The organism is uncultured Eubacterium sp. (assembly GCF_937958975.1).
In the GTDB taxonomy this organism is placed as follows: Bacteria; Bacillota; Clostridia; order Lachnospirales; family Lachnospiraceae; genus Eubacterium_G.
In genome coordinates this window covers 57672-173014 of the sequence record NZ_CALGRE010000015.1, presented here as the reverse complement: position 1 = coordinate 173014, position 115343 = coordinate 57672, and the positions used below count along the sequence as shown (strand labels likewise).

101 protein-coding genes and 1 CRISPR repeat array (1 of these 102 only partly in view) are annotated in these 115343 nt (G+C 35.6%); of the genes, 15 read left to right on the top strand and 86 right to left on the bottom strand.

All coding sequences use genetic code 11. The features are described from left to right. Positions 1-138: 138 nt before the first annotated feature. The 12 genes from topA to mtaB form a co-directional block, all read right to left on the bottom strand. Positions 139-2202 (bottom strand): type I DNA topoisomerase, encoded by a 2064-nt coding sequence (topA, locus tag Q5O86_RS02940; RefSeq protein WP_302625647.1) that lies wholly within the window; start codon positions 2200-2202, stop codon positions 139-141. Between the two features lie 40 nt (positions 2203-2242). Next, positions 2243-3322 carry a DNA-processing protein DprA gene (dprA, locus tag Q5O86_RS02935; protein WP_302625646.1) on the bottom strand — a complete coding sequence of 360 codons (1080 nt, stop codon included), beginning with the start codon at positions 3320-3322 and terminating at the stop codon, positions 2243-2245. 1 nt (position 3323) lies between these two features. Next, positions 3324-4838: a YifB family Mg chelatase-like AAA ATPase gene (locus Q5O86_RS02930; protein WP_302625645.1), complete on the bottom strand. Its 1515-nt coding sequence runs from the start codon at positions 4836-4838 to the stop codon at positions 3324-3326. Between the two features lie 79 nt (positions 4839-4917). Beyond that, on the bottom strand, positions 4918-5553 hold the full coding sequence (sigK, locus tag Q5O86_RS02925) for an RNA polymerase sporulation sigma factor SigK (RefSeq protein ID WP_302625644.1): 636 nt from the start codon (positions 5551-5553) through the stop codon (positions 4918-4920). 136 nt (positions 5554-5689) lie between these two features. Continuing rightward, positions 5690-6913, bottom strand: coding sequence for a U32 family peptidase (locus Q5O86_RS02920; protein ID WP_302625658.1), 1224 nt, complete (start codon positions 6911-6913; stop codon positions 5690-5692). A 21-nt stretch (positions 6914-6934) separates the two neighbouring features. Continuing rightward, positions 6935-7582, bottom strand: a complete 648-nt coding sequence (locus tag Q5O86_RS02915; protein ID WP_302625643.1) for an O-methyltransferase — start codon at positions 7580-7582, stop codon at positions 6935-6937. A gap of 24 nt (positions 7583-7606) precedes the next feature. Next, positions 7607-7993, bottom strand: a complete 387-nt coding sequence (locus tag Q5O86_RS02910) for an endolytic transglycosylase MltG (RefSeq protein ID WP_302625642.1) — start codon at positions 7991-7993, stop codon at positions 7607-7609. 61 nt (positions 7994-8054) lie between these two features. Next, entirely contained in the window at positions 8055-9716 is a 1662-nt protein-coding gene (locus Q5O86_RS02905) for a ribonuclease J (RefSeq protein ID WP_302625641.1), read from the bottom strand. 78 nt (positions 9717-9794) lie between these two features. After that, positions 9795-10067: a DUF1292 domain-containing protein gene (locus tag Q5O86_RS02900; protein WP_302625640.1), complete on the bottom strand. Its 273-nt coding sequence runs from the start codon at positions 10065-10067 to the stop codon at positions 9795-9797. A 9-nt stretch (positions 10068-10076) separates the two neighbouring features. Further along, positions 10077-10526, bottom strand: coding sequence for a Holliday junction resolvase RuvX (gene ruvX / locus Q5O86_RS02895; RefSeq protein WP_302625639.1), 450 nt, complete (start codon positions 10524-10526; stop codon positions 10077-10079). A gap of 81 nt (positions 10527-10607) precedes the next feature. After that, on the bottom strand, positions 10608-10868 hold the full coding sequence (locus Q5O86_RS02890; RefSeq protein ID WP_302625638.1) for an IreB family regulatory phosphoprotein: 261 nt from the start codon (positions 10866-10868) through the stop codon (positions 10608-10610). A gap of 58 nt (positions 10869-10926) precedes the next feature. After that, entirely contained in the window at positions 10927-12222 is a 1296-nt protein-coding gene (gene mtaB, locus Q5O86_RS02885) for a tRNA (N(6)-L-threonylcarbamoyladenosine(37)-C(2))-methylthiotransferase MtaB (protein WP_302625637.1), read from the bottom strand. A 186-nt stretch (positions 12223-12408) separates the two neighbouring features. On the opposite strand from mtaB, the gene Q5O86_RS02880 reads away from it, so the two are divergent. Further along, positions 12409-12636, top strand: a complete 228-nt coding sequence (locus tag Q5O86_RS02880) for an HPr family phosphocarrier protein (RefSeq protein ID WP_302625636.1) — start codon at positions 12409-12411, stop codon at positions 12634-12636. 76 nt (positions 12637-12712) lie between these two features. Here Q5O86_RS02880 and thiI read toward each other — a convergent pair whose 3' ends face one another. The 17 genes from thiI to glmM all read right to left on the bottom strand — a co-directional run bounded on the left by thiI (position 12713) and on the right by glmM (position 32612). Then, positions 12713-13888 carry a tRNA uracil 4-sulfurtransferase ThiI gene (gene thiI / locus Q5O86_RS02875; protein WP_302625635.1) on the bottom strand — a complete coding sequence of 392 codons (1176 nt, stop codon included), beginning with the start codon at positions 13886-13888 and terminating at the stop codon, positions 12713-12715. A 12-nt stretch (positions 13889-13900) separates the two neighbouring features. Continuing rightward, entirely contained in the window at positions 13901-15055 is a 1155-nt protein-coding gene (locus Q5O86_RS02870) for a cysteine desulfurase family protein (protein WP_302625634.1), read from the bottom strand. Positions 15056-15066: 11 nt separating this feature from the next. Then, the gene (locus Q5O86_RS02865) at positions 15067-15804 is read right to left on the bottom strand and encodes a 16S rRNA (uracil(1498)-N(3))-methyltransferase (protein ID WP_302625633.1); all 738 of its coding nucleotides are present in this window, start codon (positions 15802-15804) and stop codon (positions 15067-15069) included. Between the two features lie 3 nt (positions 15805-15807). Then, entirely contained in the window at positions 15808-16773 is a 966-nt protein-coding gene (gene prmA, locus Q5O86_RS02860) for a 50S ribosomal protein L11 methyltransferase (RefSeq protein ID WP_302625632.1), read from the bottom strand. An 86-nt stretch (positions 16774-16859) separates the two neighbouring features. Further along, positions 16860-20315, bottom strand: coding sequence for a cellulase family glycosylhydrolase (locus Q5O86_RS02855; RefSeq protein ID WP_302625631.1), 3456 nt, complete (start codon positions 20313-20315; stop codon positions 16860-16862). A 324-nt stretch (positions 20316-20639) separates the two neighbouring features. Then, entirely contained in the window at positions 20640-20819 is a 180-nt protein-coding gene (locus tag Q5O86_RS02850) for a DUF4250 domain-containing protein (protein WP_302625657.1), read from the bottom strand. 27 nt (positions 20820-20846) lie between these two features. Continuing rightward, positions 20847-21239: a hypothetical protein gene (locus Q5O86_RS02845; RefSeq protein WP_302625630.1), complete on the bottom strand. Its 393-nt coding sequence runs from the start codon at positions 21237-21239 to the stop codon at positions 20847-20849. 17 nt (positions 21240-21256) lie between these two features. Then, the gene (locus Q5O86_RS02840; RefSeq protein WP_302625629.1) at positions 21257-21730 is read right to left on the bottom strand and encodes a small multi-drug export protein; all 474 of its coding nucleotides are present in this window, start codon (positions 21728-21730) and stop codon (positions 21257-21259) included. 78 nt (positions 21731-21808) lie between these two features. After that, positions 21809-22528, bottom strand: a complete 720-nt coding sequence (locus Q5O86_RS02835; protein ID WP_302625628.1) for a polysaccharide deacetylase family protein — start codon at positions 22526-22528, stop codon at positions 21809-21811. A gap of 98 nt (positions 22529-22626) precedes the next feature. After that, a complete protein-coding gene (locus Q5O86_RS02830; protein WP_302625627.1) occupies positions 22627-24705 on the bottom strand; it encodes a heavy metal translocating P-type ATPase in 2079 nt (692 codons plus the stop codon). A 13-nt stretch (positions 24706-24718) separates the two neighbouring features. Beyond that, positions 24719-25075 (bottom strand): helix-turn-helix transcriptional regulator, encoded by a 357-nt coding sequence (locus tag Q5O86_RS02825; RefSeq protein WP_302625626.1) that lies wholly within the window; start codon positions 25073-25075, stop codon positions 24719-24721. A 93-nt stretch (positions 25076-25168) separates the two neighbouring features. Beyond that, on the bottom strand, positions 25169-26194 hold the full coding sequence (locus tag Q5O86_RS02820; protein ID WP_302625625.1) for a hypothetical protein: 1026 nt from the start codon (positions 26192-26194) through the stop codon (positions 25169-25171). A gap of 114 nt (positions 26195-26308) precedes the next feature. Continuing rightward, complete coding sequence (clpB, locus tag Q5O86_RS02815) at positions 26309-28897, bottom strand: ATP-dependent chaperone ClpB (RefSeq protein WP_302625624.1); 2589 nt, start codon at positions 28895-28897, stop codon at positions 26309-26311. 227 nt (positions 28898-29124) lie between these two features. Beyond that, a complete protein-coding gene (locus Q5O86_RS02810) occupies positions 29125-29697 on the bottom strand; it encodes a manganese efflux pump MntP family protein (RefSeq protein ID WP_302625623.1) in 573 nt (190 codons plus the stop codon). 1 nt (position 29698) lies between these two features. Further along, positions 29699-30748, bottom strand: coding sequence for a histidinol-phosphate transaminase (gene hisC / locus Q5O86_RS02805; RefSeq protein WP_302625622.1), 1050 nt, complete (start codon positions 30746-30748; stop codon positions 29699-29701). After that, positions 30735-31268 (bottom strand): VanZ family protein, encoded by a 534-nt coding sequence (locus Q5O86_RS02800; protein WP_302625621.1) that lies wholly within the window; start codon positions 31266-31268, stop codon positions 30735-30737. Before Q5O86_RS02800 ends, hisC begins: the two co-directional genes overlap by 14 nt. Next, the gene (gene glmM / locus Q5O86_RS02795; RefSeq protein ID WP_302625620.1) at positions 31269-32612 is read right to left on the bottom strand and encodes a phosphoglucosamine mutase; all 1344 of its coding nucleotides are present in this window, start codon (positions 32610-32612) and stop codon (positions 31269-31271) included. Positions 32613-32839: 227 nt separating this feature from the next. Here glmM and Q5O86_RS02790 point away from each other — a divergent pair, with 227 nt between their 5' ends. Continuing rightward, the gene (locus Q5O86_RS02790) at positions 32840-33016 is read left to right on the top strand and encodes a hypothetical protein (RefSeq protein ID WP_302625619.1); all 177 of its coding nucleotides are present in this window, start codon (positions 32840-32842) and stop codon (positions 33014-33016) included. 59 nt (positions 33017-33075) lie between these two features. On the opposite strand, the gene Q5O86_RS02785 is transcribed toward Q5O86_RS02790, so the two are convergent. The 13 genes from Q5O86_RS02785 to rho all read right to left on the bottom strand — a co-directional run bounded on the left by Q5O86_RS02785 (position 33076) and on the right by rho (position 44813). Then, complete coding sequence (locus Q5O86_RS02785; RefSeq protein ID WP_302625618.1) at positions 33076-34776, bottom strand: ABC transporter ATP-binding protein; 1701 nt, start codon at positions 34774-34776, stop codon at positions 33076-33078. Next, positions 34773-35249 (bottom strand): S24/S26 family peptidase, encoded by a 477-nt coding sequence (locus tag Q5O86_RS02780; RefSeq protein WP_302625617.1) that lies wholly within the window; start codon positions 35247-35249, stop codon positions 34773-34775. The genes Q5O86_RS02785 and Q5O86_RS02780 overlap by 4 nt, the downstream gene beginning before the upstream one ends. After that, the gene (locus tag Q5O86_RS02775; protein ID WP_302625616.1) at positions 35242-35505 is read right to left on the bottom strand and encodes a PqqD family protein; all 264 of its coding nucleotides are present in this window, start codon (positions 35503-35505) and stop codon (positions 35242-35244) included. The genes Q5O86_RS02780 and Q5O86_RS02775 overlap by 8 nt, the downstream gene beginning before the upstream one ends. After that, complete coding sequence (locus tag Q5O86_RS02770) at positions 35505-36236, bottom strand: hypothetical protein (protein WP_302625615.1); 732 nt, start codon at positions 36234-36236, stop codon at positions 35505-35507. The genes Q5O86_RS02775 and Q5O86_RS02770 overlap by 1 nt, the downstream gene beginning before the upstream one ends. A 114-nt stretch (positions 36237-36350) precedes the next feature. After that, entirely contained in the window at positions 36351-37088 is a 738-nt protein-coding gene (locus Q5O86_RS02765; RefSeq protein WP_302625614.1) for a CpsD/CapB family tyrosine-protein kinase, read from the bottom strand. Positions 37089-37094: 6 nt separating this feature from the next. Continuing rightward, the gene (locus Q5O86_RS02760; protein WP_302625613.1) at positions 37095-38060 is read right to left on the bottom strand and encodes a YveK family protein; all 966 of its coding nucleotides are present in this window, start codon (positions 38058-38060) and stop codon (positions 37095-37097) included. A gap of 25 nt (positions 38061-38085) precedes the next feature. Continuing rightward, positions 38086-38814, bottom strand: coding sequence for a CpsB/CapC family capsule biosynthesis tyrosine phosphatase (locus Q5O86_RS02755; RefSeq protein ID WP_302625612.1), 729 nt, complete (start codon positions 38812-38814; stop codon positions 38086-38088). 86 nt (positions 38815-38900) lie between these two features. Further along, on the bottom strand, positions 38901-39731 hold the full coding sequence (locus Q5O86_RS02750; protein WP_302625611.1) for a sugar phosphate isomerase/epimerase: 831 nt from the start codon (positions 39729-39731) through the stop codon (positions 38901-38903). A 274-nt stretch (positions 39732-40005) separates the two neighbouring features. Next, positions 40006-41076: a peptide chain release factor 1 gene (gene prfA / locus Q5O86_RS02745; protein ID WP_302625609.1), complete on the bottom strand. Its 1071-nt coding sequence runs from the start codon at positions 41074-41076 to the stop codon at positions 40006-40008. An 11-nt stretch (positions 41077-41087) separates the two neighbouring features. Beyond that, positions 41088-41936, bottom strand: a complete 849-nt coding sequence (gene prmC / locus Q5O86_RS02740; protein WP_302625608.1) for a peptide chain release factor N(5)-glutamine methyltransferase — start codon at positions 41934-41936, stop codon at positions 41088-41090. A gap of 4 nt (positions 41937-41940) precedes the next feature. After that, complete coding sequence (locus Q5O86_RS02735; RefSeq protein ID WP_302625607.1) at positions 41941-42978, bottom strand: DUF1385 domain-containing protein; 1038 nt, start codon at positions 42976-42978, stop codon at positions 41941-41943. Between the two features lie 76 nt (positions 42979-43054). Then, complete coding sequence (gene rpmE, locus Q5O86_RS02730; protein WP_302625656.1) at positions 43055-43255, bottom strand: 50S ribosomal protein L31; 201 nt, start codon at positions 43253-43255, stop codon at positions 43055-43057. 163 nt (positions 43256-43418) lie between these two features. After that, positions 43419-44813 (bottom strand): transcription termination factor Rho, encoded by a 1395-nt coding sequence (gene rho, locus Q5O86_RS02725; RefSeq protein WP_302625606.1) that lies wholly within the window; start codon positions 44811-44813, stop codon positions 43419-43421. A 218-nt stretch (positions 44814-45031) separates the two neighbouring features. On the opposite strand from rho, the gene Q5O86_RS02720 reads away from it, so the two are divergent. The 3 genes from Q5O86_RS02720 (at position 45032) to dut (ending at position 47259) form a co-directional block, all read left to right on the top strand. Further along, the gene (locus Q5O86_RS02720; RefSeq protein WP_302625605.1) at positions 45032-46186 is read left to right on the top strand and encodes an NADP-dependent malic enzyme; all 1155 of its coding nucleotides are present in this window, start codon (positions 45032-45034) and stop codon (positions 46184-46186) included. A gap of 39 nt (positions 46187-46225) precedes the next feature. Then, positions 46226-46753 carry an anaerobic ribonucleoside-triphosphate reductase activating protein gene (nrdG, locus tag Q5O86_RS02715; RefSeq protein ID WP_302625604.1) on the top strand — a complete coding sequence of 176 codons (528 nt, stop codon included), beginning with the start codon at positions 46226-46228 and terminating at the stop codon, positions 46751-46753. A 65-nt stretch (positions 46754-46818) separates the two neighbouring features. Next, positions 46819-47259 (top strand): dUTP diphosphatase, encoded by a 441-nt coding sequence (dut, locus tag Q5O86_RS02710; RefSeq protein ID WP_302625603.1) that lies wholly within the window; start codon positions 46819-46821, stop codon positions 47257-47259. A gap of 104 nt (positions 47260-47363) precedes the next feature. Here the strand turns inward: dut and spoIIP are convergent, their stop codons facing one another. Together spoIIP and gpr are read right to left on the bottom strand one after the other, a co-directional pair. After that, the gene (gene spoIIP, locus Q5O86_RS02705) at positions 47364-48650 is read right to left on the bottom strand and encodes a stage II sporulation protein P (RefSeq protein WP_302625602.1); all 1287 of its coding nucleotides are present in this window, start codon (positions 48648-48650) and stop codon (positions 47364-47366) included. 62 nt (positions 48651-48712) lie between these two features. Beyond that, on the bottom strand, positions 48713-49624 hold the full coding sequence (gpr, locus tag Q5O86_RS02700; RefSeq protein ID WP_302625601.1) for a GPR endopeptidase: 912 nt from the start codon (positions 49622-49624) through the stop codon (positions 48713-48715). Positions 49625-49848: 224 nt separating this feature from the next. Here gpr and rpsT point away from each other — a divergent pair, with 224 nt between their 5' ends. Beyond that, on the top strand, positions 49849-50112 hold the full coding sequence (gene rpsT / locus Q5O86_RS02695) for a 30S ribosomal protein S20 (protein ID WP_302625600.1): 264 nt from the start codon (positions 49849-49851) through the stop codon (positions 50110-50112). A gap of 59 nt (positions 50113-50171) precedes the next feature. On the opposite strand, the gene holA is transcribed toward rpsT, so the two are convergent. The 14 genes from holA to argC form a co-directional block, all read right to left on the bottom strand. Next, positions 50172-51152, bottom strand: a complete 981-nt coding sequence (gene holA, locus Q5O86_RS02690; protein ID WP_302625599.1) for a DNA polymerase III subunit delta — start codon at positions 51150-51152, stop codon at positions 50172-50174. 86 nt (positions 51153-51238) lie between these two features. Next, positions 51239-53569 carry a DNA internalization-related competence protein ComEC/Rec2 gene (locus Q5O86_RS02685; RefSeq protein ID WP_368074729.1) on the bottom strand — a complete coding sequence of 777 codons (2331 nt, stop codon included), beginning with the start codon at positions 53567-53569 and terminating at the stop codon, positions 51239-51241. Positions 53570-53681: 112 nt separating this feature from the next. Continuing rightward, complete coding sequence (locus Q5O86_RS02680; protein WP_302625598.1) at positions 53682-54632, bottom strand: GerMN domain-containing protein; 951 nt, start codon at positions 54630-54632, stop codon at positions 53682-53684. A 24-nt stretch (positions 54633-54656) separates the two neighbouring features. Further along, complete coding sequence (locus Q5O86_RS02675; RefSeq protein WP_302625597.1) at positions 54657-56111, bottom strand: cell wall metabolism sensor histidine kinase WalK; 1455 nt, start codon at positions 56109-56111, stop codon at positions 54657-54659. Positions 56112-56115: 4 nt separating this feature from the next. Beyond that, positions 56116-56802, bottom strand: coding sequence for a response regulator transcription factor (locus Q5O86_RS02670; RefSeq protein WP_302625596.1), 687 nt, complete (start codon positions 56800-56802; stop codon positions 56116-56118). A gap of 12 nt (positions 56803-56814) precedes the next feature. After that, positions 56815-57441 carry a helix-hairpin-helix domain-containing protein gene (locus Q5O86_RS02665; RefSeq protein ID WP_302625595.1) on the bottom strand — a complete coding sequence of 209 codons (627 nt, stop codon included), beginning with the start codon at positions 57439-57441 and terminating at the stop codon, positions 56815-56817. Between the two features lie 98 nt (positions 57442-57539). Continuing rightward, positions 57540-57968: a DMT family transporter gene (locus tag Q5O86_RS02660; RefSeq protein ID WP_302625594.1), complete on the bottom strand. Its 429-nt coding sequence runs from the start codon at positions 57966-57968 to the stop codon at positions 57540-57542. A 67-nt stretch (positions 57969-58035) separates the two neighbouring features. Next, positions 58036-59376 carry a cell wall metabolism sensor histidine kinase WalK gene (locus tag Q5O86_RS02655; protein WP_302625593.1) on the bottom strand — a complete coding sequence of 447 codons (1341 nt, stop codon included), beginning with the start codon at positions 59374-59376 and terminating at the stop codon, positions 58036-58038. A gap of 1 nt (position 59377) precedes the next feature. Then, a complete protein-coding gene (locus Q5O86_RS02650) occupies positions 59378-60064 on the bottom strand; it encodes a response regulator transcription factor (RefSeq protein WP_302625592.1) in 687 nt (228 codons plus the stop codon). Positions 60065-60141: 77 nt separating this feature from the next. Then, the gene (locus tag Q5O86_RS02645; protein ID WP_302625591.1) at positions 60142-61770 is read right to left on the bottom strand and encodes a Na/Pi cotransporter family protein; all 1629 of its coding nucleotides are present in this window, start codon (positions 61768-61770) and stop codon (positions 60142-60144) included. 189 nt (positions 61771-61959) lie between these two features. Beyond that, positions 61960-63147 (bottom strand): aspartate aminotransferase family protein, encoded by a 1188-nt coding sequence (locus Q5O86_RS02640; protein WP_302625654.1) that lies wholly within the window; start codon positions 63145-63147, stop codon positions 61960-61962. An 18-nt stretch (positions 63148-63165) separates the two neighbouring features. Next, positions 63166-64083, bottom strand: a complete 918-nt coding sequence (gene argB / locus Q5O86_RS02635; RefSeq protein WP_302625590.1) for an acetylglutamate kinase — start codon at positions 64081-64083, stop codon at positions 63166-63168. 27 nt (positions 64084-64110) lie between these two features. Next, positions 64111-65340, bottom strand: a complete 1230-nt coding sequence (gene argJ, locus Q5O86_RS02630; protein ID WP_302625589.1) for a bifunctional glutamate N-acetyltransferase/amino-acid acetyltransferase ArgJ — start codon at positions 65338-65340, stop codon at positions 64111-64113. A 321-nt stretch (positions 65341-65661) separates the two neighbouring features. After that, the gene (gene argC, locus Q5O86_RS02625; RefSeq protein ID WP_302625588.1) at positions 65662-66702 is read right to left on the bottom strand and encodes an N-acetyl-gamma-glutamyl-phosphate reductase; all 1041 of its coding nucleotides are present in this window, start codon (positions 66700-66702) and stop codon (positions 65662-65664) included. Between the two features lie 278 nt (positions 66703-66980). On the opposite strand from argC, the gene Q5O86_RS02620 reads away from it, so the two are divergent. Next, entirely contained in the window at positions 66981-68204 is a 1224-nt protein-coding gene (locus tag Q5O86_RS02620) for an argininosuccinate synthase (RefSeq protein WP_302625587.1), read from the top strand. Between the two features lie 624 nt (positions 68205-68828). After that, a CRISPR array of direct repeats spans positions 68829-70686; the repeat unit is 30 nt; unit sequence CTTTAAATTCCACTTTGGTTCTATTAATAC. A gap of 293 nt (positions 70687-70979) precedes the next feature. On the opposite strand, the gene Q5O86_RS02615 is transcribed toward Q5O86_RS02620, so the two are convergent. Next, positions 70980-72656, bottom strand: coding sequence for an alpha-glucosidase (locus Q5O86_RS02615; RefSeq protein ID WP_302625586.1), 1677 nt, complete (start codon positions 72654-72656; stop codon positions 70980-70982). 241 nt (positions 72657-72897) lie between these two features. Between Q5O86_RS02615 and Q5O86_RS02610 the strand changes: the two genes are divergently transcribed. From Q5O86_RS02610 to Q5O86_RS02600, 3 genes are read left to right on the top strand one after another with little or no spacing between them, the layout of a single operon-like run. Continuing rightward, on the top strand, positions 72898-73836 hold the full coding sequence (locus Q5O86_RS02610; protein ID WP_302625585.1) for a glycosyltransferase family 2 protein: 939 nt from the start codon (positions 72898-72900) through the stop codon (positions 73834-73836). A gap of 26 nt (positions 73837-73862) precedes the next feature. Next, the gene (locus Q5O86_RS02605; protein WP_302625584.1) at positions 73863-74348 is read left to right on the top strand and encodes a GtrA family protein; all 486 of its coding nucleotides are present in this window, start codon (positions 73863-73865) and stop codon (positions 74346-74348) included. Then, on the top strand, positions 74338-77013 hold the full coding sequence (locus Q5O86_RS02600; protein WP_302625583.1) for a YfhO family protein: 2676 nt from the start codon (positions 74338-74340) through the stop codon (positions 77011-77013). The genes Q5O86_RS02605 and Q5O86_RS02600 overlap by 11 nt, the downstream gene beginning before the upstream one ends. A gap of 91 nt (positions 77014-77104) precedes the next feature. Here Q5O86_RS02600 and Q5O86_RS02595 read toward each other — a convergent pair whose 3' ends face one another. The 9 genes from Q5O86_RS02595 to Q5O86_RS02555 all read right to left on the bottom strand — a co-directional run bounded on the left by Q5O86_RS02595 (position 77105) and on the right by Q5O86_RS02555 (position 88593). Then, a complete protein-coding gene (locus Q5O86_RS02595) occupies positions 77105-77779 on the bottom strand; it encodes an HNH endonuclease (protein WP_302625582.1) in 675 nt (224 codons plus the stop codon). Next, positions 77776-79008 (bottom strand): AAA family ATPase, encoded by a 1233-nt coding sequence (locus Q5O86_RS02590; protein WP_302625581.1) that lies wholly within the window; start codon positions 79006-79008, stop codon positions 77776-77778. Before Q5O86_RS02590 ends, Q5O86_RS02595 begins: the two co-directional genes overlap by 4 nt. Before the next feature lie 132 nt (positions 79009-79140). Then, positions 79141-80160, bottom strand: coding sequence for a hypothetical protein (locus tag Q5O86_RS02585; RefSeq protein ID WP_302625580.1), 1020 nt, complete (start codon positions 80158-80160; stop codon positions 79141-79143). 13 nt (positions 80161-80173) lie between these two features. Further along, positions 80174-80962 (bottom strand): HAD-IIB family hydrolase, encoded by a 789-nt coding sequence (locus tag Q5O86_RS02580; RefSeq protein ID WP_302625579.1) that lies wholly within the window; start codon positions 80960-80962, stop codon positions 80174-80176. Between the two features lie 31 nt (positions 80963-80993). Then, on the bottom strand, positions 80994-83138 hold the full coding sequence (locus tag Q5O86_RS02575) for an Ig-like domain-containing protein (RefSeq protein ID WP_302625578.1): 2145 nt from the start codon (positions 83136-83138) through the stop codon (positions 80994-80996). Between the two features lie 34 nt (positions 83139-83172). Continuing rightward, positions 83173-85566 (bottom strand): DNA topoisomerase (ATP-hydrolyzing) subunit A, encoded by a 2394-nt coding sequence (locus Q5O86_RS02570; protein ID WP_302625577.1) that lies wholly within the window; start codon positions 85564-85566, stop codon positions 83173-83175. Between the two features lie 8 nt (positions 85567-85574). Then, the gene (locus tag Q5O86_RS02565) at positions 85575-87485 is read right to left on the bottom strand and encodes a type IIA DNA topoisomerase subunit B (RefSeq protein ID WP_302625576.1); all 1911 of its coding nucleotides are present in this window, start codon (positions 87483-87485) and stop codon (positions 85575-85577) included. 26 nt (positions 87486-87511) lie between these two features. Next, on the bottom strand, positions 87512-88171 hold the full coding sequence (locus Q5O86_RS02560) for a histidine phosphatase family protein (protein ID WP_302625575.1): 660 nt from the start codon (positions 88169-88171) through the stop codon (positions 87512-87514). Then, positions 88168-88593, bottom strand: a complete 426-nt coding sequence (locus Q5O86_RS02555; RefSeq protein ID WP_302625574.1) for a GNAT family N-acetyltransferase — start codon at positions 88591-88593, stop codon at positions 88168-88170. Before Q5O86_RS02555 ends, Q5O86_RS02560 begins: the two co-directional genes overlap by 4 nt. Before the next feature lie 229 nt (positions 88594-88822). Between Q5O86_RS02555 and Q5O86_RS10880 the strand changes: the two genes are divergently transcribed. Together Q5O86_RS10880 and Q5O86_RS02550 are read left to right on the top strand one after the other, a co-directional pair. After that, positions 88823-89512, top strand: coding sequence for a Pr6Pr family membrane protein (locus Q5O86_RS10880; protein WP_368074728.1), 690 nt, complete (start codon positions 88823-88825; stop codon positions 89510-89512). A gap of 54 nt (positions 89513-89566) precedes the next feature. Continuing rightward, positions 89567-91072, top strand: a complete 1506-nt coding sequence (locus Q5O86_RS02550; RefSeq protein WP_302625573.1) for a M15 family metallopeptidase — start codon at positions 89567-89569, stop codon at positions 91070-91072. Positions 91073-91288: 216 nt separating this feature from the next. Here the strand turns inward: Q5O86_RS02550 and Q5O86_RS02545 are convergent, their stop codons facing one another. The 4 genes from Q5O86_RS02545 to rsmH form a co-directional block, all read right to left on the bottom strand. Further along, positions 91289-92071: a hypothetical protein gene (locus Q5O86_RS02545; protein ID WP_302625572.1), complete on the bottom strand. Its 783-nt coding sequence runs from the start codon at positions 92069-92071 to the stop codon at positions 91289-91291. Positions 92072-92103: 32 nt separating this feature from the next. After that, positions 92104-94359, bottom strand: coding sequence for a DNRLRE domain-containing protein (locus Q5O86_RS02540; protein WP_302625571.1), 2256 nt, complete (start codon positions 94357-94359; stop codon positions 92104-92106). Positions 94360-94631: 272 nt separating this feature from the next. Beyond that, on the bottom strand, positions 94632-95639 hold the full coding sequence (trpS, locus tag Q5O86_RS02535; RefSeq protein ID WP_302625570.1) for a tryptophan--tRNA ligase: 1008 nt from the start codon (positions 95637-95639) through the stop codon (positions 94632-94634). A 67-nt stretch (positions 95640-95706) separates the two neighbouring features. Beyond that, complete coding sequence (rsmH, locus tag Q5O86_RS02530; protein WP_368074727.1) at positions 95707-96771, bottom strand: 16S rRNA (cytosine(1402)-N(4))-methyltransferase RsmH; 1065 nt, start codon at positions 96769-96771, stop codon at positions 95707-95709. A 171-nt stretch (positions 96772-96942) separates the two neighbouring features. Here rsmH and Q5O86_RS02525 point away from each other — a divergent pair, with 171 nt between their 5' ends. Continuing rightward, positions 96943-97422: an S-ribosylhomocysteine lyase gene (locus Q5O86_RS02525; RefSeq protein WP_302625569.1), complete on the top strand. Its 480-nt coding sequence runs from the start codon at positions 96943-96945 to the stop codon at positions 97420-97422. 141 nt (positions 97423-97563) lie between these two features. Here the strand turns inward: Q5O86_RS02525 and Q5O86_RS02520 are convergent, their stop codons facing one another. The 3 genes from Q5O86_RS02520 to Q5O86_RS02510 form a co-directional block, all read right to left on the bottom strand. Next, positions 97564-99507: an RICIN domain-containing protein gene (locus tag Q5O86_RS02520; RefSeq protein ID WP_302625568.1), complete on the bottom strand. Its 1944-nt coding sequence runs from the start codon at positions 99505-99507 to the stop codon at positions 97564-97566. Between the two features lie 106 nt (positions 99508-99613). Then, positions 99614-100381 (bottom strand): TraX family protein, encoded by a 768-nt coding sequence (locus Q5O86_RS02515; RefSeq protein WP_302625567.1) that lies wholly within the window; start codon positions 100379-100381, stop codon positions 99614-99616. Positions 100382-100398: 17 nt separating this feature from the next. Beyond that, complete coding sequence (locus Q5O86_RS02510) at positions 100399-102240, bottom strand: alpha-amylase family glycosyl hydrolase (RefSeq protein WP_302625566.1); 1842 nt, start codon at positions 102238-102240, stop codon at positions 100399-100401. Positions 102241-102418: 178 nt separating this feature from the next. Here Q5O86_RS02510 and Q5O86_RS02505 point away from each other — a divergent pair, with 178 nt between their 5' ends. Both Q5O86_RS02505 and Q5O86_RS02500 read left to right on the top strand, forming a co-directional pair. Then, entirely contained in the window at positions 102419-104053 is a 1635-nt protein-coding gene (locus tag Q5O86_RS02505) for an ABC-F family ATP-binding cassette domain-containing protein (protein ID WP_302625565.1), read from the top strand. Positions 104054-104091: 38 nt separating this feature from the next. Continuing rightward, positions 104092-104994: an alpha/beta fold hydrolase gene (locus Q5O86_RS02500; protein ID WP_302625564.1), complete on the top strand. Its 903-nt coding sequence runs from the start codon at positions 104092-104094 to the stop codon at positions 104992-104994. A gap of 52 nt (positions 104995-105046) precedes the next feature. On the opposite strand, the gene Q5O86_RS02495 is transcribed toward Q5O86_RS02500, so the two are convergent. The 11 genes from Q5O86_RS02495 to gltX all read right to left on the bottom strand — a co-directional run. Further along, positions 105047-105742, bottom strand: a complete 696-nt coding sequence (locus Q5O86_RS02495; RefSeq protein ID WP_302625563.1) for a DUF3800 domain-containing protein — start codon at positions 105740-105742, stop codon at positions 105047-105049. A gap of 197 nt (positions 105743-105939) precedes the next feature. Then, complete coding sequence (locus Q5O86_RS02490) at positions 105940-107136, bottom strand: sodium:proton antiporter (protein WP_302625562.1); 1197 nt, start codon at positions 107134-107136, stop codon at positions 105940-105942. A gap of 5 nt (positions 107137-107141) precedes the next feature. Beyond that, positions 107142-108269: a bifunctional chorismate mutase/prephenate dehydratase gene (locus Q5O86_RS02485; RefSeq protein ID WP_302625561.1), complete on the bottom strand. Its 1128-nt coding sequence runs from the start codon at positions 108267-108269 to the stop codon at positions 107142-107144. 14 nt (positions 108270-108283) lie between these two features. After that, positions 108284-109144, bottom strand: a complete 861-nt coding sequence (folK, locus tag Q5O86_RS02480) for a 2-amino-4-hydroxy-6-hydroxymethyldihydropteridine diphosphokinase (protein ID WP_302625560.1) — start codon at positions 109142-109144, stop codon at positions 108284-108286. Positions 109145-109163: 19 nt separating this feature from the next. Continuing rightward, positions 109164-109976, bottom strand: coding sequence for a dihydropteroate synthase (gene folP / locus Q5O86_RS02475; protein ID WP_302625559.1), 813 nt, complete (start codon positions 109974-109976; stop codon positions 109164-109166). Positions 109977-110023: 47 nt separating this feature from the next. Next, positions 110024-110578 carry a GTP cyclohydrolase I FolE gene (gene folE, locus Q5O86_RS02470; RefSeq protein WP_302625558.1) on the bottom strand — a complete coding sequence of 185 codons (555 nt, stop codon included), beginning with the start codon at positions 110576-110578 and terminating at the stop codon, positions 110024-110026. 39 nt (positions 110579-110617) lie between these two features. Next, positions 110618-111910, bottom strand: coding sequence for a folylpolyglutamate synthase/dihydrofolate synthase family protein (locus Q5O86_RS02465; RefSeq protein WP_302625557.1), 1293 nt, complete (start codon positions 111908-111910; stop codon positions 110618-110620). A gap of 44 nt (positions 111911-111954) precedes the next feature. Beyond that, positions 111955-112524, bottom strand: coding sequence for an SH3 domain-containing protein (locus Q5O86_RS02460; RefSeq protein WP_302625556.1), 570 nt, complete (start codon positions 112522-112524; stop codon positions 111955-111957). A gap of 12 nt (positions 112525-112536) precedes the next feature. Continuing rightward, complete coding sequence (locus tag Q5O86_RS02455) at positions 112537-112860, bottom strand: DUF1292 domain-containing protein (protein ID WP_302625555.1); 324 nt, start codon at positions 112858-112860, stop codon at positions 112537-112539. A 105-nt stretch (positions 112861-112965) separates the two neighbouring features. Next, positions 112966-114801, bottom strand: a complete 1836-nt coding sequence (locus Q5O86_RS02450; protein ID WP_302625554.1) for an ATP-dependent helicase — start codon at positions 114799-114801, stop codon at positions 112966-112968. 106 nt (positions 114802-114907) lie between these two features. Beyond that, on the bottom strand, positions 114908-115343 hold the 3' end of the coding sequence (gene gltX, locus Q5O86_RS02445) for a glutamate--tRNA ligase (protein ID WP_302625553.1). The gene runs 1022 nt beyond the window's last position; the window shows 436 of its 1458 coding nt (coding positions 1023-1458); its start codon lies beyond the right edge, outside the window — the gene reads right to left on this strand; its stop codon occupies positions 114908-114910.

The following is a 115343-nucleotide window of genomic DNA, read 5'->3' as shown; positions in this document are numbered from 1 at the left end:
ATCTTCCATAAACTTCTATGATGTGAACAACCTCGAGCAAAGGCACCGGTTCACCTCTCTGTTTATGTGTTTAATACAACTTCATGATTTTACCATAAAAAAAAAGGGCATGCAACCCTTTTTTTCTATATCAATATATTATGCTTTCTTTTGTTCCACATATCCACACTGTGCATCTGCACAGGCTAATTTATTACCTTTCTCCACCATATAGCCTCCACATTGAGGACACTTTTTTGTGGATGGTTTCTGCCATGACATAAAATCACACTCCGGATAGTCAGCACAGCCAAAATATCTTCTACCTTTTTTCGTTTTTCGGATTACAATATCCTTTCCACATTTTGGACAGGAAACCCCCGCCTTCTCCAGATAAGGCTTTGTATTTTTACATTCAGGAAATCCCGGACATGCCAGAAACTTTCCGTGCGGCCCATACTTAATTACCATACGTCTCCCACATTCCTCGCAAATCTCATCTGATTCCTCGTCAGCTATTTGAATTTTTTCTAACTTAACTTCTGCTTCTTTCACCATCTCATCAAGGTCCGGATAAAAGTTTCTAATAATCGTTTTCCATTCAACATTTCCCTCTTCTACCGCATCTAGAAGCGATTCCATATTTGCAGTAAAATCTGTATCAACAATTACTTTAAAAGCTGTTTTCATAACATTGTTTACAGCTTCCCCCAACTCTGTCACATATAAATTTTTCTTTTCCTTTGTAACATAACGTCTACTGATAATTGTTCCAATCGTAGGTGCATAGGTGCTAGGTCTTCCGATTCCCTGTTCCTCCATAGCTTTTACCAGAGCTGCCTCTGTAAAATGTGCCGGAGGCTGCGTAAAGTGCTGATTTTCTTCAAAATTAACAAATTCCAACTCGGAATCCTTTTCCAATTTTGCAATCGTATTATTTGTGACAACTTTTTCGTTATCACTCTCCGTATATATTTTCATAAAACCATCAAAATCCAACTTAGATGTTGCAGCATTAAAAATATATTTTCCGGCGCTAATTTTAACATTTATCGTCTCATATACTGCACTCTGCATTCGGCTTGCCACAAATCTCTTCCAGATAAGCTGATAAAGGCGAAATAAATCTCTTGGCAGTTGTTCTTTAATACTTTCAGGTAATATAGTCACATCTGTAGGTCGGATTGCCTCATGTGCATCCTGTATTTTCTTTGATGACTTCTTGGCATTCACCTCATTTGCCATATAAGACTGACCATAATTATTTTCAATAAAATCTTTTACCTGTGTTTCAGCCGTCTCAGAAATACGGGTAGAATCTGTACGAAGATATGTGATGAGACCTATACTTCCACGTCCCTTAATCTCAACACCTTCATATAACTGTTGAGCAATTCTCATAGTCTTCTGTGTAGAAAAATTTAGAGCCTTCGATGCTTCCTGCTGCAATGTACTCGTTGTAAAAGGAACCGGTGCCTTTCTTGTCCTGCTTCCCTTCTTTACATCCTTTACAGAAAACTTTTCTTCCTTTAATTCCTGAATAATATCATCTAACTGTTCTTTTCCTGTGATTTCTATCTTTCCTTTGGAATCACCGTAAAAGCTAACTTTAAATTCTTTATTTTTATATTTTAATACTGCATCCATATCCCAATATTCTTTTGGAATAAATGCATTAATTTCCTCCTCACGGTCGCACAACATTCTCAGTGCAACAGACTGTACTCTACCGGCACTCAACCCTCTCTTTATTTTCATCCATAATAGCGGACTGATACTGTAACCTACCATTCTGTCCATAACTCTTCTCGCCTGCTGAGAATCAACCAAATTCATATTAATTTCTCTTGGATTTTTTAAAGATTCCTTGACAGCCGGCTTTGTAATTTCATTAAAAGTAATCCTAGCTGTCTTCTTTGGTTCTAACTTTAAAGCATTTGCCAAATGCCACGAAATAGCTTCTCCCTCACGGTCCGGGTCAGTTGCAAGATAAACCTTGTCCGCCTTTTTTACATAACGTCTCAGTTCTGCTAATTTATCCCCTTTTCCTCTTATCGTTATATATTTCGGCTCATAGTCATTTTCAAAATCAATGCCCATTGTACTTTTAGGCATATCTCTCACATGACCATTCGAAGCTACAACTTCATAATTTGTTCCCAAAAATTTTTTTATTGTCTTTACTTTTGCAGGCGATTCTACAATAACAAGATATTTTGCCATAAATCTTCCCCTTAAATCCTTTTAACCTTATAATCTATAATTATATATACTTTCTTGAAAAATAATTCTCAACCGGCTGCTCTATGAATCCATCTAACTGAAGTTTTAACAACATACTAATAATTTCTTCATATTTTATACCTGTATTGTCCATTAGCTCGTTTATATTTTTTGGCTGGAAGCCTAACTCACTATACAACAACAAAAAATCTTTTTCAAGTATTTTTTCTGTCTCCTGTTTATTCGACATGTTGTATGTAAGCTCAGAAAGAACATCATTTGTCGATGTAACGATACCTGCTCCAGACTTTATCAATTGGTTACACCCCTGACTTAATCTCTCTCCAATACGTCCGGGAACAGCCATCACATCCTTCCCCTGCTCCAATGCCCATTCAACAGTAATTAATGAACCGCTGTTTTCTTTTGCTTCTACCACCACAATTTTATCTGCCAATCCGCAAATAAGCCTGTTTCTTTGAGGAAAGTGCCAGCTGATAGGAGCTGTACCGGGCAGATACTCTGAAATAATTCCACCTTTTTTCAAAATTTCTTCATATAATTCTATGTTTTCCGAAGGATAACAGATATCCACACCACATCCGAGAACTGCAAATGTCTCTGCCTTTCCCTCACATGCTCCTAATTGACTATATGTATCAACGCCCCTGGCCATTCCACTAATTATCTGTATCCCTTTTTCTGACAACTCCTTTGCAATTCCCCTAGCCACAGTTCTTCCATAATTTGAGCAGGCTCTCGCCCCCACCATAGCAACACACGGAGCCTCTTCATCGGGTAAATTACCTTTATAGAATAAATAATATGGTTTATGATTATATGGCAACAATCTTTTCGGATATTCTTTTTCTGACACGGACACAAATTTAATTTCCTTTTTTTCTAACTTTTCAAAAAAAATTTCAGGGCTAAAACATTCTCTATGTTTTATGACTCTTTCTGCCTCTCCTTCATCCAATCCACCCTTGTGCATAAGCATTTTCTTATCTGCCGCCATCCAGTTATCTATATCTCCAAACACTTCTATCTGTCTTTGTATTTTTTTCCAGTACATTCCCGGAATATTGGAAACGCATGCCCACATTTCTCTCTCGCTCATCTTACCCCCTAACCGAAACAGCCTTATAACTCACTGCCTCCGCAATATCTTCACAGCTTATGCTTTCATGCTCTTTTAAATCTGCAATGGTTCTTGCCGTTTTAATTATTTTTTCATAAGCCCGCACACTCAATTCCATTTTTATATATATTTTCTGTATCAGATCCATTTCTTTCTTATTTAAATGACAATATTTTTCTATTCTCTCTCCCTCTAACTGGCTATTAAAATAAACGCTTTCCTGTTTGTACCGTTCTCTTTGAATTTGAACAGCCCTGTCTACTCTTTTTTTTATTTCAGCTGAACTTTCATGATTTGACTCCCTCGTCAAATCATGAAACTCCATAGGATTCATATGTACACATAAATCTATCCTGTCCCAAATAGGTCCGCTTATCTTTTCTAAATATTTTTTCACATCACGTTCTGTACAACTGCATTTATTTCTATCAGGAAAATAACCACATCTACATGGATTCATCGAAGCCAGTAAAATAAAGTCCGCAGGAAATGAAAAAGTTCCTCCCATTCTCGATATATCAATGCACCTATCCTCTAACGGTTGTCTTAACGCCTCCATAACCTCCCTGGAAAATTCCGGAAACTCATCCATATAAAGAACACCTCTATGAGCCAGTGTAATCTCTCCCGGTCTTGGATTATGTCCTCCCCCTGTCATTGCTGAAACCGTTGTCGTATGATGTGGTTTACGAAACGGTCTCTGTTTTGCAAGACTTCCCTTTAAATCCCCTACAATACTCTGTATTTTAGAAATCTCAATGCGCTCTTCTTCTGACATATCAGGTAATATGGTTCGCATTGTTTTTGCAATAACTGTTTTCCCTGCTCCCGGCGGTCCAATCAACAATAAATTATGCATACCGGCTGCCGAAATCTCCGCTGCCCTTCTCGCCTGAATCTGTCCCTTTATCCACCTAAAATCATTCTCTTTTTTCTCCGTATAAGTATTTAACGTAATTTGCTGCCTTTTTATTTCTTTATCATAAGAACCATTTGTTAAAATCATGACCAACTCATTTAAACTTTCAATTCCAATCACTTTGATTCCTGTGACAAACTGGCACTCTCCTAAATTTTTTGCAGGCACAAAACAGTATTTCATCCCCTGCTCCAATGCATATAGAACAATGGGCAAAACACCGTTTACCTCAACTACCCTTCCGCTCAGGCTCAGCTCACCGACAAACATTTTGTTACTCAAATCACATGAAATCATTTCAAGACACCATAATATAGACACTGCCACAGGCATATCAAAGTATGTCCCTGTTTTTCTTATATTTCCAGGCGAAAAATTTATTGTAATTCTCTTAGGAGGCACACAAAAACCTGAATTTTTCAAGGCAGTTCGTACTCTCTCCCTCGACTCTTTTATGTCATACGATAAAAGGCCTACCATGTCAAAAGATGGTAGACCATTGCATATATCCGTTTCTACTATTACAGGCAATACCTCCACGCCTATAATAGTTGCACAATTAATTTTACACACCATAATCTATCCTCATAACTAAATTTTGTGTGCTCTCCGTGCTTATTTATTTTCTCGTTCATATCATATTGTATTTTTTATATCATATTGTGTATGAATTGTCAAAAGCTTTCTTTAATTTTTCCAATGCTTTTTTTTCAATTCGACTCACATAGCTTCTGGAAATTCCCATTGTAGTACCTACCTTTTTTTGTGTCATAGGTTCCCTTCCATCCAATCCATACCTGTAAATAATAATCTCTTTTTCTCTGTCCGACAACACTTTTTCAACATACTTTCTCACTCTTACTATATCCTCGGCATTCTCCATCTTTTTCAATGCATCAATATCATCATTTTCCATTACATCGATTAAACTAATCGTATTCCCCTCTTTATCCATGCCAATCGGTTCATTCAGAGAGACTTCCCTGTTTTTCTTTTTCTCACTTCTCAACATCATAAGCAATTCATTCTCAATACACTTGCACGCATATGTTACCAGCCTGTTTCCTTTCTGTGGATTATAAGTATTAACTGCCTTAATCAAACCTACAATACCGATAGAAATGAGTTCCTCATTTTCCCTGTTTTCGGAATAATATTTCTTTGCAATATGAGCTACCAGCCTTAGATTTCTTTCAATGAGTATGTCTTTCGCTTTTTTATCTCCATTTTGAAATCTGTCCACATACATTCTCTCCTCTTCCTGCGTTAATGGTTCTAAAAAAGTCTTCACACCCAGCACCTCTTGACATACTTAATCTATTGTATGCTTTAATCCGTCGCGCGGTGCCTGTACTCATACAAAAAAAGAGTTTCGCAAGCGAAACTCCAATGCTGCCTGCACATTGCACAGGCAAAACTCAAATATTTTATGCCTTTACACGAAGGATATCTCCTTTTTCCAACTCCATTCCAAGCTGAATCAACAGCCTTTGTTTTGGATGCGGACAGCTTTCCATCTCTGTTCCATCTTCGTCCTTTATCGAAACTACCGTTGTCTGTATATCCCTGCCATCCGGTTTCATCACTTCAATCCTATCACCCACACAAAACTTATTTTTTTGTTCTAAGGCGTATTCATTTTCTCCCATTTTATCTCCAACAATTCCTAAATAAACATAATCTCTTTCATAAACATTGTTGTCATAGATTTGAGTTGTCTCATCCGGCTTTCCAAAGAAAAATCCTGTGGTATACTGCCTGTAAGTACATTGGGAAATTAATGTTTTATACTTTTCTTTATTATTCTCATATTTTTCCTTGCTCTCAAAGTAATCGTCAATTGCCATGCGATACGTTCTTGCAACTGTAGCAACATAAAGTGCGGTTTTCATTCTGCCTTCTATCTTAAAACTATCGATTCCCGCATCAACCAACTCCGGAATATGCTCTATCATACATAAATCTTTTGAGTTAAAAATATATGTGCCTCTATCATTTTCTTCCACCGGCATATATTGTCCCGGTCTCGACTCCTCGACTACCGCATATTTCCACCTGCATGGATGTGTACATGCACCTTTATTGGCATCCCTTCCCGCCATAAAACTGCTGAGCAGGCATCTCCCGGAATAGGAAATGCACATTGCCCCATGTACAAAAGTCTCTATTTCCATTTCCTCCGGTATATTATTTCTAATTTCCTTAATTTCTGCCAAAGACAACTCTCTGGCAGAAACAACACGTTTAGCTCCAAGTCCATACCAGAAATTATATGTCCCGTAATTTGTATTATTTGCCTGCGTGCTAATATGAATTTCCATATCAGGCAGCATTTCTTTAGCAATTGTAAAAATAGCCGGGTCAGAAATAATTAACGCATCCGGCTCTACACTCTTTAAATCATTAAAATATACTTTAACCGGCTCAATATCCGCATTATGAGCCAGAATATTTGCTGTGACATACACTTTCACACCATGATTATGGGCATATTCCACTCCCGCTTTCATATCCTCTATGGAAAAGTTCTTTGCCTTTGCACGCAAACCAAAGACCTCTCCGCCTATATATACTGCGTCTGCACCGTATCTTACAGCAGTTTTTAAAACCTCCAGGCTGCTTGCCGGTATTAACAACTCCGGTTTTCTCATCACGTTATCGCTCCTATCTTATTATCTATTTTTTATAGAAATTGTAATCCCATCTCCCAGTGGTACAATACTTGTTTCTAATTCAGAATGATTTTTTACAATCTCCATATATTCTCTCATACGCTTATGTATTGTCCTATCTCTCCTCTGAACAACATATTTTGATTCTATTAAATCTCCCTCTTGCAAAACATTGTCAGTAATCAGAACGGCTCCTTTTTTCATAAGTCTTAAAACTTCCGGCAGAAAATAAATATATTGCGCCTTTGCCGCATCCATAAAAACAAAATCGAACTGACTTTCTTCCAATTCGGGCATTATCTTCATGGCATCTCCCTCTAAAAGTTCAATTACGCTGTTTTTCTGAGCCAGAGCAATATTTTCTCTCGCTATCGGTATTCTCTTTTCATAATTTTCTATAGTAACAATCTTTGCGTCACTAGAAATACATTCACTCATTAAAATGGCTGAGTACCCAATCGCAGTACCCAGCTCTAATATTCTTTTCGGCTTTTTTAAGTATAACATTACCCTCAGAAAACTTTCCATTTCCTTTCTGATAATCGGAACATTATCTAAATGTGCCTGATGTTCAATTTTTTCTAAAACTTCACTATTTGTTTTTTCAAGCGAATGAATATATGATATGATTCTCTCATTGACTATCATATTTTCCTCCATCTATAAACCAATCTACTTTTTATCCTGCTTATCCTCTTCCGGTCCCGCACTGAGTGTCTTAAATATTTCCTCGCCATTCCATGAAGTATTAAAAGAATATGTTCCCGGCTTTATTTTCTTTACACTATATACATATGACTGAACTACAAAAACATCTGCATCACCAATCACACCATATTCCTCTAATGTTTTGCCAAAACTTTTAATTGTGGTTCCATCTTCAATGGTAAATGTCATATCTGTTCCCGGTTCCGGTTCCATTCCTTCACTGTTGAAAATCTTAGAACCAAAATTAAATGCAGCCGTGGCACAAATAACAATCACTACAACCATAACTACATATTTTAACATTTTAATAGATACTTTAGCAAATCCCTGTGAAGTCTTTCTATTATTCATATAAACTCCTCATGTCAAATGTCTTATATCGAAGCAATAAGGTCTCTCCTTACTGCAATAACTATTCTACTTCCATGATTATTGGTAATATCATTGGACTTCTTTTCATTGTTTTCCACAAATATTCTCCAAGACTATCTTTTACAACCATCTTGATTTTTCCCCAGTCCACATTTTTTCCTTCTAAACATTCCAGTAACGCTTGCGTTACAACTTCTTTTGCATTTTCAATCAGGTTCTCCGATTCTCTCACATAAACAAAACCTCTTGTTACAATATCCGGACCTGCAAGAATCTGATTAGAATATTTTTCTAAAGTGAGGACGACAATGATAATACCATTTTCTGCAAGATTTTGCCTGTCTCTCAATACAATATTTCCTACATCACCGACACCGAGTCCATCAACAAGAACAGAACCTGCCGGAACCTTTCCTACGACTTTAGCCTTTTCCTTACTGAGACTTAACACATCACCGGATTCTAAGATAAATACATTTTCTTTCGGAATCCCCATATCCTGTGCCAATCTTCCATGCTCTCTCAAGTGCTGATACTCGCCATGAACCGGAATCGCATATTTCGGTTTAATCAAAGAATAAATCAATTTAATTTCTTCCTGACACGCATGTCCCGATACATGTGTCTCCTGGAAAATAACATTTGCTCCCTGCTGATACAATTCATTCATAACCTTCGATACAGCTTTTTCATTTCCCGGAATCGGAGTGGAACTAAACACAATTGTATCATCCGGCTTAATGTGTACCTTTCGGTGAAGAGATGCTGCCATACGGGACAAAGCCGCCATAGACTCTCCCTGACTGCCCGTCGTAATAAGCACTAACTGGTCATCTGTATAATTGTCCATTTCTTCTATATTAATTAGTGTATTATCGGGAATTTTAAGATATTCCATTTCTCTTGCTACAGAAATGATATTTACCATACTTCTTCCCTCTACAATAACTTTTCTGTTATATTTGCAAGCCGTATTGATAATCTGCTGTACTCTGTCCACATTTGACGCAAACGTAGCAATAATGATTCGACTCTTTGTATTCTCAGCAAATATATGCTCAAAAGTTTTTCCGACAGTTCTCTCTGATGGTGTAAATCCCGGCCGCAAAACATTTGTACTATCACACATCAGTGCCAAAACACCCTTTTTGCCAAGCTCACTAAATCTGGCAAGATTAATCGCATCTCCATATACAGGCGTATAATCCACCTTAAAATCTCCTGTATGAACAATAATACCTACAGGTGTATGGATAGCCAATGCCGCCGCATCAGCAATACTGTGATTTGTTCGAATAAATTCTATTCTGAAATCCCCAAGATGGATACTTTGTCCAAATTTAACAACCTTTCTTTTCACCACGCCCAACAGTTCGTGTTCTTCTAACTTACCATCAATAATACCGATAGTCAGTTTTGTTCCATATATCGGAACATTTATCTCTTTCAAAACATATGGCAGAGCACCGATATGGTCCTCATGTCCATGTGTTATCACGAAACCTTTTATCTTATCTATATTCTCTCTTAAAAATGTAATATCCGGAATAACACAGTCTATTCCAAGCATATCATCACCCGGAAATGACAAACCGCAATCCACAACAACAATACTGTCATTGTACTCAATGGCAGTCATATTCATTCCAATCTGTTCTAAACCTCCCAGTGGAATTATCTTTACTCTTGAATTTTCACTCATTATATTAATTTTTCTCCTTATAAACCTTTAAAACTTATCCTTTCCATTCACTAACTGCTGCAATAATTATGGACATCCCTAATCCTCTCTTGTGACATCAATGCCATCTAACAATTCGGAAAATATTTTTCCTATGTAATCAATCTCCGAATCATCATCCACGACCTCATAGACAGCCTCTTCATCTTCTTCGTTAGAAATATCCTTTAATATATAGGCAGTTGCCTCCTCATCCTCGCCATCATCATCCGTTACAAGAATGTAATTTACATTATTTATTCTGGTTTCTTCCACCACAAACATTTCAACTTCTTTTCCATCTTCATCTACAAAAATAATTTTCTCTTCCATAAAAACCTCTTAAACTCCATTACAATCATCATGACTCAAATTTTCCATGTGATTCATATAATCCTCTAAAATAATTTTTGCTGCAATTTGGTCGACATACTTATACCTGTCCGCTTTTTTTATTCCAGCCATATCCATGATTTCATATGCCTCCACTGTAGTAAGCCTTTCATCCTGAAAAATAATATTCATACCGGTACGTCTCTCCAACATAGCCGCAAACTCTTTTGTTCTTTCAACTCTTTCCCCCTCACTGCCATCTAACATTACAGGGTATCCTAATACAATTTTCTCAATTTTATATTCATCAATCAACTGTTCTATCCGAGCCAATGTTTTTCTCAACTTATTCGGCGAATCCCTTCGTATTATTTCTATTCCGCTTGCAGTAAGACCTAAAGGGTCACTCACTGCCACTCCTACTGTCTTCGAGCCAAAATCTAATCCCATCATCCTCATGGTTTCACCTATACTTCTATATTATTACGCACTATTAATAAAAAAGAGCATGCTTATAAAACCTAAACAGGTTTCTTTGTATTATTTTAATTTGTTATTGATGTAGTATTTTACAGCCTCTTCTATAAGTTCATCTCTCTCCACTTTCATAATCAGGCTTCTCGCATTTTTATGACTGGTAATATATGTCGGGTCACCTGACATAATATAGCCCACGATTTGATTTACCGGATTATATCCTTTCTCAGCCAATGCCTCATACACCTTTTCAAAAATTTCTTCTACACCTAACTTCTGTTCCTGCTGAACTCTAAAAAATTGTGTGTTACCTAAATCGCTCATCTTATCACGTCCTTTTTTTGCCTTTTTATGGCAGTATATTATAAGTTTAATATAAAACTCACCTAGTGGCAAGCATTATTTCTTTATTGACAAAGTCTTTTATTGTCACATTTCTCATCTTCCCAGACAAATCTTCAACTGTTTCTAGTGCCACTTCTATGTATTCTCTCGTATGTCCAACCTGGTACCTTTTCTGCCCAATCACTTTTTCTTCCTCAAACAGCACTGAAACTTCCGTGCCGATTTTTTTCTCTCTATATTCTCTCATAAGCTTTTCACCAACTTGTATCAGGTTTTCGCTTCTTTGAGATTTTATTGATTCTTCTATCTGATTTGGCATGTTTGCCGCCACCGTCCCATCTCTTCTGGAATATTTAAAAACATGAAGTTCTGCAAATCTAACTTTTTCTATAAACTCCCTGGATTTCACATAATCCTCTTGTGTCTCTCCCGGAAACCCTACGATTACATCTGTCGTAAAAGCCGGATTGTCAAACTTTTGTCTTAACATCTGACATTTATTAAAATATTCCTCCGATGTATAATGTCGGTTCATCGCTTTCAAAGTCTTATCACACCCACTCTGCATCGACAAATGAAAGTGTGGACATATCTTAGATATTTTTGATAATCTCTCTACAAAATCATCTGTGATAATTTCCGGGTCCAATGAACCAAGGCGTATTCGTTCTATTCCATCAATAGTTTCCGCCATCTCCAGTACGTCTATAAGTTTTTTTCCTTCATCATTATAACAACTAAGATTAATTCCTGTAAAAACGATTTCTTTAAATCCCCTGTCTGCTAATCGAAGCATCTCATTTCTTATATTACCCATTTTTCTGCTTCTTATTCTGCCTCTCGCATACGGTATAATACAGTAAGAGCAAAAATTATTACATCCATCCTGAATTTTCAAATGAGCTCTTGTATGTTCTGTAACAGTTTCAATCTCTAATTCCTCATATTCATTCGTTTGATTGATATCAATAATATATTCTTTTCCCCGGCATTTAAAATAATTCTCTAATATATCAACTATCTCTTTCTTTTTATTATTTCCGACAATAATATCAATAGCCATATCTTCCACTGCTTTTGCCGATGAAGTCTGAACGTAGCATCCGGTAGCCACCACAACTGCCTGGGGATTCATTTTTTTTGCCTTATGCAGCATCTGTCTTGATTTTCTATCAGCAATATTTGTAACAGAGCAGGTATTAATGATATATACATCTGCCTTTTCTGAAAAAGGTACTATACGATATCCTGCCTTATGAAGTAATTGAGACATTGCTTCCGTCTCATAGAAATTTACTTTACAGCCAAGATTATGTAACGCCACTTTTCTCATGATTGCCTCCTAAAAATTTCTATATTAAATAATTTTTTCCTCAATTTTCTCTAAAACACTTATACACATTTACAACATTTTAACGAAAATTTTACCATAATTTTGGTATTTGTTCTGATTGAACAAATATATAATCCGTGCTATTATGTACATGTAAATAGAGAGATGAAAGAGAGGTGTTTATATATGAAAACAGTTACAATTAATTTAGGTTCTATCGACAAAGTAAAATCTTTCGTAAATGACATTACTAAGTTTGACAGCGATTTCGATTTAGTATCAGGACGTTATGTCATCGATGCAAAATCAATTATGGGTATTTTCAGTCTTGATTTATCAAAGCCAATCGACTTAAACATACATAACGAAGAAGATATTGACGAAATCATGGAAATTCTAAAAAAATACGAATAGGGTTTTAATCATATTTTTATTAGCTGGCTTATTTTTAAGCCAGCTTTTTTTGAAATGACAACGAGGAAAATCGTCATCATATTTCAATAATCTCTACTGTTTCCACCGCCTCTTGAAACATCCTATCAATCTCTTCTGACAAATGACTTTCTGAGTTCTTAATTACATTAATATTTGGCTTTGTCACCGGATGTTTTGCAACAAATGTTGTACAACAATCCTCATAAGGGAGAATAGATGTCTCATAGCTTCCAATTTTCAATGATACATCGACAATTTCCTGTTTATCAAAAGCAATTACCGGTCTAAATACCGGCATTGTACAAACCTCATTTGTTGCAGCGAGACTCTGCATGGTCTGACTTGCGACCTGACCGATAGATTCTCCTGTAATCAATCCCTGAGCGCCTTCCTGTTTTGCAAAATATTCAGCGATTCTCATCATATATCTTCTCATGATAATCGTTAACTCATCATGCGGACACTTATCATAAATATACATTTGAATATCCGTAAAATTGACTACATACAACTTCATCGGACCAGAATATTTGGAAACAATCTTTGCCAAATCCACAACTTTTTGTTTCGCTCTTTCTGATGTATAAGGAGGTGCATGAAAATATACTGCATCGACCACTACACCGCGCTTTGCAGTCATCCAGCCGGCAACAGGGCTATCTATCCCACCAGACAAAAGAAGCATTGCTTTTCCTGCTGTTCCTACCGGCATTCCTCCCGGTCCCGGAATAATCTTGGAATATATATTGATATGGTTTCTAATCTCAATTGTCAAAATAACATCAGGATTATGTACATCTACTCTGGTTTCCGGAAACGTTTTCAAAATTCTCGCGCCCATCTCTGCATTAATCTCCATAGACTCCATCGGGTAATTCTTTCTCGCACGTCTTGCCATTACCTTAAATGTAAAGTTCTTATCCTCATAATTTTGTTCAATATAATCCAGAACATTTTTTACCAAATCCTCAAATCCGTTGTCCTCTATCTGTACCATCGGACAAATTCCGACAATGCCAAAAACGTGTGCTAACGCATCCACAACTTCATCAAAGTCATACGCACTCTCTGCCACAGCATAAATTCTTCCATATTCTTTTGTCACTTTAAAATTTCCATCGATTTTGTCGAGGGCACGCTGTGCATTATCAACTAATGCATCTTCAAACAAAAACCTGTTTTTTCCTTTCACGCCTATTTCAGCATACTTAATCAAAAATGATTGAAACATTCTTTTACCTCTTTATCTTCTTACATATTTTCTTAACACAGGAAGCATTTTTTTTATTTCCTCCACTGCAAAATCTATTTCCTCTATGGTATTCAATTCACAAAAACTGAAGCGGATTGTGGAACCAAGTAAATCCTTATCAATTTTCATTGCTTTTAAAGTCTCGCTTACAGCCGGTTTATTGGAAGAACAGGCGCTGCCTGCTGATACATAAATCCCTTTATCCTCAAGCGCATGGAGCAAAACCTCACTCCTCACCCCGCTAAAACTGACGCTCACAATATGGGGGGCACCCTCTGTGCCTTTTTTGCTGTTTATCACCACGTCTTCTAAACCTTGTAGTTTATCTATCAGATAATCTTTTAAATCCGTTAAAATTTTTACATTTTTTTCTAAGTTATCATAGGCATCCTTTGCCGCCTGTCCGATTCCTGCAATTCCTGAAACATTCTCTGTTCCCGAACGAAATCCATTTTGTTGTCCGCCACCGAAAATAATCGGATTCAATTTTGTATTCTTTTTAATATAAATAAATCCACTTCCCTTTGGCCCATGAATTTTATGACCACTTACAGTAAGCAAATCAATATTTTCTTTCTTTGGCCTGATTTCCATTTTTCCAAACGCCTGAATAGCATCGACATGAAAAATAACATCCGGTTGAATACTCTTAATATACTTTCCTATTTCTGCAATAGGCTCAACAGCTCCCACTTCATTGTTGACATACATAACGGAAACGAGGATTGTATCTTCTGTCATTTCTTCTTTCAAAGTTTCCATATCCACGATACCACATCTATCCACCGGAAGATATACTACTTGATACCCTTGTTTCTCTAAATACTTCATAGTATTTAAAACCGAAGGGTGTTCAATTTTTGTTGTGATAATCTTATTTCCCTTTCTCTTATTAGCGTCAGCTGCTCCAATAACCGCCATATTATTTGACTCTGTTCCGCCGGAAGTAAAATAAATCTCTCCTTCATCTACTTTCAAAATATTTGCAATAATGTGTTTCGCTTCTTTTACATACCGTTCAGCTTTCACACCAACCATGTGCATTGAGGAAGGATTTCCAAAATCTTCTGTCATGGTCTTCACTACAATATTTTTCACACTCTCTGTCACTTTTGTAGTTGCTGAATTGTCAAAATAAGCTTCCATCTTTTTCCTCTCTATTCTTCCATTAAATACATAATAACCGACATCAATGCCATCCCTGCGGTTTCCGTTCTCAAAATACGTTTACCAAGTGTAATGGCCTTTGCTCCATATTCTGCCGCTAATGTCACTTCGTCTTCTGAAAATCCACCTTCCGGACCAATAAAAATGCCAATACTCATACCTGACTTTATCTCAGAGACTGTTTTCCTTGTTATTTGCATGTTTTCAGCTTCCTCATAAGGAATCAATAACATGTCCATTGTTCTTGCCTTTTCCAACGCCTGCCGGAAACTTATCGGTTCTGTTACCTCCGGGATAATACCGCGTTTCGATTGTTTTGCTGCACTTTCAGCAATAGCATTCCAGCGTTTTGTCTTCATTGCAGCCTTTTTTTCATCTAATTTCACAACACATCTTTTCGTCGCTACCGGCACGATTTCATAAGCTCCCAGCTCCACCATTTTCTGAATTACCATCTCCATTTTATCAGACTTTGGAAGTCCCTGAAACAGTGTAACCTGAACGGACAATTCTCTTTCCGGTCCGTCAATGTCGCAGATAGACAATAACACTTTTTCAGGACATATTTCCTCTATGGCGCATGTATATTCCCTATCCTGTCCATTGCTTATCAGAACTTGTTGACCTACCTTCATCCTCAAAACATTTTTTATATGATTTACATCTTTTCCCGTAATACAAATTTCGTTCTCTAAAATCTGCTCCGGATTTACAAAAAATCTGTACATTTTCTACCTTTTTTCTGCCATTATGGCTCTCCAGTCACCCTGCTTTATAACATGCGTCAACTTCAAATTTTTATTCTTTGAAACCGCGTCCTTCACCGCTTCCTCTTTCATATAAATAATACCGGAAGAGATAAACACTCCTCCAGCGTTTAGAAAACGGTCTACAATCCCCACAATCGGAATGATTACATCCGCCAAAATATTTGCCACAACAATATCATATTTCTTTTGCTCGAACTTTTTCTGCATCTCATCATCTTCCAGCACATTTCCCAATATTATCTCCACGTCATCAGTAGGAATATTGTTCACCTGAAAATTTTCATGCACCGCTTTGATTGCTGCCTCGTCAATATCAGTCATTGACACATGTCCGGCCCCTAATTTCTTAGCAACAATAGAGAGTATACCACTGCCACATCCTAAGTCCAGTATCTCATCTCCCTTTTTTACATACTCTTTTAACTGATGAATACAGAGCTGAGTTGTCTCGTGCTTCCCTGTACCAAAAGCCGTTCCCGGGTCTATTTCAAGCATCTGCATACCACTATATTTCTCATCAAAGGGTTCCCAGGTCGGTTTAATATAAAATTCCCCTACAGTAAAAGACTTAAAATATTTCTTCCAATTGTTTACCCAATCAACATCCTCAGTCATACTTTTTTCAATGCTGCCCTCGCCAACATCTAAAAAGCTGTTTGCCTCTTTCAGTTTTTCTCTCAATTCGTCTAACAGTTTTTGGTCTTCAACATCTTCACCACTCTCTTCTGTATAAAAACTGATATATGCCACTCCGTCATCCTCCGGCAAATCCGGGAGATAATCTATAAACATCTTTTTCTTTTCTTCCTGTGTTATCTGAACATTATCCTCAATCTGTATTCCATCGATGCCAAGTTCAATCATTACCCCACTCACAAAATCTATTGCCTGTGTTGTTGTTTTTAGTGTATATTTATTCCATTTCATAAGAAAACCTCGTTATTGATAGTATGAAAACATTAACTAATTTATCATATCATAATAACGAGGTTTAATCAAATATACTCTATTTATTACTTAATTTTTGTTACTTTAAAACTTTCCCAAGCGCCTGCAACTGTTTCGCTTGTCGCATATAATTTTCCACCATCATTAAGATTTGCCTGAACATACTTGCCATTAGAAAGTGAATAAAATGCATATTCATTGTTTGCTATTTTTTCAACAATAAATTTTTCCCATGTTCCAATGTTACCACTTCTTGGAATTAACTGACTCTTTTCGTCTGCTACCGCACATACATATTTTCCATTTGCGGCAGACCTTAATGATACTGTTCCGTCATCATTATTTACTATCTGAATTGACTCCCATGCACCACCACATGAATCACGGTTTGCAACAATTGTATTATTTCCGCCATTTTCTGCACATACAACTTTATTGTTCGCTATTGATGTGATATAGGTATCTGCATTGTTAAAATTAACTCTGTCTACCTTTTCTATAATGATTGAAGAGGTCTTATCGTTAAAGTTTCCTAAATTTGAAGCATCCTGCAAAAGAACCTTAGCTCCACCACCAAATCCTGCATCATTATATAATGTAACTCTGTATCCGTCAGGAACCTTTACTGATGACAATGCATCATTTTTAATTCCCTTTCCAACCATTTCATTATAATCATATTTTCCAACGCTTAATGAAACTTTTGTTCCTCTATAATCAGAGTCCAAATAAAATATAGCTTTTTGTTGTCCTGCATCAGCATTATATGTAAGGCCTGATGATTCTCCTGTCTTTGTAATCTTAAATGCTTCCCATGCTCCTGCTACAGAATCACTTGTTGCTGAAAGCTTTCCGCCATTGTCTAAATCTGCCTTAACATATTTGTCGTTTGCACATGCTTTCAGTGCATATTCGCCGTCCTTAATCTTTTCAACCTTGAATTTTTCCCATGTGCTTGCCGAATTGCTTCTTGGAAGCAACTGACTCTGTTCATCAATTACCGCACATACATACTTGCCATTCGCTATTGATTTCAGTGATACTGTACCATCATTATTATTTTCAATTTTAAGGCTTTCCCATGCACCACCACAAGAAGAACGATTTGCAATCAGTGAATCATTTCCACCATTTTCTGCACATACAACACCTCCATTTGCAACGGATGTGAAGTAATATTCTCCATTTGAAACAACTGCTTTTGCACTGGAGGAATCACCTACTTTTACAATTCTGAATGCTTCCCATGCTCCTGCTATCGAATCACTTGTTGCCACAAGTTTTCCGCCATTATCTAAATCCGCCTTAACATATTTTCCGTTTTCTACACAGCGGATTCCATATTCATTATCTTTAATCTTATAAATTCGGAACTTCTCCCATGTACTTGGAGAATCACTTCTTGGAAGTAACTGCTTCTGTTCATCAAGCACTGCACATACATACTTGTTATTTGCTTCTGCCTTTAATGATACTGTTCCATCATTATTATTTTCTACGATTATTGTTTCCCATGCACCGCTATATTGGTCGCGATTTGCTGCTAACGAATCATTTCCGCCATTTTCTGCACATACCAACTTGTCATTTGCAACAGCCTGAATGTAATACTTGCCATTTGACAGATTTGTTGTTGAATACGACGAATTTGAATTTGAAGCCACATATGAGCTTGCACCGGAGCCATTGCGTTCTACCTTAATCGAAGTCGCCTGATCATTCCATTCATTTCCTACATAACTTGTATCACTTGTAAACTCTTTTGTTTTTCCTGTAAAATTATCATCCCAATAAAGTGTTACTTTATATCCTGCCGGAACCTTTAATGATGAAAGGTCATCATTCTTAAATCCTCTTGACTGTAATGATGAAAGGTTATAACTTCCTGCTTCAAGAGCCACTTCTCTGCCACCATAATTAGAATCCTGATAAATATAAGCCTTTCTTCCTATGTTTTCTATCTTTATGGAACTCATCTGATCGTTCCATTCATTTCCTACATAACTTGTATCACTTGTAAACTCTTTTGTTTTTCCTGTGAAATTATCATCCCAATAAAGTGTTACCTTATATCCTGAAGGAACCTTTAATGATGAAAGGTCATCATTCTTAAATCCTCTTGACTGCAATGTCGCAAGATTATAATTTCCTTCTCCCAATGAAACTGCCGTTCCGCCATAGTTAGAATCCTGATAAATAGTTACTAATCCTGATGAAGAACTTGCATTTGATGAACTTCCTGTATTTACTGAATCATTTGAGCCTAACGGAGTTACTGTTCCCGGCAGATATGCTTTCACAACATTGTATATCATATTGTTCTTCCACGCACTGCCTGTTCCAACTCCTGACCACTTACTCTTTATTGTAGAAGCCGAGTCACTGTAAATGTCAACTGTCTGCGGATTATGATTGTAAATTCCCCACGAACTGTTTCCTGTCACCTTATATGACCATGTAGTCCAATGCCAGCCCTGCTGATTAAATGTCGACATTGCATTTTTCCATGCATTCTCCTGTTCAAAGCATGTAAATTCTCCAACAAATGTAGGCACGCCATAATTGTGATTTGAAATGTCTCTAACCTTACTTTCTATGTAAGATATCTGACCTGATGTACTATTCACTGCATCCCATGGATAATAATGATATTCATATGCTACATTTGTCCATCCATACTGCGATGGTCTTGGAAGATTGTCTGCATCCCAGCAAGATTCCATTATTATAATATGCTCAGAATCTTTTGAACGTATCACCTTATATATTTCATTATAAAAATCCCACTGAAGACTATATGTTGCAGCTGCTTTGATTCCCGGCTCATTTAAAATATCGTATGCTGCTACAGCCGGATTTCCGTTAAAATGTTCAGCAATCTTTCTCCAAAGATTTAATGTCTTATCCTTATTCCCCTGGTTATAATATAATTGTGTTCCGTCATTTACTGCTCCTGAATGATCCATTCCATTTTGTGAACCAAAAGCACCATGCATGTCAATAATTACATAGATTCCTCTTGCACTGCAATTATTGACAAACCAGTCTAATCTGTCAAATGCGTTCGATTTCAGATTTCCATTATCATCACATAAATTCATATATGTGAAAGGTAAGCGGATAACACTCATTCCCATCTCTGCACAATTATCAAAATCCTGTGTCGTCCAATAATTGTTTTCATATGTTGCAACTAAGTCATCTCTTGTCGAAGAACCAAATCGGTTTGCCAATATGTCCATCATCGTTCTCTGGTCAGATGCATTGGTAGGATTCATCCAATTTTCCTGAACCAGCCATCCACCTGCATTTGTTCCTCTCAAATAAACAACATCACCATTGCCTTTTGACTTACGAATCTGTGTTCCATTTACTTTTAAAAAATCATTAGAGCCAAGCGCTGAGGCTGCCTGAACTTTTTTTGTACTTATAGCCGTTCCCCCGAACATTAACCCGGCTATCATAGCAGCGCTAATTACCATGCTCATAATTTTCTTTCCTGTCATTCTTAATCGTCTCATATAATTTCCTCCTTGCAATTTTAATCCGTTTCATTTCTTTTATTGTAATAATTTTACAATATTTTTAGTATGTTATCAATAACAAATTTAGTATAAAAACGTTTTATTTGTTAGTTTTTACTAAAATATATGCCATTTTTTCTTTTGTAACGTTTTTATCTCATGTAAGATATGTTATTGATAACATTTATTCTCTAATACATTTATCTAAAAAAATTTATTGATAGGAATTTCCTATATAATAAAAAAGAACTACAGATTTCACTATAGTTCTTTTAAAATAAGAGGACAATTTTATAAAATTGTTTTTTTTACTTGTTTCGTTTAGACAAATTGATTTTTTTCTGCGTCGTATCTATAATTTATTTTTTCCAACTTATCAATAATCTCTTTTCCATCCACATCTTTTGCCTTACAAAAATCCCCAAAACTTCCGTAAAAGTCTCTCAAATTTGTATTCACTACGCTTAAAAGCATCACCGGGTCTTTTGGTAAATTATCCATAATGCATCGAACCTTTCTTATATCCAACTATTTTGTTCCCCAAATCAGATAACCAATGATAACTCCCACAAAAATTCCTATAATCATATGTAAGATTCGCATCATGTCCATCTCTTTTGGTTCATCTGCTTTACCATACTTCTTTTTCTGTTTTCTATTAAAAATAACAATATCAATAGCTAAGACCACACTTCCAATAAAGGAGATAATAAATGTAATCGCAGTAACGATAAGCGCCTGAATCATTCCAAACACGGCTATCATAACAGAAATAAAAGCTATAATAGCAGAAGGAATCGTTACCGCCATAGCTATTTTTCCAACAGCTCCGGGCGTATATTTTTCATTCGCGCCATTGATGCCCGAATTGCTTTTTTTACCTTTATACATATAATTGTAATTCATCTGTTTTTTACTCATTCGTTTCTCCAATCACTTTAGAATGCCGCACTAAATGCTGATACTCCCAGTGCACTGAGCACTCCCATAATCACTCCTGCTAAAAGTACACCGCCCATGCATGCGACTACACTCTTTTTAAAATCCATATCCAAAAAGCTTGCGGCAAGCGTACCAGTCCATGCACCTGTCCCCGGAAGCGGTATTCCTACAAACAGTAACAAGGCAACATATAAGCCTCTGCCTGCTTTGGATTTTAATTTTTCTCCACCACGCTCCCCTTTGTCTAAGCACCATGAGAAAAACCCACCGATAAACTTTTTATCAGCTCCCCATATCAAAACTTTTCTTGCAAAAAAGAAAATAATAGGAACCGGAAGCATATTCCCAATAACACATATAATATAAGACGGAACCATTGGAAGCCCTGCTGCTGCGGCTACCGGAAGCGCTCCTCTCAATTCTACAATCGGTACCATTGAAATCAAAAAAACCATTATATATTTTGCCATCGAATTATCTCCTCATTTATCTTTTATAAAAATCACTTATAAAGTATAACATTGGCTCCTTTATTTCACAATGATTTTTTATTCATTTATAATAATTTTGCTGCTGTCTAACTTATCTATTGTCACAAAATGATATCCTTTCTCCTGCAATGCATCAATTATCTTAAATGCAGCCTCCACCGAGGTCTTAAATATGTCGTGCAATAAAATAATATCTCCCGGTTCTGTATTTTTTATCACACGGTTCGCCACAACATCCGCATTTTGGTCTTTCCAATCCTCAGGGTCAACGCTCCATAGTACAATAGACATATTGGTTTCTTTTAATAAATTCTCATCCCAATCACCATAAGGCGGCCGCAAATATTTTGGAACTTCACCCGTAACTTCCTGAATACATTTGTTTGTATTTTCAATTTCTTTCTTCGCCTCAATGTAATCCGTTTTTGCTAAATCCACATGAGAATATGTATGATTTCCTATAATATGCCCATCCTTATGCATTCTCTTTACCAGCTTTTTACTATATTGTATCCTCTCCCCCGTTAAAAAAAATGTTGCCTTGACATCTCTTTTTTTTAATCCTTTTAATAACTTTTTTGTATAAAAATTACTTGGACCATCATCAAAAGTAATTGCTACTTTGGGAACCGTATCCTTCATGTTCGTAATATTCAGATTTGCCACCTGCGCCTGTTCTTTGTCTTCCACCGGTTTTTCTTTTTTATATACCAAATTCACTACTAAAGCACATAATATTACAATCATTACAAGAATTATTATATTTACTCTTTTCACATTTAACCCACAACAACTTTTATTATCTATCATATTCAAAAAAGCTTACATTTAGAAATATTTCCAAATGTAAGCTTTCAAAATCATTCTTCGGTAAATTAACTTGTTTTCACAGTTCTCATAGCATTCAGTATTGCAAGAACACACACACCTACATCCGCAAATACTGCTGCCCACATTGTCGCTGCACCAACTGCTGCCAGGACAAGAACTGCCACCTTAACCACAAGCGCAAATACAATATTTTGCTTTGCTATACCAATCGTTTTTCTGGATAGCCTTATGGCCTTTACAATATTTAACGGATTATCATCCATAAGAACCAAATCCGCCGCCTCAATTGCCGCATCACTTCCCATTGCCCCCATTGCAATTCCCACATCTGCTCTTGCAAGAACCGGTGCATCATTGACTCCATCTCCCACAAAAGCCAGTGTTCTGCTCTCTTTCAGTAAACTTTCTACATGTTCTACTTTGTCTGCCGGAAGGAGTTCAGAGTACACTTTATCCAATCCTAACTGTGCAGCTATACTTTCCGCAATTTCTTTTCTGTCACCGGTAAGCATTACTGTATTTTTTACGCCCAACGCTTTCAGTTGTTTTATCGTTTCTTTAGATGTTTCCTTCATCTCATCTTCTATTAGAGCATATCCAAAATACTGTCCGTCCACTGCGACATAAACTACAGTAGCCTTGCCTTCTGCTTTATCATAATCAATACCAAAGCTCTCCATCAGTTTTTCATTTCCGGCCAATATTTCACTGCCATCCAAAACTGCTTTCATACCCTTTCCATGTATTTCTTCTACTTTTATATCTTTTTGTCTCGACTCAATCCCATAATACGCTTTCGCATTGAGAACTTTCAATGCATCCCTGATAGATTTTGCAATCGGATGATTCGAGAATATTTCGGCCACTACTGCCGCACTGAGAAACTCATCCTCCGACACCTTTGCGGTGATTTTACTAACCTTAAATATTCCCTTTGTCAATGTTCCTGTTTTGTCAAAAACAACTGTGTCACAACGTGCAATCAATTCCAGATAATTGCTGCCCTTTACCAGCACGCCTTTGGTGGAAGCCGAACCAATACCCGCAAAAAAACTTAACGGCACCGAAATTACAAGCGCACATGGGCATGAGATAACAAGAAATGTAAGTGCCCTATAAATCCAGTCATTCCATGTTCCATAAAAATCTCCAATATTTGCACCAAAAACAACGGAACTGATAATTGGCGGAATAATAGCAATCACAACTGCACATCCAACAACAATCGGTGTATATATCTTAGCAAATCTGGTAATAAATTTTTCTGTTTTTGCCTTTTTACCACTGGCATTTTCCACAAGTTCAAGTATTTTTGAGACAGTAGACTCTCCAAATGGTTTTGTAACTTTAATAGTCAACACTCCATTTACACTAATGGAACCACTAATAACATTTTCTCCTGCCATCACATCTCTTGGAAGACTCTCGCCCGTAAGAGATGAAGTGTCAAGACTTCCCTGTCCATCCACTACAATTCCATCCAATGGAACTTTCTCTCCCGGTTTTACAATAATAAATTGACCAACTTTAACTTTATTCGGTTCAACTTTCTCATAAGAACCATCTTTTTTTACTATATTTGCATAATCAGGTCTTATATCCATTAATTCTGTAATAGAATTTCTTGACTTATCCACCGCATAATCCTGAAATAACTCTCCCACCATATAAAAGAGCATAACTGCACATGCTTCGGGATATTCTCCCACAAAGAATGCGCCAAGACTTGCAGCCGTCATGAGAAATTGTTCATCCAATGCTTTTCCCTTAAATAAATTTTTAATTGCATTCACTGCAATATCTCTTGCCGTTGCTAAATATATCAGAAGATAAACAATCAGCTCTACCGTATCCAATGTTTCTTCGCTTATTGTATGAAACAATCCCGGAATGTGAAACACAACCATTGCCACAAGAAAAACAGCTACCCCTGCAATCGTCTTTCTTAAATCAATTTCTGCCCCATCCTCGCAACAAGTACATCCATGCTCGTGTCCATGATGTTTCTGTGTACACTCACAATGTTCACCATGCATATGTTCACCATGTTCATGATTATGTCCTGTCCCGACGTCATGACCATGTTCATTTTTTCTATTGTTGATTCTATCCATCAAATTCATAAGCTTACACCTCCTATTCCATTACATGTTCTAATCCCTGATTTAATATGGACTGTATATGTCCATCATCCAATGAATAATATATGGTCTTTCCCTCTTTGCGGTACTTTACCAACCGCATTTGTTTTAAAATTCTCAATTGGTGCGAAACTGCTGATTGCGTTAAACCAAGACTCTGCCAGATATCACACACACACAACTCTCCCCTTGACAATGCATATAATATTTTTATTCTGGTCGAATCCGCAAAAACTTTAAAAAATTCAGCTAAATCACATAAAGTTTCCTCATCCGGCATATTGAGAGTCATATTTTCCACAATTTGCTGATGATGGTGTTCTGTACTACAATTTTGTAACTTTTCTTCCATAAATATACCTTTCCAGTCTTAAACTCACAACATAAAATAACATATGAACTATTGTTCATATGTTATTTTATGTTATATATTCTTTTCTGTCAACTATTTTTTAATTAATTCTTTTGCCTCTTTTATATATCTCTTATATGGCGTTAAATCTATATGATATTTTTCCTTTTCTCTATAATCTGTCAGTGCAAATGTCTCCTTTAAATATACTCCTATTGCCTTTGTAAACTTTTCTGCTCCCAATACATTTAGATGCTGCTCATCATTGGCGTCTGTTTTCCAATCCAATTTCAATTTTTTATAATTTTCTTTTTCACTATAGTCAATAAATGTGACATTCATTTCTTTTGCACGTTTCTCAATCAGATTGTGTTTTTCCACTGTCCAAGTTGAATCAGGAGCTTTCAATAACACCACCTCAGAACCATTTTCCCGGCACAATTCAATATTTTGCTTTAAATAATCATAATCTGTCTTACTATACTTTTTAGGCAATTCATTACCGCTCATGTTTGTGCCATAAAATTCAATACCAGATTTCTTGACCAGAGCATTAAATCCCCGTGCCGGCGCCAGATTTTCCTGTATATCCTCTTTCCCAAGTTCACCCCATCGCCAATGAAATATAGATAGTGGGAAGACATAATCTAATATATCTGCCTCCTTGTTACTCTTACAATATGCGAGCGCAAATTCAAATTTATTCAGACTATTTTTCATGTAATCAAAACATCTTCTAAATTTTTCTTCTTTTTTTGGACGCTTTCGCGCTGCAATCTGTATTTCAATTATAACTACTTTAGGACTTTGCGTTTTATACAATTCTTTCAACCAGTAATATGTTCCAATCATCGGTTCCGATATAATTGCCAGATTATATGCCAAAATTCCCTGCTCCTCATACAATTGACAGGGGTCTACTCCCGCTGCACACACACTGGAACCAATCGCCGCAATCTCTAAGGAATTGGGTTCTAACTCATAAAATGAATTGGCTGTACTTTCACTATCCCATCTCCCCTGAACCAGTGCCGGCTGAAACGTCTGACTCATTGCATCCACTAAAATCATTGCAACAATAATAAATATAACTGCCTTGCTAAACCTTTGTAATTTCATATTTGCCTCCCAATGCACACTTATTGCTTTTTTTGCCTCTTATATGAAAAAAGCATACTTTTCTGCTTTTAATAAAACAAAAAAGTATGCTATAAATTTGATTTCACAATATTATCAATCTTTTCCTGATTTTACCTCCAATTTATCATTCTCTACATAAAAACAAATTGTATCACCCATACTGACCTTTCCCTCGAGAATCACTTTCGCTGCAAGCGTCTCTACGTTTTTTTGTAAATATCTCTTCAATGGTCTGGCACCATATACAGGGTCATAACCATTATCCGCCACATATTTCTTTGCCTCATCTGTAAGAGAAATTTTAAGACTTTTATCTGCCAAGCGTTGATTTAAATTATCTATAATCAAATCAACAATACCACCAATATTATCTCTCGTAAGCGGTTTAAACATTACAATTTCATCCAAACGATTTAAAAATTCAGGTCTGAAATGATTCCTTAGGTCATTCATAACCAGATTCCCATTTTCTTCTTTAATGTTTCCTGCTTCATCGATTCCCTCTAACAGATAGGAGGACCCAATATTAGATGTCATGATTAAAATCGTATTTTTAAAGTCTACAGTTCTTCCCTGAGAATCTGTTATCCTTCCATCATCTAACACTTGAAGCAAAACGTTAAATACATCCGGATGTGCCTTTTCCACCTCATCAAATAGTACAACCGAGTATGGCTTTCTTCTAACCGCCTCTGTCAGTTGTCCTCCTTCATCATATCCTACATATCCCGGAGGCGCTCCTATCAGTCTTGACACACTATACTTTTCCATGTATTCACTCATGTCAATTCTTACAATATTACTCTCGTCATCAAACAAATTTTCTGCCAATGCTTTTGCAAGTTCTGTCTTGCCGACACCCGTCGGTCCTAAAAACAGAAACGAACCAATCGGCTTCCCCGGGTCTTTTATTCCTGCCTTGGACCTGATAATTGACTCTGTTATTTTTGCCACTGCCTCATCCTGTCCAATAACCCTTTGGTGTAATGCCTCATCTAAATGTAAAGTCTTATTTTTCTCTGTCTCTGTCAGTTTCGCTACCGGGATTCCTGTCCACCGGGAAATAATTCTCGCAATTTCCTCATCAGTAACACTTTCTCTCACTAATGACAATTCTTTTTCTTTTACATTTTGTTCTTCAACCTCTAACTGCTTTTGCAAATCCGGCAGCTTTCCATATTGAAGTTCTGCTGCTCTATTCAAATCATAAGCGCTCTGTGCCTTCTCAATTTCTTTCTTAACCGCCTCTACCTGTTCTCGCAAATCCTGAAGTCTGTTTACAGAATTTTTTTCATTCTCCCACTGTGCTTTTCTGTTATTAAATTCTGACCTTTCTTCTGCCAGCTCCTTCTGTAATTCTTCTAATCGCTCTCTGCTTAAATTATCGCTCTCCTTTTTCAATGCTGCTTCTTCTATTTCCATCTGCATTACTTTTCTTCTCAACTCGTCCAGTTCTGTAGGCATAGAATCCATCTCCGTCTTAATCAGAGCACAAGCCTCATCAACAAGGTCGATTGCCTTATCCGGCAAAAATCTATCTGTTATATACCGGTCTGACAATGTGGCAGCGCTCACTAACGCGCCATCCTGTATCTTTACACCGTGAAATACCTCATATCTTTCTTTTAATCCTCTTAAGATTGATATAGTATCCTCGACACTCGGTTCACTAACCATTACAGGCTGAAATCTTCTCTCTAATGCCTTATCTTTTTCAATATACTGTCTATATTCATCTAAAGTCGTTGCACCGATGCAGTGAAGTTCTCCTCTCGCAAGCATTGGTTTCAACATATTTCCTGCATCCATTGCTCCATCCGTCTTTCCTGCCCCAACGATAGTGTGAAGCTCATCAATAAATAAAATAATCTCTCCATCACTTTTCTTTACATCCTCAAGGACAGCCTTTAGGCGTTCTTCAAATTCACCTCTATATTTGGCACCTGCAACGAGTGCTCCTAAATCCAGCGAAAATATCTTTTTCTCCTTTAATCCTTCCGGGACATCCCCCTTTACGATTCTCTGTGCTAACCCCTCCACGGCCGCCGTTTTTCCAACACCCGGTTCACCAATCAAAACAGGATTATTTTTCGTCTTTCTTGACAGGATTCTTATTACATTTCTTATCTCGCTGTCTCTTCCAATCACCGGGTCTAATTTTTGATTTCTCGCCCTCTCCACTAAATCCTGCCCATACTTTGACAGGGCATCATATGTTCCCTCCGGATTATCTGAAGTTACTCTTACATTTCCCCTGACTTCTTCTAAAACACCAAGAAAGCGTTCTCTTGTAATGCCATATTCCCTAAAAAGTTCTTTTACTTCTTTATTTGGCTTATCTAACAGAGTCAAAAACAAATGTTCCACAGAGACATATTCATCTCCCATTCTCTTTGCCTCATCTTCCGCATGAATTAACACCTGATTGAGTGACTGACTCATATACATATTTCCACCCTGTACTTTTGGGCGCTTTGCAATATAATCTTCCACTCTGTTTTTAAAATGTTCCGGCTGAATTTCCATCTTTTCAATCAATTTAATAATCAGACTATCCTCTAAATTAACAAGCGCATATAATAAGTGTTCCTGAGCAATCTCCTGATTTCCATATTCATTTGCTATCTTTTCACAATTCTGAATTGCCTCAATGGATTTCTGTGTAAATTTACTTATGTTCATATATCTCGCCTCCTAACAATTTTTATAGTAATATCATGTCAAACTATTTTCTGTAAATTCTATTTTACTCTATTTTTTTATATTTCATTAGATATTAAATTAACAAATTGTTACATTTTTATATCAAATAACTGAACTGCTGCAAATTAAAAACAAAACGAACCTGAAAGGTTAAATTTTAAAATCTAACCTTTCAGGCCGTTCATTTTCCACATTCTCTTTTATATCTATAAAAAATGTTCTAATACTACTTTAATTCCTATCAATATTAAAATAAGTCCACCTGCAATCTCTGCCCTCTTCTTATATTTGGAGCCAAATACATTTCCAATAAAAACACCGGCCATAGAGATTATAAATGTAATACATCCGATTACTAATACAGCGCTCCATATCGGAAGACGAAGTTTATCACCCATTGTACCAAAAGTTACACCAACCGCCAAAGCATCAATACTTGTAGCAATTGCCAGCAAAAACAACTCCTTTATATCTATTGAAAAACCCGGCTGCTTCTCCTCCGTTTCATCTCCGACAGATTCTCTAATCATATTTGCTCCAATAATGAATAACAGTATAAACGCCACCCAATGACTATACGCATTCATATACCCCACAAAACTTACACTCAATCCATAGCCTATCAGTGGCATTATCGCCTGAAATATGCCGAAGAAAACCGCAATCACAAAGCACTGCTTTAAATCTATTACCTTCATTTTCAATCCTTTGCAGATAGATACTGCAAAGGCATCCATAGATAATCCTACACCGATTAGAATAATATCAATGAATCCCATCTTATCTTACAATCTCCTCCAATGCTTTGTACAACTGTTTCATCTCCTCCTCCGTACCAATCGTAATTCTGAGATAATTGTTAATTCGCGGTTTATTAAAATATCTCACATATATTTTTTTCTTCTTCAATTCCTCAAAAATATATTCTGCCGACACACATTTATGCGTAGCAAATATGAAATTCGTTTTAGAATCTGTAAATGAAAAACCAAGCTGCGTCAATCTTTCTTTTGCATGCTCTCTTGTCTCGACAATTTTAGCGACCAATTCTCTAAAATAGACATCATCTCTAATCGCTGCCTGACCTGCATAGATGGATGTCTGATTCATCGTATATGAATTATAAGAGAATTTTACAGCCTTAAGTGGATTAATTAATTTCTCATTTCCTATGGCGTAACCAATTCTCATTCCTGCCATAGCTCTTGATTTAGAAAATGTTCTCACCACCAAAAGATTATCATACTTATCTATCAAAGAAAGTGCTGAAGCATCTCCAAAATCTATATACGCCTCATCGATAATGACTACGACATCTGTATTTTCCTTAATGATTTCTTCTATTTCTGAGAGAGGCATTTCTATCGCGGTAGGTGCATTCGGGTTCGGAAAAATAATTCCACCATTCTCCACAAAATAATCCTCTTTCACTATTTCAAACCTATCATTTAGTGGTTTTGTCTCATATTTTATCCGAAATAAATCTGCCCACACATCATAAAATGAATATGTAATATCCGGAAAAAGTATCGGCTTATCCGAATTGAAAAATGTTAAAAAAGCCATTCCCAATACATCATCAGAACCAACCCCAACGAATATCTGCTCCGGGTTTACATCATAATATTCTGCCAATGCCTCTGTCAGAACAGTCGCATCCGGGTCAGGATACAGTCTAAACTGTTCCGGCCAAATCCCATTGATTGCTTTCTCCACCATAGGTGATGGCGGATATGGACTTTCGTTTGTATTTAATTTAATAATATCCTTATCCTTTGGCTGCTCCCCCGGCGTATAGGGAGTTACCCTTCTAACGTTATTTTCCCACACTTTTTTTCTTCCTCCTAAAAATGAGAAGCCATAAAATCACAAAAAATACAGCTCCCACGAAACTTCCTGCTGTGTCTATACACACATCCATAACTTTTGGACTTCTGCCATCCACAAATCCCTGATGAATCTCATCTGTTGCCGCATATATCATTCCCACCAACGTAGTTATCAAAATAGGCAGCATTCCAATTCTCCTTAGATTTCTAATTGTTTCGAACGTCATAATAAACGTAACCATTAGTATACCTAAAATAGCATATTCTCCAAAATGTCCCGTTTTCCTGACAAAAAAACTTATTGTATTAAAATATTCCCGCTGCTGTGCAATACTCATGTTATCATAATCAGCATTGAGAATATTTACAACTCTTATCGTTATTTTATCACTCAAAGACTGAGATTGTTCCCCACTCTCTGCTGAAAAACCAAATATTGTACTCATCCACAAAACGATAAGAGCAATAAGAATCACTCTTACTGCCCATAGTTTTATCCGATGTTTTTTATGTTCTTTCATTTATACCGCATGTCCCTTTTTCTTTATCACGTCAATCACTTTGTCAACACACTGCTCTGCAATCTGGTCTGTTTTTGCCTCAACCATCACACGAAGAACCGGCTCGGTTCCACTTTCTCTTAAAATAATTCTACCGTCATTTCCTAACACATCTGAAACTTCCTGCACTGCCTTTTGTACATCCACGTCTGCTTTTGCCTCCGGCTTGCTTATTACCTTAATATTTTTTAAACACTGTGGGTAAATTGTAACCGGATTTATCAGCTCGGACATCTTTCTCTTAGATGAAATCATTACTTCCATTAATTTTATGGATGTAAGAATACCGTCACCTGTTGTGGCATATTTACTAAATATAATATGTCCCGACTCTTCTCCTCCAAGACGATAGTCATTGTTTCTCATACATTCATAGACATACTTATCCCCAACATCTGTCTTTTCGTATTTGATTCCAACAGCATCAAATGCTTTGTATAATCCGATATTAGACATTATTGTAGTGACAACTGTATTGTTATCTAATTCTCCATGCTGTTTCAGATAAACTCCACATACATACAGAATCAAATCTCCATTCACGATATTTCCCTGGTCATCTACACAAAAGCACCGGTCTGCATCTCCATCATACGCAAAGCCAATGTCTAAATGTTTCTCTTTTACAAACTTTTGCAGCACTTCTATATGTGTCGAACCACAATTCATGTTAATATTCGTTCCGTTGGGTTCATTATTAATTACATATGTCTCTGCACCTAATGCATCAAACACACTTTTTGCAATCGTCCATGCGCTGCCATTAGAGCAATCCAGCCCTACCTTTATATTTCTAAATGAGTCCTTCGCAAGTGTCATCAAATATCCCATATATCTGTTTCTACCTGCAAAATAGTCAATTGTTCTTCCTATCTTATCCATTGTAGCATATGGTATTGAATCAAAGTCTGCATCGATATATTTTTCGACTTCGTCAATAACCTCCTGCTCCATTTTCTCACCTTTTCCATTAATCAGCTTAATTCCATTATCATAAAAAGGATTATGGCTTGCAGAAATCATAATACCACAATCAAAATCTTCTGTTTTCACCACATAAGATACGCTTGGTGTTGTGGTAACATGGAGGAGATAAACATCTGCACCTGTCGATGTCAGCCCCGCCGAAAGTGCATCCTCAAACATATAACTGCTTCTTCTTGTATCTTTTCCTATGGCAACAGAACACTTGTGATATCTCCCATAATACCATCCAAGAAATCTTCCAACCTTAAACGCATGCATTGCCGTAAGGTTTACATTTGCCTCACCTCTAAATCCATCTGTTCCAAAATATTTTCCCATGAAACGCCTCCATAAATTATTATGTCTCAGTAACTTTTTTATTATATAATATTGTACTATTTTTTACAATGTTTTCTATTACTTCCAATTAGCTGTAACCAATAATACACTTTGTTGTTTAAAGTCAATATATGTCGATATTTTTTTCACACAAACTATACTATCAATGTTATAATTACTTATTGGGAGTATAAAAACTTTTATTTTGGGGGAAAGGGAAATATAGAATGAGTCATGAAGAAACACTATTACTTCGAGATACCGAATCTCTGCTCAATGAGATTGAAGGACTCAAAAGACAATTAAATTATGAAAAACAACAACATCAACATTGGGAAGAACTTGCTATGATATTCCACGATGCTTTGTGGAAAGAATTAAAACTTACAAAAAGTTCTCTATAAGAAAAAAGTAAAGCGTCAAAGAAGACAGATTAGAAAAAAGGGCTGCAAAGCCCTTTTTTCTATTTTTCAATACAATACAGTTTTTTATTATCAATTACAAATTCTTTGTTACACACATCCAGTGCTGCTGCTTTATGTGTAATAATGATGCAAGTTTTTCTATTAAGACGTCTCATTCTCTCAAGTACATTTTGCTCAGTTGCCGCGTCAAGAGCTGATGTTGCCTCATCTAACAGGAGAATTGGCGCCTCGCTCAGCAAAGCCCTGGCAATGGCAAGGCGCTGTGCCTGCCCCTCTGATATTCCCAGTCCTTTCTCTCCTATAATAGTATCCAAACCATTCGGAAGTGTTTTTACAAAATTATAAATATCACTAATCTCTAATGCTTCTTTAATTTGTTCTTCTGTTGCATTCGGATTAATCAAGAGAATGTTTTCTCTCAACGTTCCGCTGAATAAATAGTTTCCCTGCGGAACATACGAAAAGAGACATCTTGTATCCGGACTAGCTTCTACAGATTTTCCGTTTTCTTTATAAAGTCTTATATGACCACTCTGCGGCTTAAACACGCCAAGAAGCATTTTCATCAATGTACTCTTGCCAATACCTGAAATACCTCTTATCGCAACAAAGTCACCCTTGGAAAATGCCGCTTCTCCCGATTCCAAAACACTTTCTCTGCCATAATTAAATCGAATATCTTCAAATTTTACCTTGGTAAACTCTGAATAGAATTTTTCGACATCAATTTGTTTGTCGGATTTCTCTTCTATTTCAATATCTTCAATTTCCATAACACGTTCTGCTGAAGCTAAGATTGCATAATACTGAGGAACAACCTTTGTTATATTTACAAAAGGTGTCTGTATCTGTGAAATAAGTTGTAAAACTGCGGTCAGTGTTCCATATGTCATTGCATTCGTACACACCTTTAATGCACACCACACAAGTGCAAACAAATATCCTGCATTAAAAACAAAAGAAAATCCCGCATTAGCAAAAATGCTGATTCTTCTTCGTTTCATTTTTGCGTTATAATTTATTTTCTGCAGGTCGTCTCCCTTTTCTTTAAACTGCTTTTCCACACCAAAAGTTTTTACAACCAAAATACTCTCAATTGCTTCCTGAAAAAACGACCTTACCTTTCCGTCTGTTTCCTGAACTTCTTTATGAAGACTCTTTAATTTTGACCGAAAAAGCAGTGTAACCATGGATATCACCACACCTGCTGCAATAAAAAGCATTGTAAATTTCCAGTCAAAAAATATCAGGACAACAAATGCCCCTGCAAATTGCGTAACAAAATATAGAAAGTTCGGAACAATCGTTGTAATTCCATCTGTAATAATTTTTATATCACTGGTAATTCTATTCATTAATTCACCACTGTGATATTGATTAATACAATTAAATTTCTTTTTGAGTATATCCTCAAATAAGTTTGAACGCATATGCATCTCCAAACTCGCCTGAATTTTAATTGCAAGACTTTGTGTATAAACCCGCAAACATAGACGAAACGTAATAATCGCCAATATCAACACACCGTAAAAAACAATCTGATTTCTATAATGTGCAAATTCTGCACCACCGTCAGCCATCGCCGCTCTTTGCGCTGAATCGATAGCATATTTGCTAACCAACGCCAGTGCTGTTGCTACCGACGCCAAAATCATATTGGAAACACTTAAAATTATTATTTTAGGAATCTGTCCCTTTCCGTTTTTTATTATCCAACGTAAACTATTCGTATCTTTCATCTAAATATTCCTATTATTCTTCTTTTTATTTTTCCTGCAAGAATCCTGGTTTTGCGTAGTATTTTGCGTAACTTTACTGTTTTACTCCATAAAACACAATAAAATTTATAAGTTTTTTCATTCCCATTATACTCTTTTCCACTTCTTATAAAACTGCTTACTATGCCAATTATCTGATTTTCCCTGACACCCTTTTCAATACGAAACTGATTATCTCCACGCATACCATATGTATTACTTTTTTCCACCTTTACGACACGATGCAAAACATATTGACCATTATCTCTCAGATAAAAAGCAATCTGATATCTCTTCAGTGGAAACTCAGGTCTCCTTAATGTAACACAATCTTTATTGTTTCTCAGCGTTGGCAACATACTATTTCCTTTGGGAGTAAATTTTATGCAACCATTCTTATCTAATTGTTCCTTTATTAACGGAACAATATCTTCAATCGATACAACTTTATTCAAATAAATCCTCTCCTTCAACCTTTTGTATAAATGTATCAACGTCTTTTTGCGCCAATTGTTCGTCTATCCCATATTCAGATATCAATTCCTCTATTAACTTCTCTCTTGTTGTTCCCTCAATCATTTTCGAAAAAAGAAAAGCTCCTGTATCATTAAGGCTCATCATTCCATTAAAATCCAGAGTAGCCTGTCCAATTGGAACAACTACATTATTTCCCGCAACATTTCTCAATAAAAATCCTTCTTTTATTTTCATTACATTCTCCTGATTTTCTCATATGCTGTAACGACAGCATTATCACTTATGTCACACCCCATTTTATAAATAGGCGTATTGGTCAGAATCTGCTCCATATATTTTAAAACCAAATCCAACTTTTCAACCCGCCACATCTTTCTGATAGTCTGATTAAAAAACAGTGGAATTGCCTCCTTTACGTCAATAGGCTGTATCCAATTTTCTTCTGACCTTTCGAGAAACACAATTGCTCCTAGTTTCGCCTTCTCATTGACATTTAAATCCGTTTTACCGCTCCAGGGTGTTCCATACACATACCATTCGCCATTTATAAATCTCAATATCGGTTTATCATCATTAATGATATATGCTTTTTCTCCAAAATACTTTACCCATAAACTGGTATGTGTCGATTTTCCCGTACCACTGTCTGCCGAAAAAAGATACGCATAACCATCTACCACCACTGCTGAAGAATGCAGCATGCATCCATTATAATTTAATAAATAACGGCTAAACAGACTTCCCGTATATATATATTCAATACTTTCATAACCTGTGTACGGCAAGGTTTCATTATGCACTTTTTCATAAAAATCCTGTCCAAAATCTATTTTTATATCTGCCTCTTCTTCTTTCCACATTTTCTGTGCCCTGTAAGGTTGTGCCTGCACCATTGTTTTATTATAATATGTGGTCATTAAAAGTTTTAAATCAGCAATCTCATATCTTTCTTTTACTATATTCATTTTAATTATATCCCTGTAATAAACTACCAAAAACGGCACAAGCCGCATTCTGAGATTGTCTATAATCATCAATGATACAAATAACACCTATGCTGTCATCATAGGTGTTATCTGCTATTTGTATTCGCGATTATTTCCATATCCGTAACCGTAGCCATATCCATAGCCATATCCCTTCTTAGAATATCTGCCATAATAGCCACCGTAATAACTGCCCTTTTCTTCCGGGTCTACTTTATTAAGAACCGCACCCAAAATCCTACATCTTGATTTCTTCATCTGTTCAATCTGTTTCTGTGCATATTTATAACTGATATTAGCTTGTGAAATCAAAAAGATAACGCCATCTGTCTGCTGCGCCACAATAGCCGGGTCAATCACCTGACCAATCGGCGGTGTATCAATTATAACATAATCATATTCTTTTCTTGACACCTCAAGAAGTTCCTTAAATTTATCATTATTCAGAAGTTCTGCCGGATTCGGTGGAACAGGTCCCGATAAAATCATATCAAGATTTTGAACATTTGTAGTATACTTAACATTATCTAAAGTTTCTGCTCCTGAAAGAAACTGAGTAAGTCCTTTAATTGCTTTATTTATTTTATATCTTCCGATGAGAACTGATTTTCTAAGGTCAGCATCTACAAACAAAACTTTTTTCCCTGTCTCTGCCATAGAAATAGCCAGGTTAAACGAAACCATAGACTTTCCTTCGTTAGGCACACAGCTTGTCAGGGAAATAATCTTCACATCATCTCCACAGAACTGTACATTTGTTCGCAATGTTTTATATGCCTCTTTCGTTTTAAAGTCCAAATCGGTAATCTTATCAAGATTTATATTTAACACCTTTTCTTACTCCTTTCCCTTCGTATTTTTTTCTTTGTTATCTGCCACAGTCTGTTCATCTTTTTTCGTGTCTGCTGTATTGTTTTTATCTTTTTGCACTTTTTTATCCTTTTGCTTGACTTTCTTCTTATCGTTTTTCTTTTTGCTCTCACTGTGGCCATAACCATATCCATAAGAACTTCTTCTGGAACTGCTCTCCGCGCTCTTTAACGGTATTGCAGCCAAGACACTTACACCTAATTTCTTTTCAATATCGTCCGGTGTTTTAATGGTATCATCCAGAATAAACATAATTATCACAACTAATAATGAAATACCAAAACCGACAATAAATCCAATCATCGCATTCTTTTTTACATTTGGCGAAGAAGGGATTGTCGGAACTTCTGCCTCCTCTGCTAAGCGTACCGGCTCTAAACCATCCATTATAACTTTTAGTCGCTCATTCGCTACTTCGACTACTTTATCAGCAATTTTTTTTGCCAGTTTAGGGTCTGTACTTGTAACTGAAATTTCCATAAGACGTGTTTCTTCCTTAAGAGAAACAGTTATCATATGTTGAAGCGTATCTACCGACTTATCTAAATTAAGTTCTTTTTTCACTTCCTCTAATACCGGACGTGTTGCCAGTAATTCTTCATAATCCTTCGCCAGATAGGAAGCAAAGGAAATGTCCGATGCAGTCAGAGTTTTTTGGTTCGGGTCCTGTTTACTTAATATATATACTTTTGTAGTTGCTACATACTGAGAATCAACAAAATATTGTGTATATGCAAATGCAACGCCCCCTATAAGTATTCCAATTAAAACAATAACAACAAGTCGATTCAGAATTGCCGCAAACAAACCACGCACATCTATTTCAATTTCATTCTTTATTTCCTCTGTCTCAATATTACCCGAAATAAATTCATTATATCCTATGGGATTATTCATTCCATAATTTATTTTATTTTCTATCCTATTATCCATAGTATTCTATATGTTCCTTTCAACTTTATATGTACTCACCTTTCAGTACCTTAGCTGGATTTTCTATTAATAACCAATGAAGGTAATCATCATTGTATCTTTTTTCTAAATATTTGATACATTCTTTCCAATACACACCGCGCCTTCCTAAATTATGTGCATCGCTTGCTATCAAATGCAAAAAGTCATTGTCAATTAATTTTGATACAAATTTATGGTTTTTACCAAATACACTCTCTGTGTTTACTTGTAAATATGCTCCTTTTTCTATTAAATGACTAATATTTCTACTATTAATAGTTCTCAACGTATTGCGCAAACATTTATACCGCTCACAATGCGCAATAATCGGAGTATAACCTCCATTCAAAAATGAATTAATACTCCTCTCCATCTGAGCATACTGAACCGTAGGATAAAACTCCACTAATACATAATTAGAATCTGCAAGCGTAAAAAGCTCTCCTCTTTCAAGCAGCTCCACCATATCATTACACGCCATAATCTCATTTCCAAGAAAAAGCTCAAGGCCTGGTATCTCTTTTATCACTTCTCTTTTCAATGTCAAAAAATTCTTTTTTATGACGTCAGGTTTCGGCATACATTCTCCTGCATGATAATGTGGTGTACATATTACATTTCGTACGCCCTGCTGATATTCTTTTTTTAAAATCTCCAATGATGTTTCAATCGATGGTGAACCATCATCTACCTGAAACAAGATGTGGCTATGAATATCTGTTATGTCTACCATAGGCTTGACCTCCTTAATGCCACAATTATAAATAATGATATCAAAAAACACACTATGATACAACCATTTCCTTTTATTTTTTATTCCTATTTTTGTATTTTCATATATTCACGAATCTCAAAAAAACACCTGTTTAACATTTCCACATCGATGGTCCCATCTTCCCCAAAAGCTGTGGCTTCTACCGTAAATGTATCATCATAACCGCTTTTTTGTAACACTCGAAAAAAGGCATCAAAGTCTATTTTTCCTTTACCTAATGGCAATGTATGCAATTTACTCCACTCCATATATCCTCCGCCATAATCATTTATATGATAATGCCTTATATGATTGTCCCTCCACAGCCATGCATAGTCATCTTCAAATAACACGTTCTCCTGCCCATGGAATGCTGCCATCTTTGTATCAAACACAAAATGTACATCCGGATAAACTTCCGCTAACTGCCTCCAATGTTTCATCGGGTCAAATTGATTACAAACTACGTTTTCAACCAACAAGTCTATGTTGTATTTTTTAATTATTGTATCCAAATTCTTATAAGTTTTTAAATTATTTTCAAAATATTTATCCGATGTCATTCCATCCCAAAGGTGGACTACCAACTTTTGGGTTCCAAGTTTCTGAGCCATCATACAATTTATTTCAAATAATCTTAGAGCTTCTCTATTCTCCTCATCTACACCTTTACTTATCATTTCACCGATATGCTTATCACAATGCATCACAGGAATGTCTATATGTAAATCATTTAGAAAATCCACTATTTTGTCAACTTCATTATACCATGTGCTGTACATCATAAATTCAAATCCATCACAATCCAGTTTTGCTTTTAAATCTTGCAATAAATGATAATCACGATGATTCGGTCTGCCGATGAGCGCTCCCGTGGAACATAATATCTTTGCCATTACAATTTCCCTCCCTTTGTTCGTTGGCAATCATTTCTTTCTAACGACTTGCTATGAGTGCATACAAACGAACACCTCGATTTCGCTTCGCTGCATCTGTTCGTTTGCACTCATCTCTTTCTAACGACTTGCTATGAGTGCATACAAACGAACACCTCGATTTCGCTTCGCTACATCTCGGTGTTCGTTTGTATAACTATGATTGCCCAAAAAATTATAGACAGTCGACTGCAAGCAGTCACTGTCTATATTTTTTTGGCAATCGCACTCATAGCTAGTCGTTCACGTTTGCGAGTTTTGCCGCCTGGTCAGCAGCAATACAATTGTTGATGATTTCGTCGATATCGCCATTCATTATATTTTCTAATCTATGAGATGTGAATTTTATTCTATGGTCTGTCACACGCCCCTGTGGGAAGTTGTATGTTCTGATTTTTTCTGACCTGTCTCCGGTTCCTATCTGACTTCTTCTTGCCTCTGACTCCGCATCCTGTTTTTTCTGGCATTCCAATTCGTACAATCTTGCTCTCAAAACCTTCAGTGCTTTATCTTTATTTTTCAACTGTGATTTTTCATCCTGACATGAAATTACAATACCTGTCGGTATATGTGTCAATCTCACCGCCGAATCTGTTGTATTGACACACTGACCACCATTTCCTGATGCTCTAAACACATCAAAGCGGCAATCATTCATATCAATTTCCACATCCACTTCTTCCGCTTCCGGCATAATAGCGACGGTTGCAGTAGATGTATGGATACGTCCGCCTGATTCTGTAACCGGGATACGCTGCACACGATGTACACCACTTTCATATTTCAGTCTGGAATATGCACCCTGACCATTAATCATAAATACAACTTCCTTAAAACCGCCTAATCCGTTTTCATTGACTGAAATCATTTCCGTTTTCCATCTCTGTGTTTCTGCGTACATACAATACATTCTGTAAAGTTCCGCTGCAAATAATGCCGCCTCATCGCCACCGGCGCCACCCCTGATTTCTACGACAACGTTTTTATCATCATTTTCATCTTTTGGCAAAAGCAAAATTTTTAATTGGTCTTCCATTTCCGGAATCGATGCCTTAGCTTCATTCATTTCTTCTTTTGCCAATTCTTTCATATCCTCATCACTTTCTTCTTCAAGAATAAAAAGACTGTCCTCTATCGTCTGCTTTGCCTGTTTATATTTCTTATATAATTCAACAATTGGAGCTAAATCACTCTGTTCTTTCATTAATTTTCTGAAATTGCTCTGGTCACTCACAACATTAGGGTCATTTAACTGCTCCATAATTTCGTCATATCGCTCTACTATTCCATCTAATTTCTCAAACATTTTCTGTCTCCTTATGCTTTCTTTCTATATGCAACAACCACTCTGTCATTTCCTGATAAATCTTTTATAACCTTAATATTATCAAATCCGTTTTGTCTTAAAATTTCCGGTACCGTCTCCCCCTGATTATATCCAATCTCAAAAAAGACTGCGCCCTCTTCTGACAAATACTTTTTCAAATTTTCACATATAATTCTATAAAATTTTAATCCATCCTCTGTACCGTCTAATGCTATCAACGGTTCGTGTTCGCGAACCTCTGGCATTAGCTTTTCAACTTCCGCTGTCTCGATATAGGGCGGATTCGATACAATAACATCATACTTTCTATCTATATTATCAAACATATCTGACAAGATAAAGTTTACATTTCCACTATGCTTTATATTATTTTTTTCTGCCACACACAAAGCTTCTTCTGAAATATCAACCGCTTCTACCTGTACATTGTCACATATTTTATCTATAGAGATACCAATACATCCCGACCCGGTACACATATCTAACACTTTAACGATATTCTCTCTCTGATTAATATATCTGATTACCTCTTCCACCAGCGTCTCTGTGTCCTGCCTTGGTATGAGAACATGTTCATTTACAATAAACTCCATTCCCATAAATTCCTGTATTCCCGTAAGATGCTGCAATGGAATATGCTCTGCCCTTTTCTTTATCAGTTCAAAATATTTTTCCGCCTTACTCTCATCCGCTTTCATATCAGAAAATAAATATATTTTAGCTCTCGTTATTTGAAATACATGCTCTGCCAAAAGCCAACTGTCAATATCAAAATCTGCTATCTCTTTATCTTTCAGATAATCTGACGCCTGCTTAATTAAATCTTTTATACTATTCACTTTTTTAATACTTCCAATTAAATCCTGAACTCGTCATTACTTTTTCATATTCATTCGGCAGCGCTTCCTCTCTCTTCTCCTGAGGAAGCTCAATTCCATTATTTCTCAAATATTCTTCCCAGTCAAACACTGCTTCCACAGCCTCGATTGCCACTTCAATCATATCATCGTCCGGCTCTTTTGTAGTAATTTTCTGCATCCAAAGCCCCGGTTTACTCAGGGCATTGATTATAGCATTATCCGAAGAACCCGCTTTCCTTATAAATTCATATGAGATTCCTGCGATTACCGGAATCAGTAATATTCTAATAAGATATCTCAGCCACACTATATCTGTTCTGATAAGTACAAAAATAACAATACTAATGACAAGTACAATCAACAGAAAACTTGTTCCGCACCTTTTATGAAATCTTGAACTGCGCCTAACATTTTCAACGTTTAATATTTTTCCGTTCTCAATACAATTAATACATTTATGCTCTGCACCATGATACATAAATGTTCTCTGAATATCTTTCATAAGAGAAATCAATAAAAGATATCCTATAAATATTATGATTTTGACCAAACCTTCAATCACCGGTACATGTCTCTCATTAATTACAGGAATATATCTTTCCATCACATCAGCAATAAACAATGGTAAAATCATAAATAACGCTACCGCAATCACCACCGACAGAGCAACTGTAAATCCCATTATAATTTTTTCTGCCCGGTCACCAAACTTATTCAGCAGCCATTCCTCAAATTTATCCGGCTCCTCCTCTTCATTTTCTTCAAATAGATTGGCAGAAAAAGTAAGAGTCTTTATTCCAAGTATCATAGAATCTATGAAATTAAAGATACCCCTAATAAATGGAAGTGATAAAATCTTTTTTCCGCTTGTGATTCCCTTATATTTTTGTACATCCACCTCAATAGAACCATCGGATTTTCTGACAGCAACGGCATAGTCCTCCTTGTTGCGCATCATGATTCCCTCCATGACAGCCTGACCGCCTATTCCTGATGAACCTAATTTATTTTTTTCATTCATAATTATCCACCTGTATTGTCATCATAGAATAAGAAAATAGGTTGAGAATCACTTCCCAACCTGTTATCCTTAAAAATTATTTGATACCATATTTCTTATTGAACTTATCAATTCTACCACGAGCTGAAATAGCTTTCTGCTGACCTGTGTAGAAAGGATGACATGCTGAGCAAATTTCAACATGAAGTTCTGATTTTGTTGAACCTGTTACGAATGTGTTACCACAGTTACATGTAACGGTTGCTTCCTGGTAATCTGGATGGATTCCTTCTCTCATTACATTCACCTCTTCTTATTTTTTATGCTTATTGGCAACGCCAATCCGTTTTCACTCAATAGCTTACATATTGTATCATATCCATTATATAATAGCAACCCCTTTTTTTTAAGAAACAACGTGTTTATAACAAATACTCAACTGATATTTCAGTTGTCACAATTTATCGACTATAATTTGTTTTAATTTTTCCAATCTGCCCTATAAACTCTTTATTACTCTTTGTCCTCGCAAATAAATTTAAAATCTGTTCCACAGCATCTTCTTTTCTCATTCCATTCATTTCTTTTCTAATAATGTACGATGCCCCCAGCTCTTCCGTGTCGAGCAGTAAATCTTCTCTTCTTGTACCCGATTTTGTAATATCGATTGCCGGAAAAATTCGTTTTTCAGATAATTTCCGGTCAAGAACCAATTCCATATTTCCTGTTCCTTTAAATTCCTCATAAACAACGTCATCCATTTTACTTCCTGTTTCTACTAAAGCAGTAGCCAAAATCGTAAGACTTCCACCTTCTCTCATATTTCTGGCGGCGCCAAAAAATCTCTTTGGCATATGAAGCGCTGCCGGGTCAAGTCCTCCCGACAAAGTTCTTCCGCTTGGCGGAACTGTCATATTGTATGCCCTCGCAAGCCTCGTAATACTGTCCAGAAGGATAATCACATCTTTTCCATGCTCGACCAATCTTTTTGCTCTCTCGATTACCATTTCAGATACTCTTTTATGATGCTCCGGCAATTCATCAAAAGTAGAATAGATAACTTCTACATTATCCCCTTTAATTGCTTCTTTAATATCTGTTACCTCCTCCGGTCTTTCATCTATCAATAATATAATCATTTCCATTTCCGGATTGTTTTTCAATACAGCCTTTGCTGTCTCTTTCAACAAAGTTGTTTTTCCCGCCTTCGGAGGTGATACAATCATTCCTCGCTGTCCCTTTCCGATAGGGCTCACAATATCGACAATTCTCATTGCCGTACTATGTCCGTCCGTCTCTAAATGTAATCTTTTATTCGGAAAAATCGGTGTCAAATCTTCAAAGTTTGGTCTGTTCAAAACCTTATCTAAAGTTTCTCCATTTACCATATCCACATAATATAATGCACCAAATTTTTCATTCTCTCTTTTTTCCCGCACTCTACCTGTGACAAAATCACCTGTTTTTAATCGAAATCTTTTTATCTGTGATGGCGCCACATACACATCATCCTCTCCGGGGAGATAATTATCACACCTTATAAAACCGAATCCGTCAGGCATAACTTCCAATATTCCCGTTTTAGAATTACCCTGCTCATTTGGAACCTCATCCTTATGTTCTACACTTTTTTTCGTATGTCTTTTTCTTGTGTCTTCCGCTTCCTGTTTTTCAATCTTTTCTTCAGATATTTCTTGTATATTTTCTGTTTTCTGTTCCTTGTCTTTCTTTTCAATAACCTCAATTATCATATCAATTAGCTGTTGTTTCCTCAATGAACTTACCGACTTTATTCCATTCGTTTTTGCAATTTCCCTCAGTTCATTTACGGGTAACGACTGTAACTTTTCTCTCATTTTACTCCTTTCTTGGGTACTTAACCCAAACAAGCATACTAATAATCTTTTCTTTGAATATATTTTTGGAATTTATTATGGGGAGACCCCTTAGATTCTTAGAATTTTTGACAGTTTATTTTAACATATATTTTCAAAAAATAATAGTGTAATTTTTGAAAATATGTTATGCTTGTATTTGTTTGTTTAGTTTTATTATATAAATATGGAGGTTCACAATGACAACAGACGAAAAAGCACTAAAATTACATGAAGAATTAAACGGAAAGCTAAGTACAGAAGCAAAATGCAGAGTAAAATCACGGGAAGACTTATCTCTGGCTTATACACCGGGTGTTGCAAAACCTTGTATAGAAATTGCAAACAATCCGGAGGACGTTTACAAATATACATGGAAAGCCAATACTGTCGCTGTCGTATCTGACGGAAGCGCGGTTCTGGGACTGGGAAATATCGGAGCAAAAGCAGCCATGCCGGTCATGGAAGGAAAAGCAGTTTTGTTTAAAGAATTTGGCGATGTCAATGCTGTTCCTATCTGTCTTGATACGCAGGATACTCAGGAAATCATTGATACAGTAGTAAGAATTGCTCCAGGATTTGGTGGTATTAATTTAGAAGACATTTCTGCTCCAAGATGTTTTGAAATCGAGAGCCGCTTAAAAGAAATTTTAGATATTCCTGTATTTCACGATGACCAGCACGGTACTGCTATTGTTGTACTCGCAGGTATTATCAATGCCTTAAAAGTTGTCGGAAAAGAAAAAGAAAACTGCAAGGTTGTCGTGAACGGTGACGGTTCTGCCGGCATTGCAATCTCTAAACTCTTACTGAAGTTTGGTTTTAAAGATTTAACTATCTGCGGACTCTACGGCATTCTTTCAAAAGATATAGAAGATTTAAACTGGGCACAAAAGGAAATGGCAGAAGTTACAAACCTTTCAGGTAAAAACGGAACTCTCGCAGATGCAATGGCCGGTGCCGATATTTTTGTTGGTGTTTCCGCACCAAATATCGTCAGTCCTGAAATGGTTCAGTCAATGAATAAAGATGCTATTATGTTTGCAATGGCAAACCCTGTTCCTGAAATTATGCCTGACATAGCCAAAGCCGCCGGTGCCAGAGTTGTAGGTACAGGTCGTTCTGATTTTCCAAATCAGGTAAACAATGTAGTTGCTTTTCCCGGTATTTTTAAAGGCGCTTTAGAGGGACGTGCAAAACAGATTACAGAAGATATGAAATTAGCTGCTGCTTTCGCCATTGCCTCCCTAGTTCCTGATGAGGAATTATCCGAAAATAATATTTTACCGGAAGCATTTAATCCGGATGTTGCAAGAGTAGTCAGCGAAGCGGTAAAGGCAAATATTCCTGCATAACTTCACTTGCTTATATAACTGTTATAGGAGATAACACATATGAATTACGCAGAGATAAAGACATTTGATGTGGCAAATGGCCCCGGGATACGCATTTCTCTATTTGTCAGTGGCTGCCATCATAGATGTCCCGGTTGTTTTAATGAACAGGCCTGGGATTTTAACTACGGAAAAGAATTCAATCAGGAAACTATCGATTCTATTATTGACACTTTAAAATTTGGCGCTTATTCCGGAGTTACTTTCTTAGGCGGAGAACCGTTAGAACGTGAGAATCAAAAAGGTCTTCTTCCCCTGGCAAAAAAAATCAAGGAAGTTTATCCTGAAAAAAATATATGGTGCTACACCGGATACGAATTTGAACGTGATGTTATGGGAAAGATGTATCAGGAATGGCCGGAAACAAGAGAGCTGCTCTCTTATATAGATGTTTTAGTTGACGGTCCGTTTATTGAATCTTTAAAAAATCTGAATCTGGTATTTAGAGGTTCTGAGAATCAACGGCTTATTAAATTACAGGAAACTTTATCGACTGGCAATATCACTTTATGGGAAAAAGAAATATAGAATCAAGTATCTTTTTTCTTTATCGCAGAAAAAACATAATACCCAAATATTTAAGGAGAAAAAAAATGACACAACTAAACTTTAAGAAATTGAAAGAATATGCAACTACTCCCACATATGGTTCTGACTATGCCGCAGGCGCAGACCTATATGCCTGCATAAAAGAACCAGTCACCTTATTGCCTGGTGAGACGAAATTTATTGGTACCGGAATTGCGATGGAAATACCTATAGGATATGCCGGTTTTATATATGCCAGAAGCGGATTATCCTGTAAGATGGGAGTTGCTCCCGCAAACAAAGTGGGGGTGGTAGATTCAGATTACCGTGGAGAAATCACAGTTGCCCTTTATAATCACTCACCCCAAACCCGTACAATAGAACCACAGGAACGTATTGCTCAGATTGTAGTAGCTCCGTTTTTAAAAGTAAATTTCAATGAAGTAGACGAGCTTTCGGACACAGTAAGAGGCGCAGACGGATTCGGCTCTACCGGAAGAAAATAATTTCTACGAAAGAATAGACTGTTATTTTTAATAAGATTGATTGACAGCTTATGTAAACCGCCGCATATGGTTCACACCATAGCGGCGATTACAAAGATTCATCTTTATTTTTTATTTCCCATAGTAATATCAATCAACATCGCCAATGGCTCTGCCGCATTTCGTGCTTCCTGATATGTATTTGTCTGTGCTCCAACCTCTATCAACATACATTGTCTGCACAAATCCAAATTATATTTATATGCATTTACATAGTTTCTTCTGGTAAATCCCGGATAATATGCTTCTGCATTTACCTTCATCTGTAATGTAAGAGCCAGATTTTCATATAAAAACGGATTATATAAATAGTCAATATTTCCAGAATTTTTAAATCTGGACATTCCATTAAAAAGCATAATCTGTGCTGTCTTTTTTCCATTTATCTCCGTCACAAGTCTTGTGTTTTCGTTGACTCCGTCTCTATGAATATCCAAAACCAAACTTATGGATGGATATTTTTCAAGTATTTTTTTTACTCCAACCCTTGCCTGGTCGTATGCCTCACTTCTGTCTAATTTTCCATCCACAATGTCATACTTTGTTGTGTCATGTATAACATTATAACCAAACTGTTCTTCCAAAATTTTTGTCAGCCTGTCACCAACTCCTATAATCGTAGTAGATGTATTGCTATTACTATTACGAAATTCTTCCTGAGAATGTGTATGGTAAATTAATATTTGCGGTTTTTTATTATTTCCCTTTATCTTAAAGTTTTCGCTCAGAGCATTTTTTAATGGTAAATCTGTGGAATACAAACTTGTAGCTTCCGTAACAATATAAAATTTTCCCATTACATCTTTAAATGAACCTATATTTTTTGCCGTATATAATTTACCGCTCAATTTAGGCTGCGGAACAATAACATTTGCTGCTGTTGCCACTGCTTTATTTTTCTTCTCATCCTTCTTCTTTTCTGTCTCCTGTTTCGTCTCATTTTCTTTATCCTCCGCATAATGTGCATTTTCATATATCAGATTAATTACCTGCGCATATCCGGGGTCACTGGTATCATAAGTATATTCACTATGCATCATATACTCCGAAACAATTTGATTTAACAGCTCTTTTTTTGCCACTTCAGAAATAGATCCATGGTTTTCAACATATAACATATATTCATTCATAATACCTGAATTTTCCACGATTTCCTTGGCAATTACAGAGGAAGTATTACTTATAATATCTTTTGCCGCTTCTTTCGCTCCATTTCCTGTAATCAGATTAATACAGCGTGTTGCTATATATATGCACAAAAATACAATAACTCCCTTTACAAGCCATGGAAAAAGCGTTTCCGGAATTTTTATTCTATGGCTGTTCATATGTCTGCTTATTCCTCTCTGCACAGTGTCCCCCCTAACTTTGTCCCACTGATATAGTATATGTGTCCTGTGCAGTTTATAGAACATTACCCTAATGCTAATTTACAATATTCATTTAAAGATGCTCCAATTGTTTTACTCAGATTCTCCACAATTTCATCCACATCCTTTGGCGTTACAAACATTTGCTCTGTTTCTTCCGATAACAATTCTTCAAAAAGCTGATACTTTTCCTGCTCAGTATATCCTTGAAATATATTTGCCATAGAATTATTTTTCACAGAAGAAAGTATTTTTAATAGATTTTCCATTGTATCATTGACAATCGTTGCACCGCTGACAACCATAGGTACGCCTATTGCTATCACTTTTCTTCCGAGCGCCTCTTCATTTAATCCTTTTCTATGATTTCCAATCCCCGACCCCGGTGTTATTCCGGTATCTGTCAACTGAATTGTCGTTGTTATCCTTCGAACATTTCTCGCTGCAAGTGAATCAATTGCTATCACCAAATCAGGATTAATTTCATTTACAATTCCTTTAATCACAGAATACGTCTCCATTCCTGTCTGTGCTAAAACTCCAGGAGCTATACAGTAAACATTTTCTCCACTTTCTATGTTTTCTATTGTCTTAGGTCCCAGTGCATCCGGTGTCGCAGAAGAATTACCTAAGCCCACAATCAGAACATTTTTCGGTTTATCTTTTTTAGTGACCTCAAGCAAATGATGTGCCACCTGTCCCGCAATATTTTTTCTCTCATCCTCATCATTATCTTTTAGTAATCTTGTCTCCATTGTGATATAACTGCCCTCAGGCTTTCCCATTGCGTCCTCACCTTTTTTATTAACAATATCGACTACTGTTGTTGTCATATCCAAACTTTTATCATATTTTTTGTCAATTTGAACTCCCTCAATTTCAACATTTCTTTGAAATCGTTCTCTTTCTTCTAAAGCTAAATCCGTATAAATATTCTTATTCCCCAAAAATGACATTTATCACATCTCCATAAATTATATTTTTTCATTTTTATTATTTACATGTTTCCAGGAATCCATACAAATTTTAGGAATTGCTATTGACATCTTTATTTTCTTCTACTAAAATATTCATTGATGTCTGCGTCTGACGTCCGCATTTCCAGTGGCGCAGATAATAAACAAGATTTCCAATCTCTCTCAACGGAAATCTCAAACGTAATTTAGCGGAGGTATTTAAAATGGCTAATATTAAGTCAGCAAAAAAAAGAATTTTAGTTAATCAGACAAAGTACGAAAGAAACAAATCAGCAAAGTCAGCTGTAAAGACTGCTGTAAAGAAAGTTGAAGCAGCTGTTGCAGCAAAGGATAAAGCTGCTGCAAACGATGCATTAATTACAGCTACAAAGCTTATCGAAATGGCTGGTTCAAAGGGTATTTACCACAAGAACAATGTTGCAAGAAAAGTTTCAAGATTAACAAAATTAGTTAACACAATTGCATAATTAATGTAATGAATAAAACGCCGGTCAAATGACCGGCGTTTTATTCATTACGAAACTTGTTAATTTCTTTTACTATATTTAATTAACAGCATTTCAACTCCAATATTTTCATCCATCATTCCGGACTTAATAAGTTCTTCTGTCCGAACACTCTCAGCGAGACCGGATTTTAATTCTGCCACTGTAAAATTCCTGCTTTGATTCATACTTTTTGAAGCTATAAACCCCTGCACGCCCATAGCACTGGCAATCTGTTCCCTGTTCATTCCTCTTGCAGACAAATCTTTTGCCTGCAATATAAGATGAAACTGTCTGCTAATCATAAATAATATGCGCATGGGCGGTTCTTTTTCTGCCAGCAGTTCATAATAACAGTCCAAAGTTTTCTTTTGATTTTTCACGGAAATTGCATCAATCATATCAAAAATTCTTACATTTAACTGTTTCACACAAACCGCGTCAATATCTTCTACACGAATTACACTCTGTTCTAAAGCATAACTAATTAATTTTTCAATCTCTTTGGACAGAATTTCCATGTCTGTCCCTACATTAGCTATCAGATAGGACATTGTTGCCTTTGTAATTTTTTTACCATTATAATCAAAAATCCTTGCCGCCCATACTGCAATGTCCTGTTCGGTCTGACGGTTAATCTCGCATATATATCCGTTTTTCTTAACGGCCTTATACATTTTACTTCTCTTGTCCACATCCTGCTCTATAAACAAAAATATGGTAGTTTCAGGAATTTTATTCATATATTCTGCCAATGTTTCTCCACCGCTTTTAAATAGCCCTGTTCCATCCATAACAATCAACCTGTACTCAGCAAAAAACGGAAAAGTCTCTGCACTATCTATAATTTCATTGACATCAATATTTTTCCCCTCATAAATTCCCAAATTCATAGTATCATCCCCGACAATTGCCTGTATCATCTGATTTTTATAGTTTAACTTCAGATATTCTTCCTCACCGCAAATGAGATATGCATTTTTAAATTTTTTATTTTTAATATCCGCTGCTAATGTTTTCATTTTTTGTTATTTCCTTTTATCCCGCTTCCACCATATTTTTCTCTTCTAAATTATAGTATGTCCCATAAATAATCTCAATGTTTTTCTTAATTATCTTCATGAAAGCAGGAGATTCTCATATTTTCACCATCACTGTTAAATTCAATCTCACCGTTGTCATCCGTTCTCAGTATCCTCGTTTTTATGTTCTCTAACCTTTCTAATGTTTCCTTTCCCGGATGTCCATAACGATTGTTTTTGCCCACAGAAATTATCGTATACTCTGGTTTTATAATTTTTAGAAATTCATTACTTGAAGAATAATTTGAGCCATGATGCGCTGATTTTAATACGATATAATTTTCTTTTACTGCCTGTTTTATTTGTATTTCCTGCTCTGATGAAATATCTCCTGTAAAAAGCACAGAAAATTTGCCATATTTAAGACTTAATACTGTAGAATAACTATTCCTATCATCAGCAATGTATTCCCGTCCCGGATGAATACATCTTATCTCCGTCTCACCAAATTTAAGCACGTCTCCTTTTGTTATATATAGCACATTTATATCTTTTTTTACCGCTAAACTTATAATCTTCTGGTATGCCTCATCTTTCATATAAATATCCGGAAGCACTACATTTCTAATTATTAGCCCATTTAAATCGGAGGCTTCTAACATTTCTTTGAGACCGCTTGTATGGTCTTCGTCTGCATGTGTCACGATTGCATAATCAATTGTATTCTGTCCGTCTGCTTTAATACATGGAGCAATCCTATACTTTCCAACATTAGAAACCGTTGTACTGCCCCCGTCTATCATTAATGTTACACCGTTCTCCGTTCGTATAAAAATACAATCTCCCTGACCCACATCAATAAATTTTATATTGATACCATTTTGAAAATGAATATATACCAGGAAGGAAATAACAAGACAAAATACTCCAAAAGAAATTCTAAATTTTATGTCTGTTTTTCGTTCCTGTTTCAAATGAATTCTCCTGCTTACAAGAACCCTTCCATTTTCCTCTATAGTGTGTTCCTTTACATCATTTCTTTTATCTACTCTTTGTCTGAGGATTACAAAACAATATATGAAAACACTCAAAATAACATAGTATAAAACAACAGACAATATCGAAGGCTTTCCTACAATTATATTAGAAAACGGAATTTTCGCTATTATATTGCACAGAGTGTTATATATTTCAATAATACAACATGCAGGTAAAATAAGAATCTGTCCTGCCGAAACACTTATAAAAACAGTCATACTTCCTAATATTGCCGATATTACCACAATACTCATCAATGGTACAACAACAATATTTAACAGAAAGGAATATACCGGCAGCTGAAAATAATAATAAGCAATTATTGGATTTATAACCAATCCGATGCCCACACTAAACAAAACACTTTTCGCCACTTTAGATTTCAGATTCATTATAACAAATATATGAGGCAGCACAATTGTAATCGCAATCGTGGCAGCAAACGACATCTGAAAGCCGGAATTTACTATAATAAAAGGATTCTGTAGCATTAATATAAGTCCGGTCAACGATATCGCTGTCAAATAGTCGTATTTTCTTCCAAACACATCACCAATTAATCGGAGTGCAAACATCATAAATGCTCTAAGTGTAGCGATTCCCATCCCTGATACAATTCCAAATATTGTTACGAATCCTATAGAAAAAAATGCTGCCAACCCAAAAGAGAATCTTCTCCGTAACATACCATATACAAACATCCCTATAACACTGATATGCAATCCGCTTATAGCGAGAATATGTGCAATTCCCGATACAGAATAAAGTTCTTTAATTTCCTTATTTAACTCTGTTTTATCTCCAACGGTTATCGCCGCAAAAACACCTGCCTTATCCTGATATAATCCGGAAACTATATTCTCTCCCCTTTCATTACATATTTTCGTAAAATTATCTACAATTTTTTCTCTCAATTGAAACAGTCTATCCCATAACCCGTCATACTGTACATCCTTAATTTTACAATCTGCTGCAATAATCCTAGTAAAAATTCCAAGTGACATATAATACTGGCGTGCATCAAAGTTCCCCTTATTTCGTGCTCTCTCAAAATGCTTTATCTTTCCACTTATCTCTACAAGATTTCCAATTTTTATATCAGGATGATTCTCGAAAAAAATAATCGTTTCTCCACAGTCTGTATTATCTATAACCGTTTCTTCTAAGAAAAGCTGATATCCATAATCACTCTGAATTATTTTTCCTGCTCTTCCTTTGGCAATTACATTTTTTTCTTCTAATTCCCACACCCAATCTTTCTGCAACAATTTATATTGACTTAAACAATATCCTAAAAAAATAAATAAAAAAACCACTACAAAAACACTTACATGCTTCTTTGTAATGATTTTTATAATAACCATAACGGGAATACTCAAAAATATAACAAATACCCCCATTTTCAAAACAGCTATTACCTCTCCAAGTACAAAAGCCAATAACAAAATAACTATCGGTCTTTTTATAACTGTTCTCCTTTATTATTTAACACTATTCTTTCATTTCTATAAGGTCAAGATTTCTTATAAATGGCTCTGCCAACGACGTCTCATCATGATATTTCAGCATAGCATCTCCATTTACACTAATCTGAACTTTATGTATTTCATTTAATTCTGACAATGAATTTACAATAGAATAAATCACCAATGTGTTTGATACTGCACTCTGTTCTGTAAGGAAATTTTCTTCAAAATCTACATAACAGATATTGTTTGCAGTGACAATATTTACTAATTTTAGATTCGATGACAAAGTAGCAGTATATCCCTTTTTCTTTGGTCCCCGAATCAACTGCTCGACAATAAACCTCTCTTTTGATTTTTCTCCATATTTTGCGTTCATCAGCTTATATTCTTTTAATTTAGAACCTTCTGAATTGGCAAAATAAAGTGTAAAATCGGCTGTGGCATGGGTATTTGTTCCTCCACCTAAATCAGCAACAAAATCTGAGGCTTTCATTGTTCCCACAAGGCTTCCGTCTCTCTGCCGCAAAGGACTGTCATTTACAGTAAATGCCACATATTCGACTCCTTTTATCTGTGTTAATGTGAGTACAATCGCCGAACGACATAATACCTCTCTCTGAGGTGTCAATTTCGAATAACTCTCAGTAAACTCAATGGTTGCAATCCCGTCTGTAATATCAAATCCATTAATCTCAATACCTGAAGGTATCGCAGCAGAACTTCCATCCTCTTCACCATTATTCGCAAGCTTTTCCAGATAATCTTCCATTATAGACAATGCTTTATCCTGCCTGCTCTCATAATTCTCACTGACCAGTTTTTTTTCTTCTTGGTTAACATAATATATTCTTGTGTTTGCCTTTTTACTGTTATTATCCTTTTGGCATCCTATCAGCCCTAAAGATAAAACAGCACATATAATTATAAAAATAACTAAATTAACATTTCTTTTTATTAAACACTGTTGTTTCATTCAAGCACCTGTTATCTAATTGATTTATGCAATATACTTTAGAGGAATCCTTACAGTAAATGTAGTTCCCTCCCCTTCTTTACTATGAATTTTTATGGAGCCATGATGTTTTAATACAATATCCTTTGTAATTGCCAGTCCCAAACCGGTACCCCCTGTTGCTCTGGACCTTGCCTTATCCACTCTGTAAAACCGGTCAAATACCCGTTTCTGGTCTTCTTCCGAAATACCAATCCCCGTATCTGTCACTTTCAGATAAAAATACTGATGGTCTGAATTTAGTGACGCAGTAACTGCTCCGTCCGTATTATTATACTTTATGGCATTCTCTACTAAATTTGTAGCCACACTCGCAAATTTTACTTTATCCACATCGGCAATTACCGGTCTGAAACTCTCAAAAACAAGCTCTATATTCTTGCTTTCTGCAATCGGTTTTAAACGCTTTAAAACAGTCTCTAATATTTCATTTATATTTACAGATGATATATTAATTTCTGTTTCTGATTTTTCCATCCTTACCAGTTCAAGCAAATCTGTTATGATATCGTTTTCCCTGTCTATCTCCTTACATATATCCTGTAAAAATTCCTGATATAAATCCTCAGGCATTCCCTGTTGTCCAATCAAAGACTCCGCTAAAACCTTCATAGATGTTATCGGGGTCTTTAATTCGTGAGATACATTTGAGACAAACTCCTGCCGGGATTTTTCCTGTGTATTCATTCTGTCCATCATTTTTTGGAACTTTTCACTTATCTCGACAATCTCAGAATAGTCCCTCGTATTTCTTCTTGTTCCTTTTCCCACAGAAATATTTTCAATATTCTCCTGTACCCGCTTTAGTGGTCTGCTAAACAAAACAGAACATACCCACGCAGCCACAAGCGCAAATACTACAAGCAGACAATCTACCATCACAACATAACGTCCCAACGTATCACTAAAAGATTCCACATCTGCTATCGAATAGTTAATATATAACGCACCGATAATATTGGATTTGGTTTTCCCTTCCTCGTTTGGAACTGTTGTAACCAAAGGTATAGCAAACTCTACAAACTTTTCATCCATATTTTTTATATAGATGTTTTCGCCCTCTAAACACTTTAATACACTATCTGAAATACTTGTCTTACCACTTTCACTGCTGTCAGTGTCCTTTAAAATTTTATATTGTGTATTTATAATCTCAATTCTGCAATTATACTCCTTTGACAACTGCTCTATCTGAGTATCCACAACCTCTGACTGTAAATTTTCGATATAACCTTCACTCACAATACTATTTTTCAGCATTGTATTATTAGATTTAAATCGGTCGATTTTTTTGTCTATAAATCCGGTTGTTGACATTGCCATAATAAATATACTCAATAAAATGGTCGGGACAATAATAGAAAGAGCAACAACTGCAAAAACTCTAAATTTCAAACTTTTTATTTTTTTTAAAATTTTATGAACTGATTTCTTTTTCATTTATCTATCCCTGAAAATAATAACCCATTCCCCATTTTGTATGAACGTATTCCGGTTTCGCTGGATTTTCTTCTATCTTTTCTCTTAATCTTCTAACATTTACATCCACAGTTCTCGCATCTCCCGGATATCTGGAACCCCAAATAATTGTCAAAAGCTGTTCTCTTGAATAAATCTTACCAGGGTTTTCAGCCAACAATTTTAAAATGTCAAACTCTTTTACCGTAAGTTTAATTTCAATATCTTCTATGTATAAACGTTTCGCTTCAATATCCAGCTTCATTTTTCCTGATGTTATAATCTTTGGCTCCTGTGGTGCACTGGCATTTTTTCTTTTATTTCTTCTAATAATGGCCTTAATTCTTGCCTTTACTTCAAGAATATTAAAAGGTTTTGTAATATAATCATCTGCACCATATTCAAGGCCTAAAATCTTATCCATATCATCACCTTTTGCAGTCAGCATAATAATCGGCATATCCGAAAACTCTCTTATCTGCTGACATACTTCATATCCTGATAATATAGGAAGCATTAAATCTAAAAGAATAATGTCATATTCTGTTGCCTGTGCTTTATCTACAGCCTCCTGACCATCATACGCACAATCTACTTCATACCCTTCCTGCTCTAAACTAAATTTCAGTCCCTTTACGATTAACTTTTCATCATCAACTACTAAAGCCTTCATTTATTATCCTTTCTAATTAACTGTAATATTTGAACGGATATTTGAAAATGTAGAATCACCTATTCCTGAAACATTTTTAATTTCTTCTATTTTGGAAAAATTACCGTGTTCCTCTCTATAGGAAACAATCGCCTTCGCTTTTGTCTCCCCAATTCCCGTCAATTGCATCAGTAAAGCAACATCTGCATTATTAATATTAATCTTTCCTTCATTTATTTTGTTATTTTCTATCAAAATGTTTTTTGTTTCATTCTGTATGATTTCGGCATACTGCTCTTTGGTAAATACCTTTATATTTTGACCGTCAACGACAGTCTCTGCCTGATTTAAACAATCTTTTCTGGCGGACTTTATCATACCACCTGCAAGCTTGATTACCTGAAACACACGGCTGCCTTCTTTTACAACATATACTCCGGGCTTTTTCACAGCTCCTGAAACATAAACATAGATATCGCCTGTCCTTGCAGCCGTTTTTTCCTGCATATCTTTTGTACTTTCTTCTATATTCACACTTTTTTCTGTCAAAGATACTTTATTTATTTGTTTATCGCATCCACACGAAAATATCATACACAAAAAAGTATTTGTTATCATTACAGTTAATAATATCAATTTCTTATTTAATTTTTTTAACATTCACCCTCCATTTGGAGTTTCCCCATGAATGTCTACTATTAATTATACAAGAATAAAAAAAGTTGGCAACACTCATTTTCACTAATTTTTAATTTATTTTAGCGGTGAAAAATATAAATTCCTACAATTGCAACCAATGCGCCCACAGCCTTATTCCATTCAAATCCTGTTTTTTCTACTCCAAAAAGTCCAAATACTTCAATTAAATATGCAACAATAATCTGGGAAACAACGATTAAAAGGACAGCCTGCGCCGGTCCTAAGCTGTTCATACTCTTTATGACTGTCAATGTAATAAAAGCACCAATCACACCACCTAACAGCATGTATTTATTGTCCATATGGAACATTCCCATTACATTTTGTCTTCCTGTTACAAACCAGGCAATAATACACACCAAAAAGGCTGTCAGCTGTACCCATGAGTTTGCCGCCCACATACTGCTGCTTTTCGTGACCCCCGTATTAAATACACCCTGAACGCTCATAAGTGCTCCTGAAATTAATGCAATAATAAATCCCCACATAAACCTTTCACCTCATCGTTTTTGATAATCATATCATTTACAATGATTCCATTTTTATGCATAATTCTCATTTTTTATCATGATACTTCATAAACACTACAGAGATAATCGTCCCCTGTCCAATTTCACTATCAATTTCAATTTCTGCATTATGCTGCTCTGCAATATGTTTTACAATGGCAAGTCCCAACCCGGTTCCACCGGTCTTTTTTGACCTTGCTTTATCTACTCTGTAAAACCGCTCAAAGATACGCTCCTGTTCTTCCTGCGCAATTCCAATTCCATCATCTTTTACCCGCAATATCACTTTTTCTTTCTTCTCATATACAGAAACCCACACATGCCCTCCCGGCTTATTATATCGTATAGCATTATCACACAAATTAAATACTATCTCCTGTATCATTTCCTGATTTGCCTCAATAAAACAATTCTTTTGAATTTCTTTCACTAAAATTGATATATCATGTTTATCTGCATTCATTTGCAGCATCTCTACACAGTTATGTGCTTCTTCGCTTAGATTCACCCTAATTTTATCCGTATCTCCTCCCATCACATCTAATTGAGACAACTCAATAATATCATTAATTAATGACAATAACCGAATAGAACTCTTATGAATTTCACTGGCAAAATGTTGTATATCTTTTTCCTTTGCCATCCCTGTTTCAATTAATTCAGCATAACCGGAAATAGAGGCTAAAGGTGTTTTTAACTCATGGGACACATTCGCCGTAAAATCCTGTCTCATTTTTGCACTTTTCTTTAAATCTTTATGCTGACTGTGTATCTTATCTAAAAATGGCTGTATCTCCTCATAACTTTCTGAAAGTTCCTCATCTTCTAAATTCTGTGCCATTTGCTCAATAGGCTCTACAAGCCTTTTTGCTAAAAGCCGCGCTACTACAATACAGATTACAACCGCTAAAAATAATTCGGCAATCAAAACCGGTAAAATTCTGACACAAAACTGCCAGATACTTCCTACCTCTTTTGCCACTCTGATTACCTGGCCACCATCCATCTTTTCAGCGTAATAATATGTCGTCTTATCAAAAGTTCCTGACTTTCGAATCGCCTCACCGGAACCATATTTCAATGCTTCATGAACTTCCGGTCTGTCTCCATGATTCTCCATTGTTCCAATATCTGCATTGCTATCGTATTTTACCTCTCCACTGTTTCCAACTACAGTAATCCTTAAATTATCGATTTGAGGGTCAAAATCTTTCTCTATATATTCTAAAACAGCCTCTGTTGTCCTCAAAATATGAACATGCGTTTTCAAATCATCCATAACCTGTTCACGAAATAAGCTATAAAAAATACCTATCGTAACACTCATTGTAAGCAACATCATGATTACAGAAATTGTGGTCATTCTCGTATATAATTTCTTTTTCATTTCATTTTCCCTTCCTGTAGTTCAATGTGTATCCCACATTTCTTACAGTCTGTACAAGGCTTCCTTTTTCTCCCATTTTCTTTCTTAATGTCTTTATATGCATATCCAGTGTCCTGGATTCCCCTTCATAATCAATTCCCCAAACTCTGTCTAAAATGCGGTCTCTCCGCAAAACAATTCCCGAATTTTGCATTAACATCTTTAAGAGTTCATATTCTTTAAAGGTCAACTCGCATGGAAGATTGTCGATTACTACCTGATGTTTTGCATCATCCATGATAATTCCATCAAACTCTAAAATCTGAGAAGAATTATCCAGATTTGCCCGCCGCAACATTGCCTTTACTCTGGATATCAGTTCCATAATTCCAAAAGGTTTCGTCATATAATCATCTGCTCCCTGGTCTAACCCCTTCACCTTATCCATCTCAGAGGCTTTTGCTGTGACCATAATCACCGGAATTTTTGATGTTGACACATCCTCTCTTAAATCCTTTACAAGACTGAGACCATCTCGGTCCGGAAGCATTATATCCATAACAATTAATGCCGGATGTTCCTGTTGCAGCTGATTTTCAAACTCCTTTGCCGTACTGAATGCCATAACTTCATATCCCGCATTTTTCAATGCGAATTGCTCTATTTCCGCTATATTTTTGTCATCTTCCACGATATAAATTTTTTTCATTTTTGTTCCTTTCCTCGTCACTGATACAAAAATGCGAGAAATCCGCTTTGCCGACCTCTCGCATTTATTATAAGTTTCTATTGTTTTTCCGGTAAAATTGAGTATGCAATATTCGTCGCATGGTCTGCAATTCTCTCAAGACCAATTACTAAATCCGTAAAAATAAGTCCTGCCTCAATAGAGCATTCCTCTGCTGACATTCTTCTGACATGTCCTTCCTGACAGTCAATCTGCATCTGGTCAATTGTATCTTCTAATACATTAATTTCATCAAAGCATGATTTATCCATAGTAACAAAAATATTTACCGCTTTGTCATAAATCTCCAGCACCTTATTATACATATCGGCAATTTCCTTACCGCCTTCTTCAGAAAAACTAATTTTATTACTCTTTTCCTTTATGGCATCATCCATAATATTAATCGCATGGTCGCCGATTCTCTCAATGTCAATCACCACATGAAATAACCCTCCGAGTCTTGCTCTATCCTTTAACGGCAACTCATATTGGTTCGATTTAACCATGTATTCAGTAATTCTATGACTTAAATAATCAATATATTTTTCTCTTTTATAAATTTCTTCTGCCTGGCTCTTATCTATTTTTAAAAGCGCTCTCATAGATGCCTGAAGATTCTCCCTCACCATCAGAGACATTCTCTCTATCTCCTGCACGATTTCAACCACAGCAGTAGATGCAGTCGGAGAACCCGTACTTCCAATGTACTTTAGCACCATCTCATCTTCATCATGTTCTTGCCCTTTAGACTTGATAACCTTCTTTGACAGTTTTACTAACTGATTGCTGATTGGTAATGCTATTAATGTCATTACTACTTTGAAAATCGTATCAGAGTTTGCCACAAAACGCTGTAAGTTGCCTTCACCTGAAATGGTACTGATAGCTTTAAACAATGGTTCACCTGCCAATGCCAATACGATTGACAACACAATCATTCCCACTACATTAAACATAACGTGGATAAATGCAGTTCTTTTTGCCTCTTTATTACTGTTCATAGCTGCCATAACAGCCGGTGTACACGCTCCAATATATGCACCAAGCATAAAATACCAACAGGAAAACGGCTCCACAAGTCCTGAACCCGCCAAAAGCACCAATACGCTGACTGTAACGGATGAACTCTGTACAATAATTGTAAGAATCAGACCAAGTACCAAAGCGATTACCGGATTTCCCAACGATTGAAATAACTCCACTAACTGTGGAAATTCAGGAACCAGCGCCAACGCCTCTGTCATTAATTTAATTCCCTGAAATAATGCTCCAAAACCGAAAATAACAGATGCAACTTTTTTCAATAATGGTCTCTTGCCAAACATTAAAATGACTGCACCGATAAATAATATAAACGGTGCTGCATCTGTCAACTTTAAGGATACCATCTGTGATGTGATTGTCGTTCCTATATTCGCACCAAATGTCAGTCCTACAGACTGTTCCAGTGATAATATTCCCGCATTTACAAAACTGACTTCCATAACAGTAGTGGCGCCCGATGACTGTATAAATGCGGTAAACAATGCTCCAAAAACTACAGCAATATACTTATTCTTTGTGCATCTGTCTAAAAAGCCTCTAAGTTTCTCACCTGCTGCCTGCTGTAAGCTTTCACTCATATACTTCATTCCAAACAGGAACAAAGCCAATCCGCTGAGCAATGCAATAATCATCTCGTACATAATTTAATTTTCTCCTAAATAACTTTTTGAAACGATTCAGAGCCCCAATCATTTTTCTTCTGAATGATTCTGCCTTTTCATATTATTAGACTTTCCATACCCTACCATAACATAACAGGTATATGTAAAGTCTATGTAAAATTTTAACATACATTTTACTTTTGTACCAGTAGGAGCGTTTCCATATGCTTATTTACCCAATACTGTCCTCAATATTTCTATCATTTCATCTACATGCTCTCTCGTAATAATCAACGGCGGCACCATTCGCAGAACATTGTTGCCCGCTGAAATTACAAGTAATCCCTTTTCCATTGCTCCGTTTACAACATCTGCTACCGGACTAGTTAATACCAATCCCTGCATAAGTCCTTTGCCACGTCTTTCTAAAACATTGTCAAAATCCTCTACCAGCCTTTCTAACTGTTCTTCAAAATATCCGCTGATTTGACTTACATGCGCCAGAATATTGTTCTCCTCAAACAGGTCAAACACCTTACTCACCGCCGCCGTCGCCAAAGGATTTCCACCATAAGTTGTGCCATGGTCTCCCGGAACCAGACTGTCGCAGCATTTTTCTCCCGCCACAAAAGCTCCTACCGGAACGCCACATCCTAAAGCCTTTGCACAGGTAATGATATCCGGTACCACATTATAATGCTCAAACGCAAACATCTTTCCTGTTCTACCCATACCACACTGAATTTCATCACAAATCATTAGAATATCATTCTCATCACAGATATTTCTAATTCCTTCCATAAATTCTTTTTCTGCCGGATAAATACCTCCTTCACCCTGCACCGGTTCCAAAATAATGGCACATGTCTTTTCGCTCACCAAAGCCTTAACACTATCAAGATTATTAAACTCTGCATATTTTATTCCCGGAATCATAGGTCCGAATGGTTCCTGATAATGTGCATTTCCGGTCAATGCCAATGCCCCCATTGTTCTTCCGTGAAAAGAATGCTTCATAGCAATTATCTCGTATTCGTCTGCTCCATTTTTATCATACGCATAACGCTTTGCCATTTTTAGAGCTCCCTCAATTGCCTCAGCGCCACTATTTGTAAAAAATGCCTTCTTTAACCCCGCCTTTTTCACAAGCTTTTCTGCCGCCTCAATGGAAGGAACATTGTAATAAAGGTTGGAAGTATGCAAAATCTTATCTACCTGCTGCTTCAACGCTTCTTTATAAGCATCATTGCTATACCCCAATGCCGAAACCGCAATACCGGCAGCAAAGTCAAGATACTTTTTTCCTGTCACATCATAAACATAAACATCTTCACCTTTCTCAATAACAACCGGAAATCTGTTGTATGTATGTATAAAATATTGTTCTCCTAAATCCATATATTCTTTCTCTGTCATCATTATATTCCCCTTCTTTTAATCAGCCTTTACGGTGTAAAACTTCTCCTGATTGTCGTCTAAAAGCGCCGTTCCAATACCTTTGTTCGTAAAAATTTCAAGCAAAATACTGTGTGGTATTCTCCCGTCTAAAATATGGACTCTGGAAACACCATTCTCAATAGCGTTCATGCAGTTTTTAATTTTAGGAAGCATTCCTCCGGCAATAATTCCATCATCAATTAATTGCTGTGCCTCTGCAACCGTGAGTTCAGATATTACCGAGTTTGTATCGTCAGGGTCCATATATACCCCTTCCGTATCTGTTAAAAACGCAAGTTTCTCCGCTTTGACAGCCTTCGCAATCGCACTTGCCGCGTCATCCGCATTGATGTTATATCCATGGAACTCTTCGTCTAATCCGATAGGACAAACTATCGGAAGAAAATCTTTCTCTAATAAATCCAGAAGAATATCTGCATTGACTGTTGTTACTTCACCTACATAACCAATATCTTCACCGTCTGATAATTTTTTCTTAACTGTTAGGAGTTTTCCATCTTTACCACTAATACCGATTGCTCTTACTCCCAGCTGTTCTACAATCTGAACTAACTTTTTGTTTACACTATTCAAAACCATCTCTGCCGCTTCAAGTGTTTCATTATCTGTAACACGAAGTCCGTTGACAAAATTCGTTTCCATTCCAAGTCTGTCTATATGTCTGCTTATAGCTTTTCCGCCTCCATGAACAATAATCGGTTTAAACCCAACTAATTTTAATAATGTAATATCCTGAATCACACTGGTCATAAAATCCTCGTCAAGCATTGCGCTTCCGCCATATTTTACTACAATAATCTTTCTGTTAAATCTCCGGATATAAGGTAACGCCTCTATCAGAACATCTCCTTTTTCAATCCATTTATCCATATGTAAATTTTGCTGTCCTTTCATTAACACAATTCTTACCTCACTTCTCTTTTAGCTTCTATAATCTGCATTGATACTCACATATTCATGGGTCAAATCACAGCCCCATGCAGTAGCCTCATAATCACCCATCTTTACATCGGCAATGGCTGTAACCTCATTTTCCGACAGTATTTTTGTAGCTTCTTCCTCACTGTAATTCGTAGCCATACCATTCTCTACAATCTTTAGCTTTCCTGCTCTGCTCTCGAAATAAATATCCACAGTGTCCGGATTAAATTTTGCGTTGGAATATCCCATCGCACAAAGGATTCGTCCCCAGTTTGCATCATGTCCGTAGATTGCTGCTTTTGTCAAACTGGAAGTCACAATCGATTTTGCCAAAGTAACCGCCTGTTCCTTACTCTCCGCATTTACAATCTTCACTTCAAACAGCGCTGTTGCACCCTCACCGTCACCTGCAATCTTCTTTGATAAGAATACATTTACTTTGTGGAGCGCTTCCACAAATTTGTAATAATCTTCATTCTTTTCTGTTATCATTTCATTGCCTGCCAAACCATTTGCAAGCAACAAAACAGTGTCATTTGTAGATGTATCTCCATCCACAGAAACCATATTAAAGGTATCCTGTATATCTGAACTTAATGCCTGATATATCAAATCTTTTGAAATATTTACATCTGTCATTATAAATCCAAGCATCGTGCACATATTTGGATGAATCATTCCGGAACCTTTGCACATGCCACCAATTTTACATGTTTTTCCACCAATCTCAAACTCATACGCAATTTCTTTTGGAATCGTATCCGTAGTCATAATAGCCTGTGCTGCCATATGACCACCCTCCTGTGTCTCGTCCAGTGTAGGCGCCAACATTCCGATTCCATTTACAATCTTATCCATAGGAAGCTGTGCTCCTATAACTCCTGTTGATGCAACTAACACTTGTTCTTTTTTGATATGTAACGCCTCTGCTGTAGCCTGCGCCATTTCTTCACAATACTGCATCCCTATTTGTCCTGTACATGCATTGGCAATGCCACTGTTACATACAACTGCATGCACAAACGGTGAATTATATATAACATCCTGGTCCCATTTTACCGGGGCAGCCTTTACCTGATTTGTTGTAAATGTTCCTGCTGCTACACAAGGTGTACTACTATAAATCATTGCCATATCTTTTTTATCAGGATTTCCCTCTTTAATTCCTACTCTCAATCCCATTGCCGCAAAACCTAAAGGGGCCGTAACACCGCCACTAATTTTTTTCATGGTTCTTCTCCTTTTCCTTCTACTATAATTTCTCTGCTTATTTTATGCGAAGCCACTTGCTTCTTCACACTTTCTCTTATTCAGTGCAAAGACGCTTCGCTTTCTCATACTTTCTCCTACTTATTCAGTGCGAAGACGCGAAGCGTCTTCGCACTGTGTTTATGTCTGTGATTGTTTATGACACCGGATTACAACAGGCTCTAAAGTTCCATAAGTATACACGACAATAGTCGTGTTTTCAATAATAAAAGCATATGCTCTTTTGTAAGCAAGCTTCCAACGAGCATATGCTTTTATTATTGATACGCCTTCGGCGTATACTTATGGAAACATTGGAATCTGTTGTAATCCGGTGTTTTCTCCCAATCCAAACATTATATTCATGTTTTGGATTGCCTGACCGGCTGCTCCTTTTATTAAGTTATCGAGCGCTCCCATCATTATAACTCTACCTGTTCTCTCATCTATTTTAAAATTAACATCCACGAAATTACTTCCCTCTACCCAGCGTGTTTCCGGACATACATCTCTATCCAGAACTCTTATAAAATATTCGTCTCCATAATACTTATCATAGATGGACTTTATTTCTTCATATGTCACTTGTCTTTTTAAATCAGCATACGCAGTCACTAATATTCCTCTCTGCATTGGAACAAGGTGCGGAGTGAAATTTATAATAACTTCTTCTCCCGCTGCATAACTTAACTGTTCCTCGATTTCCGGAGTGTGTCTATGAGTTGTAACCCCATATGCCTTAATATTTTCATTTACTTCACAGAAAAGGTTCGGTACTTTCGCGCCACGCCCTGCTCCTGATGTTCCGGACTTTGCATCCACAATAATAGATTTCGGATAAATCATTTTCTCTTTTATCAAAGGATATATAGATAGAATACTGCAAGTTGTATAACATCCGGGATTGGCAATTATTCTCGCATTTTTTACCTTATCTCTATTAATTTCACAGAGACCATACACTGCTTCTTCAATAAACTGTGGACTCTGATGTTTTATGCCATACCATTTTTCATATGTAGCAACATCTTTTATTCTAAAATCTGCACTTAAATCAATAATTTTTACTTTATTTAATATTTCCTCATTTACCAATGAACCACATAATCCCTGTGGTGTTGCTGTAAAAATAACATCCACTGCATTCGCCAGTTCCTCCATATTATCATCCATACACTTTGCATCAACAATCTGAAACATATTTCTAAAAACATCTGCATATTTTTCATCAACATAACTTCTCGACCCAAACCATACAACCTCAACGTCCTTATGCTGTTGTATTAATCTTACAATCTCTGCCCCTGCATAACCTGTAGAGCCGATAATACCTGCTTTTATCATAATAACCTCCAACTTTTTCTTTATTAAAAGAAAACTTTTCAATTCACATTTTAGTCTTTTCCCCGGCGAAAAACAAGTATGACTTTTCCCTCTTGTCGCATTATACACCTTTAATGAATATTATTCAAGTTTTATGCATATTTTTTGCATAATATTCACCTTTTCCTAATTTTTTCTTGCATTTTATGCATGCATGATGTATAGTAACAACTGTTGAACATCATGCAGATATTTTCTGCATTATATAAAGAAGTAATATTTTATGGAGGATTTTTAAAATGGCAAAGGAAAAAGTTATTTTAGCTTATTCAGGTGGGCTTGATACAACTGCTATCATCCCTTGGTTAAAGGAAAACTACGATTATGAAGTTATCTGCTGTTGTATCGACTGTGGACAGGAAGAAGAATTAGATGGTCTTGAAGAAAGAGCAAAATACTCAGGTGCTTCTAAATTATACATAGAAGATATCACAGATGAATTTTGTGATGATTACATTGTACCTTGTGTTCAGGGCAGTGCAGTGTATGAAAATAAATACTTACTCGGTACTTCAATGGCAAGACCGGGTATTGCAAAACGATTAGTAGAAATCGCAAGAAAAGAAGGCGCTTCTGCCATCTGCCATGGTGCAACAGGTAAAGGAAATGACCAGATTCGTTTTGAATTAGGCATTAAGGCATTGGCTCCGGATATTAAAATTATTGCTGCATGGAGAGATGATAAGTGGACAATGGATTCCCGTGAGAGCGAGATTGAATATTGTAAGGCACATGGTATCGACCTGCCATTCTCAGCAGACCAGAGTTACAGCCGTGACAGAAATCTGTGGCATATCAGCCATGAAGGTCTTGAGTTAGAAGACCCTGCAAACGAGCCAAATTATGACCACCTTTTAGTTTTAGGTGTCTCTCCTGAAAAAGCACCTGACGAAGGCGAATATGTAACAATGACATTTGAAAAAGGTGTACCAAAATCAGTAAATGGTAAGGAAATGAAAGTCTCCGATATTATTCGTGAGTTAAACAGACTTGGTGGAAAACATGGTATTGGCATTGTTGATATCGTTGAAAACCGTGTTGTTGGAATGAAATCCCGTGGTGTTTATGAAACTCCGGGTGGAACAATTCTTATGGAAGCACATGACCAGCTGGAAGAATTAGTTCTCGACCGTGCTACAATGGAAGTCAAAAAAGATATGGGTAATAAATTTGCTCAGATTGTTTACGAGGGAAAATGGTTTACTCCACTCCGTGAAGCTGTTCAGGCATTTATTGAATCTACACAGGAATACGTTACCGGAGAAGTGAAATTTAAACTTTATAAAGGAAACATTATTAAAGCCGGAACAACATCTCCATATTCTTTATACAGCGAGAGTCTTGCATCATTTACAACAGGAGATTTATATGACCATCACGATGCAGAAGGATTTATCACGTTATTTGGTTTGCCACTTCAGGTAAGAGCAATGATGGAAAAAGAAAATGGAATTGAGAAATAAACATATTAATTTTAATATGTAAAACTGACATAGAAAGGGCGTTGCACTAAATAGTTAGTACAACACCCTTTTTTATTCGCAAAGCTCAATGAAATAACGGTTTCTTCCAACAATTTTTTCCGGAACGGATATTCCTATAACCATGTGTGTAAATTTTGATACAGCAGAAACCATACCCCCAAAAATGATTGTATATAACCGCACCACCCACAAACATAGTCACCATATAAACCGATGATATTTGTCACAAAATAAAAAAAGTGAACTTTGTATATAAAATATCTAAACAGTCCAATCACACTTAATGCCGTTAAAACCATGACAAAGTTTATCGCTTCCTTGCCCCCAAAATATTACAATTGTGCAACTACTCTTCAGCCTAAACATTTCCCAAAACTTCAACCATTCCAAATACACTTCTCCTGTTTCATTCATACCTCGTGTGAGGCTGTCCCCATCATTCTTTCTTTGAAAGAACAGGTTAAATTAATGATAAAATTCTCTCTTTCTTCATGACATGTTCTGCCTTCTTTTCAAAAAGTGAAAAATGGTTTGACATCCACTTCCTCAAGCTTCATCTTTGCAATGTTTTGACAAAGATGATATTTAGAAATAAATGTTTAAATTCAAACTCCATTTTGGTTCTATTAATACATGAACAAGCTGAAATTGTCAAAAATATTTTTAACCTTTAAATTCCACTTTGGTTCTATTAGTACACAAACTATATCTTCCGCTTTGTGCATACCATCACAGCTTTAAATTCCACTTTGGTTCTATTAATACGTTATCACATTGTTCCTGAAAAATTAAATCAATATGCCTTTAAATTCCACTTTGGTTCTATTAATACACACGCTGCTAACATATGGAATAATATGTTAAGCGTCTTTAAATTCCACTTTGGTTCTATTAATACCAATACAAGATTAGAAAACTTAAGCCAATAGAATGTCTTTAAATTCCACTTTGGTTCTATTAATACAAAGATAGCAAATTGCATCAAAGCAAGTTGTGATGACTTTAAATTCCACTTTGGTTCTATTAATACTTGACATAATATTTTCTCTTTTCTTTAAAAAGGCTATCTTTAAATTCCACTTTGGTTCTATTAATACTAGAACAATCAAAATCGGGAGACCATCTTGATAATCTTTAAATTCCACTTTGGTTCTATTAATACGATTATGTTCATGGAATAATGATAATTTTGCTAATCTTTAAATTCCACTTTGGTTCTATTAATACAATTCCAATTATATTATCTAATGAACTTTTTACAGTCTTTAAATTCCACTTTGGTTCTATTAATACTATGTCTGTGATAAGGTTCTCCAATTTCAAAATTTTCTTTAAATTCCACTTTGGTTCTATTAATACTCGTAGGACTTCCAAAAGAATACAAGTTACTTGTCTTTAAATTCCACTTTGGTTCTATTAATACAAGGAAGAAATCTTAGAAGGAAAACCAATTAAAGCTTTAAATTCCACTTTGGTTCTATTAATACGATTTGGAGAAAGCAAGAAGATATTGTGTTAGATGTCTTTAAATTCCACTTTGGTTCTATTAATACAAAATGGACATTATAGAATAACAGTAAACATACACACTTTAAATTCCACTTTGGTTCTATTAATACCAATAGAAAATTATTTGATGAAAATAAGAAGTGACCTTTAAATTCCACTTTGGTTCTATTAATACCATATCTTCAAATTTACCTATAAAACTTTTAAATATCTTTAAATTCCACTTTGGTTCTATTAATACAGAAAAAATGGTAAAACAGTATGACGAATTAGAACTTTAAATTCCACTTTGGTTCTATTAATACCAAATGTTTCAAATACTTTTTGTACAATCAATAACTTTAAATTCCACTTTGGTTCTATTAATACAAAAAAAATCTAGTATTTTTTTTCTAAATGCAACCTTTAAATTCCACTTTGGTTCTATTAATACACCTATTGTGCATACGAGGGAAAAAGTTCTACCTGCTTTAAATTCCACTTTGGTTCTATTAATACGAAAAAAGAAAAGTAATAAAAGTAATAACAAAAGACTTTAAATTCCACTTTGGTTCTATTAATACTATGCAGCGCACACGAATGCTGATAGTGATATTTACTTTAAATTCCACTTTGGTTCTATTAATACAAAAACACAGTAAGCCAGTTGAAAAACTTGTGTTCTTTAAATTCCACTTTGGTTCTATTAATACTATCACAGACATATAGATGTAACAAATTATTTTAACTTTAAATTCCACTTTGGTTCTATTAATACTACGCTATGTATAATATGCTAGCCCTTGCATATTGCTTTAAATTCCACTTTGGTTCTATTAATACAAAAAACGGTAATGCTTTAATATATAGTCCTGTTGACTTTAAATTCCACTTTGGTTCTATTAATACTTGCTATATTTTTTATTACTTCACTTGTATATTTCTTTAAATTCCACTTTGGTTCTATTAATACACATTCGCTTAAAAGCCCTCTATTTACTAACATTCAATAACCCTTTTTGTCTACCCTCTCACATTATAACATTCTAATACCTTTTAATCTACTAAATTAACAATAAAACAGCGCTCTATTCCAATAAATAAAAGAATTGTCGACCACGGCACTTTTTACCGTTACCGTAGGTCGACAAAATTTTCTCAAACAATATAAAGCTCTTATTCATTTAAATGTACAAAAATCTTTTTGTCAGCTCGCTTCGCTTGATTAATAGTATCTACCAGATACTTTTCATCAATGTTGCCACACTACGAAAATGTCTTTTTAATCACCACAGCCTGACAACTTTTCAAATCAATCACTCCACCAGAAATATCCAAGGCTTCCATATTATTCAATACAAGTTCATATCTTCCTTCCTCAAGCTCTAATTTCTTTGCTTCCTCTCCAAAATTTGCCAACACAAATATTTGCATCTCATCTGTATATCTTTTATATGCAAAAATTTTATCTTCATCCTCAAATATCGGCTCAAAATTTCCATATGTAAAAACTTCTTTATAATCCTCTGATTTTCTCAGTGCAATCAGTTTTTTATAATAACTCAGCAATGAATCCGCTCTATTCTGTTGTTCCGAAACATTAATCTCTTTATAATTTGGATTTACCTTTAGCCAAGGTTTCCCCGACGTAAAACCTCCATTTTCTTTATCGTTCCACTGCATTGGAGTTCTGGCATTATCTCTGCTATGCTCATAACATCCCTGTAATGCCACTTCCTCTGACACACCTGCCGCTATCGCCATTTGATATTGATTCTTTGTACTAATATCATCATATTCCTCAATACTTTTCATTGAACAATTTGTCATTCCGATTTCCTGTCCCTGATAAATAAACGGGATTCCTCTCAAAAGAACATTTACAGTAGCAAGCATCTTTTTTCCCGTTTCATTTCTTGCATATTCAGGAATATATCGACTGACACCCCTAGGCTCATCATGGTTTTCAATAATATTGGCCATAAATCCAATATCCTGACACTCTGTCTGTGCATGAAAAATAACCCTTCTATAGTCCTCAAAAGTTATATTCGGGGCATCATACCATCCGTGGCCTCCAAATGCCAGACACTCTGCTGAAAAATCAAACATTGTGGAAAAATGCCCTTCTTCTCCAATAAACTCTTGCAATTCTTCTTTTCTCATATTAAACACTTCTGCAACAGTAAACGCATCATACTTCTCAAATGTATTTTTCTTTAAATCCTGTAACATCTTTCCAATTCCCGGAACCTTTTCAGCTGCTACACCTGCATGTACAAACCCATCATCGCCATCCGGCTCTAAACTCTTGAATTGTAAATCTTTCCTTATATTAATAATCGCATCAATTCTAAATCCGGCAAGTCCCTTGTCTAACCACCAGTTTATCATTTTATAAAGCTCATCTAAAACCTTAGGATTGTGCCAATTCAAATCCGGCTGTTCTTTTGCAAACAAATGAAGATAATAATAATCGGTCCCGTCTACCTTCTCCCATGCACTTCCACCAAAATAAGAGCGATAATTGCAAGGCGGCTGTCCATTTTTTCCTTTTCTAAAATAGAAATAATTCCCATACTCACCCTCTATATCCTTCAATGCTTTCTGAAACCACTCGTGCCGGTCGGAACAATGATTAATCACCAAATCCATAACGATTCCAATGTCTCTCTTTTTTGCCTCCTTCAGCAATTCATCAAAATCATCCATTGTGCCAAATCGTTCATCAATTTTATAATAATCCGAAATATCATATCCTTGGTCAACCAATGGGGACTGATATATCGGTGAAATCCAAATAATATCTATTCCCAAATCCTTTAAATAATCTAGCTTTTCAATAATTCCTCTAATATCGCCTATTCCATCCCCATTCGTATCCTTAAAACTTTTCGGATAAATCTGATATGCAACTTTTTCATGCCACCACTTTCTTTCCATAATAATCCTCCCTGTAATCTAACGTTCCAATCACCGAAACATTCTTCTTTACCTGTTTCATTATATTTTCTATTATTTATAAGTCAATACATTTATGGAGATATTAAAAAAGGACAGCACCCGCTCTTATTTTCGCTGCCACTTTCTTGGTTTACACTTGACAGGTTTTATAGTAAAATAGTATTAATTATGGTCATTTATCCAAATAATAATTATGCTTATACAAAATTATGGAGGCTTTATGAAAACAATTGATATTGTCGTTCCTTGTTATAACGAAGAAGCTATGCTTACCATGTTTTACGAGGAATCAGAAAAAATTTATAACACAATAGATAACTATGCATTTAATTATATTTTTGTAAATGATGGGAGTAAAGATAAAACATATCTCATTTTAACTGATATGGCTTCAAAATATAAAAATGTAAAATACATCTCTTTTTCCAGAAATTTTGGAAAAGAGGCAGCTATGTACGCAGGACTTTGCAATACATCCGCTGATTATATAATTGTTATGGACGCTGACCTTCAGCATCCACCGGCTTTAGTCCCAAAAATGATTGAAGAAATTGAAAAAGGATTTGACTGTTGTGCTGCACAGCGTACCAGCAGAACCGGAGAGTCTAAAATAAAAAGTATGTTTTCCGGTCTATTTTATAAATTCAGTAATCGTTTTACTGATGTAAAACTTGTACAAAACGCTGTAGATTTTAGAATCATGAGCAGACAAATGGTAGATAATATCATTAAACTATCAGAAGTTCAGCGTTTCTCTAAAGGAATTTTTGAGTGGGTCGGCTTTAAAACCAGCTGGATTCCTTACGAAAATATTGAACGTCCGGCAGGCGAAACAAAGTGGAGCTTTAAAAGCCTATTCAAGTATGCCATTACCGGCATTACTTCTTTTTCTATTACACCACTTAGGTTTTTAACATGTTCCGGATTGGTTATTTCACTTTTTACATTTGCAATGATTATTTTCACGCTGATTCGAAAGCTTGCTTTTGGCATAGATGTTTCAGGTTACGCTTCGCTTATGATAGCCGTCTTATTTATGGGCGGAATTATTGAATTATCTCTTGGAATACTTGGAGAATATATTGCAAATATTTACCTTGAAGCAAAGGACAGGCCTATTTACATTATTCAGGATACAAATATTGATAACTCCAAGTAATCTGTAATAACTAAAAGGAATACAGAATGAAAGAATTAATCATCAGATTTAGAACGTTTCTTCTAAAACATTTTAAGAGTGAAAAATCACAGATTCTTATAAAAGGAATTATCAGCTATGAAATGCTCTTATACGCTGCCTTTGGAATTGGAACTATCACAATAGACTATGTCGTTTTTTCTTCATTTACAGCTTTGGGACTTGATGAATTAATCTCCAATATCATATCCACATCATGTGCGATTGTCTTTGCCTATATAACAAATAAATTATGGGTATTTAAAAGCAAAACACACGGTTTCAGCGAGGTAATAGGAGAATTTTTCAGATTTGCCAATGTAAGAATCTGTACATTGATTATGACTGAAATTATACTGATAATTTCAAAGTATATCAAAGGAAATCCATATATAGCAAAAGCTATAGCTATGGTATTAACAATACTTCTGAACTATATTTTTAGTAAATTATTTATATTTAATAAAAGAAAGGGGATAAACAATGAATTTTAAGAGAGATACTAAATTTTCTTTTAGCACATGGTTAAAAGATAATTGCCTTTATTTTCTGGCATTTATACTTCCTGTGCTATCCATGCTAATTGTTTATTTTTTCAAGGGCGTTGCTCCATTTGGAGACCAAATGTATCTAAGAAGCGACTGCTATCATCAGTACACTCCTTATTTACAAATTTTACAGGACAAGCTACATAGCGGTGGAAGTCTTTTTTACACCTGGGAAATAGGTGCAGGAATGAACTTTGTCGCTATCGCTGCTTACTATTTGTCCAGTCCACTGAATCTTTTGACCATATTATGGCCGGGAAATATGGCAGATTATGTAAGTTTCTTTATAATCGTTAAGATGGGACTTGCCGGTTTTTCCGCTACTTACTATTTAGTGAAAAGATTCCATAAAAAGCAGGTTCCTGCCGTAATTTTTGGTATGATTTATGCCTTATCAGCATACTTTGCTGCTTTCAGCTGGAATATCATGTGGCTGGATTGTATGTGGCTTCTTCCATTTATTATTTTGGGACTCGACAGACTTGTAACACAAAAAAGATATAAAATGTACTGTATTGCATTAGCACTTAGCATTTTTTCTAACTATTACATTGGAATCATGCTTTGTATATACAGCGTAATTTATTTTATATATTTACTTTGTGTTTCCGATTTTGATTCTGAAATTGGTCAGATTAAAGCAAGACTGATTGCCTTCAAGGATTTCGCCATTTATTCAGTGCTTGGCGGCGGTCTGGCTGCATGCGTTATTCTGCCCGAATATTTCAATTTATTAACAACAAAATCAGCTGATTCATCTTTTCCTGAAACAATTGAAGAATACTTTTCTATTCTCTATATGCTTTTCAGGTCACTGATATGTATTCCTGTAGCTGATTTAAAATATCCGCATGACCCTAATATTTATTGTACCGTTGCTGTTTTTGTACTGATTCCGCTTTTCTGGATATGCAAAAAAATCAGCATAAAGGAGCGTGTTGGAAAAACAGCTATTGCTGTAATCATGCTTTTAAGCTTTAACTTAAATATACCAAATTACATCTGGCATGGATTACATTTTCCGAACAGTCTTCCATGTAGAGAATCTTTTCTCTATATATTCCTGATTATAACAATGGCATACGAGGCCTTTATACACTTAAAAGAATACAAGCCATCCCAGATTATTGGCTCGATGGGAGGTTCTCTCGGACTAATTCTAGTTTTACAGGAGCTGTTTAAAGATACTTCTTTCTTTAGCGACCTCGCAGTAGATACAAATATAAGAAAAATAATTTATTTTAGTATGCTATTTATTATTATTTATGTATTACTATTTTTCTGCTATAGAAAGAAATCAGATATGAAAGCTTTCTTTACATATCTGTTAGTGCTTACAATGTTCTGCGAATTGACATTAAATATGTGCGTAACAGGTATGGCAAGTACATCTTCCAGAGCTGCTTATTATGAAAGCACACAGGCTCATAAGCAGCTAAATGAAGTTGCAAAGCAAAAAGCTGAAAACGAAGGAACGAAATTTTATAGAACAGAATCGGCATCTCATTCAACAAGAAATGACGGCGCAAGATTTAATTACAATAGTATATCAACATTTTCATCTGTAGCATCTGCTGCAATGCAGGAATACTACAATCAGATAGGTATGCAGACATCGTTTAATGCATATTCGTATTATGGACATACGCCGCTTACTGCCGCACTGTTTTCGATAAAATACGAGTTTACGAGTGACAAACCGTCACTTCCTAAAAATATGACAGAAATTGGTACTCAGAGCTATCAAACTGAAACAAACGTACCATCAACCATTCATTTATATGAATACAATAACACATTACCACTTGGATTTATGATGAATATGAGTACAGATGCTAACTGGGATAAAGAAACCGGAAATCCATTTATGACACAAAACAATTTTGTAAAATCAGCTGTAAACGGAGGTTCCAATATCTTCCATAAGCTTCAGACATCAGATACGGTTGGTACATTTACCGCTGCTTACCAGTTGGATGAAGGTGACACATTTAAACCAACCAAGAAAGAACAAACCTTTGATATATATTTCTATTGTGTGACATCATCTGAAAGTCTGACGGCAACAATAACAAACGGAAGCATCACAGATGACAATTCAACTACAAAGACATTTTCGTCCACAAACCAGAATTACATCTGTCATATCGGAAATGTCTCAGCCGGTTCTACAATTACAATTACGTCCGGTGATGGACAGGCATTATCATCCTGCTATGCTTATGCATTTGATGAAGCTGCTTGGAAAGCAGGCTATGAATTACTGAATGCTAACCCATATATTGTAGATTCCTATTCAGACACAAAAATTACAGGTAAGGTCACAACAGATAAACAAGGTATCATGTACACATCTATTCCTTACGATGAAGGATGGACCGTATACATTGACGGCGAAAAATCAAAAACTACAGCTATCTGTTCCGGCGCTTTAACCGGAGTTCTTCTCGAAGCAGGAACTCACGATATTACCTTTAAATATACACCAAAAGGATTTATGCCGGGAATCCTTATCTCACTAGTATGTCTATTGATATTCCTGGGAATTATCTTTAGAACAAACATTATGGAATTTATAAATAAGAAAAGCAAAAAGCCGGCAAAGAAATAAATAGACTATTATAATACAAAAACACCTTATAATTTAGAAAGCGTTTCTAAATTATAAGGTGTTTTTATTCTTGAGAATCTCTTTATATTTATCACTCTATGTATGGCAATAACTCAGAATAGGATTCTTTATTATCTCGAATTAACCACCTTTTGAAAGCAGCAAACGGTGAACTATCCTCCAATTGTTTTTTTATAAGATATTTCAAATCCTCCTTTTCATCATCTTCTGCCTCTTGATATTCTCGAACATATTCTTTAAATTGAGAAAGTTCCTTTCTTAAAGTTCTTCTCAATATTTTAGATTCCATTTTCTTTTGTGGAGTAAAACCATAATATACCTCTTCTAGCAATTTTACAGTATTTATCGTCTCTTTTCTAGAATCTAACTTTTCAAACACCAATTCTTCCTCTGTTCCAAAATATCCTTTTTTACGAAAAGCAATGTATTCTTCCACATTTTCTTTTGTACAATCTATAATCGGTACATATTTATCTAGCTTTATATTATTACAGTGGGCACAAGATAAAAAAAGATTATTCCAATCATATTTTAATTCTTTATTTCCCCGATATGGAATCAAATGCTCAATTTGATAAGAAGTAATTTCTTTATTCTCACAAATATAACATTTGCCATGAAACATTTCCCTGAGCGCTGAATTAACTTCTAAAGTATTATATGAAGCATTTTTTGCTTTTGCTTCCTCTAAAGATTCTATTGCTTTCTGTGCCTTATCTGTTAGTTTCCGTTCAACTTTTATCATAAACGATGTCCCTCTATCTCCTCAAATTTATCTCTCGCCTCCCGAGATAATCCCCGTGGAATATTCTTCAAATCTATTCGGAGTTTTGCTCTCTCTGCACGTTGTTCTTCTGTTGGATTATTTATTTCCGTCAGATTTTTATATTTCTCAATCTTTTCTTTCAATTCATCTGCATATTCTTCTGCACCAAAATAGCCCTCTGCAAGCCCATCTGAGGAATATACAGATAAATCTTCTAATTCTACACATCTTTCCAAATCATATGCTTTAGCATTTGAAATAGAATTAAGAATATAAGGCGAATGTGTTGTAATAATAAATTGTATTCTTGGAAAAAACTTAATCAAAAACGGCATAATTTTTCTCTGTAATTCAATATGAAGATGCGTCTCCAATTCATCAATTAACACAACTCCTTCTACATCATATTCACTCAGTCCATCACCCAAAAGCCAGTTTCTGTCCATCCTTAAAATCAAATCCGATATAATATGAATAACCGATGAATATCCATCTGATAATTGGTCAAAACCAAAAGGCTCTCTTCCATCCTCACAAATTTTAAAATCATATTCTTTATAATCATATTCCAAAGAGATGGAATCATCATCCAGCAAAACTCGTAATGCCTCTACAAACCGGTCAAACCATTTCTGAATCCTATTTACATTTATCATGTCTCCTTCATTTCTTGCATAGGATTGCTGGGTTTTTAGATGTACCATATACTTATGCAGCAACTCTCCCGGCTCAGAATTAATACTATAAAAATTACTTAATTTAATATCTTCTACACCATTTCCACGGACAATCTGTGTTTTCCTGTTTGCTGAAAAAAATGCTGTTATAAAATTTCCCTGCTGATATAAAAAATCTAAATCTTCAGGATTATTAAAAAAAGGTTCTACACCATCCTTGTACCTTTTTACCCGTGATATATTCAGATTATAATTTTTCTCTGCTTCAAATTTCTCTGCTTCTGTTTTTGCATTAATTAGGCTTTTTTCCGCCTGTAAAGTCCACTTTATATACTCATTTCGTAAAAGATTCAATTTTCCATCATTAATTGCCTGCAAATATTTTTGAATTTCCAAAAGTAATGATGTCTTTCCCGAACCATTTTTACCCGTAATGATTAAATGCTGTCTCCTATCTTGATTTAATGATATAACGATGTTTGATAAATGCCTCAATTCATCAATTCTTATTTCTGTAATAAAATGTTCCATATTTATTTTTTCCCTCCGAGATTTTCTATTTCATTATATTTCATCCTTTTAAGTAATTCAATATTTCATTGAAAAAGGCAGTCAAATTTCCATTTAACTACCTTATCACACTGATTTTTCTAGCACTTAATTTTAATCAAACACTACAATACTACTCATATCATCACTATCTTCTATCTTTATCTTTTTCTCTTCTTTCTCATTAAAATCCGTCTCTATATTATTGAGAAATGCAGTGTACTCCTTATTAAAATATTGTTCCTTTTCTTTATCCATAAGCTCCTGCTTATTTTTTGCAGTCTCATCTTTCATATAATTATCTATACAATATATCAAATAATAATTATTTCCATCTTCAATAATATTACTTATTTTACCTTTACTGACCTTAAAGGCTTCCAATTCATATTTGGATGCTGCCTCACTTTTTTTCATTACTCTCTCAATTGTGTCATCCAAACTATACTGCTTTGCCTCTCTTGCAAACTCCTGATAACCGCCCTCTACAATACTTTTCACATCTTTTAAAGTAGATTTTATTTTTGCCGCTTTTTTTGATTCCGTATTCATTCTGATATATTGAATCTTTATAACCCGTGCATCTTCCTCACTAATGTCATTACCTACATTTTCCGTTATTTTTGAATATACTTTATCTGCCAGCATATAGTTTGTATATAGATTCTCTACATCTTTTTCCTCTGCACCTGTATACTTTTTTTCCCCGTCTGTCAGCGCTTTATAGTAATCTGATGCTTTTGTCTGTATCTCAGCTTTTTCTTTATTCGTCAGAGAAACACCATTTTTTTCTGCCATAGCCGAAAGAGCATATTTCATCGTAATATCTTCTTTCACTTTATCCTTAACAAAATCTGTCATTGTCAAATCTTTATTAACATTGGCATTCCAATCTATGTTCCCGCCAAAATCACTCTTATACCGGTTCGCCGTATTCATCATAACCAGCATATATTCAGCTTTGCTGCAAAGTAGCTTATCTATTTTAAACATTTCATCAGATTTTAATCCGACCAATTTACCGACAATCGGTGTATCACTTTTCAAAGCACATCCTGAAAAAGCTGAAAATGAAATAGATAAAACTAATCCGGCTATTGCAATTTTTCTGATATCAATCATTCGTTTTCTCATTTTTTCCTCCAAATTACATACGCATAACATCTTCCAAAATAGTATTTACATTTTCTGCAATGTGTTTTGCTGCTCTTCTGACTTCCGCATCTGACCACTGCATTGCATAACTGTAAAAACAATGTTGAAACATATCAATATCACTATACCCACTGCCAAACACAACTGTATCTTCTTCAGAAATTTTGAAAACATGCTGTAAAAGTGCTATTGCCATTCCTTTTGTCACATATTCTCCTGTAATAAATGCCTGGTCCGGGCTTGAAATTGCCACATTTGCCTTTTTTGCCCATTTCGTATAGAAATACTCATAAGTCTCCCCATCGAATCCATCACGGGCGCAAATTGTAATTTTCGTAATATCACCGGGAAGTTCTTTCATATCTTTTACATATTCAGGCTCTATTCCCATATTTCTTAAATAATTGATAAAATCCATATCATGGGTGTTTACCATTGCTCCTCTTTCATTCGAGAATAGTAATTTAAACCGCCTTATAAACCTATCATCCTTTTCGATTTCAGATAATACTTCAAGACATACCAGACGGTCAACCGGCGTTTTGCTGATAACCCTATCCTGATATATAATAACACCACCATCATTACAGATATATACAATATCATTTTTAACTTTTCCAAAAAGCGGCTTTACTGCATCATAATTTCTTCCTGTAGCAACAGCGAATTTTATTCCGTTTCTGTTGAGTTCTGATATTAATTCTATCGTTTCCTCATCCACTTCCAATCTGTCATCTCTAAGTAATGTGTTCTCTAATCCACACACTATAAAATTAATCATTTCTGCCTCCTGCTGAGCTATATTCAGTTTTCTATTTCTTTACTGACTTGATTTTTGATTGTGTACCATAAACTGTTCTTCCCGACACATTCCTAAAAGCAGCAACTTTATAGTAATATGTTCTTCCTTTTGTCAGTTTTCTATTTGTAAATGTGTTACTCTTCTTTCCGGACAACGAAACTATCTCTTTATACGTTCCATTTTTCTTCTCACTTCTATATACTTTATAGCCACTTGCCCCCTTAATCTGTTTCCATGTTATAACCACGTTACTGCCTGTAGAAACAATTGATTTAATTTTTGTTCTGCCCGGAATTGGACGAACTGTAACTGTTTTCGATTTTGCACTCTTGTACTTTACTTTATTAACTTTTCTAAAAGCTTTCAATTTATAGGAATATGCCTGACCTGTTGTAAGTTTCGTATCTATATAACTGGATGTACTTCCTCCCACTCTCTTAATCAATGCATATTTTCCCTGTGCATTTTTTTTGTAAATCATGTAACCGCTAACCCCACTCTCTGGTGTCCATGTCAACTTTATAGATTTATAATTTTTTGATGCACCCTTCATCACCGGTTTTTTAGGTTTATAATTTGCGCCACCGACCTGAATTGTCATTGACCCCATACTTCCCGCACCAAGAAAAGCTCTAATTGTAACAGAACCATTTTTTATACCCGTCACATATCCTGAACTATCCACGGTCGCTATCGCCGGGTTATCTGACATATAGTACACAGTCTCACTCTTATTCAATGTGACAGGCAATTTTACCTTTTCTCCCTTTGCCACATTCTTCTCAGAATTTAAGTTTACATATGTAGCCGCCAAATACCCATTATAACTCTTTCCATTCTTAGTCACTGAAACCTTATACCAGTACGGATTACTTAACCATTGTGTTCCATAGAGCACATCTGTCATAACACCCCCATTTACTTTAACAGCATCACCTTTGCTGAGTGTAACTAGGGTTTTATACCCTGTACTTGGACCTTTACGCAGGTTCACAGATGCAATCGTCGAACCACTTTTCGTTGTATTTCCCAACCTGACAACATTTGTCTCATTCGGCATATTATTGAAAACCGGAATAATAAACGTCTTTTCCAACGCTGCAATTCCAAGACTCTCATATGCCTCCGCTGTAAATGATGCTTCTGATGCCGCACCGTAAATATTTGTCATGTACTGATGTGTATACAAAGAATACTTTGCATTTTTATTTACATTAAATCTCTGATAATATGTCGTATTTTGACCACAATTAATATATTTTTCTCCTATATACTGCGCTCCACCCAGAATAGATTTCCCCGGTGTTGTCCACGGTCTGCCATATGTTTTTCCACTGCTTGCCCATGACAATCCATTTGCTATCGGATTTGCACCTGAATATGCACCTATGTTATAGAAATTATAAATTCCCGTATACGCCTTGGAATACTGCCCTGAAACGCTTCCACTTGCTCCCATTCCGGCATATTTTGAATTTTTCTTAGTTCCTATCTCCTGTAAAATCTTGGATGCCAAATAATAGGCGCTGACTTTTGTCGATTTTGCAGCAGACATTATTTGTGCTGAATATCGTGTATTTGTGGATTTGTATTTTCCTGCCGTTGTTATGTATCCTATATTCGTTTTATACATAAACGAGCCATCCAAAATAGCCTCCACACCTGCCTGAGTCTGTGTCTCTGAATCAAAAGATAAAGATTCAAACATATAAATATGTGTTGTATTTAAAAAATTTCTCGGGTCCATAAAATATGCTATTGCATTTTTCGAAGTAGTTACCCAGTTTCCTCCATCCTTTGGTATATAAGTTCCTTTAGAAACATTATAATCTCCGCTGGCATTCGACTTCAAAAACTTGCTATATGCATTTTCAATAAGACTTTTATTATCTTTAAATTCTTCCGATACAGCTGTGGAAAAGTTAATTCCTGTATTATAAGGCACGAATTTCCATTTTGGATATTTGGCATGCAATGTTCTAAGATACGGTTTGTAGCTATCCGGAAATCCACTGATACTTTTTTCAAAAGTATTACTTGCAGCATTTACCTCAACCGTATCTGCATCAAAAACTGTACACAAACCAACAACCATAGCCACTGCCATGATTACAGAAACAATAATATTCAAAATTTTGTTCTTATGTACTCTCATAATACCTCTCTTATAGTGTATTAAGCAAACGTTTTTAACGTCTGACCTTTACGCCTTTTGTTCCTCTTTTTCCTATTTTCAACTTTCTTAAGTCTACTTCTTTTCCCTTGTATTCTACCATCTCATTATCCCCCACATCAAGAAGGTAAACGTTGGAAACAAAGTCATCAGCATTTAACTTAATGCCTTTTACACCCAGTGTTGCTTTTTTCATTTCGGGAACTTCTTTTATCGGGAATCTGAGGAATATTCCTCCCTCTGTCTGCAATACCAAAATCTCCCTCGTATATTGCAGCTCTGTTTCCTGAACAACATCCATCATGTCATCCATATGTCCAAATTCCATCTGCTCAAAATCAAGGGTTTCAAAATCATCAGAACCACCGGATAGCATGACTGGTATTTCCACATTCTCTACTACCGCCTCTTTTTCAGAAACTCTTGTAATTTTTACAGATATTAACGCATCTCCTTTTCCAAGCTTCGTAGCAGCCATTGTTTTTCTGTTCGTCTCAAACTCACTTCCATCTACTAATTTAATCATTCCATTTTTTGTCGTAAATAAAAGCTTTTTCCCTTTCATCATAGATGCTGAAACCAGTGCAACTATACTTTCTCCCTCACTGCTGTAATTTCCCAGATTATCAATCGGGACTCCTTTCTCGCGTACCTTTTTAGTAGGAATTTTTGATACTTTTATCTGATGTACATTTCCATTGTCTGTAAAAATACAAATTGTATCAGTGTTCATACAACTAAAGTAATATTTATTTTCTTTTGTCACGGATTCAAAATTTCTATCAAATGCTGCCGGTTCCAAAAGTTTTGCATAACCAAACTTATCTTGTACAAAGACCACTTCCTGCTCCACAAAAGCATTCTCATCAAAGACAGCTTCCTTTCCATCCTCAATCAGCGTGCGTCTGGAAAGAGCATACTCTTTCTTTATTTTCTGTAAATCTTTTTTTATAGTCTTTGTCATAGTTCTTCTGCTTCCAAGAATATCCTCATATTCTGCAATCTGATTTACTAACTCTTCATATTCCTTTTGGAGTGCCATAAGTTCTAATCCAATTAGTTTTGCAAGGCGTAAATCTAAAATTGCCTGTGCTTGGCGTTCTGTAAAACAGAGATTTCCCGCAAGAATCTCTGACTCCGGATTTTTAAATTTGACTCCGTCTGTCTTTCCATGCACAAGACATTCTTTCACCTGTTTCTGACTCTGACACCCTCTGATGATTTCGATAATCAAATCAATAATATTTGTCGCCTTAATAAGACCCTCTTTGATTTCTTTTTGTTCCAATGCCTTATTGAGTAATGTTGTATACTTTCTGGTGGTAAGTTCATACTGAAAATCTATGTTGTATTTAATAATACTCTTTAGCCCCATTACTTCCGGTCTTCCATCGGCTATGGCAAGCATATTTACACCAAATGTATCCTCTAATTTTGTCTTCTTATACAACATGTTTTTTAATTTATCAACATCTGCACCTTTTTTTAATTCGAGAACAATTCTCATTCCATTTTTATCAGACGCATTAGAAATATCTACGATATCAGAAGTTTTTTTCGTCTCCACAAGGTCGATTACATCAGATATAAACTTCCCAATTCCCGCGCCAATCATAGTATATGGAATTTCAGTAATAACAAGTTTATCTTTTTCTCTCCCTTTCCCTTTTTCAAATACCAGTTTTCCTCTCAGCTTTAATTTTCCGACACCAGTCTCATAAATATTTAAAAGCTCTGATTTATTTGCAACAATTCCCCCTGTAGGAAAATCGGGTCCCGGCATTATTTCCAATAACTGCTCTGTGGTGATATCATTATTGTCCAAATAAGCAATGACTGCATCGATAACTTCACCCAAATTATGCGTTGGTATGTTTGTTGCCATACCAACAGCAATTCCTTCTGCACCATTCACTAAAAGATTCGGTACTCTGACCGGAAGAACAACCGGCTCTCTCTCCGTTTCATCAAAATTCGGCATAAAATCCACAACATCTTTATTCAGGTCAGCTAAATACACATCCTGCGTAAATTTCTTTAATTTTGCCTCCGTGTAACGCATGGCAGCCGCACCATCGCCCTCGATAGAGCCAAAATTTCCATGACCGTCTACCAATGCCATTCCCTTTTTAAAATCTTGTGCCAAAACCACCAAAGTCTCATATATAGAACTGTCACCGTGAGGATGATACTTACCCATAGTATCACCGACAATACGCGCTGATTTTCTATGAGGCTTATCATAATTCAGCCCCAATTGGTCCATTGCATACAACACGCGTCTCTGTACCGGTTTCAGTCCATCTCTGGCATCCGGTAATGCTCTTGCACAGATTACACTCATTGCGTAATCAATATAGCTTTTCTGCATTACTTCGGAATACTCTGTTTTTATAATCTGCTCCGCCATACTATCTCCTAAATATCCAATTCTGCATCTGTTGCGTGGTCATAAATAAATTCACGCCGAGGTGCAACTTCACTTCCCATAAGCATGCTTGTCACGGCGCTCGCCATTTTTGCATCTTCTATTTCTACCTGTTTCAAAATTCTCGTCTCAGGATTTAATGTTGTCTCCCATAGCTGGTCTGCATCCATCTCTCCTAAGCCTTTATATCTCTGTAATGTAAATCCTGAATGATTTTTCCTATATTTCTCTAGGGCTTTGTCATCATAAAGATATTGTCCCTCACCTTTTTTAGGTACCACCTTATATAACGGTGGAGTTGCCAGATACACATGACCATGTGTAATCAGTTCCGGCATAAACCGATAGAAAAATGTCAACAGCAGTGTATCAATATGTGCACCGTCCACATCTGCATCTGTCATCAGAATAATCTTGTGAAATCTCAATTTCTCAATGTCAAAGTCATTTCCATACCCCTCTGAGAATCCACACCCAAATGCATTAATCATAGTCTTAATTTCTGCATTTGCCAAAACTTTATCCATTGTCGCCTTCTCAACATTAAGAATTTTTCCACGAATCGGCATAATTGCCTGAGTTCTTCTGTTTCTGGCGCTTTTTGCAGACCCCCCGGCAGAATCTCCTTCCACAATGAAAATTTCGCACTCCTCAGGTTTTCTGCTCTCACAATTGGATAGTTTTCCATTGCTGTCTATAGAAAACTTGCTTTTCGTAAGCAGGTTTGTCTTTGTTCTCTCCTCAGCCTTTCTTATCTTTGCCGATTTTTCTGCACAGGAAATAACACTCTTTAATGTTTCTAAATTTTTGTCAAAAAATAATGTAAGCTGCTCACCCGCAATATTTTTTGTAACCTTTTCTGCATCCGGATTGTCCAGCTTAGTCTTCGTCTGCCCTTCGAATCTTGGGTCAGGATGTTTTACTGCCACGACTGCAACCAGGCCATTTCTTACATCCGCACCGGTAAAGTTATTGTCTTTCTCTTTTAATATTCCAAGTTCTCTGGCGTATTGATTTACAGTTGCTGTCAGAACGGATTTAAAACCTGTAATATGCGTTCCACCTTCCTGCGTATATATATTGTTACAAAAACCTGAAATATTCTCTGTAAATTCATTAATATACTGGAATGCGACTTCCACTTCTATTCCATCCAAGGCCTTTTTAAAATAAATAATATCAGTAACCTTCTCTTTATCCTTATCCATGTCCGTAATAAAAGCTTTAATGCCGTCAGGTTCATGGAAAGTCACACTCTCCTCCTCCCCAACTCTTTTATTTTCAAATACAATTGTCAGCTCAGGATTCAGATAAGCTGTCTCGTGTAAACGGCTCTTGATAGACTCTGATTTAAAATATATCTTTTCAAAAATCTCTGCGTCCGGAAAAAATCTTACGCTTGTCCCTGTATCATTTTTCCTGCATGTTCCGGTCTGCTTTAGGTCATAGCACACCTTTCCCTGCTCATATCTCTGATTATATACTTTTCCCTCACGTTTTACATCTACCTCCAGCCAAAGAGATAATGCGTTTACCACCGAAGAGCCCACACCGTGAAGTCCGCCTGAAATCTTATAATTTCCATCACCGAATTTTCCTCCGGCATGAAGTGTCGTAAAAACTACCTCTACAGCCGGTCTTCCTGCCTGTTCGTTTAAGTCCACAGGTATACCTCGCCCATTATCTACAATTGTAGCGGAACCGTCCTTTTCCAATGTAACCTTAATTTCTGAGCAATAACCTGCCAGATGCTCGTCCACCGAATTGTCCACAATCTCATAAATTAAGTGGTTCAGCCCCTTTGTTCCTACACTTCCTATATACATTCCCGGTCTTTTTCTAACCGGGTCTAAACCTTCTAAAACAGAAATGCTATTTCCATCATAACGATTCGCTGCCATATTACTCCTTTTTCTCTACAATGCTTTTATTCATGTTTCACCTGAAAGAATCCACTGCCAAAATGTTTTCTCATCAAGTAGTCTTTTCCTTCAAGATGCGCAAAATCATTAAACCTTTCGATATGAAATGTTTTCATTGTCTCATCATACAAAATATGTGAAATGCTGCAATTCTCTATCTGCCGTCCATAGGTAAGCCATTTCGCATAATCGGCTCCAAGCAGTCCGGTCAAAATAGCTCTTAATACACCACCATGGGTTACTACACAGACATTTTTATAATTTTCCTCTGTGAATCCTTTCAGAGCTTCATACGAACGCTCAAAAACCATCTGACAGTTCTCTCCTCCACCCGGATACGGAACATCGTCACTCATTTGAGCTCTTTTTGCCAGAAAATCACCATACTTTTCCTTGAGTTCATCATTCGTAAGACCTGTCATTCCACCAAAATCTGCTTCCTGCCACCTCTCATCAATATAACGTGGTTTCTGTAGATGTCTATTAATAATATCCGCTGTTTCTTTTGCCCTCAATAATTGGCTCGAATAAACAGCATCAATCTCATAAGTTTTTAATCTTTTGCCTACTAAGTCAGCCTGTTCTCTTCCCTCTTTTGACAATTCAACATCGACATTACACAGTGTACTATTTTGCCTGCCATGTCTAATCAAATAAATATTCATTTTGTTTCTCCATTTATATACAATATCATTCCCGGACCCAACTGTTCCGTTGGTCTGGCTATAAAACCATATCTCTTATAAAAACTTTCTCTCCCCTTTGCACACATTAAGTCAAGCATTATATCTGTATCCGGAATTTTTATTTTATTTACATAATCAATCAGACTTTCCATAATCATATGTCCGACTCCCTGTTTTTGATATTGAGGGATTACAATCAAATCCTGTATATAGCAGATAACTGCTCCATCTCCCACAATTCTCCCCATGCCAATCGGCTCATCATTATCATAGACAACTACTGTATATAAACTATTTTCAATCGCCCTCTTTGCCTGTTCCTCTGTGAGAGTTTTCCATCCCACTTCATATCTCAATTTTAAATATGTACTTAAATCTAAATCATTATCCTGTGAAAACATTTTTTCTTTTATTTTAACCTCTTTTTTTGATAAAAAATGGTATTCCTTTTTCTATCTGTATTTTTTTCATACTAAGCCCACTTTAACTTTTATATTCTACTATATCTCAGATATTTCTTCAAGTTCTCGCATCTAATCTTATCGTAATTTACCAAATAGATTTTTATTTTCAAAAATTTAACTGACATTGTAATTTGTCTATCGCAAATACTATAAATGGGTGATTATAATGAAAAAATTTATGAAAACAAATTTTGAATCAATTTATAGAATTATATTTATCATAATCTGCATGACTGGAATCATTATGCATTTTGATATCAACGACAGAGATTATAATACACATGAATTTAGTTTTTTTACAATTCAGAGTAATATCTTCTGTCTTGTTGTTATGTGCATTTTGCTCATCAAGCATTTTTCAGGCAAAAATAAAACTTCCGAACTTATGGTTTATTTTAAGGGTATGGCGCTTTCTTCCATAATTTGTACATTCTTAGTTTATCACTTTGCAGAATGCCGTATTGTCTATCCTATTTATGAAAATGGACTATTTAGTATTCCATTAAAAAGCCTATTGGTACATTACATTATCCCTTTTATGTTTCTCTTTGACTGGATTCTTTTCCAACCCAAGGGATATTTCAAATTTTATTATATTATTTTATGGCTGTTATTCCCTTATTTTTATATTTCATGCTTTTTTACACGATGCCATTGCAATGATTCCTCTGCTTTTATTAATGTGCCTAAATTTCCATACTATTTTCTGGATTATGAAACCTTAGGATACAGTAAGTGTTTCGGGTATATTGGACTTTTAGTATTTGTCTTACTTATCATTAACATACTGATTACTACAACAGATTACCTACTGTATAAAATTGGAATACACAAATCAGATTCAAACAATAAATAAGTCTTCTTTTTATGCTATAATATAAATACTATTTTTGATATGGAGGACTATAATATGAATACACAAACGACAAAAGCAGCATTGTTTGCTTTATTTACTCTTTCTCTGGCATTACTCTGCTTTCATTCCAATAAAATTACAGTTCAAGCCAACAATTTATCGGAAAACTATAAACCAACTATCACAGACACAATTATCGACAAATCTTCTCAGACAATAGAACTTCATTGGTCTGTAAATTCATCCGACTATGATTATTTTATTATTTATCGCTCAACTTCAAAAAACGGAAGCTATGAATATTATGATGAAACATACTCCCTCAGCTACACCGACTATGATGCTCAACCCGGAATTTCATATTATTACAAAATTGTAACCGTTTATGAAAATGATGATTGGGAAGAAATATTCAGCGACCCTGCTTATTCCAATGGTATGTGTATCCCTCTTTCTACACCGGTTATAAAATCCATAAAAGCTGTCAATTCTCACGGCTTAAAGCTCACATGGAACAGTTTCCCTGACACGGACGGTTATGCAATCTATCGGAGTGACAAAGCAGACGGTACATATACTTGGATAAAAAATATAAAAAATGATAATGACTGGTATTGGAATTTTGAAAATGAAATGACATATACGGACAAAAATCTTATTGTAGGCAAAACATATTACTATAAAATCAGACCATATGTCACATATCAGGGTACCAACTATTATAACAATTATTCTACTTACAAATTTGGACAGGCAACCATTAATTCTGCTGTAATTTCTAAGGCTGTATCAAAGAAAAAATCTACAAATACAATTACTTGGAAAAAAATCTCAGAGGCAAATGGCTATATTGTATACTATTCAAAAAAATACAACGGTAAATACAAAAAGCTAAAAACCATAACAACTAACAAAAAAGTCAGCTATACCCATAAAAAGCTAAAAAACGGAACAGCATATTATTATAAAGTTTATGCCTATAAAAACAATGCCGGAAAGCAGTTGCTCAGCTGTGAACCTGCAATATATGAAAAATACTGTGACTATTTTACATATGCAAATGAATCCTTTGAAAGCCGTCAAAAAAGAGTTTTTGGCAACAGCAAGAAAAAATGGTATTCTAGCGCTTCCAAAGCAAAAAAGAATATGAAAACTATCAAAATAAAAGTTTGGGATATTAATTCCAAAGGGAAAAAATATACAAGAAAATTTTATCTAACAGTACAGAAAAATCTGGCACCATCCGTCAAACAAATGTTTAAAGAAATATACAAAAGCAAAGAAAAATTTCCAATACATGATATCGGCTGCTATAGTTGGCGTGGAGATAATTCCACATCAGAACACTGTATCGGTGCGGCAATAGACATCAACTCCAACGAAAATTACATGATTGAAGACGGAAAAATCTTAGCCGGCTCCTTTTGGAAGCCAAAGAAAAATAAATATTCCATTCCTCTAAAATGTAGTTTAGTAAAAATACTGGAAAAATACGGTTTCCAAAGAGGATTCTGGGGAAACCGAAAAGATTACATGCATTTTTCCTACTTTGGAACCTGACGAGCAGTATAAGAATAGAAAGACAGGCAGCGGCTAAGTTTACTTAAGCCGCTGCCTGTCTTTCTATTCTTATGGTGCGACCAGCACCACTGAGATGTAGCGTAGCGAAATCGAAGTGGTACTGCTCGTCAGAGGAGTGATACTGCTCGTCAGAGGAGTGGTACTGCTCGTCAGAGGTGTGATACTTCTCATAAAAGGAGTACCCCTACTCTTATTCTATTCCACAATTTCAAATTCTCCTGATACCCACTGATTTTCTACCAGATGTGAATATCTATAATGCCCTTTTGTTAATCTTTCTTTCAAATCAATCCAAGTAGTTGAACCACTCTTGCCGAAATCGATTGTAAACACCATCGGTGTATCATAATACAGCCAGGAAATAATTTCAATATTTCCACCACTTCCACTTGCTGCATTTATCCACTCACCATTTTCTTCTTTCTCAAGTTTCCCAAATTGATAAGTAGTCATTAAAGCTTTATTTGTATAATTTGTAATTTGAATATTTAGTTTATTACATTCACACTCTCTTACAGGACTATTTAAAATTTTTAACTGTATCCCCTCTTTAACTTCAGTTTTCGTTTCATTTTCAACTGTCGTTGTTTCTTCTATATCATCTTTAATGTCTTTGTTCTTTGTACCACTTTTATTCTTTTTGGGAACCACTTTAATTTTTACAGTATATTTTTTATTTTTATACTTTGCTACAATTTTTGTATTCCCCCTTTTCATCCCCTTAATGCTAATTACATTTTTGTATTTTCCTTTTTTATTAACTATTTTTGCAATTTTTTTATTCTTCACTCTCCAGGTAACTTTTTTGTTAACATTTTTTAGTTTGACCGTTACCTTTTTTCCTACACGCACAGAAACTACTTTCTTGCTAACTGAAATTTTTTTTGTTCTTTTTACAGCATTTACCCCTGTATCACTAAACGTACAACAAGAAATTGCAATTACAAGTAATAATATAACTGACATTGTTTTTTTCATAAATCTTTCCTCCCCTCTAAATATTTATTCCTTTATTTATATATTTCAATTCCTTGACTCTTTTTTTCTCGAAACAAACTGAAATTTAATGGAGTAATCCTGGCTCCAGCATTGGAAATATATGTAGTTTCATCCGTACGATAACCTGCAGTATGAACTCCACACACAATATTGGATGCATTCAACACTGGCGAACCGCTCTGTCCTCCCTGAGTATTTGCATTATAATTAATTTCCTCATTACCTGCATATGTAATTTTTCCACTATCCTTAAATAAATTCCAGCCTGAATATCCTGATTGTTCATATACTGTATAACCTGCAACAGTAATATCACTATCATATAAGGAATCTGAGGTTTCAAATCCTAACCAACCTGTTTTTTCTCCAATGTTTCCATCAACAATAACTACTGCCCAATCATATCTTATCTTATTAACATTGCCCTTTTCTATACAATCTAAATATTTAGATAAACAATATATCTCTTTTACTTTATAAACTGTTGACGAACTTGTTCCATACTGAGATATTACTCTCATATTTTTTACCCAGCCCTCACTATTTACAACACAGTGTGCTGCTGTAACTATCACATTAGGACCTATCACAAATCCAGAACCATACACTCCATTGCTATGAGTATTACTATTATATGTAGCAAATGTCACAATTGTGCTATAAGGATATATATTAGGTGATACATAGGTCAATGACCCACCCGGCAAAATGCCATATGTTGATATTCCATCATTTATACTCGTTAATCCATTTGGTATAAAACCTGTCTCTATTTGATTTGATAAAGTGTTATCATACTCATGACAATATGAGATTTCTGACATATTAACATAATTTAATTTTGTTATTTCATTATCACATCTATATGAAATAGATATCCACATATATCCTGTACCAGAAAGTTCTGGTCCTCCAAATGAATCACCGGTTCCCTGTTCCCTAGCAACAAATACCAATCCAGTATCCTTTATCTTTCCATCTGCTATTTTTTGTACCCACTGAGTTATGTCCATATTATGACGTGTCTGATTCACTCCAGTAAATACACAACTTGTTATCAAATCATCTCCTATAAGAGGTTGATTATTCCAAGTAACCGTACTTGTATCCCATGATTCAATAGGTTGATACACTTCCACCGTTCCCGTTGTAAATTTAGGTGATTCTTCACAAATAGATAATGTTGCACTTTTTATTTCTTTTCCAATAAAATCTGCTGGTCCCTGCATATACTTGCTACCTTTTACAACATTACTGGTATCCAAGTATACCCTCTGTATTGAATTGCTTGAATTACATTGATTCTGAACATATAAAATGGAGGAATGTAAATTTAACCCAGAAGTATAGGGAGAACTATTTACTACTGCTGTGGATAAACCATTTGAAAACCATACTGCTGTAGGGTCAACAACAACAGGATATTTTGCGTTATTTAAATAGCTACTATCTATTATTAAATCTATATACGTTTCCCCTTGTTTCTCCCTAACTTGATATTCTATTTCTTTATATCGAACAATCCCATCCGAATCTTCTATTGTAGGGGTAGTTAAATATCCAATCTTTTTTCCTGAATCTTTATCTAAAATATTTATACTATCACTCAATTTCTTCTCTTCTAACTTTATATTAGTTAATGAAACTTTAAATGTTATAATATTGGAAGAGGGCTTGCTATTATATATAATTCTTTCCTTTACACCATTTGTATTTGAACAATATTCTATTTTAGTATTTTCTGAATTATATATTATTTTTTTATCTGAAATAGAATATGTAAAAGTTTCTCCTATATTTAAAGAAAAACCTAACTTAAAATTATCCTTAGTCAAAATAACATCACTATTCACAGGTGATTTGGGAAAAAACTGCTTTGAGTCGCCGCTTTTATTAACAGCAACATAATCTTCTATTTTTTCATCTCCAAACTTATGTAATAACTTTTCATCATCATAACTAAGACAAACTAAATTATTATCATAATCTACTAATTCTCCATTTTCCATATATCTAATATTATTAGTACAAATATCTGTTCTAATGGTACCATCACTCATAAGAAATGAACTAGAATTTTCCGTTCTTTCCTCAACTAACTCTTTGACAACATTCGTTTCTTTTCCAATTACTTTACTATGATTCTTTACATCCTTACTATCATCAGCTAATAATGTTACATCAAAAATCGAAAATGTATTACTTATTAATAAACATAAAAACATTACTAATATTAATACCTGTTTTGTTTTTCTTGCCAATCTCATTGTTCATCATACCCCTTTCTTCTATATAAAATCCGTACAGTTATATATTTTTAGTATACCATGCAAAGCAAAATATTCAAGTCCTTTAAAGTAATTTTATTACAATTAACTACTTAACTTGCAATGTTCAAATTCACACTATAAATTATTTTTAAATTGCCATACTATCTCTAAAATTAAAGCGGTTCATTAAAAACAATAAGACAATGCAAAAACTTCTTTAAAATTTGCATTGCCTTATTTTTTACGTTTTATTGATAATCAAACTTTAACTACACTCTAATTCTCTCTATCAAACCAACCTTCTTCTGCACTTTTCTCAAAGTTTTATTTGCAAAATATGCAGCTTTCTCATCGTTTTCTTTAATCACACTGTTTATATAAGTCTTATCTTTCTGTAAATCATAAAACTTATCCTGTAATGGTTTTAGTCTGGCCACAACAGATTCACCTACCGCCAGCTTAAACTCTCCATATCCTTTGCCATCAAACTCTTTTTCCACTTCTTCAATTGTCTTATTTGTCATACATGAATATATATTAATAAGATTCTGAATCCCAGGCTTGTCATCTGAGTATCTGATTTCCATATCCGAATCCGTTACTGCCCTCTTAAACTTTCGAATAATTGCATCCGGGTCATCCATTAACAAAATACTTGCATTCGGATTTTCATCTGACTTTGACATCTTTTTTGTCGGGTCCTGAAGACTCATAATCTTTGCTGTAGCCTTTCCAATATATGGTTCCGGAATTGTAAATACATCTCCATACACGCCATTAAATCGATTCGCTATATCTCTTGTCAACTCTAAATGCTGCTTCTGGTCTATTCCAACCGGTACCACATCCGCCTGATATAAGAGAATATCTGCCGCCATAAGTGATGGATATGTAAACAATCCAGCATTAATATTATCTGCATGCTTTGCTGACTTGTCCTTAAACTGAGTCATTCTGCTAAGCTCACCCATATATGTAAAACAATTCAAAATCCATGCCAATTCAGCATGTGCTGAAACATGTGACTGATAGTAAATACAATTCTTTTCCGGGTCAAGTCCTGCTGCGACATACAATGTATATAAATCTTTTGCTCTTTTTCTCAGCTCTGCCGGATTCTGCCTTACTGTCAATGAATGTAAATCTGCAATCGCATAAAAGCACTGATATTCATCAGCCATTTTAATCCAATTGTCCAATGCTCCCAGATAATTTCCCAATGTAAGTGTTCCTGTCGACTGCATTGCACTATATAAAACTTTATTTTCTCCTAACATATATTCTCCCTCCTTTTCAATCGCTTTTATTATAATAACACTAATTCACTTATTTGTGTAAAAAATCTCACTTCTTCACTGCCCAACGCATTTTTGTAGACTTTGCTCTGGGATTCCTATTGCATTCTTCCCTGGATGGTCTTATCACATCATCCGCTATTTCACTATATACACCTGCCTTCTTCAATGCCTTAAATGACTTTTTCACAAATCTGTCCTCTCCTGAATGAAATGTCAAAATCGCTACTCTGCCATTAGGTGCTAATGCATCAGGTAATTTTTCCAAAAAATCATATAATACTTCAAACTCACTATTCACATCTATTCTTAACGCCTGAAATGTTCTCGCACAGCATTTCTTTATTTCATCTTTTCTATCTTTCACTGGCAAGAACTGTAATGTGTTCTCAATTATCTGACTTAACTGTGTTGTTGTTTCTATTTTTTTCTTTCTTCTGTTTTCTATAATCGCCTTTGCAATTTCAAAAGCATATGGCTCATCAGAATTTTCAATCAGCATACCTTCCAGTTCATCAAATGAAACCGTCTCCAATCTCTCTGCTGCTGAAATCCCTTTTGTAGGATTCAACCGCAAATCAAGGGGACCTTCAAATTTATAGGAAAACCCTCTCTTTGGATTGTCAATCTGCATTGACGATACCCCTAAGTCTGCCAATATAAAATCGAACGGTCCATATTCCTCTGCAACCTTATCTATATTTTGAAAATTCGTATTGACTGTTGTCAACATTTCCTTTCCAAAACCTTTTTCCTCCAACCTTTTTGTTGTCTTTTCTATCTCGATAGGGTCAATATCCAAACCATAAATATGACCTTCTCCCCCTAGGCATTTTAACATTTCTAACGTGTGTCCCCCATATCCCAGGGTAGCATCCAACCCTTTTTGTCCTGGTTTAATCTGTAAAAAATCTAATATTTCCTTTACACATATAGATATATGCATTCCTGCCGGTGTACTCCCCTTAGAAATCACTCTATTTATTGTATCCTTATATTTGTCAGGGTTATGTTCTTTATATTTTTCCTCATACTTTCTAGGATGTGTCCCTTTATATCTCACTCTTCTTTTATGTATTTTTTCTCCTGAAATATTTTCTTTCTCTTCATTCACTATTTTTCCCTCTCTCTGCCACTAAAATATTTTATGTATATTTTAACACATTTCGACTTCGTGTCACTTGATTTTTTATATTAACTTAATTATGATGTACTTGTTTCATTATTTATCAAATATGAAACCTTATTATCACAGACAAATCGAAATAATATTTAGGAGGTTCCCATGGAAAAAATAACAAGTTTTACAATAGACCATTTAAAACTTTTACCCGGGCTTTACGTTTCCAGAAAGGATAAAGTCGGAGAACAGATTATCACGACATTTGATATACGAATGACAAGACCAAACTTTGAACCTGTTATGAATACAGCCGAAGTTCACACAATTGAACATTTAGGAGCAACTTTTCTTAGAAACAATAACGAATACAAGAATAAAGTGATTTACTTTGGTCCTATGGGGTGCAGAACCGGGTTTTATATGGTTTTGGCAGGGAATTATTCCTCAAAAGATGTTCTTGAACTTGTCAAAGATATGTATCGTTTTATGAAGGATTTTGATGGTGATGTCCCAGGTGCATGCGCCAAAGACTGCGGAAATTATCTTGACATGAATCTTAATATGGCAAAATATGTTTGTAAAAAATATTACAGTGAAGTTCTTGAGTCTATTACGGAAGAGCAGTTAAATTATCCGGAGTGAGAAACTCTATGCCCCAATTATTCACCTTATGAAAATTTAAGCCGGATTTTCAATTTGAAAATCCGGCTTTCTATTACAAAAACAGTTACTCAGCTCTTTACGTTTTAGAAGGGGGTCTTCTCCAACGCAAATTTTTATATCTTAGTTTACCATTACAAATTTCCAAAGCTGATTTGCCTGTTGTTTGTATGTCCATTGTTGAACATTTCCACCTCGGCTTGTAGACCATCCGCCTACCTCAAGACCCTTATTACTCTTCTGGTTAATAAGACTTGAATAACCATCTCCAATATATGTTATCCACCAATGTTTATTTGAATAACCTGTCTTATAAGTCCACATATGAACATTTGCTCCATCATTTGTTGAGCATGAATCAACATCTAACACTTTTCCATTTAATTTGCTATAAATGATAAAGCTGCTATCACTATTCATCGTCACATACCATCTCTGTGCATTTGTTCCATTATCATCCCACTGCTGAACATTTGCCCCATCATTTGTATTGGAGCCTGAAACATCTAACACTTTTCCACTGTGCTTATTTACTATTTTGTATATTGCCTTTTCAACTTTAATAGATGACGTTTTATCATTCCAGTCATTTCCTATCCAGCTTGTATCACCGGTAACAACCTTTGTGCCTCCTGAGAAATTATCATCTGCATAAAGAGTTACTTTGTATCCGAAAGGAACTTTGATAGAAGACAAATCATCATTTTTGAATCCCTTAGCCTGAAGTGATGCAAGATTGTATTTACCTTCTCCAAGAGAAGCAGAACGTCCACCATAATTAATATCCTGGTAAATGTAAATCTTTCCGGAAGCTGTATTCACACTTGATGATGAACCTGAGGAAACATTACCCGATGTGCTGGAACCACTGGAGGAACTTCCTGATTTATGCGTATAAGTGTACGAACCTGTATCCTTAGTAAATCCTGATGTATTACAATATGTGAACCAATATTTTACTGTATCGTTCGATTTCAATCCATTAATTGTATAAGTTGCCTTTGTTCCTGACTGCTTCATTCTCACATTCTGTTGTGCACCGCCATTTACAGAATAATGAATATCTGTCCATGATGAATTATTTACATATGCTGTAGCTGAGCTTGAACTTGCATAGTTCATTCCCATACCGCTTGCAGGTGTCGATGTGGAACCACTTGATGTGTTTCCTGATGAGCCGGAACTACTTGAAGAGCTGCCATTATTCTTATCAACATTACTTGAAGATGAGCTGGAATAAGACGGACTCTCCTGGTATACACGAACGTAATCAACTTTCATTTCCTGTGGAAATGCACCGTCATTAATAGAAAATCCCGGCCAGTTTCCGCCAACTGCAACATTTAGCAACAAATAAAACGGTCTATGAAACTCTTCTGTATCACCGGCATTGTTTCCAATATACATCTCATAAAGTTTGTTTCCATCTACAAACATTCTGATATACTGACTATCCCACTGTAATCCATAAGTATGATATTGCATTCTATCAGAAACCCCTGTTGAAAGCCCATATTCTGCATGACCATTACAATTCCAATGACATGTAGCATATGTCTTGCTTTCAGCATTAATTGCTTCCATAATATCAATCTCACCACATGACGGCCATCCTACACTGCCGATATTTGCTCCGAGCATCCAGAATGCCGGCCATATACCCTGACTCGATGGAAGTGCAATTCTTGCTTCTACATAACCATATTTAAATGTAAACTTTCCATTTGTATTCAGTCTTGCTGATGTATATCTCATACCACCATAAGACTCTTTTTTTGCTCTAATATGCAACGCTCCACCGGAAACATAGGCATTATCTTTTCTATTTGTGTAATATTGCTGCTCATTATTTCCCCAGCCACCAGAGCCTGTTCCAATTTCATATCCCCATTTTGATGTGTCCAGTGAAGAACCATTAAATTCATCACTCCAAACTAATGTAGATGATTTTGTCGGCGCTGCCTCGACATCTGCTGTCATTTTCTGTGTTGTAATACTGATAGACGATACCACAAGTGCAAACGACAAAACTAATGTTGTAGCCTTTTTTAATAATTGCTTTCTCATAAAAATCCTCCATTTAAAATTTATAACGATCATTTCTACTAATTCCAGTATATGTCATATAATTAAATGAAAAAGGACTTTATTTTATAAAAAAGGGGGCAATATTTTATAAAAATATCCATCGCTTCAATGTTACCAGTAACATTAAATGTATCGGATAAAACCAGTAAAAAAAGTATTTTGCTTTTTTACATCCCGGTTTCCCATTATATAAAGCAATAGGTACTATACTTATAATCCCTGCCCACTGTATTCCATAACCAAACATTCCCATATTAAAAACAATATTGGAAACTATTTTCCCTATATGATGCTTTTTAAAAACATAAAAACATATAATCAACAGAACTCCGGCATAAGAATATGTAACTTTAAATAAATATGCTGCGCCAAGACCTAATGCCATAACAATCAGTTCAGCCACTACATTTAATCTTAATATTCCTATTTTCTCTAAAATCATTTTGGGATACTTTATTGCGAATCCTGTAATCAAATCCAAAGCCCAAATAACCATAAAACCAAAAAACAGTACAAATATAACATTTTGTTTTTCCATATAAAAAATCCTTCCAAACATCATATTATATGGAATCTCTGATACAAGGGCAAATATTCCAAGCCTTATGGCATAACTCATACGATTTTTTGTATGAAAATATCCCTCAACAAGAACAAAACAAAATATGGGAAAACTTATTCTTCCAATAATTCTACACACTTCATATGCCTTTGCATAATCGCTGAGCAATATCAATCCAATATGGTCTATCATCATTGTGATAACCGCAATTATTTTTAATGAAAAAGTGCTAAGTCCCCATTTTTCTAAATTAATATATTTTCCTAAACCTTTATCATTAAACTCTCTCATTTTTGACTCCGAACAACTTAATTATTTCCTGCTGCCAATACATGAATGCACCTTCCGGGTACACAATGCATTCTCCCAATTTCCTCTGTATTTTCTAATCCATTATCTGTAGAGAATACCAGCTTCCATTTCTTTTTATTTCTGGCAGACGGTACCCCAAACTGCTGTGGCTCCCAGTACATATTATATGCCACATACACATCCGCTTCTTCCTGCTTTCCCTCTATTAATGCATATTTACCACAATACATCGCAGAAAAATGTCTGTTAAAATGGCTGAAATCTGCATACCATGCCTTTGTTCCATGATACGACATATCCGGAAGTCCATAAGATTTATAATCCATCTGACGTGTTTCTTCTGACAAATGAAGTATTTTATGCCCTTTTCTGAAATCTATTAACATTTTCGTAAAAGCAAAAATCTCCTTTGCCATAGCATTGCTGTTCCAGTTTGTCCATGAAATTTCATTGTCAAGACAATATGGATTATTGTTTCCTCTTTGGGAATTACACATTTCATCCCCCGCATAAATCATAGGAACCCCCTGACTTAATAGCACAAGACATAAAGCATTTTTTATCTGCCTTTTTCTTAAATCCATAATTTTTCTTTTTCTTGTATTTCCCTCTGTGCCACAGTTCCAGCTATAATTATACACTGCACCATCCTTATTATTTTCCCCGTTTGCCTCATTATATTTTCGTTCATATGTGACCATATCATAAAGGGTAAACGTATTGTGGTTTGCTATATAATTTACGACAGCAGCTCCCGGAGGATTTGCTTTTATTTTATAACTCATCGTATTAAGCATGTCCTCATCACCCTTTAAGAATTTTCTGGCACAAATCATAAAATCATCATTGAAATTTGCAAGATTTCTTGTCTCATTTTTTGTACTGTAAAAATCTGTATTATGGGAAAAACTGTAGGTGAAAATTTTCGTAGTACAAAGAAGATTGTCTGTCTCAATCATTCGCATTACTGCTTCCTCACAGTTTACATGGATTCCATCAATATGATATTCCATCACCCAATAATGCAGACAATCCAGAATCCTTTTCGGATTGGCTCCGTGCGGAAAGAAAAACTCCATTGAAATCTCGATTCCATTTTTATGAAGCTCTCTTACCATATATTTAAATTCTTCTACTTCACTTCCCGGATTTTCACTGTAAGCATATGCCGCCTTAGGCGCAAACATATAACCGTCTGTATATCCCCAGTAATTTAACACCGGTGCTTCTATGTCAAACTGTCCTCTCATAGATGTGGCGGATTCTTTTTTAATTTCTATAAATTCATATGCAGGCATCAACTCAATCATAGTAACACCCAGCTCTTTTAGATATGGAATCTTATCTACAATTCCCAAATATGTTCCCTTATGTCTTACTTTAGAACTCGAATGTTTTGTAAATCCTCTTACATGCATTCTATATAATATAGTCTCATCGAAAGGTATATTTAATGGTGCATCCTGCTGCCACTCATAATCATCATTGATAATAATGCCTCTAAGATTTTCACCTATACTTCCCCACTGTTTCTTTCCCGATAATGCTTTTGCATATCGGTCTGTAAGAATTTCTCCATTTATTGCAAAGTTATATTCATAACTTTTATAATCAATTCCCATTACACTCATTGCATAAACATTTCCAATTACCTGGGCATTTTCAAATGGAATCCTGAAAGCTTCCTCTTTTTTTCCTTTTTCATACAATACTACTTCACAATTGCTGCCAACTTTTGCAGTAATTGCAAAATTTACCGCTTCTCCTATTACAGTTGCCCCCATGACCAGAGGATTTCCCCTGTACACTTTAATCTTTTCTAATACATTATTATCCATGCTGTCTCCCTTTCCTGCCATATCTTTTTGTAACTAATATGAACAATTATATCACATTCAAAACTGTATTTAAATCTCTATTAACATTGCTTTCAGTTTCAAAAACTGATATACTTTGATTTGCGGTTAATTTTGGAATTTTTAACAATAATAGAAATATATAAAGTGAGGTTTAAAAATGATTAGTACAAGCAATATTTCACTGCGTTTTGGAAAGAAAGCATTATTTGAAGAGGTTAACATAAAATTTGTACCGGGACACTGCTATGGTCTGATTGGCGCCAACGGTGCCGGTAAATCTACTTTCCTTAAAATTCTTACAGGAGAAATTGAACCAACAAGCGGTGAAGTCATTATCACTCCCGGAGAACGTCTGTCTTTCTTAAAACAGGATCATTTCCAGTATGATGAGTATACAGTTCTTGATACTGTCATCATGGGAAATCAACGATTATATGAAATAATGAAAGAAAAAGAAGCTATCTACATGAAAGAAGACTTTAGTGACGAAGATGGCATCCGTGCTTCCGAACTTGAAGGAGAATTTGCAGAGATGAACGGATGGGAAGCCGAATCTGATGCTGCTACTCTCCTAAATGGACTTGGTGTAGACACAGAATTTCATTATAATCTTATGAAAGATTTAAACGGTTCTATGAAGGTCAAAGTATTATTAGCTCAGGCTCTATTCGGAAATCCTGACATTCTTTTATTGGATGAGCCTACCAACCATTTAGATTTAGATGCCATTGCATGGCTCGAAGAATTTTTAATAAATTTTGATAATACGGTTATCGTTGTATCACACGACAGATATTTCTTAAATAAGGTTTGTACGCAGATTGCTGACATCGACTATGCCAAAATCCAGCTCTATGCCGGAAACTATGATTTCTGGTATGAGTCAAGTCAGTTAATTGTAAAACAGATGAAAGAAGCAAACCGCAAAAAAGAAGAAAAAATCAAAGAACTTCAGGACTTTATTCAGAGATTTAGCGCCAATGCTTCAAAATCGAAACAGGCAACTTCAAGAAAACGTGCATTAGAAAAAATTGAACTTGATGAGATAAAACCATCCAGTCGTAAATACCCTTATATTGACTTTAGACCTGCCAGAGAAATCGGAAATGAAGTTCTTACTGTAGAACATTTATCAAAGACAATTGACGGTGTCAAGGTTTTGGATGATATTTCATTTATTATCGGACGCGAAGACAAGGTCGCTTTCGTTGGCTCTAATGGGTTGGCAAAGACCACGCTCTTTCAGATTCTCATGGGTGAAATGGAACCTGATGAAGGAAGTTATAAATGGGGAATCACAACAAGTCAATCTTACTTTCCTAAAGATAATACCAAAGATTTTGACTGCGATGATGTGATTGTAGACTGGCTTACTCAATACTCAGAAATCAAGGATGCAACTTATGTTCGTGGTTTCCTTGGAAGAATGTTATTTGCTGGTGATGACGGAATGAAGAAAGTAAAAGTCTTATCCGGTGGAGAAAAAGTGCGTGTTATGCTGTCAAAGCTTATGATTAGCGGTGCAAATGTCCTGGTTGTAGATGAACCTACTGACCACCTTGACATGGAAAGCATCACAGCGTTAAATAATGGCTTGATAAAATTTCCGGGTGTACTTCTCTTCTCTTCAAGAGACCATCAGGTCGTACAAACCACAGCAAACAGAATTATGGAAATTGTAAATGGTAAGCTGATTGATAAAATCACAACATATGACGAGTACCTTGAGAATGACGAAATGGCAAGAAAGAGAACTGTATATACGACAGAGGGAATGGACATCGAAGATTAATTTTATATTTATTACAAATAATAGAGTTGGGAGGGATTATGAGACCAACAACTATAACTTATCCACCGGAAGGCATTAAGCCTATTGGTGTTATAGAATTTGTGCATGGTATGTGCGAAAAAAGGCAGCGTTATGCTGATACACTGAAATATTTTAATAATAAAGGATTTATTTGTGCTATTTCAGACACAAGAGGGCATGGAGAAAACATTTTAACCAATGAAGATTTGGGCTATTTCGGTGAAGATGGATACAAAGGACTCGTAGATGATGTTCATGAATTTACGATGTATTTAAAAAGAGAATTTCCGAAACTCCCTTTAATTCTTATCGGTCACAGTATGGGGTCTCTCATTGTCCGCACATATTTAAAGAAAAATTCCAGAGAAGTAGATGCTGTCGTTATCAGCGGTTCCCCTTCTAATCGCTCATTTATTAAATTGGGAAAGGCTTTTCTGAAATTTATTGCCCTCTTTAGAGGCTGGCATTATAGAAGCCCGATGGTAGAAAAAATGGTAAACGGACCTTTTGAAAAACCATTTGCAAAAGAAGGAATTGTTAATTCCTGGCTTTCTACGGACAGACATATTGTTGAGTTATATAACAGTGACCCTCTATGCGGTTTCACATTTACACTAAACGGTTACTATACTTTATTTAGCTTAGTCCAGCAGGTGTATAGTAAGATGGGATGGACAAGTAAAAATCCTTCTCTCCCTGTAATGTTTATCTCCGGTGCAGAAGACCCCTGTCGAAAAAATGACAACGCTTTCAAAAAGGCTGTAATGCATTTAAAACGATGTGGTTATCCAAATACTTACTACAAACTATACCAAGATATGAGACATGAACTTTTCAATGAAAAAGGCAAATTAGAGGTTTATAAAGACATCTTAAAATTTCTTGAAATAAAAGGCGGAATAGAGATAGAAGTTTTGTAAACAAACATTAATTTTGATATATTAAGAGCTTCTACTATAATAGTAGAAGCTCTTAATATATTGTTTTTTTATCAAACTCCTTTTTTGATATTCCTCTTAAAAAATCCTTCTTTAAATCTCTTTTGGTATGAAAAATTAATTCCTCCGACCTTGTCAAATTCTTTCCTGATATTATTTTAATTTTTAATAATTCCAAAGTACAAATCAAATCTGCCACTTGAAATAATCGATATTCACTCGGAATAACTTTTCTAATATTGTAACTTGCCAACTCTGTTGCTAATACAGTATTTAGTATTCTATTAAGTTCATGCTGTCCATTGTCATAATACAAATTTACATTTTTAAAACTCTGAAAAAAGCCCAAATTTTCACGAATAAATTGCGATATATCTCGTGCCATTCTGGCTTCCATTTTAAAAATATTACTGTACTTATTTTTTTGAAATACAAATGTTTTATATGTAATATCACTTTTAATTGTAAAATAATATAATTTTGTAAAAATAGCCCGCCGCTCATTCGGCGTAAAATACTGATAAGGATATTCCCTTCTTATTAATGGTTCCGTATGTACAGCATATTCTTTATAATCCAAATTTTCTAATGCCCTATCTAACTTGCTTATCATACCTGATAAGTCTACATCTTGGTTATGAAAAACCATTGCTACAATATAATACGGTGAATGAACATCATTCAATCCAAAATCTCCGGATTCATCTACAAATATGCTAAGTACTTTCATTCTTTTCTCCCATTTATATAAAAATAAATGGCGGGGAGTCTCCCCGCCGAATAGGTTGGACCTGGGTCTCACAACCAGCCCAAAAATGTAACAATTATTACACTATTATTGTATGATTATACTAGCATGTTTATTCTAAAAACACAAGTATTTCCCAAAATAAATTGTCTTGTATAATTTCTATATTTAACAGATATCTAATTCTTTTCCAACAACAGTTTATGCCCCATATCTATCCCGAAAGCCCCAAGCGGTGCAGTGATTATAATAGACAATACCGCAACAGAGAGTACAATTTTTCCACAAGGAAGCCCCAGAGAAAGCGGGACGGAACCGATAGCTGCCTGCACTGTTGCTTTGGGTAAATATGATATTACACAAAATAAGCGTTCCTTAAAAGTAAGCTGTGTACCAAGCATACAAATCATAACACCCACAGAGCGAAAAACAAGGGCAATAAAAATCATTCCCACGGCAACGATTCCTGCATCCAATGTGTAACGAATGTCTACTGCTGCACCAACGAGTACAAACAAAATCACTTCCGCTGCAATCCATAATTTTCCAAACTTTTCAGACAGTCTTTGAGATACCGAAGAAACGCTTTTTATTTTAAGAACGCACGCCATACTGACGACTGCCAATAATCCTGAAACAGATACCATGCCTTTTGCCCATATTTCAATCGCCATTAACATAAATGATACTCCAAGCACAATAACAACCTTCATACTATTTCTGACAAGATGATTATGTAAATAAGCCGTTTCAAAAAACAGAGACAAAATATATCCGGCAAATGCCCCTAACAAAATTCCAAGTATGATAGAAATAGGAATATTAACAAAATCCATAACTTTTGCACTGCCGCCCTGAGCCATACCGGCAAAAGTCGAAAACAATACTATAACAAAAATATCATCACATGATGCCCCGGCCATAATAAGCTGCGGAATACTTTTATCTACTCCATATTTATTCTCTATAAGATAAATCATTCGAGGTACAACTACTGCCGGAGAAACAGCCGCAAGCACAGCCCCCATAACAGCCGCTTCCATGCTCGAAACTCCTAGAAGTTTTGGAGCAAATAAAAAATATCCTATTATCTCCATACATGCCGGTACACATGCCATCATAACAGCAGGTCTTCCAACTTTTTTAAGGTCAGCGATATTAAGTGATAGCCCCGCCTTAATTAGTATAATAATAAGAGCCATTTGTCTCAATTCTGCCGAAATATTCAGGATAGATAAATCAAGAGCATCAAGAACAAAAGGGCCTAATATAATACCGGTCAAAAGCATACCTATAATTCGAGGTACCTTAATCCTTTGACAAATTGCAGCCATTGCAAGACCTACAAGAAAAATAAGCGATAATGATGTCAACATAATATTTAATAATTCCCTAATATTTTCATATTTAATGATTCTGCATTAATACCACTCAGTGCATTGATGACCCCCGCCTGTGTTGCTTTTCCTTCAAATTCTACATAAAATCTATATTCCCATTTTCTCTCAGGAACCGGTCTCGATTCTATCTTTGTCATATTCAAATCATTATAAATAATATGTGACAACATCTGATATAGTGTGCCGCTCTCATGAGGCATTTCAAAGCTGATACATATCAATCCCGCATTTCGTCTTGTAATTCTGTCTCGGCTTATTATGATAAATTTTGTTGTGTTTGTGGCATTAAAATTAATACCTTTATGTAAAATCTCCAATCCGTAAATCTGCGCAGCATTTTCACTGGCAATACAAGCCCTTGTTTTATCATCCTGTTCTGCAATATATCTGGCGCTAATTGCCGTATTTGCAAGATTCACTTTTCCCCAGCCATGTTCTTCTATAAATGAATTACTCTGCATAAATGCCTGCGGATGAGAGTAAACTTCTTTGATGTCTTCTATTTTTGCTCCTTTTACGCCACAAAGGCAATGCTCAATCTTTACATCAAAGGTATCCACAATGCAATTATGAAACTCTACTAATAAATCATATACATCTGTGACGATTCCTGCAGATGAATTTTCAAAAGGCAGGACCGCATAATCCGCGTTCCCATCACTGACATATTTCATTGCTTCCCGGAATGTGGTAACATTCACATATTTCACTTTTTCTCCAAAATATTCCGTAGCAGCCTGTTGGCTATATGCCCCTGGCAGTCCCTGATATACAACGGTTACATTCTCTTTCGGCAATTCATCCACTATATCAAATCCGATATCATTGTTTACCCCTTCCTCTGTAAGAAGCTTATACTGCATTTTTCTGCTCATAGACATAATCTGCTCGAATAATTCTTCCACGCCGTGTGCATAAAATTCGTCTGTCGCTTTCGTCTTCAATGCTGCAATTTTATCTAATTCGCGCTTTCTATCTAAAACCGGCTTTCCTGTACTCAATTTATATGCAGCTACGTCTTTGCAGACTTCCATTCTTCTCTCAAACAGTTTTATGATTTCCTCATCAATATTATCAATTTCCTTTCTGCTCTCCTGTAAACTCTTCATATTTTCGTCCTTTCCTACGTCTCTTTAATCTTGCATCCACTACAACCACTGCATTTATTTTCTGGTTTTAGTTCTTCCAGCATTTGTGACACTGTTTTTTTGTAAATAGGATGTACTGCATATGGTGCAATCTGATTCAACGGTTCTAACACAAACAATCTTTTATGCATTTCCACATGCGGTATCTTTAAATCCGGTTCATCAACCATTTCATTGCCATAAAAAATAATGTCAATATCTAAAGTTCTTGGTCCCCAGTGTAGTTCTCTTGTTCTTCCTGCCTCTGCTTCGATAATATTTACCACATGCAATAATTCTCTGGGAGAATACAAAGTTTCTATTTCAATACATCCATTCAAAAAATTGTCCTGCTCCACCGGTCCGTATGGCTCGGTCTCTATAAAATTCGATACTAAATTCACACGACAATTATCATCATCATAGAGGCTGTCTATGGCCTGATTCAGATAAGAAGTCTTATCTCCCATATTCGAACCGATACTCAAAAATACTTTATTCCATTTTCTATTTACCGTGACCGATACATTTCCAAACGGCAGTGAAATCGGTGCATTGGGTTTATTGACTGTAAGCTGAATCCCCTTTATTTTAGGAAATTCTTTTAATAATTCCCTCGCCATCTGCTCGGCAACCGCCTCTATTAAATCAAAACGTTTTTCTGTCATAAACCGATTGATAAACTTGCATACCCCGGAATAATTCACCGTATCTTCTAATACATCACTGCTTCCAGGTGTTCTTATATCTGTATACAAATCAGCATCCACATAAAACTTTTGACCATTTATCTTTTCATCTTCACGGCAGCCATGATACGCAAAAACTTCCAGCTGCCTTATTTTAATACAATCCATATTATTTTACCCTTTACGTTCATTTTACGCCCTTGATAGCCTTGGCCATCATCAGTGCCTGATAATTTTCTTTCACATCATGGACACGGAAAATACTGCATCCCCTCTCGTATCCCATTACTGTAGTTGCCACTGTTCCTGCCATTCTATCATTCTTGTCCACATCTAAAGCGAATCCTATCACAGATTTTCTTGATGTTCCAAGAAGAATTGGATATCCCAGCTCTTTTAATCGAGCCACATATTGAATCGCCATCAGATTCTGTTTGAAATCTTTTCCAAACCCGACACCCGGGTCCAAAATAATTTGTGAATCTTTTACCCCTGCATTATGAGCAATATTCACAGATTCACGAAGTTCCTCTAAAATATCTTCCACAAAATTATTATAGTTTGTATTATCTTTATTATGCATCACGCATACAGCTACTCCGCTCTCTGCCACAAGCTCTGCCATATCTGAGGTTCCCCATTTCAAGCCCCACACGTCATTAACCATATCAATTCCGGCACCGACACCTTCTCTTGCCACTTTTGTCTTATATGTATCAAGAGAAACGGCAATATCAAACCTCTCTTTTACTGCCTCAATCACCGGAATTACCCTCTCAATTTCTTCTTCCTCCTGAATCAATGTATATCCCGGTCTCGTAGACTCTCCACCGATATCAATAATTTTCGCACCCTCTGCTATCATCTGCTCTGTATGTTCAAGCGCTTTATCTATACTGTTCCATTTTCCACCATCAGAAAATGAATCCGGAGTTACATTTAAAATACCCATAATAATCGGTTCATTTTCTAAATCAAAGCTGAATTTTCCAATATTCATTTTTATTCCTTTCTGTCTGCCACCTTACATGTATTAATATAAAAAATTTATATTACAAGCATGGTTATCTCCTGTCTCAACGCTTGATTTTCCTGAAATACCCCCTTTGCTGCAAAAGTAATGGTCTTACTTCCCGGCTTTTTTATTCCTCTTGCGGACATACACATATGTTCGGCTTCAACCATCACATATACACCTTTTGCACCGAGATATTCTTCTATTGCCTCAGCTATCTGATTTGTCATCTGTTCCTGAATTTGCAGACGTCTGGCATAAACCTCAACTGTTCTTGCTAATTTACTAATTCCAACCACTCTTCCATTCGGAATATATGCTATATGAACCTTACCATAAAAAGGCATCAGATGATGCTCACAGGTAGAGTAAAATGTGATATCTTTTTCAATTACCACATTTTCATTGTCACAAGAAAATACCTTAGATAAATGCTCTTTTGGGCTTTGTTCCATTCCCGCACACAATTCCTGATACATTCTCGCCACTCTCGCCGGAGTTTCTTTCAACCCCTCTCTGTTTACGTCCTCACCGATACCTTCTAATAATAATTTTACTGCTTCTTGAATTTTTTTCTGATCAAACATGTCAATCTCTCCTTTCGGCTTTAACTGTTTGCATTCTCCTTATAACAGTTCTTCCACTGCTATTTTTAAGTCTCCTAAATACGACAGTGAACCAAACGCTAAAATCATATCCGCCTTCTTTTCGCATACCGTTTGAAACGCTATCGCAACAGCCTGACTGATATCATCTGCTGTTTCCACATTGTCATTATATTTTTTTATTGTTTCTGCTAATTTCTCTGCCTCTAATGCCCTTTCATTATCCGGTGTAACGGTTATTATTTTTACTGCCCGTTTCCCAATCAGTTCAATTTCAGTCTGAAAGTCCTTATCAGCCAACACTCCCATTATAAAGGTAATTTTCTTATTTGTAAAATACAAATCAATAGAACTTTTTAATTCCCTGACTGCGCCCGGATTATGAGCCCCGTCAATTACAACATATGGATTATCATGTATTACTTCCAGCCTGCCCTGCCATTTTGCCTTTTCCACTCCACGCTCAATACTTTGCTCTACATGAAATCCTTGTTTTTCTAATGTCAATGCTGCCTCAATAGCCGTAATGGAATTTTTTATCTGATATGTCCCGAGAAGGTTCAATGTTACATTGTACTGTTTTCCATTACCCGCTCTATAACAATATAAGGTAACAAGCTTATCCCGTCGTATATTCTGCCCCTTTCCACTTATGGTTAACGGTGCATCCCTTTTGATACAAATTCTTTCAATTATATTTTCTACCCCATTTGTCTGTTCAGAAAGGACAACCGGACATTTTTCTTTTATAATACCAGCCTTCACCTTTGTTATATCTTCAATGGTCTCTCCTAAAAACTTTGTATGGTCTAAGCTGATAGTGGTAATAATACTGCACATTACACGCTCAAATACATTCGTGGCATCTGTTTCCCCTCCCATACCACACTCAACAATAACAATATCACATTCTTTTGCAGCAAAATATGAAAAGGCCATTGCTGTTTCGACTTCAAATGGAGTAGGGTGAGGAAATCCACAATTCACTATATAATCACATTTTTCTTTTATCCATGTGATGATGTCTGCAATTTCGTCTTTTTTTATATATTCGTCATTTATCCTTATAATCTCTCTATCATCAAATACCGCCGGAGAACTATATCTCCCCACTTTGTAACCCGCTTCCATAAGAATACTCTGTAAAAAAGCACAGGTAGAACCTTTTCCGTTTGTTCCCGCCACATGGACAACCTTTAATTTTTTTTCAGGATTTCCCATTGTTTTCAATAATCTTTTTATACTGTCTAATCCTAAGACACTTCCATACCTACTGATTTCCTTTAAATATTCTCTCGCTTCCTTATAATTCATTTCCTCACCTCTTAACAGAATAATGGAGCTGCAGTGCAGCTCCATTATTCTTCATCATATACATTTGTACGACTCAAATATTTTGTAGATACATATCCTGTATTACCATCATATTTAACCTTTGTCCATCCGTTTTCAGCTTCGTATACCTTAACCGGTTCTCCTTTTTCAATCTGAGCAATAATATTATCCGATGAATCCGAAGTCGGCTCACTTCTAAGATTTACTCCCTCATTGGTGTACATCATTGAAGAATTATTGTCTGCCGAGCTGTCCCCGTCATCTTTTTTGGTCGTCTCCTGATTTGTTGTAGGTTCTGCTGTCGTCTCATTTTTTGTTGTCGTCTTCTCAGCAGCCGTCGTCTGTTGAACGGTGGTCTCCACAATCGACTCTGTGGTCACCTCAGGTTTTGAGGTTGTCTTTACCTCACTCTTACTTTTTTTAGAAGAACACGAAACACTTATGACAACAATTAAAATCAGTAACACTGCAACAGCCGCAATTCCGGCAATCATCATATTTCTTTTTTTAATTTGCTGTGCTCTTCTGATTTCTGCATTTCGCCTTCTATTTTCAACAATTCTTCTAATTTCTTCGTCTCTTGTTTCTGGCATCGATATCACCTTCTACTGTATATTTTCTTCTTCATCAATAATTTCGTCATACTCGCCTTCTTCTACCAAAGCATCAAAGGCCTCAGATGCGAGATAAAATTCTGCTTCTGTCTCAATATTATCAAGTCCCGGCTCTCCGTCTTCCTCTTCATAGTATCTATAGAGAAAAACCTCGCCTTCCTCATTTTCCGGTCCCTCCGTCGGAAGCAAAGCAATATAATCCTGTCCGTTTTCAGCTTCAAATATACTTACAACAAGGCAATCTACCTCACTGTCATCTTCTAATGTCAGAGTAACAAATAAATCTTCATCCTCTTCAAATTGGTTCTTTCCCATATTACCCTCTTTCTGCGTATTTACGCCGTATGATATATAACTTTATCAAAATAAGCGCTAAAATGCAACAAAACAACCATTAATTCACGAAAAGTTAACATATTTCTATTCAAGCATTTCATTTGCAAACATCGACATCTCTACATCACATCCCAGACTTTGTGCAATGCCAAACACAAACAGCTCCTCTGCTGCTCTCGTGACTGCCACATAAAACACTCTTCTTTCTTCCTCAAAGTCCTTTTCCCGAATCGCTTTTGTAGTAGGAATAATTCCCTGATTAACATCTAAAATAAATACTATTTTAAATTCCAGCCCTTTTGAGCCATGCATTGTCATAATTGGAATCCCTTCTCCCACCATGTCTCTTTTTGCACCAAGAGAGAGTTGACTTTCCACATCCTCAAGCCACTTTTCCAGTGTATGGAAATTATGCGCTGCATTGCTGATATCATCCAGCTGTTTTGACAATGCAGAAAATTTCACTTTATTTTGTAATGCAAACTGCTTTAAATACTTCTCATATCCTGCTCCATATCTAATATAGGTGACTGCAGCGCCCGGTTTTAATTTTCGAATCATATCAAAATGAAATTGTAACTCAACAATATTATTTATAATCTCACTGCTGTTACAATAAATTTTTTTCAGTTCTTCCAAACCAATTTCACCTTTCCCAATCACCTGCCTGCTAATATATCTCTGGGGTTTATTTAAAATGTAAATCAGATGTTCGTTATCTCTCAATGGCATTTTTTCATAGGAAATTGCAGCTCTCACATAGCTTATAACTTCCTTCGCAACTTTACCCTGATATATATTATCTCCTTTTTTCTTTGAATGAGTATTTATCTGCACATTTTTGAAATAAGCCTGTATTGGTGGTATTTGTACATTATTTCTAACTAGAATTGCAATGTCCTCTGCCCGCATTCCATTTTTTAAATATTGCCTCACCTTATCTGCCACATACCTCAATTCCTCACATTGATTTTTAAATTGCCTTATATCTGCCCCCCTGCCTTTTTTATTTCCTGAGACAATTTTTTTATCAAATCTCTGTTTGTTATTGCCAATCAAATTTTCTGCTGCTTTCACTATCTCTGGTGTTGAGCGATAATTAATGTTCATCACAACCTTTTTCGCTTCTTTATAATCCTCTAAAAATTTGTTCATTATCGCAGGGCATGCTCCACGAAATCCATAAATAGACTGGTCGTCATCCCCCACAACAAAAATATTCCGCTGTTTTGCAAGCATTTTTATCACTTTATACTGTATCATATTAATATCCTGAAATTCATCAATCAATATATACTCAAATATTTCCTGCCACTTTCTTAAAACTTCGGGTTTCTCACAAAAAAGCTCATAGCATCTTAAAATTATGTCATCAAAATCAAGCTTTTGTTCCGCTTTAAGTTCCCTTTCATATTCAATAAAAATATCGGAAAAAACTTCCCATTTGCAGCATTTTGGTGCATAATCCCGTAATTGTATCATGTTTCCCTTGACACAACTGATTTCCCCTAAAATACTTTGTATAAACTCGACAATATTTCCTGTCTCTATTCTTTTTCTCAATATAATTTCTCTGATTATATCTTTTTGTATATTGGACGTTATAATATCTTGCCCCCGATATCCATAGGACAATTTCAAAATCCTAAAATATACACTATGAAAAGTTCCAAAAGTAACCGGATAGTTTCCTTTTACCCGGTTTTCTCCGCTCATTATACCAAAGAATTTCTTTTGCATATGTACTGCCGCCGCCTTCGTAAATGTAACTACCATAATTTTCTCAGGGGAAACACCTTTTTCTATTAAATTTTTAATTCTATGGGTAACAACTGTAGTCTTTCCAGACCCGGGACCTGCAAGAACAATGGCCGGTCCCTCCTTATGGCTGATTGCCTCGATTTGTGACTGATTCAACATAACAACCTTTCCGGTTGTGTTCTCTCCGGATTTGATTATATATTTTACTCAGATAATAGTCAATGACCGGAAACAGCATTAGCCGCATTCCGGTCATTCAATTCCTCTACTTAGATAACAGTTCAATTCCTTTTTTTATTCTTAAAATTGATTCTACTTTTCCGATAATCTCCATAATTTCAAATGCGCCTGCCGGTGTCATCTGCTTTCCTGAAACAGCTGTTCTAAGAGGCCATAAAGCCTGTCCATTTTTACATCCTTTCTGCGCGATATACTCAAATACAACATCATGTAATCCGTCTGCTGAATAGTCATCCGTCTTCTCTAATATTGGAAGCAGTTCTGTCAAAACTTCCAGTGAATTTTCTGAATTTGTTTTCATCTTTTTATGTGTATACATCTCAGGATTATATTCCGGAAGTTCCTCAAAAAAGTCGACCATATCAACAATCTCCGGAAGAATTTCGATTCGTGTCTTAACCATATCCAAAATCTTTTCTAAATCTAAATCTTTTGTAATCGCCTTTTTGACATATGGCATT

Coding starts and splice junctions, on each gene's coding strand:
- Q5O86_RS02910 (WP_302625642.1), bottom strand. CDS start 7,993: ATGAATAATAGAAAGACTTCACAGGGATTTGCTAAAGTATCTATTAAA.
- Q5O86_RS02830 (WP_302625627.1), bottom strand. CDS start 24,705: ATGAATTTGATGGATAGAATCAACAATAGAAAAAATGAACATGGTCAT.
- Q5O86_RS02870 (WP_302625634.1), bottom strand. CDS start 15,055: ATGGAAGCTTATTTTGACAATTCAGCAACTACAAAAGTGACAGAGAGT.
- Q5O86_RS02900 (WP_302625640.1), bottom strand. CDS start 10,067: ATGGAAGAGAAAATTATTTTTGTAGATGAAGATGGAAAAGAAGTTGAA.
- Q5O86_RS02540 (WP_302625571.1), bottom strand. CDS start 94,359: ATGAGATTGGCAAGAAAAACAAAACAGGTATTAATATTAGTAATGTTT.
- Q5O86_RS02665 (WP_302625595.1), bottom strand. CDS start 57,441: ATGTTAAAAAAATTAAATAAGAAATTGATATTATTAACTGTAATGATA.
- Q5O86_RS02610 (WP_302625585.1), top strand. CDS start 72,898: ATGAAAACAATTGATATTGTCGTTCCTTGTTATAACGAAGAAGCTATG.
- Q5O86_RS02660 (WP_302625594.1), bottom strand. CDS start 57,968: ATGTGGGGATTTATTATTGCATTAATTTCAGGAGCACTTATGAGCGTT.
- Q5O86_RS02505 (WP_302625565.1), top strand. CDS start 102,419: ATGATTAGTACAAGCAATATTTCACTGCGTTTTGGAAAGAAAGCATTA.
- Q5O86_RS02785 (WP_302625618.1), bottom strand. CDS start 34,776: ATGAAAGATACGAATAGTTTACGTTGGATAATAAAAAACGGAAAGGGA.
- Q5O86_RS02850 (WP_302625657.1), bottom strand. CDS start 20,819: ATGGATAATTTACCAAAAGACCCGGTGATGCTTTTAAGCGTAGTGAAT.
- Q5O86_RS02600 (WP_302625583.1), top strand. CDS start 74,338: ATGAATTTTAAGAGAGATACTAAATTTTCTTTTAGCACATGGTTAAAA.
- argB (WP_302625590.1), bottom strand. CDS start 64,083: ATGAAAGGACAGCAAAATTTACATATGGATAAATGGATTGAAAAAGGA.
- nrdG (WP_302625604.1), top strand. CDS start 46,226: ATGAATTACGCAGAGATAAAGACATTTGATGTGGCAAATGGCCCCGGG.
- Q5O86_RS02810 (WP_302625623.1), bottom strand. CDS start 29,697: ATGGGATTCATTGATATTATTCTAATCGGTGTAGGATTATCTATGGAT.
- Q5O86_RS02840 (WP_302625629.1), bottom strand. CDS start 21,730: ATGGCAAAATATATAATGGTTTTTTTGATTTCAATGGTACCGATTGTA.
- Q5O86_RS02920 (WP_302625658.1), bottom strand. CDS start 6,913: ATGAGAAAACCGGAGTTGTTAATACCGGCAAGCAGCCTGGAGGTTTTA.
- rpmE (WP_302625656.1), bottom strand. CDS start 43,255: ATGAGAGAAGGAATCCATCCAGATTACCAGGAAGCAACCGTTACATGT.
- folE (WP_302625558.1), bottom strand. CDS start 110,578: ATGTTTGATCAGAAAAAAATTCAAGAAGCAGTAAAATTATTATTAGAA.
- Q5O86_RS02825 (WP_302625626.1), bottom strand. CDS start 25,075: ATGGAAGAAAAGTTACAAAATTGTAGTACAGAACACCATCATCAGCAA.
- dut (WP_302625603.1), top strand. CDS start 46,819: ATGACACAACTAAACTTTAAGAAATTGAAAGAATATGCAACTACTCCC.
- Q5O86_RS02760 (WP_302625613.1), bottom strand. CDS start 38,060: ATGGATAATAGGATAGAAAATAAAATAAATTATGGAATGAATAATCCC.
- Q5O86_RS02800 (WP_302625621.1), bottom strand. CDS start 31,268: ATGAAAGAACATAAAAAACATCGGATAAAACTATGGGCAGTAAGAGTG.
- Q5O86_RS02590 (WP_302625581.1), bottom strand. CDS start 79,008: ATGGAACATTTTATTACAGAAATAAGAATTGATGAATTGAGGCATTTA.
- glmM (WP_302625620.1), bottom strand. CDS start 32,612: ATGGGAAAATATTTTGGAACAGATGGATTTAGAGGTGAGGCAAATGTA.
- prmA (WP_302625632.1), bottom strand. CDS start 16,773: ATGAAATGGAATAAATATACACTAAAAACAACAACACAGGCAATAGAT.
- Q5O86_RS02650 (WP_302625592.1), bottom strand. CDS start 60,064: ATGAAAAAAATTTATATCGTGGAAGATGACAAAAATATAGCGGAAATA.
- rpsT (WP_302625600.1), top strand. CDS start 49,849: ATGGCTAATATTAAGTCAGCAAAAAAAAGAATTTTAGTTAATCAGACA.
- thiI (WP_302625635.1), bottom strand. CDS start 13,888: ATGTTTCAATCATTTTTGATTAAGTATGCTGAAATAGGCGTGAAAGGA.
- argC (WP_302625588.1), bottom strand. CDS start 66,702: ATGATAAAAGCAGGTATTATCGGCTCTACAGGTTATGCAGGGGCAGAG.
- Q5O86_RS02515 (WP_302625567.1), bottom strand. CDS start 100,381: ATGAGAGAGTTTAATGATAAAGGTTTAGGAAAATATATTAATTTAGAA.
- Q5O86_RS02520 (WP_302625568.1), bottom strand. CDS start 99,507: ATGAGAAAGCAATTATTAAAAAAGGCTACAACATTAGTTTTGTCGTTT.
- Q5O86_RS02750 (WP_302625611.1), bottom strand. CDS start 39,731: ATGGCAAAGATATTATGTTCCACGGGAGCGCTCATCGGCAGACCGAAT.
- Q5O86_RS02845 (WP_302625630.1), bottom strand. CDS start 21,239: ATGAGTAAAAAACAGATGAATTACAATTATATGTATAAAGGTAAAAAA.
- Q5O86_RS02670 (WP_302625596.1), bottom strand. CDS start 56,802: ATGAAGGCTTTAGTAGTTGATGATGAAAAGTTAATCGTAAAGGGACTG.
- Q5O86_RS02550 (WP_302625573.1), top strand. CDS start 89,567: ATGAATACACAAACGACAAAAGCAGCATTGTTTGCTTTATTTACTCTT.
- Q5O86_RS02605 (WP_302625584.1), top strand. CDS start 73,863: ATGAAAGAATTAATCATCAGATTTAGAACGTTTCTTCTAAAACATTTT.
- Q5O86_RS02640 (WP_302625654.1), bottom strand. CDS start 63,147: ATGACAGAGAAAGAATATATGGATTTAGGAGAACAATATTTTATACAT.
- Q5O86_RS02495 (WP_302625563.1), bottom strand. CDS start 105,742: ATGAAAGTACTTAGCATATTTGTAGATGAATCCGGAGATTTTGGATTG.
- Q5O86_RS02580 (WP_302625579.1), bottom strand. CDS start 80,962: ATGATTAATTTTATAGTGTGTGGATTAGAGAACACATTACTTAGAGAT.
- Q5O86_RS02770 (WP_302625615.1), bottom strand. CDS start 36,236: ATGAATATAGTAAAAGAAAGATATGAGATTGCTGATTTAAAACTTTTA.
- Q5O86_RS02490 (WP_302625562.1), bottom strand. CDS start 107,136: ATGTTGACATCATTATCGCTTATTTTTCTTGTAGGTCTTGCAATGGCT.
- Q5O86_RS02585 (WP_302625580.1), bottom strand. CDS start 80,160: ATGAGAAAACGAATGATTGATATCAGAAAAATTGCAATAGCCGGATTA.
- topA (WP_302625647.1), bottom strand. CDS start 2,202: ATGGCAAAATATCTTGTTATTGTAGAATCGCCTGCAAAAGTAAAGACA.
- Q5O86_RS02775 (WP_302625616.1), bottom strand. CDS start 35,505: ATGAAAATAAAAGAAGGATTTTTATTGAGAAATGTTGCGGGAAATAAT.
- Q5O86_RS02905 (WP_302625641.1), bottom strand. CDS start 9,716: ATGAGTGAAAATTCAAGAGTAAAGATAATTCCACTGGGAGGTTTAGAA.
- Q5O86_RS02500 (WP_302625564.1), top strand. CDS start 104,092: ATGAGACCAACAACTATAACTTATCCACCGGAAGGCATTAAGCCTATT.
- mtaB (WP_302625637.1), bottom strand. CDS start 12,222: ATGAGAAAAGTGGCGTTACATAATCTTGGCTGTAAAGTAAATTTCTAT.
- Q5O86_RS02575 (WP_302625578.1), bottom strand. CDS start 83,138: ATGAGAGTACATAAGAACAAAATTTTGAATATTATTGTTTCTGTAATC.
- Q5O86_RS02680 (WP_302625598.1), bottom strand. CDS start 54,632: ATGAAACAACAGTGTTTAATAAAAAGAAATGTTAATTTAGTTATTTTT.
- Q5O86_RS02545 (WP_302625572.1), bottom strand. CDS start 92,071: ATGAAAAAAACAATGTCAGTTATATTATTACTTGTAATTGCAATTTCT.
- prfA (WP_302625609.1), bottom strand. CDS start 41,076: ATGTTTGAGAAATTAGATGGAATAGTAGAGCGATATGACGAAATTATG.
- Q5O86_RS02820 (WP_302625625.1), bottom strand. CDS start 26,194: ATGAAATTACAAAGGTTTAGCAAGGCAGTTATATTTATTATTGTTGCA.
- Q5O86_RS02615 (WP_302625586.1), bottom strand. CDS start 72,656: ATGGAAAGAAAGTGGTGGCATGAAAAAGTTGCATATCAGATTTATCCG.
- Q5O86_RS02595 (WP_302625582.1), bottom strand. CDS start 77,779: ATGATAAAAGTTGAACGGAAACTAACAGATAAGGCACAGAAAGCAATA.
- argJ (WP_302625589.1), bottom strand. CDS start 65,340: ATGAAAAAAATTAGTGGCGGTGTTACGGCCCCTTTAGGTTTTGCGGCA.
- clpB (WP_302625624.1), bottom strand. CDS start 28,897: ATGAACATAAGTAAATTTACACAGAAATCCATTGAGGCAATTCAGAAT.
- Q5O86_RS02735 (WP_302625607.1), bottom strand. CDS start 42,978: ATGAATGAAAAAAATAAATTAGGTTCATCAGGAATAGGCGGTCAGGCT.
- Q5O86_RS02450 (WP_302625554.1), bottom strand. CDS start 114,801: ATGTTGAATCAGTCACAAATCGAGGCAATCAGCCATAAGGAGGGACCG.
- Q5O86_RS02790 (WP_302625619.1), top strand. CDS start 32,840: ATGAGTCATGAAGAAACACTATTACTTCGAGATACCGAATCTCTGCTC.
- Q5O86_RS02460 (WP_302625556.1), bottom strand. CDS start 112,524: ATGCCAGAAACAAGAGACGAAGAAATTAGAAGAATTGTTGAAAATAGA.
- gpr (WP_302625601.1), bottom strand. CDS start 49,624: ATGTCATTTTTGGGGAATAAGAATATTTATACGGATTTAGCTTTAGAA.
- Q5O86_RS02525 (WP_302625569.1), top strand. CDS start 96,943: ATGGAAAAAATAACAAGTTTTACAATAGACCATTTAAAACTTTTACCC.
- Q5O86_RS02455 (WP_302625555.1), bottom strand. CDS start 112,860: ATGGGAAAGAACCAATTTGAAGAGGATGAAGATTTATTTGTTACTCTG.
- rho (WP_302625606.1), bottom strand. CDS start 44,813: ATGAGAGAAAAGTTACAGTCGTTACCCGTAAATGAACTGAGGGAAATT.
- Q5O86_RS02720 (WP_302625605.1), top strand. CDS start 45,032: ATGACAACAGACGAAAAAGCACTAAAATTACATGAAGAATTAAACGGA.
- holA (WP_302625599.1), bottom strand. CDS start 51,152: ATGAAAACATTAGCAGCGGATATTAAAAATAAAAAATTTAAAAATGCA.
- Q5O86_RS02645 (WP_302625591.1), bottom strand. CDS start 61,770: ATGTACGAGATGATTATTGCATTGCTCAGCGGATTGGCTTTGTTCCTG.
- Q5O86_RS02620 (WP_302625587.1), top strand. CDS start 66,981: ATGGCAAAGGAAAAAGTTATTTTAGCTTATTCAGGTGGGCTTGATACA.
- Q5O86_RS02930 (WP_302625645.1), bottom strand. CDS start 4,838: ATGGTGTGTAAAATTAATTGTGCAACTATTATAGGCGTGGAGGTATTG.
- Q5O86_RS02555 (WP_302625574.1), bottom strand. CDS start 88,593: ATGTTTTCACAGGATAATGATTTAGATTTAAGTACATATTTAAAATTG.
- Q5O86_RS02655 (WP_302625593.1), bottom strand. CDS start 59,376: ATGAAAAAGAAATTATATACGAGAATGACCACAATTTCTGTAATCATG.
- Q5O86_RS02485 (WP_302625561.1), bottom strand. CDS start 108,269: ATGAAGAGTTTACAGGAGAGCAGAAAGGAAATTGATAATATTGATGAG.
- dprA (WP_302625646.1), bottom strand. CDS start 3,322: ATGAGCGAGAGAGAAATGTGGGCATGCGTTTCCAATATTCCGGGAATG.
- trpS (WP_302625570.1), bottom strand. CDS start 95,639: ATGTTAGGAGAAAATAAAGTTTTATATAGTGCAATGCAGTCGACAGGA.
- folP (WP_302625559.1), bottom strand. CDS start 109,976: ATGAATATTGGAAAATTCAGCTTTGATTTAGAAAATGAACCGATTATT.
- folK (WP_302625560.1), bottom strand. CDS start 109,144: ATGGATTGTATTAAAATAAGGCAGCTGGAAGTTTTTGCGTATCATGGC.
- Q5O86_RS02675 (WP_302625597.1), bottom strand. CDS start 56,111: ATGAAAAAGAAATCAGTTCATAAAATTTTAAAAAAAATAAAAAGTTTG.
- ruvX (WP_302625639.1), bottom strand. CDS start 10,526: ATGAGGATGATGGGATTAGATTTTGGCTCGAAGACAGTAGGAGTGGCA.
- Q5O86_RS02890 (WP_302625638.1), bottom strand. CDS start 10,868: ATGAGCGATTTAGGTAACACACAATTTTTTAGAGTTCAGCAGGAACAG.
- Q5O86_RS02855 (WP_302625631.1), bottom strand. CDS start 20,315: ATGAGACGATTAAGAATGACAGGAAAGAAAATTATGAGCATGGTAATT.
- Q5O86_RS02865 (WP_302625633.1), bottom strand. CDS start 15,804: ATGTACAGATTTTTTGTAAATCCGGAGCAGATTTTAGAGAACGAAATT.
- Q5O86_RS02560 (WP_302625575.1), bottom strand. CDS start 88,171: ATGAATATTTATTTGATTAGACATGGCAGGCAAAATAGTACACTGTGT.
- Q5O86_RS10880 (WP_368074728.1), top strand. CDS start 88,823: ATGAAAAAATTTATGAAAACAAATTTTGAATCAATTTATAGAATTATA.
- Q5O86_RS02570 (WP_302625577.1), bottom strand. CDS start 85,566: ATGGCGGAGCAGATTATAAAAACAGAGTATTCCGAAGTAATGCAGAAA.
- Q5O86_RS02465 (WP_302625557.1), bottom strand. CDS start 111,910: ATGAATTATAAGGAAGCGAGAGAATATTTAAAGGAAATCAGTAGGTAT.
- Q5O86_RS02510 (WP_302625566.1), bottom strand. CDS start 102,240: ATGGATAATAATGTATTAGAAAAGATTAAAGTGTACAGGGGAAATCCT.
- Q5O86_RS02880 (WP_302625636.1), top strand. CDS start 12,409: ATGAAAACAGTTACAATTAATTTAGGTTCTATCGACAAAGTAAAATCT.
- Q5O86_RS02565 (WP_302625576.1), bottom strand. CDS start 87,485: ATGGCAGCGAATCGTTATGATGGAAATAGCATTTCTGTTTTAGAAGGT.
- Q5O86_RS02755 (WP_302625612.1), bottom strand. CDS start 38,814: ATGGTAGACATAACAGATATTCATAGCCACATCTTGTTTCAGGTAGAT.
- Q5O86_RS02915 (WP_302625643.1), bottom strand. CDS start 7,582: ATGATAGTCAATGAGAGAATCATATCATATATTCATTCGCTTGAAAAA.